At 46.5% G+C, this 115,343-nt stretch carries 98 protein-coding genes, 1 tRNA gene and 1 riboswitch (1 of these 100 running past the window's edge); of the genes, 57 read left to right on the forward strand and 42 right to left on the reverse strand.

What is annotated here, in order from left to right:
* Window positions 1-187 precede the first annotated feature (187 nt).
* From ACKI5J_RS11945 to ACKI5J_RS11955, 3 genes are all read right to left on the reverse strand, one after another.
* Window positions 188-310, reverse strand: a complete 123-nt coding sequence (locus ACKI5J_RS11945) for a hypothetical protein (RefSeq protein WP_407429705.1) — start codon at window positions 308-310, stop codon at window positions 188-190.
* A 185-nt stretch (window positions 311-495) separates the two neighbouring features.
* A tRNA-Lys gene (locus ACKI5J_RS11950) sits at window positions 496-568 on the reverse strand.
* A 60-nt stretch (window positions 569-628) separates the two neighbouring features.
* A complete protein-coding gene (locus tag ACKI5J_RS11955) occupies window positions 629-2,251 on the reverse strand; it encodes an ABC-F family ATP-binding cassette domain-containing protein (protein WP_407429706.1) in 1,623 nt (540 codons plus the stop codon).
* 86 nt (window positions 2,252-2,337) lie between these two features.
* On the opposite strand from ACKI5J_RS11955, the gene ACKI5J_RS11960 reads away from it, so the two are divergent.
* Genes ACKI5J_RS11960 through ACKI5J_RS11970 form a run of 3 tightly spaced genes read left to right on the forward strand, consistent with a single transcriptional unit; the run spans window position 2,338 to window position 3,711 of the window.
* Window positions 2,338-2,886, forward strand: coding sequence for a hypothetical protein (locus ACKI5J_RS11960; protein ID WP_407429707.1), 549 nt, complete (start codon window positions 2,338-2,340; stop codon window positions 2,884-2,886).
* Between the two features lie 26 nt (window positions 2,887-2,912).
* Complete coding sequence (locus ACKI5J_RS11965; RefSeq protein ID WP_407429708.1) at window positions 2,913-3,317, forward strand: DUF2721 domain-containing protein; 405 nt, start codon at window positions 2,913-2,915, stop codon at window positions 3,315-3,317.
* Between the two features lies 1 nt (window position 3,318).
* Window positions 3,319-3,711: a DUF2721 domain-containing protein gene (locus ACKI5J_RS11970; protein ID WP_407429709.1), complete on the forward strand. Its 393-nt coding sequence runs from the start codon at window positions 3,319-3,321 to the stop codon at window positions 3,709-3,711.
* Here the strand turns inward: ACKI5J_RS11970 and ACKI5J_RS11975 are convergent.
* Window positions 3,689-4,510, reverse strand: coding sequence for an ATP-binding protein (locus ACKI5J_RS11975; protein WP_407429710.1), 822 nt, complete (start codon window positions 4,508-4,510; stop codon window positions 3,689-3,691). The two genes, ACKI5J_RS11970 and ACKI5J_RS11975, sit on opposite strands and share 23 nt — an antisense overlap.
* Before the next feature lie 327 nt (window positions 4,511-4,837).
* Here ACKI5J_RS11975 and ACKI5J_RS11980 point away from each other — a divergent pair, with 327 nt between their 5' ends.
* The 9 genes from ACKI5J_RS11980 to ACKI5J_RS12020 all read left to right on the forward strand — a co-directional run bounded on the left by ACKI5J_RS11980 (window position 4,838) and on the right by ACKI5J_RS12020 (window position 12,480).
* Entirely contained in the window at window positions 4,838-5,116 is a 279-nt protein-coding gene (locus ACKI5J_RS11980) for a hypothetical protein (protein WP_407429711.1), read from the forward strand.
* 109 nt (window positions 5,117-5,225) lie between these two features.
* A complete protein-coding gene (ccsA, locus tag ACKI5J_RS11985) occupies window positions 5,226-5,885 on the forward strand; it encodes a cytochrome c biogenesis protein CcsA (RefSeq protein ID WP_407429712.1) in 660 nt (219 codons plus the stop codon).
* Between the two features lie 5 nt (window positions 5,886-5,890).
* Window positions 5,891-6,103 carry a CcmD family protein gene (locus tag ACKI5J_RS11990; protein WP_407429713.1) on the forward strand — a complete coding sequence of 71 codons (213 nt, stop codon included), beginning with the start codon at window positions 5,891-5,893 and terminating at the stop codon, window positions 6,101-6,103.
* A 10-nt stretch (window positions 6,104-6,113) separates the two neighbouring features.
* Window positions 6,114-7,535, forward strand: a complete 1,422-nt coding sequence (locus ACKI5J_RS11995; protein ID WP_407429714.1) for a Glu/Leu/Phe/Val family dehydrogenase — start codon at window positions 6,114-6,116, stop codon at window positions 7,533-7,535.
* Window positions 7,536-7,658: 123 nt separating this feature from the next.
* Entirely contained in the window at window positions 7,659-8,063 is a 405-nt protein-coding gene (locus ACKI5J_RS12000; protein ID WP_407429715.1) for a cytochrome c maturation protein CcmE, read from the forward strand.
* Between the two features lie 16 nt (window positions 8,064-8,079).
* On the forward strand, window positions 8,080-10,533 hold the full coding sequence (locus tag ACKI5J_RS12005) for a heme lyase CcmF/NrfE family subunit (RefSeq protein WP_407429716.1): 2,454 nt from the start codon (window positions 8,080-8,082) through the stop codon (window positions 10,531-10,533).
* Window positions 10,533-11,306 carry a Rossmann-like and DUF2520 domain-containing protein gene (locus tag ACKI5J_RS12010; protein WP_407429717.1) on the forward strand — a complete coding sequence of 258 codons (774 nt, stop codon included), beginning with the start codon at window positions 10,533-10,535 and terminating at the stop codon, window positions 11,304-11,306. The genes ACKI5J_RS12005 and ACKI5J_RS12010 overlap by 1 nt, the downstream gene beginning before the upstream one ends.
* Window positions 11,307-11,328: 22 nt before the next feature.
* The gene (locus ACKI5J_RS12015; protein ID WP_407429718.1) at window positions 11,329-11,865 is read left to right on the forward strand and encodes a KdsC family phosphatase; all 537 of its coding nucleotides are present in this window, start codon (window positions 11,329-11,331) and stop codon (window positions 11,863-11,865) included.
* A 30-nt stretch (window positions 11,866-11,895) separates the two neighbouring features.
* Window positions 11,896-12,480 (forward strand): Maf family nucleotide pyrophosphatase, encoded by a 585-nt coding sequence (locus ACKI5J_RS12020; protein ID WP_407429719.1) that lies wholly within the window; start codon window positions 11,896-11,898, stop codon window positions 12,478-12,480.
* Between the two features lie 41 nt (window positions 12,481-12,521).
* Here the strand turns inward: ACKI5J_RS12020 and ACKI5J_RS12025 are convergent, their stop codons facing one another.
* The 6 genes from ACKI5J_RS12025 to ACKI5J_RS12050 all read right to left on the reverse strand — a co-directional run bounded on the left by ACKI5J_RS12025 (window position 12,522) and on the right by ACKI5J_RS12050 (window position 17,354).
* The gene (locus ACKI5J_RS12025) at window positions 12,522-13,445 is read right to left on the reverse strand and encodes an exopolyphosphatase (protein ID WP_407429720.1); all 924 of its coding nucleotides are present in this window, start codon (window positions 13,443-13,445) and stop codon (window positions 12,522-12,524) included.
* Window positions 13,446-13,495: 50 nt separating this feature from the next.
* Entirely contained in the window at window positions 13,496-14,662 is a 1,167-nt protein-coding gene (dnaJ, locus tag ACKI5J_RS12030; protein WP_407429721.1) for a molecular chaperone DnaJ, read from the reverse strand.
* A 4-nt stretch (window positions 14,663-14,666) separates the two neighbouring features.
* Window positions 14,667-15,287 (reverse strand): nucleotide exchange factor GrpE, encoded by a 621-nt coding sequence (locus tag ACKI5J_RS12035; RefSeq protein WP_407429722.1) that lies wholly within the window; start codon window positions 15,285-15,287, stop codon window positions 14,667-14,669.
* A gap of 111 nt (window positions 15,288-15,398) precedes the next feature.
* Window positions 15,399-16,082: a cell division ATP-binding protein FtsE gene (locus ACKI5J_RS12040; RefSeq protein ID WP_106293114.1), complete on the reverse strand. Its 684-nt coding sequence runs from the start codon at window positions 16,080-16,082 to the stop codon at window positions 15,399-15,401.
* 2 nt (window positions 16,083-16,084) lie between these two features.
* On the reverse strand, window positions 16,085-16,288 hold the full coding sequence (locus tag ACKI5J_RS12045) for a fructose-6-phosphate aldolase (protein WP_407429906.1): 204 nt from the start codon (window positions 16,286-16,288) through the stop codon (window positions 16,085-16,087).
* A gap of 40 nt (window positions 16,289-16,328) precedes the next feature.
* On the reverse strand, window positions 16,329-17,354 hold the full coding sequence (locus tag ACKI5J_RS12050; protein ID WP_407429723.1) for an acyl-CoA reductase: 1,026 nt from the start codon (window positions 17,352-17,354) through the stop codon (window positions 16,329-16,331).
* A 97-nt stretch (window positions 17,355-17,451) separates the two neighbouring features.
* On the opposite strand from ACKI5J_RS12050, the gene ACKI5J_RS12055 reads away from it, so the two are divergent.
* Window positions 17,452-17,805 (forward strand): 4Fe-4S dicluster domain-containing protein, encoded by a 354-nt coding sequence (locus ACKI5J_RS12055; RefSeq protein WP_407429724.1) that lies wholly within the window; start codon window positions 17,452-17,454, stop codon window positions 17,803-17,805.
* A 47-nt stretch (window positions 17,806-17,852) separates the two neighbouring features.
* On the opposite strand, the gene ACKI5J_RS12060 is transcribed toward ACKI5J_RS12055, so the two are convergent.
* On the reverse strand, window positions 17,853-18,338 hold the full coding sequence (locus ACKI5J_RS12060; RefSeq protein WP_407429725.1) for a universal stress protein: 486 nt from the start codon (window positions 18,336-18,338) through the stop codon (window positions 17,853-17,855).
* 98 nt (window positions 18,339-18,436) lie between these two features.
* Here ACKI5J_RS12060 and ACKI5J_RS12065 point away from each other — a divergent pair, with 98 nt between their 5' ends.
* A complete protein-coding gene (locus ACKI5J_RS12065; RefSeq protein WP_407429726.1) occupies window positions 18,437-19,228 on the forward strand; it encodes a C40 family peptidase in 792 nt (263 codons plus the stop codon).
* On the opposite strand, the gene ACKI5J_RS12070 is transcribed toward ACKI5J_RS12065, so the two are convergent.
* From ACKI5J_RS12070 to hisG, 9 genes are read right to left on the reverse strand one after another with little or no spacing between them, the layout of a single operon-like run.
* Window positions 19,218-20,132, reverse strand: a complete 915-nt coding sequence (locus ACKI5J_RS12070) for a WD40 repeat domain-containing protein (RefSeq protein ID WP_407429727.1) — start codon at window positions 20,130-20,132, stop codon at window positions 19,218-19,220. The genes ACKI5J_RS12065 and ACKI5J_RS12070 overlap by 11 nt on opposite strands.
* A 9-nt stretch (window positions 20,133-20,141) precedes the next feature.
* Window positions 20,142-20,729: a bifunctional phosphoribosyl-AMP cyclohydrolase/phosphoribosyl-ATP diphosphatase HisIE gene (gene hisIE, locus ACKI5J_RS12075; protein ID WP_407429728.1), complete on the reverse strand. Its 588-nt coding sequence runs from the start codon at window positions 20,727-20,729 to the stop codon at window positions 20,142-20,144.
* A gap of 16 nt (window positions 20,730-20,745) precedes the next feature.
* On the reverse strand, window positions 20,746-21,501 hold the full coding sequence (gene hisF / locus ACKI5J_RS12080; RefSeq protein ID WP_407429729.1) for an imidazole glycerol phosphate synthase subunit HisF: 756 nt from the start codon (window positions 21,499-21,501) through the stop codon (window positions 20,746-20,748).
* Window positions 21,502-22,257: a HisA/HisF-related TIM barrel protein gene (locus ACKI5J_RS12085; RefSeq protein WP_407429730.1), complete on the reverse strand. Its 756-nt coding sequence runs from the start codon at window positions 22,255-22,257 to the stop codon at window positions 21,502-21,504.
* A gap of 7 nt (window positions 22,258-22,264) precedes the next feature.
* Window positions 22,265-22,855: an imidazole glycerol phosphate synthase subunit HisH gene (gene hisH, locus ACKI5J_RS12090; RefSeq protein WP_407429731.1), complete on the reverse strand. Its 591-nt coding sequence runs from the start codon at window positions 22,853-22,855 to the stop codon at window positions 22,265-22,267.
* Window positions 22,856-22,869: 14 nt separating this feature from the next.
* Window positions 22,870-24,030: a bifunctional histidinol-phosphatase/imidazoleglycerol-phosphate dehydratase HisB gene (hisB, locus tag ACKI5J_RS12095; protein WP_407429732.1), complete on the reverse strand. Its 1,161-nt coding sequence runs from the start codon at window positions 24,028-24,030 to the stop codon at window positions 22,870-22,872.
* Between the two features lies 1 nt (window position 24,031).
* Window positions 24,032-25,090, reverse strand: a complete 1,059-nt coding sequence (gene hisC, locus ACKI5J_RS12100; RefSeq protein ID WP_407429733.1) for a histidinol-phosphate transaminase — start codon at window positions 25,088-25,090, stop codon at window positions 24,032-24,034.
* An 11-nt stretch (window positions 25,091-25,101) separates the two neighbouring features.
* The gene (gene hisD, locus ACKI5J_RS12105; protein WP_407429734.1) at window positions 25,102-26,400 is read right to left on the reverse strand and encodes a histidinol dehydrogenase; all 1,299 of its coding nucleotides are present in this window, start codon (window positions 26,398-26,400) and stop codon (window positions 25,102-25,104) included.
* Window positions 26,400-27,251, reverse strand: a complete 852-nt coding sequence (gene hisG / locus ACKI5J_RS12110; RefSeq protein WP_407429735.1) for an ATP phosphoribosyltransferase — start codon at window positions 27,249-27,251, stop codon at window positions 26,400-26,402. Before hisG ends, hisD begins: the two co-directional genes overlap by 1 nt.
* A gap of 210 nt (window positions 27,252-27,461) precedes the next feature.
* Between hisG and ACKI5J_RS12115 the strand changes: the two genes are divergently transcribed.
* Window positions 27,462-28,652 carry an NAD(P)/FAD-dependent oxidoreductase gene (locus ACKI5J_RS12115; protein ID WP_407429736.1) on the forward strand — a complete coding sequence of 397 codons (1,191 nt, stop codon included), beginning with the start codon at window positions 27,462-27,464 and terminating at the stop codon, window positions 28,650-28,652.
* 9 nt (window positions 28,653-28,661) lie between these two features.
* Here the strand turns inward: ACKI5J_RS12115 and mnmD are convergent, their stop codons facing one another.
* The gene (mnmD, locus tag ACKI5J_RS12120; protein WP_407429737.1) at window positions 28,662-29,342 is read right to left on the reverse strand and encodes a tRNA (5-methylaminomethyl-2-thiouridine)(34)-methyltransferase MnmD; all 681 of its coding nucleotides are present in this window, start codon (window positions 29,340-29,342) and stop codon (window positions 28,662-28,664) included.
* A gap of 107 nt (window positions 29,343-29,449) precedes the next feature.
* On the opposite strand from mnmD, the gene ACKI5J_RS12125 reads away from it, so the two are divergent.
* The 5 genes from ACKI5J_RS12125 (at window position 29,450) to ACKI5J_RS12145 (ending at window position 34,395) form a co-directional block, all read left to right on the forward strand.
* Window positions 29,450-30,490 carry a quinone-dependent dihydroorotate dehydrogenase gene (locus ACKI5J_RS12125; protein ID WP_407429738.1) on the forward strand — a complete coding sequence of 347 codons (1,041 nt, stop codon included), beginning with the start codon at window positions 29,450-29,452 and terminating at the stop codon, window positions 30,488-30,490.
* A 185-nt stretch (window positions 30,491-30,675) separates the two neighbouring features.
* Window positions 30,676-31,701, forward strand: coding sequence for a sensor histidine kinase (locus ACKI5J_RS12130; protein ID WP_407429739.1), 1,026 nt, complete (start codon window positions 30,676-30,678; stop codon window positions 31,699-31,701).
* Window positions 31,698-32,453 carry a LytR/AlgR family response regulator transcription factor gene (locus tag ACKI5J_RS12135; protein WP_407429740.1) on the forward strand — a complete coding sequence of 252 codons (756 nt, stop codon included), beginning with the start codon at window positions 31,698-31,700 and terminating at the stop codon, window positions 32,451-32,453. Before ACKI5J_RS12130 ends, ACKI5J_RS12135 begins: the two co-directional genes overlap by 4 nt.
* A 142-nt stretch (window positions 32,454-32,595) precedes the next feature.
* Window positions 32,596-33,516 carry a DUF6268 family outer membrane beta-barrel protein gene (locus ACKI5J_RS12140; protein WP_407429741.1) on the forward strand — a complete coding sequence of 307 codons (921 nt, stop codon included), beginning with the start codon at window positions 32,596-32,598 and terminating at the stop codon, window positions 33,514-33,516.
* Between the two features lie 54 nt (window positions 33,517-33,570).
* Complete coding sequence (locus ACKI5J_RS12145) at window positions 33,571-34,395, forward strand: lysophospholipid acyltransferase family protein (protein WP_407429907.1); 825 nt, start codon at window positions 33,571-33,573, stop codon at window positions 34,393-34,395.
* A gap of 57 nt (window positions 34,396-34,452) precedes the next feature.
* Here ACKI5J_RS12145 and ACKI5J_RS12150 read toward each other — a convergent pair whose 3' ends face one another.
* On the reverse strand, window positions 34,453-35,370 hold the full coding sequence (locus tag ACKI5J_RS12150; RefSeq protein WP_407429742.1) for a helix-turn-helix domain-containing protein: 918 nt from the start codon (window positions 35,368-35,370) through the stop codon (window positions 34,453-34,455).
* A 92-nt stretch (window positions 35,371-35,462) separates the two neighbouring features.
* Window positions 35,463-36,236, reverse strand: coding sequence for an SDR family NAD(P)-dependent oxidoreductase (locus ACKI5J_RS12155; RefSeq protein WP_407429743.1), 774 nt, complete (start codon window positions 36,234-36,236; stop codon window positions 35,463-35,465).
* 240 nt (window positions 36,237-36,476) lie between these two features.
* Here ACKI5J_RS12155 and ACKI5J_RS12160 point away from each other — a divergent pair, with 240 nt between their 5' ends.
* The 10 genes from ACKI5J_RS12160 (at window position 36,477) to ACKI5J_RS12205 (ending at window position 51,284) form a co-directional block, all read left to right on the forward strand.
* Window positions 36,477-37,061, forward strand: coding sequence for an RNA polymerase sigma factor (locus ACKI5J_RS12160; protein WP_407429744.1), 585 nt, complete (start codon window positions 36,477-36,479; stop codon window positions 37,059-37,061).
* 80 nt (window positions 37,062-37,141) lie between these two features.
* Window positions 37,142-38,302 (forward strand): FecR family protein, encoded by a 1,161-nt coding sequence (locus tag ACKI5J_RS12165; RefSeq protein ID WP_407429745.1) that lies wholly within the window; start codon window positions 37,142-37,144, stop codon window positions 38,300-38,302.
* A gap of 253 nt (window positions 38,303-38,555) precedes the next feature.
* Window positions 38,556-41,960 (forward strand): SusC/RagA family TonB-linked outer membrane protein, encoded by a 3,405-nt coding sequence (locus ACKI5J_RS12170; RefSeq protein ID WP_407429746.1) that lies wholly within the window; start codon window positions 38,556-38,558, stop codon window positions 41,958-41,960.
* A 9-nt stretch (window positions 41,961-41,969) separates the two neighbouring features.
* Entirely contained in the window at window positions 41,970-43,571 is a 1,602-nt protein-coding gene (locus ACKI5J_RS12175; RefSeq protein WP_407429747.1) for a SusD/RagB family nutrient-binding outer membrane lipoprotein, read from the forward strand.
* Window positions 43,572-43,589: 18 nt separating this feature from the next.
* Window positions 43,590-44,588 (forward strand): glycosyl hydrolase family 18 protein, encoded by a 999-nt coding sequence (locus ACKI5J_RS12180; protein WP_407429748.1) that lies wholly within the window; start codon window positions 43,590-43,592, stop codon window positions 44,586-44,588.
* Window positions 44,589-44,609: 21 nt separating this feature from the next.
* On the forward strand, window positions 44,610-45,947 hold the full coding sequence (locus tag ACKI5J_RS12185) for a glycosyl hydrolase family 18 protein (protein ID WP_407429749.1): 1,338 nt from the start codon (window positions 44,610-44,612) through the stop codon (window positions 45,945-45,947).
* Window positions 45,948-45,959: 12 nt separating this feature from the next.
* Window positions 45,960-47,132: a DUF5009 domain-containing protein gene (locus tag ACKI5J_RS12190; RefSeq protein WP_407429750.1), complete on the forward strand. Its 1,173-nt coding sequence runs from the start codon at window positions 45,960-45,962 to the stop codon at window positions 47,130-47,132.
* Window positions 47,133-47,136: 4 nt separating this feature from the next.
* Complete coding sequence (locus ACKI5J_RS12195; RefSeq protein WP_407429751.1) at window positions 47,137-49,665, forward strand: family 20 glycosylhydrolase; 2,529 nt, start codon at window positions 47,137-47,139, stop codon at window positions 49,663-49,665.
* Between the two features lie 12 nt (window positions 49,666-49,677).
* The gene (locus ACKI5J_RS12200) at window positions 49,678-50,877 is read left to right on the forward strand and encodes an acyltransferase family protein (RefSeq protein WP_407429752.1); all 1,200 of its coding nucleotides are present in this window, start codon (window positions 49,678-49,680) and stop codon (window positions 50,875-50,877) included.
* Window positions 50,878-50,903: 26 nt separating this feature from the next.
* A complete protein-coding gene (locus tag ACKI5J_RS12205; protein ID WP_407429753.1) occupies window positions 50,904-51,284 on the forward strand; it encodes a rhodanese-like domain-containing protein in 381 nt (126 codons plus the stop codon).
* Between the two features lie 66 nt (window positions 51,285-51,350).
* On the opposite strand, the gene ACKI5J_RS12210 is transcribed toward ACKI5J_RS12205, so the two are convergent.
* Window positions 51,351-52,985, reverse strand: a complete 1,635-nt coding sequence (locus ACKI5J_RS12210) for an ABC-F family ATP-binding cassette domain-containing protein (protein WP_407429754.1) — start codon at window positions 52,983-52,985, stop codon at window positions 51,351-51,353.
* Window positions 52,986-53,255: 270 nt separating this feature from the next.
* A riboswitch (cobalamin riboswitch) is annotated at window positions 53,256-53,473 on the forward strand.
* 159 nt (window positions 53,474-53,632) lie between these two features.
* On the opposite strand from ACKI5J_RS12210, the gene metE reads away from it, so the two are divergent.
* The 3 genes from metE (at window position 53,633) to ACKI5J_RS12225 (ending at window position 58,779) form a co-directional block, all read left to right on the forward strand.
* Window positions 53,633-55,951, forward strand: coding sequence for a 5-methyltetrahydropteroyltriglutamate--homocysteine S-methyltransferase (gene metE, locus ACKI5J_RS12215; protein WP_407429908.1), 2,319 nt, complete (start codon window positions 53,633-53,635; stop codon window positions 55,949-55,951).
* Window positions 55,952-56,344: 393 nt separating this feature from the next.
* Window positions 56,345-57,289 (forward strand): methyltransferase domain-containing protein, encoded by a 945-nt coding sequence (locus ACKI5J_RS12220; protein ID WP_407429755.1) that lies wholly within the window; start codon window positions 56,345-56,347, stop codon window positions 57,287-57,289.
* 95 nt (window positions 57,290-57,384) lie between these two features.
* Complete coding sequence (locus tag ACKI5J_RS12225; RefSeq protein ID WP_407429756.1) at window positions 57,385-58,779, forward strand: PepSY-associated TM helix domain-containing protein; 1,395 nt, start codon at window positions 57,385-57,387, stop codon at window positions 58,777-58,779.
* A 12-nt stretch (window positions 58,780-58,791) separates the two neighbouring features.
* On the opposite strand, the gene ACKI5J_RS12230 is transcribed toward ACKI5J_RS12225, so the two are convergent.
* Together ACKI5J_RS12230 and ACKI5J_RS12235 are read right to left on the reverse strand one after the other, a co-directional pair.
* Window positions 58,792-59,469: an anaerobic ribonucleoside-triphosphate reductase activating protein gene (locus ACKI5J_RS12230; RefSeq protein WP_407429757.1), complete on the reverse strand. Its 678-nt coding sequence runs from the start codon at window positions 59,467-59,469 to the stop codon at window positions 58,792-58,794.
* The gene (locus ACKI5J_RS12235; RefSeq protein WP_407429758.1) at window positions 59,462-61,648 is read right to left on the reverse strand and encodes a ribonucleoside triphosphate reductase; all 2,187 of its coding nucleotides are present in this window, start codon (window positions 61,646-61,648) and stop codon (window positions 59,462-59,464) included. The genes ACKI5J_RS12230 and ACKI5J_RS12235 overlap by 8 nt, the downstream gene beginning before the upstream one ends.
* Before the next feature lie 181 nt (window positions 61,649-61,829).
* Here ACKI5J_RS12235 and ACKI5J_RS12240 point away from each other — a divergent pair, with 181 nt between their 5' ends.
* Together ACKI5J_RS12240 and ACKI5J_RS12245 are read left to right on the forward strand one after the other, a co-directional pair.
* Window positions 61,830-62,549 carry an RluA family pseudouridine synthase gene (locus tag ACKI5J_RS12240; protein WP_407429909.1) on the forward strand — a complete coding sequence of 240 codons (720 nt, stop codon included), beginning with the start codon at window positions 61,830-61,832 and terminating at the stop codon, window positions 62,547-62,549.
* A 101-nt stretch (window positions 62,550-62,650) separates the two neighbouring features.
* Window positions 62,651-63,019 carry a cupin domain-containing protein gene (locus tag ACKI5J_RS12245; protein WP_407429759.1) on the forward strand — a complete coding sequence of 123 codons (369 nt, stop codon included), beginning with the start codon at window positions 62,651-62,653 and terminating at the stop codon, window positions 63,017-63,019.
* A 3-nt stretch (window positions 63,020-63,022) separates the two neighbouring features.
* On the opposite strand, the gene ACKI5J_RS12250 is transcribed toward ACKI5J_RS12245, so the two are convergent.
* The 6 genes from ACKI5J_RS12250 to ACKI5J_RS12275 all read right to left on the reverse strand — a co-directional run bounded on the left by ACKI5J_RS12250 (window position 63,023) and on the right by ACKI5J_RS12275 (window position 67,571).
* Window positions 63,023-63,862, reverse strand: a complete 840-nt coding sequence (locus tag ACKI5J_RS12250; protein WP_407429760.1) for an NAD(P)H-binding protein — start codon at window positions 63,860-63,862, stop codon at window positions 63,023-63,025.
* A 124-nt stretch (window positions 63,863-63,986) separates the two neighbouring features.
* Window positions 63,987-64,985 (reverse strand): alpha/beta fold hydrolase, encoded by a 999-nt coding sequence (locus ACKI5J_RS12255; RefSeq protein ID WP_407429761.1) that lies wholly within the window; start codon window positions 64,983-64,985, stop codon window positions 63,987-63,989.
* 236 nt (window positions 64,986-65,221) lie between these two features.
* A complete protein-coding gene (locus ACKI5J_RS12260; RefSeq protein ID WP_407429762.1) occupies window positions 65,222-66,040 on the reverse strand; it encodes a DUF6597 domain-containing transcriptional factor in 819 nt (272 codons plus the stop codon).
* Window positions 66,041-66,231: 191 nt separating this feature from the next.
* Window positions 66,232-66,750, reverse strand: coding sequence for a hypothetical protein (locus ACKI5J_RS12265; protein ID WP_407429763.1), 519 nt, complete (start codon window positions 66,748-66,750; stop codon window positions 66,232-66,234).
* Window positions 66,751-67,084: 334 nt separating this feature from the next.
* Window positions 67,085-67,339: an alpha/beta fold hydrolase gene (locus tag ACKI5J_RS12270; protein ID WP_407429764.1), complete on the reverse strand. Its 255-nt coding sequence runs from the start codon at window positions 67,337-67,339 to the stop codon at window positions 67,085-67,087.
* Window positions 67,332-67,571, reverse strand: coding sequence for a hypothetical protein (locus tag ACKI5J_RS12275; RefSeq protein ID WP_407429765.1), 240 nt, complete (start codon window positions 67,569-67,571; stop codon window positions 67,332-67,334). The genes ACKI5J_RS12270 and ACKI5J_RS12275 overlap by 8 nt, the downstream gene beginning before the upstream one ends.
* 568 nt (window positions 67,572-68,139) lie before the next feature.
* Between ACKI5J_RS12275 and ACKI5J_RS12280 the strand changes: the two genes are divergently transcribed.
* Complete coding sequence (locus ACKI5J_RS12280) at window positions 68,140-69,375, forward strand: ATP-binding protein (RefSeq protein ID WP_407429766.1); 1,236 nt, start codon at window positions 68,140-68,142, stop codon at window positions 69,373-69,375.
* A gap of 11 nt (window positions 69,376-69,386) precedes the next feature.
* On the opposite strand, the gene ACKI5J_RS12285 is transcribed toward ACKI5J_RS12280, so the two are convergent.
* Window positions 69,387-70,148 (reverse strand): GDSL-type esterase/lipase family protein, encoded by a 762-nt coding sequence (locus ACKI5J_RS12285; RefSeq protein ID WP_407429767.1) that lies wholly within the window; start codon window positions 70,146-70,148, stop codon window positions 69,387-69,389.
* 475 nt (window positions 70,149-70,623) lie between these two features.
* Here ACKI5J_RS12285 and ACKI5J_RS12290 point away from each other — a divergent pair, with 475 nt between their 5' ends.
* From ACKI5J_RS12290 to ACKI5J_RS12305, 4 genes are all read left to right on the forward strand, one after another.
* A complete protein-coding gene (locus ACKI5J_RS12290; protein ID WP_407429768.1) occupies window positions 70,624-72,729 on the forward strand; it encodes a hypothetical protein in 2,106 nt (701 codons plus the stop codon).
* A gap of 268 nt (window positions 72,730-72,997) precedes the next feature.
* Window positions 72,998-74,455 (forward strand): Gfo/Idh/MocA family protein, encoded by a 1,458-nt coding sequence (locus tag ACKI5J_RS12295; protein WP_407429769.1) that lies wholly within the window; start codon window positions 72,998-73,000, stop codon window positions 74,453-74,455.
* A 101-nt stretch (window positions 74,456-74,556) separates the two neighbouring features.
* Window positions 74,557-76,224 (forward strand): FAD-dependent oxidoreductase, encoded by a 1,668-nt coding sequence (locus tag ACKI5J_RS12300; protein ID WP_407429770.1) that lies wholly within the window; start codon window positions 74,557-74,559, stop codon window positions 76,222-76,224.
* 61 nt (window positions 76,225-76,285) lie between these two features.
* Window positions 76,286-77,281 carry an NADP-dependent oxidoreductase gene (locus ACKI5J_RS12305; protein WP_407429771.1) on the forward strand — a complete coding sequence of 332 codons (996 nt, stop codon included), beginning with the start codon at window positions 76,286-76,288 and terminating at the stop codon, window positions 77,279-77,281.
* A 147-nt stretch (window positions 77,282-77,428) separates the two neighbouring features.
* Here ACKI5J_RS12305 and ACKI5J_RS12310 read toward each other — a convergent pair whose 3' ends face one another.
* The 3 genes from ACKI5J_RS12310 to ACKI5J_RS12320 all read right to left on the reverse strand — a co-directional run bounded on the left by ACKI5J_RS12310 (window position 77,429) and on the right by ACKI5J_RS12320 (window position 81,255).
* Window positions 77,429-78,814 (reverse strand): arginine decarboxylase, encoded by a 1,386-nt coding sequence (locus ACKI5J_RS12310; RefSeq protein ID WP_407429772.1) that lies wholly within the window; start codon window positions 78,812-78,814, stop codon window positions 77,429-77,431.
* 78 nt (window positions 78,815-78,892) lie between these two features.
* The gene (ctlX, locus tag ACKI5J_RS12315; RefSeq protein ID WP_407429773.1) at window positions 78,893-79,816 is read right to left on the reverse strand and encodes a citrulline utilization hydrolase CtlX; all 924 of its coding nucleotides are present in this window, start codon (window positions 79,814-79,816) and stop codon (window positions 78,893-78,895) included.
* A gap of 5 nt (window positions 79,817-79,821) precedes the next feature.
* Window positions 79,822-81,255 (reverse strand): arginine deiminase family protein, encoded by a 1,434-nt coding sequence (locus ACKI5J_RS12320; RefSeq protein ID WP_407429774.1) that lies wholly within the window; start codon window positions 81,253-81,255, stop codon window positions 79,822-79,824.
* Between the two features lie 85 nt (window positions 81,256-81,340).
* Between ACKI5J_RS12320 and argS the strand changes: the two genes are divergently transcribed.
* Genes argS through ACKI5J_RS12345 form a run of 5 tightly spaced genes read left to right on the forward strand, consistent with a single transcriptional unit; the run spans window position 81,341 to window position 87,187 of the window.
* Entirely contained in the window at window positions 81,341-83,107 is a 1,767-nt protein-coding gene (gene argS / locus ACKI5J_RS12325; protein ID WP_407429775.1) for an arginine--tRNA ligase, read from the forward strand.
* Between the two features lie 24 nt (window positions 83,108-83,131).
* A complete protein-coding gene (locus tag ACKI5J_RS12330) occupies window positions 83,132-83,587 on the forward strand; it encodes an NUDIX domain-containing protein (protein WP_407429776.1) in 456 nt (151 codons plus the stop codon).
* A gap of 36 nt (window positions 83,588-83,623) precedes the next feature.
* Window positions 83,624-84,316: a phosphatase PAP2 family protein gene (locus ACKI5J_RS12335; RefSeq protein WP_407429777.1), complete on the forward strand. Its 693-nt coding sequence runs from the start codon at window positions 83,624-83,626 to the stop codon at window positions 84,314-84,316.
* 58 nt (window positions 84,317-84,374) lie between these two features.
* Complete coding sequence (locus tag ACKI5J_RS12340) at window positions 84,375-85,322, forward strand: aldo/keto reductase (RefSeq protein ID WP_407429778.1); 948 nt, start codon at window positions 84,375-84,377, stop codon at window positions 85,320-85,322.
* A 26-nt stretch (window positions 85,323-85,348) separates the two neighbouring features.
* Complete coding sequence (locus ACKI5J_RS12345) at window positions 85,349-87,187, forward strand: UbiD family decarboxylase (RefSeq protein ID WP_407429779.1); 1,839 nt, start codon at window positions 85,349-85,351, stop codon at window positions 87,185-87,187.
* Between the two features lie 398 nt (window positions 87,188-87,585).
* Here the strand turns inward: ACKI5J_RS12345 and ACKI5J_RS12350 are convergent, their stop codons facing one another.
* Both ACKI5J_RS12350 and ACKI5J_RS12355 read right to left on the reverse strand, forming a co-directional pair.
* A complete protein-coding gene (locus ACKI5J_RS12350; protein WP_407429780.1) occupies window positions 87,586-89,076 on the reverse strand; it encodes an OmpP1/FadL family transporter in 1,491 nt (496 codons plus the stop codon).
* Window positions 89,077-89,093: 17 nt separating this feature from the next.
* A complete protein-coding gene (locus ACKI5J_RS12355; protein ID WP_407429781.1) occupies window positions 89,094-90,020 on the reverse strand; it encodes a hypothetical protein in 927 nt (308 codons plus the stop codon).
* A 159-nt stretch (window positions 90,021-90,179) separates the two neighbouring features.
* Between ACKI5J_RS12355 and proS the strand changes: the two genes are divergently transcribed.
* Window positions 90,180-91,652, forward strand: coding sequence for a proline--tRNA ligase (gene proS, locus ACKI5J_RS12360; RefSeq protein ID WP_407429782.1), 1,473 nt, complete (start codon window positions 90,180-90,182; stop codon window positions 91,650-91,652).
* Window positions 91,653-91,720: 68 nt separating this feature from the next.
* On the opposite strand, the gene ACKI5J_RS12365 is transcribed toward proS, so the two are convergent.
* The gene (locus tag ACKI5J_RS12365; RefSeq protein ID WP_407429783.1) at window positions 91,721-95,875 is read right to left on the reverse strand and encodes a two-component regulator propeller domain-containing protein; all 4,155 of its coding nucleotides are present in this window, start codon (window positions 95,873-95,875) and stop codon (window positions 91,721-91,723) included.
* 245 nt (window positions 95,876-96,120) lie between these two features.
* On the opposite strand from ACKI5J_RS12365, the gene ACKI5J_RS12370 reads away from it, so the two are divergent.
* The 6 genes from ACKI5J_RS12370 (at window position 96,121) to ACKI5J_RS12395 (ending at window position 106,745) form a co-directional block, all read left to right on the forward strand.
* A complete protein-coding gene (locus ACKI5J_RS12370; protein WP_407429784.1) occupies window positions 96,121-99,162 on the forward strand; it encodes a SusC/RagA family TonB-linked outer membrane protein in 3,042 nt (1,013 codons plus the stop codon).
* 33 nt (window positions 99,163-99,195) lie between these two features.
* On the forward strand, window positions 99,196-100,812 hold the full coding sequence (locus ACKI5J_RS12375; protein WP_407429785.1) for a RagB/SusD family nutrient uptake outer membrane protein: 1,617 nt from the start codon (window positions 99,196-99,198) through the stop codon (window positions 100,810-100,812).
* Between the two features lies 1 nt (window position 100,813).
* Window positions 100,814-101,935 (forward strand): SusE domain-containing protein, encoded by a 1,122-nt coding sequence (locus tag ACKI5J_RS12380; protein WP_407429786.1) that lies wholly within the window; start codon window positions 100,814-100,816, stop codon window positions 101,933-101,935.
* Window positions 101,936-101,941: 6 nt separating this feature from the next.
* Window positions 101,942-102,988, forward strand: coding sequence for an arabinogalactan endo-beta-1,4-galactanase (locus tag ACKI5J_RS12385; protein ID WP_407429787.1), 1,047 nt, complete (start codon window positions 101,942-101,944; stop codon window positions 102,986-102,988).
* 15 nt (window positions 102,989-103,003) lie between these two features.
* Window positions 103,004-105,595: a cellulase family glycosylhydrolase gene (locus tag ACKI5J_RS12390; RefSeq protein ID WP_407429788.1), complete on the forward strand. Its 2,592-nt coding sequence runs from the start codon at window positions 103,004-103,006 to the stop codon at window positions 105,593-105,595.
* A gap of 112 nt (window positions 105,596-105,707) precedes the next feature.
* Entirely contained in the window at window positions 105,708-106,745 is a 1,038-nt protein-coding gene (locus ACKI5J_RS12395) for an AI-2E family transporter (protein ID WP_407429789.1), read from the forward strand.
* Here the strand turns inward: ACKI5J_RS12395 and ACKI5J_RS12400 are convergent.
* Both ACKI5J_RS12400 and egtB read right to left on the reverse strand, forming a co-directional pair.
* Window positions 106,726-107,706, reverse strand: a complete 981-nt coding sequence (locus tag ACKI5J_RS12400; RefSeq protein WP_407429790.1) for an L-histidine N(alpha)-methyltransferase — start codon at window positions 107,704-107,706, stop codon at window positions 106,726-106,728. The two genes, ACKI5J_RS12395 and ACKI5J_RS12400, sit on opposite strands and share 20 nt — an antisense overlap.
* 14 nt (window positions 107,707-107,720) lie before the next feature.
* On the reverse strand, window positions 107,721-108,875 hold the full coding sequence (gene egtB, locus ACKI5J_RS12405; protein WP_407429791.1) for an ergothioneine biosynthesis protein EgtB: 1,155 nt from the start codon (window positions 108,873-108,875) through the stop codon (window positions 107,721-107,723).
* 72 nt (window positions 108,876-108,947) lie between these two features.
* Between egtB and ACKI5J_RS12410 the strand changes: the two genes are divergently transcribed.
* The 4 genes from ACKI5J_RS12410 to ACKI5J_RS12425 all read left to right on the forward strand — a co-directional run bounded on the left by ACKI5J_RS12410 (window position 108,948) and on the right by ACKI5J_RS12425 (window position 113,926).
* Complete coding sequence (locus tag ACKI5J_RS12410; RefSeq protein ID WP_407429792.1) at window positions 108,948-110,090, forward strand: cystathionine gamma-synthase; 1,143 nt, start codon at window positions 108,948-108,950, stop codon at window positions 110,088-110,090.
* 40 nt (window positions 110,091-110,130) lie between these two features.
* Window positions 110,131-110,952, forward strand: coding sequence for a TIGR02757 family protein (locus ACKI5J_RS12415; protein WP_407429910.1), 822 nt, complete (start codon window positions 110,131-110,133; stop codon window positions 110,950-110,952).
* Window positions 110,953-110,961: 9 nt separating this feature from the next.
* A complete protein-coding gene (mnmE, locus tag ACKI5J_RS12420; protein WP_407429793.1) occupies window positions 110,962-112,323 on the forward strand; it encodes a tRNA uridine-5-carboxymethylaminomethyl(34) synthesis GTPase MnmE in 1,362 nt (453 codons plus the stop codon).
* Window positions 112,324-112,513: 190 nt separating this feature from the next.
* Window positions 112,514-113,926: an MFS transporter gene (locus ACKI5J_RS12425; RefSeq protein WP_407429794.1), complete on the forward strand. Its 1,413-nt coding sequence runs from the start codon at window positions 112,514-112,516 to the stop codon at window positions 113,924-113,926.
* An 11-nt stretch (window positions 113,927-113,937) separates the two neighbouring features.
* On the opposite strand, the gene ACKI5J_RS12430 is transcribed toward ACKI5J_RS12425, so the two are convergent.
* Window positions 113,938-114,804 (reverse strand): DUF808 domain-containing protein, encoded by an 867-nt coding sequence (locus ACKI5J_RS12430; RefSeq protein WP_407429795.1) that lies wholly within the window; start codon window positions 114,802-114,804, stop codon window positions 113,938-113,940.
* Between the two features lie 518 nt (window positions 114,805-115,322).
* Between ACKI5J_RS12430 and ACKI5J_RS12435 the strand changes: the two genes are divergently transcribed.
* Window positions 115,323-115,343: the 5' end (the start) of an RNA polymerase sigma factor gene (locus tag ACKI5J_RS12435; RefSeq protein ID WP_407429796.1), read on the forward strand. 546 nt of this gene lie beyond the right edge of the window; 21 of the gene's 567 nt are visible here — the first part of the coding sequence; the start codon lies at window positions 115,323-115,325; its stop codon lies off the right edge, out of view.

Raw genomic sequence — 115,343 nt, forward strand, 5'->3', positions numbered from 1 at the left:
CACCATACACCGGCTGGATCCAGACGGGACGAGCCACCGCCCTGGGAAAAGTTCATCGCCTGGAAGAAGCAGCCTGACAGGAGCAAGACAGGGAAAGAAAAAATCGGATATGCATATTATCATAATGTGTAATAGCCACTATTTGATCGGACAGCTTTCTTAAGGTTTAGTGACTACCTAACCAGGTTCAAATTTCGCAAAAGGTGTTATCGATGAGTTTTACTTTTTTGTGATAGATCCGGATCTTGACATTGTACGTTCCATCTGCTTTTTTATGATGATCATACACCATAATACTGACTGTTGCCATAAATTTTTTTCTAACACGCAGAATCGTTGTGACGTATTTGTGACGCTTCTACGTTAAATTAAACAAAAAACTATGTAAATCCTGACGAAACGGCGGTTGCCTCAGTCCATAAAAACAGCCCCAAAAAACTGCCTTATTAAGCCAAAAAAGCCATTTTTGATATCAAAAAAGGCTTTTTTGGCAAGGGACCTGGGAGAGGCTCGAACTCTCGACCCACTGATTAAGAGTCAGTTGCTCTACCAACTGAGCTACCAAGTCGTTTTGTGGTTGCAAAGAAACGGTTTTTCAGCATCTTTTGCAACCACATTTATAAATAATTTAAGAATACATCTCTTCTCGCTGCTGTTTTACAACGTCGCTGCTGATATACTCATCGTAAGTCATTAGTTTATCGATAATTCCTTTCGGTGTGAGTTCAATAATACGGTTTGCAACGGTATTCGTCAACTCGTGGTCACGTGAAGTAAAGAGGATGGTTCCCTTGAAATCCTGCATTCCGTTATTGAGCGCCGTAATGGATTCGAGATCCAGGTGATTGGTAGGCTCGTCAAAAAGAAGCACGTTTGCCTGCTGCAGCATCATCTTGGAGAACATGCACCGCATCTTTTCTCCCCCTGAAAGGACGTTGGACTTTTTTAGCACTTCTTCTCCGGAGAACAGCATTCGTCCCAGGAAGCCGCGGATAAACTGTTCGTCTTTGTCGCCTTCGGAATATTCTCTCAGCCAGTCGACCAGGTTGAGGTCTTTGCCTTCAAAATATGCGGAGCTGTCGTTCGGAATATCGGCTACGTTGATGGTGACACCCCATTTGAATTCACCGGTGTAATCACTGTCTCTTCCTGTGAGGATGTTATAGAAGGCTGTTGTGGCCAAACTGTTGTTTGACAGGACAGCGATCTTATCGCCTTTGTTTACCAGCAGATCAATGCCTTTAAAGAAGGTCTCACCGCCAGAGACTTTCTTCAGTTTCTCGATTTGGAGGATCTGGTCGCCTGCCTCTCTGGACATGTTGTTGAACATAATGCCAGGGTACTTACGGTTTGATGGCTGTATTTCATCCAGATTGATTTTCTCCAATGCCTTTTTACGGCTGGTTGCTTGTTTGGATTTGGAAGCGTTGGCGCTGAAACGACGGATGAAGTCCTGGAGTTCTTTAACCTTGTCTTCCATCTTCTTGTTCTGATCTGCTCTCTGACGCAGTGCAAGCTGACTGGATTCATACCAGAAAGAGTAGTTACCGGAGTAAATGCTCATTTTGCTGAAATCGATGTCGACAATATGCGTACAAACGGTGTCGAGGAAGTGACGGTCATGGGATACGACCAGTACAATGTTCTCATAACCGGCAAGGAAGTCTTCCAACCAGGAGATCGTTTCAATGTCAAGGTCATTCGTAGGCTCATCGAGAAGAAGGATGTCCGGGTTTCCAAATAGCGCCTGCGCCAGGAGTACGCGGACTTTCTGGTTACCATCAAGCTCTTTCAAAAGCTTGAAGTGATGCTCCTCTTTAATGCCCAGGTTGCTCAGGAGGGTTGCCGCATTATTTTCTGCGTTCCACCCGTCCATCTCCGCAAATATATTTTCAAGTTCTCCGGCGCGTTCGCCGTCTTTGTCTGTAAAGTCTTCTTTGGCGTAAAGGGCATCTTTTTCCTTCATGATGCTGTAAAGCTCCTTGTGTCCCATTAATACGGTTTCGATCACGGGAACTTCATCAAAAGCGTAGTGGTCCTGGGTCAGTACGGCCATGCGTTCGCCGGGAGTAAAACTCACCGATCCACTTGTCGGATCCACATCACCTGAAAGGATTTTCATGAATGTTGACTTACCTGCTCCATTGGCACCGATAACGCCGTAGCAGTTGCCGTGTGTGAATTTCAGGTTAACATCTTCAAATAGTGTGCGTTTACCGAAGCGTAAAGATAGATTGGATACTGTAATCATACGTAAAGAAAAATGAAGTGCAAAGGTAGACAATCTGAATAGGATATACCAGAAGGCTACAAAAAGTTTTATTTTAGGGGCGTTTTATGAAAGTTCAGGACTTAGAAAAAGAATTGTCGGCAAGACAGGGCAAGGCACGTGCCGCTCATCTTGCTGGTAAGTGCCGGGAAGGCGACTTTCTATGCAGGGATCTGATTGATCTGACTTTTCATCGTGACGGAGTATTGGCCTTTCATGCCGCATGGGTGCTGGAGCATGTTTTCTTAGCGGGGACGTCGCCCGAGCAAGACTGGCAGTATTTCTTTGAGCACTATGGCGAACAGAAAAACCGGAGCTGCCAAAGACACTTTACAAAAATTGCCATTTATTTTTTTAATCGGGTGCCGACCGTTGCCGGGGTTGACTTGGAAGGTGTTATAGAGCGGACGATAGAGTGGCTTGCCGACCCAAGTACGCCAGTAGCGGTTAAGGCGAATTGCATCGACATTCTTTTTGCGCTGAGAGGGAAGGAGGAGTGGCTTACCGAGGAGCTTACATTTCAATTAGAGTTTATCCTCCAGTACGGAACCTCTGCGGCTCTTCAATCGCGCACTAAAAAGTTTTTGGCAAAACTCAGAAAAGAGAGAAAGCTTTAAGTAATTTTGCTGCTCAACTTAAATAGATGGAACTGACCCTCGGTACGCCGGCCATGCTTTTTCCGGCAATCGCCCTCTTATTACTGGCTTATACGAATCGTTTTCTGGCTTTGGCAAGCTTGATCAGAAATCTGAAGAGCCAGTACGTGGAGAACCAAAATCCTAATCTGCTGGGACAGATACACAGTATCCGGACGCGTATTATACAGGTGCGCAATATGCAGGCCTGCGGGATTATGGGATTTCTGCTCTGCGTTATTTCCATGTGGCTCTTGTATAATTCGCAAAATGTGCTTGCAGGTTATGCTTTTGGTTTGAGCCTGCTGCTTCTGATGATTTCCTTATTGATCTCGTTCCGTGAGACTCAAATTTCGGTTGAGGCGCTGGAAATTGAGTTGAGCGACCTGGAAGAACTGGTGAAAAAGAAATGAGATGACGCTTTCTATCACAACACCGATCCTCTTATTTCCGGCCATTTCACTGATATTGTTGGCATACACGGCAAAATTTGCGCATTTGGCTAACCTGACCAGGAATCTCAACAAACAGTATACTGTAGATGAAACTGCAGGACTTTTACATCAGATAAAGAATCTTCGCGAGAGGATCTACCTGATAAAGAATATGCAAATGTTCGGAACAGGGAGCTTTTGCCTCTGCATTATCAGTATTTTCATGCTTTTTAACAACTGGATACTGGCAGGGCAGATTTCCTTCTGGTTGAGTACCATTGCCATGATGGTGGCGCTTTACTTTTCCCTGAAAGAAATCTGGTTGTCTACCGATGCACTAAAGGTGGTTGTTAATGAAGTTTATAAGCGATAACGCTTTTCTTGTAAAAAGTAGGGAGGTATACTATTTTCTTTTTTTGGTCATAATGGAAGTCTGCGGTATTCATTACTCCTCTGGTATCCATTAGCTTGGTTATTTCTCCTTTTGAACCCACACTGTAAACCAGACCATTCCAGCAACTAATAAGAAACTCATTCTTCCTGATGAGCTGCAGGCCATCTACAGAGCTCTCGAAGCCTTCGGCGATTTTAACGAGGTTCTTGTTTGCGTCTGCCTTCCATAACACAGGTCCTGCGCCGATGTAAAGGTCTGAACCGTCTGCCTTCAGTCCGTTTGTTCCCTTGAGGCTTGTTATATACGGGGCAACAACGTTGTTCTTTATGCTGAAGATCATGCCATTCTTTGAATCGGATACATAAACGGTGTTTTTGGAATCCACAGTAACGTCATTCAAGCCTTCTGCCTGAGGAACCTTTAATTTGAGATCCACTTTTCCAGTGGCGATGTCAATGACTACAACTTCTGTAAGATCTGCCACGTATAGCTTATTTTTCATTACTGCTATTCCCTTTGGTGCGTTCAGCCCAGCAACCCACATGGGGTCTGTTATTTTACCGTCAGCGGTAATCTTCGCCACTCCTCCTTTGCCATCAACTTCGAAAGGAGTGCCGTCTATGAGCGAAACGAACATCTGTTTGCCATCACCGTAAGGGGTAACTGATTCGGGTACGGCGAGGGAATCTGTTTCCCAGATTTTGGTTAGCTTATACTTTTCTTGTGCAAACGAGCTGCTTGAACAGGCAACTGCTAAAAGGATAAAGAGCTTCTTCATTTTTTTGTATTACTTAAATATGTTAAAGCTATAAACATTCTCAGAGATGTGTGCCTGCTTTACGTTTTTGTTACATGCCGGCGTATACTGCAGAATACACTTATAGGGCGGAGGCTGTCCTTAAATCCGAACAGGTGAGAAAGCACGATGCACAATTCGTAAGAAAAATAAAGTTTTGTTTCCGATTTTGCAATCATACCTGTATCTTGTGCTATTGATATCATATTTTAGACAGTTTGGCTTATAAATTGTTAATTTATGTATCTAAAGACAGGGCTTCTGTCAACATATCTCAACATTTACATTGAACTTAATTGGAGGGTAAAAATGAAGTTAAAAGAGTTATTATTAAACCGTTTTAGTTTTAGAGAAATTCTAAAGAGCTTCTCTATTGATCAAGCTGATTTCATTATTCAGGATGAAGAACTTATCCTTTCGAAGGAGAACCTTTCCAATAAAGAGTCGATTAAAGAACGTGTTCTGATTCAGGGGAAGGGCCCTTCAGGAATAGTCAACTTTTTTGGCACACTCCATTATAATCTTCTGGAAGGCCTGGCCGTATTTGAACTCGATTCTGTTGAGCAGAACCGGGCACAGGTTGCCTAGTTATTGGAATCTACCTACAATCGCTCGTGCAAGATTTGTACGAGCTTTTTTGTTTTATTTTTGAAGCACGCTGTACTTTTATACCTTTGATGCTTTAAACGCATCATATATGAAAGAAAACTGGTGGAAAATACTAGCCTCAGTTCTTGTTCTGTACTCCGTTATCGCTGGCTTTCTGGGCGAAGTACCTCATTTGCCGATATTACACGAATCTATCAGGAATCTGTATTTCCACGTCCCTATGTGGTTTTCGATGGTGATTCTGTATCTGGTCTCCGTAATTTATAGTGTAAAATATTTGTCTTCGGGGAACGAAAATCATGACCTCAAGTCGGTTGAATTTGTAAATGCGGGTATTGTCTTTGGTTTTCTGGGTCTTGTAACCGGAATGATCTGGGGAAACTATACATGGGGCTCTCCATGGCCTAATGATCCCAAAATGAACAGTTCAGCCATATCCACATTGATGTATCTGGCTTATATTGTACTGAGAAATTCGCTTGAAGAGGAACAAAAGCGTGCGAAGATCTCTGCGGTTTATAACATATTCGCATTTCCGATCATGATTGTCCTGTTGTTTATCCTGCCAAGGATGACCGATTCATTGCATCCGGGAAACGGTGGGAATCCTGGATTCAGTTCTTATGATCTGGACAGCAGGATGAGGGGGGTGTTCTATCCCGCTTGCCTCGGCTGGATACTTCTGGGCGTGTGGATTGCGGACCTGCAGTACAGGATCCGTAAACTTCAAAATAAACAATTAAACTAGTCACAATGAGAAAATACATCGCAGCTCTATATCTGCTGCTCTTCACGGCAGGGGCATCTTTCGCTCAGTCTGACAGCGGAATTGATATGGCAGACGGAATGCGTTCTTCTGGTAAGATCTACGTAGTGGTTGCTGTCATCACATTAATCCTTCTTGCTCTGATTGCCTATCTGTTCACTATTGACAGGAAAGTAAAAAAGCTTGAACAAAAGAACTAAATAACAATTTATGTCTACAACGCAAAACACAAGTTTCTTCAATGATGTATGTTCATTCTTTGATCATGCGTCGCAGTTTACTAATCATTCGGCGGGTCTGCTAGATCAGATTAAGGCCTGTAATAGTGTTTATCGTTTCAGATTCCCTATCAGGAAAGGAAACGGTGTTGAAGTAATTGATGCGTGGCGCGTTGAACATTCTCATCATATGTCCCCTACAAAAGGGGGTATCCGTTACAGCGACATGGTTAATGAGGATGAGGTGATGGCTCTTGCGGCGCTCATGACCTATAAATGTGCTATTGTGAATGTTCCTTTCGGCGGTGCTAAAGGGGGTATTAAGATCAACACGAAGAGTTATTCTCTGGCTGAGCTGGAAAACATCACGCGCAGGTATACAGTGGAATTGGTTAAGAAAAATTTCATCGGTCCGGCTATTGACGTACCTGCACCTGACTATGGTTCAGGTGAGCGGGAAATGAGCTGGATCGCCGATACATATAATACAATGAACCCGGGACAGCTGGACGCTATGGGTTGTGTTACGGGCAAGCCTATTGCGTTGCACGGTATCCAGGGGCGTCGGGAAGCAACCGGAAGGGGAGTAGCTATCGCTATCCGTGAATGTGTTACTGTAGCTGAGGATATGAAGTCCTTGGGCCTTACGCCCGGCTTAACGGGAAAGCGAGTGATTGTTCAGGGACTCGGAAATGTGGGTTATAACACTGCGAAGTTCTTGATTGAAATGGGCGCGGTGATTGTCGGTCTCTGTGAGTACGAAGGCTCAATATACAATAGTAACGGACTGGATCTGGACGCTGTAGTTGCTCACCGTAGGGAGACCGGCACCATCCTTGGATTCTCAGGTGCGGCAAATGAGTTCGCAAACTCTGCAGAAGGACTGGAACAGGATTGCGATATCCTCGTTCCGGCAGCACTTGAAAATCAGATTCTGGCATCTAATATTTCCAGAATTCGGGCGAAGATAATTGCTGAAGCAGCAAACGGACCAACGTCTCCTGAGGCGGCTGACGCTTTTATCAAAAGAGGAGGGATTATCATTCCGGACATGTACTGTAATGCCGGTGGTGTAACGGTATCGTATTTTGAGTGGTTGAAGAACCTCTCACACGTCGCATTCGGACGTATGGATAAGCGCTATGAGGAAAATGCAAATCTTAATCTGGTGTCGTTGGTAGAGAAGATGACAGGCGTGAATCTTACTTCTGAGCAGCGCGGACTGATCGTAAAGGGTCCTTCGGAACTCGAGTTGGTTAATTCGGGTCTGGAAGAAACCATGGTTCGTTCATACCATGAAATCCGTGAAACCAAGATGTCGAACAGCAAAATAGGAGATCTGCGTACCGCTGCGTTTGTTGGCGCAATCAATAAGGTTGCGGTGTCTTACATGAACATGGGTATCTGGCCTTAGAAATGTAAAATTATTATGAGTATTCGCCCTTACCTATTTTTGAGGGCGAATAAGTTCTTCCTAATCATTCCCGTTTCGTAATTTTGCGGCATATTCTATCCGGATATCGTAATTACCAGATCAATGAAAAAAAGCTCTATTATAGGCATCATCATTATTGCAATTGCCATAGGGGTTATTATTAGCACCTATGCCGACTCAAGCACATATGGTTCGTTTAGTGACGCCCGGGAAAGTCAGACTGAGCTCCACGTGGTTGGTCAGTTAAACAAACAAAAGAAATTGATATACAATCCTCAGGAGGATGCTAACTATTTCGCCTTCTATCTGCTGGATAAGCAGGGAAAGGAGTGTAAGGTCGTGTTCTCAGGAGCCAAGCCCCAGGATTTCGAACGCTCAGAGGAGATCGTACTAACCGGGAAAATGGTTGGTGACGAATTTCAAGCCTCTAAAATTCTCATGAAATGTCCTTCCAAATACAATAAGGATGAAGTTGAGATTCAGGAAGTTCAGCAAACCGCTGCTTAATACAGAAAATTTCTAAATGGATATACAATTCGCAGGAGAACACCTGCTTCCAGGGAAACTTGGGCAGTTCTTTATTATACTAACTTTTGGTACAGCACTTTTATCGGCCATTGCCTATTACTTCGCCACGATAAAGGATACGAAAGATGATTCCTGGAAGCGCTTAGCGCGCATATCGACCTGGGTAAATACCGTTTCTGTACTGGGAATCGGCATCTGTCTATACTATATTATCTACAATCATTATTTTGAGTATCACTATGCATGGGCGCATTCATCACGCTCATTGCCAGTGTACTATATTATTTCTAGTTTCTGGGAGGGGCAAGAGGGAAGCTTTTGGCTGTGGATGTTCTGGCAGTCGCTCCTCGCCAATATTCTGATATGGAAAGCCCGCAGCTGGGAAAGCCCTGTTATGACGGTGATGATGCTGTCTCAGCTATTTATCTCCTCCATGTTATTGGGTGTGGAAATATTGGGTACCCGTGTTGGTAGCTCTCCATTCATTCTTCTAAGGGATGCCGTGGAAGGGCCGATCTTCTCACGTCCGGATTACCTGTCTCTCATCCCCGATGGAAATGGGCTTAATCCTTTATTGCAGAATTACTGGATGGTTATCCATCCGCCAACCCTGTTCCTGGGCTTCGCATCCATGATCATTCCTTTCGCTTATGCGATAGCGGGACTCTGGGAAAGAAGATATTCAGAATGGATCAAGGTATCTCTGCCATGGGCACTGTTTGCTGTGATGGTCTTGGGTGCGGGTATTATCATGGGATCCTTCTGGGCTTACGAGGCACTTAACTTCGGTGGTTTCTGGGCCTGGGATCCGGTTGAAAATGCATCTATTATTCCATGGTTAACCCTGATTGCAGCCGTGCACGTGATGCTGGCTTACAGAAGCTCGGGGCATTCTTACTTTACTGCTACATTCCTGGTGCTAATCAGTTTTGTATTGGTGTTATACGCTTCATTCCTCACCCGAAGTGGTATCCTGGGTGAAACCTCGGTTCACTCCTTTACCGATCTGGGAATGTTTGGTCATCTGCTCGCTTATATTCTTGTGTTTTTTGCGCTAGCGGTTGGCTTCCTGGTGGCAAGGTGGAAGGAACTTCCGATAACAAAGAAGGATGAGGAAACCTATTCACGCGAGTTTTGGCTGTTCATCGGGGCACTGGTTCTAACAGTGGCTTGTGTTCAGGTTATTTCAACGACGTCAATACCGGTGTTTAATGCACTTTTCGGCACTAAGATAGCACCTCCCGCAGATGTAATTCAGCACTATCACCAATGGCAGGTGCCTTTCGCAATCGTCATTAGTTTAGTGTCCGGTTTTTCGCAATATTTGAGATATAAAAATACCGACTCCAGAAAGTTCTTCAAGAAGATCGGACTGATCCTGATTATCGCTGCTGTAGTTACTGCAGGGTTTGTGTATATCGCGAAAGTGCATAACAACGTCATGTACGTCGTGCTCACCTTCTCAGCAATCTTCTCGATTTCATGTAACATCAGGATACTTATTGATGCTATAAAGGGAAAATGGCGACTTGCCGGGTCGTCCATCGCGCATATTGGGTTCGGTCTGTTGCTGATAGGAGCCCTTGTCGCGGCAGCCACAAGTAATGTGGTATCGCTAAATACCTCAGGCGTCGGCTTCGGAGAAGAATTTGATAAGAACAATAACTCTAAAGAAAATATTATTCTTTACGAGGATGAGCCTGTACGCATGGATGAATATACCGTTACATATAAAGGTGACTCTACAGAAGGCGTTAATACCTACTATCGTGTAAACTACAAGGTCGTCGATGAAGAGACTAAGGAAGTTAAGGAAGAGTTTGATTTATATCCGCATGCGCAGCAGAATGCCAAGATGCAGACGATTGTCGCCTCTCCTGATACCCGTCACTACTTGTTTCATGATATTTACACACACGTAAGCAGCGTGCCTCTTAAGGAAGAAATGGCTGAGCATGAAGACCACGAAGGTCATTCGGAGGATGAGGGCTATGAGCAACCGGTGACGTATGAAGTTTCTCCCGGGGATACTATCCGCTACAGAGAGGGTGTGATCATCGTTAAGGGTGTTAACCGGAATGCTACCATCGAAAAGATCCCTCTCAAACCAAATGATGTTGCGATAGCATTGCAACTGGAAATTCGGACGCACGCCAACAAAACCTATACAGCTGAACCGGTATTTCTTATAAAAGGAGGAAACAAATTCGACTTCGGAAAGACGCTTGTTGATCCGGGTTTAAAGGTTCGTTTTTCAAACGTTTATCCGGAGAAGGACAAGCTGGAAATGATGTTGTACCAAAAGCCGAAGGCTGAGAAGAAATGGATTGTCATGAAAGCAATCAAATTTCCTTTCATCAACCTGTTCTGGGCAGGGAATATCCTGATGGTCGTAGGTTTCCTGATCTCGATCTTCAGAAGAAATAAGGAGATTAAAATCACAGACTAATGAAAATTGTCCTGCTTGGCAGTGGTAACGTCGCTACGCATCTGGGTCACGCCCTGAAGGCAGCTGGCCATGAGATCCTGCAGGTATGGAGCCGCTCGCTATCAAACGCAGAACAGCTCGCCGCCTCATTATCGGTTGCTTATACGAATGAGATTCTAGCGCTGGATGATACAGCTGATATTTATATACTATCTGTAAAAGATGATGCTATCCGAGAGGTAGCATCATCTTTTACATTTAAGGATAAGCTACTTGTTCATACCTCCGGAACCTCAAGTATTGATTCATTGGGCGAGGATCGGGTAAACAAGGGGGTGTTTTACCCTTTGCAGACCTTTAGTAAACAGAAAGCCGTCGACTTCAGCTCTGTACCGCTGTTATTGGAAAGTAGCACAGATGAAGTCGCCAGGCAGCTTAATGAATTGGCTGGCAGTATTAGCCAGGTTGTACGATCAGCATCCTCCGCTCAGCGTGCTGCAATCCATGTAGCCGCTGTCTTCGCCTGCAATTTCAGCAATCATTTTTACTCTATATCGAAGAGCCTGCTGGACAAGGAAGGACTCGATTTCAAGCTGCTGCTTCCACTTATTGCGGAGACGGCAGCGAAGGTCCAAAGCATGAGTCCCGAAGATGCGCAGACCGGACCTGCCATACGTGATGACCAGGTAAGCATTGAGAAACATAAGAAATATCTGGAAACATCTGCAGACCTTCTTCAACTCTATACATTGATGACCAATAGTATTATCGGTTTCAGAAGCAAACAGCAATAGTTGTCATTTAACACCTTAACCCATGTTTTTAACAAAGATCAAATCTGTCAAAGCCTTTATATTCGATATCGACGGAATACTGACAGATGGTACCGTACTCGTTACCGAATCAGGTGACCAGCTAAGAAAGTTCAATGTAAGGGACGGATATGCCATGCGCCTGGCCGTAAAAAAGGGCTACCATATCTGTGTTATATCCGGCGGCAACTCTTCGAGTGTCATCTTTCGTTTAAACGGCCTTGGGGTGACTGAGGTTCACCTGGGGATAGATAAGAAGCTCGCCGTTTACGAAAACTTCGTCAGAAAGCATTCACTTGATCCGCAGGATGTGTTATATATGGGCGACGATGTACCTGATTTGCCTGTCATGCAAGCTGTAGGTGTAAGTGCCTGCCCGATTGACGCTATTGAAGAAGTGAAGGCGATCAGCGACTATATATCACCCTTCGCAGGAGGTACAGGGTGTGTGCGGGACGTGGTAGAGAAGGTTCTCAAAATTCAGGGGATGTGGTTCGACCAGAATCCTTCAGCACATGACGATACCATTACATCCTCCTAAAAAGCACCTAGGTCATCCTATAGATACATTATGATGAATTCATTTCCACCGGTAATATTGGCGTCCAAATCTCCAAGAAGGCAAGAGCTCTTACATCAAATGGATATCAGCTTCAGGGTTGTGCTGAGAGAAGTAGATGAATCGTTCCCGGCATTCCTCCAGCCGGCAGAAGTGGCGGTTTACATTGCCCGTAAAAAGGCGGAAGCATTTGATGACTCCGTGCAGAATGATGAGATAGTCATTACAGCAGATACCATTGTGACCATCGACGGTCTGATATTAGGCAAACCAGAAGATGAACAGGATGCCTTTCGGATACTGTCTCTATTATCGGGTAGAACACATGAAGTGATAACCGGGGTCGCATTCTTGTATAAGCATGAGGTTCATGCGTTCTACGATAGTACAACCGTTTATTTCCGGGAGCTAAGCGACCACGACAAGTGGTTTTATATTCGCAACTATAAACCCTTTGACAAAGCGGGTGCTTATGGCATACAGGAGTGGATCGGACATGCCGCTATTGAGAAGATTGAAGGCTCTTATAATAACGTAGTAGGTCTGCCCACCTTCAGGGTGTATCAGGAATTGGAGAAGCTTCTAGCCGATAAATAGATCAATCTGATCGAACGCCGGCCCTTCACTCGTTCGCCTGGCTAACCCAGCTTTTCATACAGCAAACCTTCTTTGAGGGCGTAGGTTGAAAGCAAGACGTTGCTGACGCGCCCATGCGCCAGGATATAGGAGGTTAAAACGGCAGCGGTTACGATCATGTCTACGCGAACCGGACTAATCTTATCATCTGCAGCCCTCTCTTCATGTGTGGAAAGAATGATGTCGCCGATTACCGATTGGAGTTGTTTTTTTTCAATACTGTATCCCGAATTCCCGGTTCTGTCTTTCATTCCGAATTTACGTATCGCCAGGTCAGTAAAAGTCTCAAATGCACCCGCAGAACCGATGAGCGTCTCCGGCTGATATAGGAGCAAGTTCTTTCTGAGGTCAGTCAGCTGCTCCTCCAGATGTTGGTGAAGGGAGAATATATCATCGGAATTTATCGGATCAGACTTGTGGAAAAGAGCCATCAAGCGGGCGGCTCCAATAGGGTAGCTTTTCTTAAACTGAATATCTTTGTGGTTGCAGAAAATAAACTCAACGCTTCCTCCACCGATGTCCATAATTACGGCGTTGCCTTGAATTTCCACAGCCTGACTTACTCCTCCATAAATAAGAGAGGCCTCTTTATTGCCATCAATGATGTCAACGCTTATTCCAGTCAGTGCTCTAACCTGCTCAACAAAATCATGTCCGTTAGCCGCGGTTCTCAGGGCCGCAGTGCCAGTTCCATAAACCTCGGTAATTTTATGTTGATCAATGACCCGCTTAAAGTCCTGCATCGCCTCAAGGCCCCGGTTGAAGGCAGCTTCAACGATCCTTCCCTCTGTTATCCCACCCTCACCGAGTTTGACATGTTTTTTTTCCGCGAAGATTTCGTTTATAGAACGATCATCGTTCAGTTCAGCAATTAACAAATGGAAGGTGTTTGTGCCGAGGTCAAGTACAGCGATAGGGTTGTTCATAGGAAAAAGCAAAGCCACCATGGAGGTGGCTTTGTATGATTGGTTTTGAATTATTCGAAATATTCTTTCATTCTCTCGAAGAAGCTCTTCTCGTGTCTGCCAGGTTGAGGCTTGAAGTTAGGAGAGGCCTGGAGTTTTTCAAGCATTTCTCTCTCATCTTTCGAGATGGCTTTAGGAGTCCATATGTTTACGTACACCAATTGGTCACCTCTGTGGTATGAGTTTACTTCAGGAACACCCTTGCCTTTCAATCTCAGGATCTTTCCACCTTGTGTGCCAGGCTCTATCTTGATTTTCGCCTTACCATCTATAGTAGGTACCTCTACAGAAGCTCCCAATGCAGCATCAATGAAGCTGATATGAAGGTCATACACAACGTTGTTTCCTTCGCGCTGTAGCGTCTCGTGAGGTATCTCTTCGATTAAAATGATCAGGTCTCCCGCGATACCACCATTAGGAGCTGCGTTGCCTTTACCGCTCATCGAGAGCTGCATGCCTTCACTAACACCCGCAGGGATATTGATCGTGATCGTTTCCTCTCCACGAACAACACCTTCACCGTGGCAACTGTCACACTTCGCAGTTATCTGCGATCCTGAACCGTTACATGTAGGGCAGGTGCTACTGGTTTGCATCTGACCGAGGATGGTATTGGTTACACGTCTTACAGATCCGGCACCACCACACGTACGGCAGGTCTGTATCGATGACCGGTCTTTAGCACCCGTTCCATCACACGTGCGACAAACAACAAGCTTGTTCACCTTGATCTTCTTTTCAGCGCCTTTAGCAATTTCGTCTAAGCTCAGCTTAACCTTTATCCGGAGGTTGCTACCCCTGGAAACACGGGTTCTGCCACCTTGCTGTCCGCCGCCGCCGCCGCCGCCGCCAAAAAAGCTATCAAACGGACTTCCACCTCCACCAAAGATATCTCCGAACTGACTGAAGATATCATCCATGTTCATGTGACCGCCGCCGCCGTAACCACCTTGAGAAGCACCCGCATGTCCGAATTGGTCATAACGCTGTTTCTTCTCAGGATTACTAAGCACTTCGTACGCTTCTGCGGCCTCCTTGAACTTATCTTCCGCCTCTTTGTCGCCAGGGTTTTTATCCGGGTGATATTTAATCGCCAGCTTACGATAAGCTTTCTTTATCTCATCCGCAGAAGAACCTTTGGAAACACCGAGAATATCATAAAAATCTCTCTTTGCCATATAATTAACTTCCTACAACTACTTTAGCAAATCTCATCACCTTATCGTTAAGAAAATAGCCTTTTTCAACCTCATCTACTACTTTGCCTTTCATATCCTCTGATGGCGCAGGAATGTTTGTTATTGCCTCATGGAGATCAGCATCGAAGGTTGCTCCTATAGATTCCATTTCTTTTACGCCTTTTTGCGTCAACGTGGTCTTAAATTTACTACTCACCAGGATGATACCTTCTTTAACAGCATCGATGTCTGAAGAAGTGTTCATGTATTTAATCGCACGGTCGAAGTCGTCTGCTATCGGCAGAAGACTTAAAAGAACATCCTTCCCTGCTGATTGAAGCAGTTCGATTCGCTCTTTATTCGTACGTCTTTTGTAGTTGTCAAACTCCGCATAAAGACGAAGGTATTTGTCGTTAGCCTCTTTAAGCTCCGCACGTAACCTGTCTTCTGCAGAAACTTCTTCTACTTCCTGAATCTCAGCTTCAGCTCCCGCTGCTTGCTCTGCCTGCGGCTGTTCCGCCTGCTCTACATTTTGTTCCATCTCAGACTGAGTCTGATTGTCAGAAGCTACTTTCTCTTCTTCGGTAGTTTTCTTCTTGTTTTTCAACATATCTGAAAAGTTCATATCTAATGGGATAGACAAATAATTTGCCAAGTTAATTAAACGGTCAAGCTGTCAGCTTAAAACCAATACAATGTCAGCCTGTTGATGTATTAGGCAGACAATAAGCCTTAATTATGCAATCTTTGCATCCTCGATCACCCGTCCGTTTTCGCACTTGATGATGCGGGAAGGGAAGGTACGGATGAGGTTGTAATTATGGGTAGCCATAAGGATGGCAGTTCCTGAGCGGCTGATATCTTTCAACAGCAGCATGATTTCTTCAGATGTTTCTGGATCCAGATTTCCTGTAGGCTCATCGGCAAGGATCAGCTCGGGATCATTCAGAAGCGCCCTGGCAACCACTACACGCTGTTGCTCACCACCCGAAAGCTCGTGCGGCATCTTCTTTAACTTGGAACGCAAACCAACTTTTTCGAGCACGTCTTTAATACGCTCATCTTTCAGCTTGCGGTCTTTCCAGCCTGTAGCGTTCAAAACAAAGCGCAGATTTTCCTCTACCGTACGGTCGGTAAGCAGCTGAAAGTCCTGGAATACGATTCCCAGCTTACGACGCAAGTAGGGTACATCATGATCAGAAAGCTTCTTTAAATCATAACCTCCCGCGTGTCCTTCGCCTTCGGTAATGTGAAGTTCACCATACAGAATCTTCATTAAACTGCTCTTTCCTGATCCGGTCTGACCAATCAGGAAAACAAACTCACCCTTATCTATATGCAGGTTTACTGATGATAGAACGAGGTGCTTTTGCTGATAGACATCTACGTTATGGAGTTTTATAATGGAGTTTCCGATCATTACTATAATTCTAATTTCATTATTTTACCAAAAGGGAGATCCTTTACCAGCGACATAATCGCCTCAGCCTTATCACCAAGACCTATCTTTTGCAGCGATTTATCAGGGCGATCTACCCGAAAATACGCCAGCAAGGTAAACTCATCATCTCGTAGCTGAACATAATCCGGTATTTTAGCTATTCCCTTTACTTTGATGACATACATAGCCTCAAAGTTAATGTTTTCCGGCAAAATCGCCATGCTATTATATACTTAGAAGGAAGGCAAAGGTATCGATGCCGTCTGCATAATCCCATAAACGAGGACTCTGGCTGCAACCAAGCCCAACAACCTGACTGTTAATCGAAAGCTTGCCCTTGGTAACTACACACTGGATCTGTTCGGAAACTGCTCTAAGCTTCACTTCTGCATCCTTCTGGTTCTTGTATTCATCAAAGAAGAGAACCGCCAGGGGAGATGCTATCCCTTCATCGCGTTTCAGCAGCAAGAAGCCGTTGTCCAGATGTTTCGCCCCGTTTACCAGATAGATCGACTTATTATAGTCGTAGTTATTAGCGTACTTATGGTGGTTAATCATCCCATGGAAAGGTTCTTCAATTGCCTCAAAGAAAGGTACAAAGTTATAACCTTCAGGAACCAGAAGTTTCGATACGTTGCGGCAACCAAGGCCAAAGTAATTAAAAATATCATATCCCAGAGCAACGAAATCCTCCGTAGTCTCCGTTCCATCCAATACCGCGATGCTGTTCCTGTTACGGCGAATAATGTGAGGAACCGACTGGAAATAGTACTCAAAGTAGCGGGAGGTATTGTTACTTCCGGTAGCGATAACCGCGTCAAAATCCTTTAACCGGTCGACATACAGAACGCGATCGGCAAGTGCCGGATAAAACTCTGTCAGACGTTTGAGGATATGTGGTGTAAGATGTTTGTCCTGAGAGGACAGTTTAACAGACGCTATGTGTCCGCTCGCCAGAACAGTCAAAATATCATGGAAGCCTACCAACGGAATATTTCCGGCTAATACAAGTCCCACTACTTTCGACTTTCCACCATTCATTTTGCCGGCATAAGCACTGTCTATCCACTGTTCAATATCCTGCTCATTCAACATGGTGCCTAATGACCTTACGGCATTTCTAACCTGATCTGCTGTGAACCAGGCATTATAATGATGAGAAGCATTTACCAGCGAGACGAGTTCTTCATCGTCCGAGAGTAAGTAATGTCCTAACTGTGTAAAAGCTTCCTTTATTTGATGTACTGACATGTATCCTTATATTAAAACCAAGTTTTCTATTATATTTGCACTGTTTTTGCATGGATATAACTTTGCAAAAGTAAGTTAAGGAAAAGACATTTAGACCATGGCGATTAAAATAACAGATGAGTGTATAAACTGCGGAGCTTGTGAACCAGAGTGCCCAAACAATGCTATTTATGATGCTGGAGCTGCCTGGCGTTTCTCAGAAGGAACAGCATTGCGTGGAGTTATTGATTTTGGAGACGGCACCACTCTTGATGCGGAAGAAGTTCAGGCCGCGATATCAGACGAGTTCTATTATATAGTTTCAGATAAGTGTACAGAGTGTAAAGGCTTCCATGACGAGCCTCAATGTGCGGCAGTTTGCCCGGTTGATTGTTGCGTGGATGACGAAGATGTGAGAGAGACAGAAGAAGAGCTGCTTGCTAAGAAAGCATGGCTTCACATGGAAGCATAATATTTTATAAGAAAAAGGCGGATACATTTCTGGTGTATCCGCCTTTTTTATGCCTGTTCTTCTTGAAATTCCTTATTAGGTATAATCAATACCGGACATTTAGCCTTCCTGACTACCTTTTCAGACACACTACCGGAAATAAAATGGTCGAAACCAGTTCTTCCATGGGTGCCGAGAATGATCATATCCGCTCCCCACTCTTCTGCTGTTGCCAGAATTTCATCTCTCGGATTGCCCAGCTTGGTGTATGTATATGTCGGAACACGCCCTGCATAAACCTCAGAGATACGATCCAGGAGCTTTTTACTCGATTCATCCTGTAGCTGGATGAGATCCGGGAGTACCACCTGGGATTCATTCAGCATCGGATCAGCGATGTAAGAGGTTCCGACGGGAACTTCATTAACATGCAGCAATGCCACCGACGCATGTAGCTTTTCGGCAAGATCAAATCCATACCCTGCCGCCCTTTCAGAATATTGACTGTCTTCTATGGCAATTAAAATCTTCGTGATCTGATTCAGTGTTTTCATAATTGCGGGTTTAAGTTATCGTGTTATAAAGATGAAACGTTTTTACGATCCATTAGTTTTAATTAGGCCTTAGGAGATTTTTTTAATTTATTTGTAAGATGACTACTGAATTTGGCGTGTGCGACCTGGCTTTAGCTCCTCTCAGAGCTGAGGCGTCTGATAAAAGTGAGATCCTATCCTTCCTTCTTTTTGGCGACTGCTTTGAGATTCTTGAGACTCGGTCCAAATGGATGCAGGTGCGGACCCTATCCGACAACTACATTGGCTGGATAGATCCTAAACAGCAGCGAAGCCTGAAAGAGGGACAGGTTCAGCAGCTGCAAAATAATTTGGTAGTCACAGGTCCTGCTGTCTATCACAGCATTGAAAGAGAGGATAGTGGTGAGACGTTATATCTCACGGCGGGCAGCAGAATACCTGCCCCGGATACAAACAATCGGTTTAAGATAGGAGATACGACCTATCGCTTCACCCGGGAACCTCAACTCGCGGCAGTCGGGAATTTTGCGCGTCATATCAATGAGTACGCTCGTTTTTATTTAAACGCACCTTATTTGTGGGGAGGAAAGTCAATCTTCGGAATAGACTGCTCAGGATTTACACAGATGGTGTTCAGGATGCTCAACATCGAAATACTGAGGGATGCATGCCAACAGGCAGAGCAAGGTAGCGTGGTGAATTTTTTACAGGAGATCAAGCCGGGAGATCTGGCCTTTTTTGATAATGATGAAGGTCGAATTACGCATGTGGGAATTATTCTCGATTCCCAGCATATTATTCATGCTTCAGGAAAGGTGCGTATCGATGTAATAGATGATCAGGGAATCTACAACACAGAAACCGGTCGGCACACCCACAAACTGCGTATAATAAAGCGCTTTAAGAACTAGTCCGGATTTTCCAGAGCATCGCCATTTTATCATCGCTTACGGAGGCCAGCAATTTGCCTCCATCAACCCATGTTAATTTATTGACCGAGTGGGAGTGAGCGTGGAAGCCCTTATCCTTACTTATTATACGCTTTAGCTTCATCCCGTCAACGTCCCAGATCTTGATGCTTTTGTCCTGACTGGCAGTCGCGAACAATCGGCCCTCCGGATGAAACTTGATATCGTAAACAGCAGACATATGTGCCGTCAGGATGTTTGAAATGCTATAATCAGACAGGCTCCAGGTAATCAGCTGAGCATCACGTCCGCCAGAAAGAAGGAAACGATTGTCTGGACTGAATGCCACAGAAGTTACCGGCATCGTATGCCCGTTCAGCTCATGACGCAAACTATATGTATCCGCATCATAGATGCGCACCAAGCTATCTTTGCAGCCAAAGGCAAGCGTGTTTTCATCCGTACTCACAGCCATAGCTCTGATGGTATCGGCAGAAACGCGGAAATTGTACAGAAAGGAGTAATCCGAAGAACTGATGACCGAAACAGTGCCATCTTCAGATCCCACAAGGATTTCATTCTTTCTTTTGATCTCCGCTATCGAGAAGATCGGAAGCTGATGCTTCTCAATGCGCGCGACTATTTTGCGTTCTGAAAGACTGAAGATACTAACCGCACCACTTCTCTCCCCAATCACGAGAATCCCTTTTTCGGGAGAAAGATGAAGGGCATAAACAGAGCTTTTCACCGGACAAACTACGGTCGGTTTTCGATCCGACAAAGACCATTGCACAATTCCCTTGTCGTTTCCGGCTGTATAAAAGCTTGCATCATCAATGCCCGCTTCAACAGTATAAATAGAGTTTTGATGGCCGGGCAATAAAGCCAGCAGCTCAATATCAATCATCAGCATAGACTATTTATGTCGCGATTCCAGGTTTTTGGCTATCTTCTCCAACGAAACGTTCTTCTCGCGCAACAGAACAAGCAAGTGGAATACGAGGTCAGAAGATTCATTGATGAAGTCAAATTCCGTCTCGTTCAGAGCAGCGATAACCGTCTCAACGCCTTCTTCGCCTACTTTCTGAGCTATCTTGTTCAAACCCTTCTCTCTCAGTCGGTTCACATAGGAGCTTTCCTGAGGATTCGCATATCTGTCGGCGATTATCTGTTCCAGCTTGAAAATAAAGTTTTGGTTGTATTCAGAGGAGAAACAGCTTCTCGATCCCGTATGGCAGGTCGGACCGATAGGATCAGCCTTAATCAGAATGGTATCCTGGTCACAATCAATAGCAATACTTTTTACATAAAGAAAATTGCCACTTTCCTCACCCTTGGTCCAGAGACGGTTTTTTGAACGCGAGTAAAAGGTAACCTTACCCTCGGCTTCCGTTTTAGTAAAAGCCTCTTCGTTCATGTATCCCAGCATCAGCACTTCCAGACTCTGGAAATCCTGAATGATCACAGGTACTAAACCCTCTCCTTTATTAAAGTCTATAGACATTTTCAATTATTATTTATTATAAACGGACCTCGATATTCTGCTTCCTTAATTCCATTTTCAGGTCAGGAATCAGTATTTCCCCGTAATGAAAAACCGAAGCCGCTAACGCAGCATCGACATTAGCCTCCAGGAAAGTGTCAGCAAAATGCTGTATGGTACCGGCACCGCCAGAGGCGATGATAGGGATAGAAAGTGTGCTGTTAATTTTGCCGAGCAGGTCGTTGTCAAATCCGCTCTTCGTTCCGTCGTGATCCATGGAGGTAAGCAATATTTCACCCGCGCCGCGTGATTCCACCTCCTTAATCCAGGCTTCTGTTTCAATCTCTGTTGCTATCCGGCCACCGTTCAGATGAACCAGATTCTTTCCTTTCACTCTCTTGGTATCCACCGCTACAACAACAAACTGTTTACCGAAGGCATTAGCCAGTTCATTGATGAGTTCCGGATTTCTTACCGCAGCGGAGTTGATGGAAATTTTGTCAGCTCCGGAGTTTAGCAGAACGTCAGCATCCGCAATTTCATTGATTCCACCACCGATGGTGAAAGGGATGTTTACTTGCCGCGCAACCGACTTCACCAGTTCCACCATGGTCTTACGGCGCTCATTCGTCGCTGTAATATCCAGGAAAACCAACTCATCGGCGCCCTGCCTGGAATATTGCCAGGCCAGCTCCACCGGATCACCGGCATCCCTCAGGTCAACGAAATTGATGCCTTTAACGGTTCTTCCATCCTTAACGTCCAGGCAGGGTATAATACGTTTGGAAACCAATTAAAACGAAATTAATGATTTTAAGTTCCAGTCTTTAATCTCATCGATGGAGATATGACCTTCATAGATAGCCTTACCAACCACACACGCCTCTACTTTATATTGCTGTACCGCCCTGATGTCATCCATTGAGCTGATACCACCCGACGCGATTAGCTTAATAAAAGGAGAGTGGTCTAAAAGTTTCTGATACAGTTCAACTCCAGCACCACCTAACTTACCATCTTTATTAATATCGGTGCAAAGGAAACGGAAGAAACCCAAGTTGAGGCAGGTGTCTACGTAATCCATTAATTTGATCGGTGAACTTTCCATCCAGCCAGAATACTTGATCACCTCATCGAGGACGTCAATAGCCACCACGATCTGGTCAGTGCCCGAACCGGTTTCCCTATGCGTAAAAGCACGGCTCAGTTCAGGAAGAAATTCCGGGTTTGTAATTGCCTGAGTTCCTACAATAACACGATGAATGCCGGCATCAATAAGCTCTTTCACTTTTTCAATACTTCTGACACCACCGCCATATTGAACTTTCATTTCAGTTTTACGGATAATATCGAACAGATATTCCTGGTTACTGAAATCACCTTTCGCGCCGTTCAAGTCGATAATGTGAACGAATTCGGTCCCATTAGACTGGTAGCGCTCAATCATTTCCTCTAACGTTACATCGTAAAATGTAGCTTGCTCGTAGTTTCCTTCACGTAAACGGACAACCTTTTTGTCCAGAATATCAATTGCAGGGATTATGTACATATTTTTTCTATAATTCTGAAAAGTTTTTAAGTAACTGCTCTCCGGCTTCACCTGATTTTTCAGGATGAAACTGAACACCATAAAAATTGTTTTTACTTATTGCCGCAGAGAATTTCAACCCATAGTCAGCAAAAGCGACTGTAAAAGTAGAATTAAATTCTATAAAATAGGAATGAACGAAGTAAAAGTACGTCCCATTCGGAATTCCCTCAAATAATTTACTTTCATTTTGGACACTTACCCTGTTCCAACCCGTATGCGGAACCTTTATTCTCAGATCTTCCGTGAAATGACGGGTTTTTACAGGGGCTATCCCTAATAGAGAGGAGTTTCCCTCTTCCGAGAACTCAGTGAGTAGCTGCATCCCGACGCAGATCCCAAGGACGGGCTTCTTGATCGATTTGATACTCTCCACCAGTCCGCTTTCCTCCAGCTTCTGCATCGCCGCTCCCGCATGACCTACGCCGGGGATAATGAAGCGATCATATCTGTCGAAGCTATCGGCCGAATTCACCATCTCATACGCAATCTCCTGTCTGTCTAAAGCAGCAGTGAGTGAAAAAATATTGCCGGCGCCGTAGTTTATTATTCCGATCATCTATCTGTATATAATTAAAGAAGGCCCTTGGTACTGGGTAATTGCATATTGTTTACATCCCTCTTCGCCGCCATCTTGATTGCTTTCGCAAAAACTTTGAATATAGCTTCAATCTTATGATGTTCGTTTATTCCCTCAGCCTTGATGTTCAGGTTACAGCGAGATGCGTCACTGAACGACTTAAAGAAATGATAGAACATCTCCGTAGGCATCTCGCCTATCTTCTCGCGTTTGAAATCCGCATCCCAAACAATCCAGTTCCTACCGCCGAAATCGATAGCCGCCTGAGCCAGACAATCATCCATTGGCAGGCAAAAACCATACCGTTCAATGCCTCGTTTGTCGCCCAATGCTTTCGCAATAGCCTCACCCAGAGTGATCCCCGTATCTTCAATGGTATGGTGTTCGTCGATGTGCAGATCCCCCTTAGCGTTAATCTCCAGATCTATGCTGCCATGTCTGGCAATCTGATCCAGCATGTGATCAAAGAAATGCAGTCCGGTGCTAATCTTTGCATCGCCCTTACCATCCAGATTTAGTTTAATATATATATCGGTTTCCTTGGTTGTCCTTCTATGCTCAACCTCTCTTTTACCTACTTTCAAAAATTCATAGATGTCTTTCCATGAAGTAGTTGCCAGTGCAATGTAATGGTTGAGTTCTTCAAACTTGCTGCTCACCTCCTCAGCACCCAGACTATCGGACTGGTTAATCCATATCGCTTTAGCGTTCAGGTTTTTAGCCAGCTCAATATCCGTTACTCTGTCACCTATAACGAATGAGTTTTCAAGGTCGTATTTTTCAACGTCAAAAAAATGCTTCAAAAGCGCGATGCCCGGTTTTCGTGTTTCTTTATTCTCATGTGCAAAGGTTTTATCAATGATGACTTCCTTAAATATCACACCTTCCGCTTCAAAAGAGTTCATGATGAAGTTATGTACCGGCCAGAAATTGGCTTCCGGATGGCTGTCTGTTCCCAGACCGTCCTGATTAGTCACCATGATCAGATCAAAATCCAGTTCCTCCGCAATCTTCGTCATGTATTTGAAAGCACCCGGATAAAAGCGCAATTTCGAAAAAGAATCCACCTGATAATCCTCAGGCTCCAGAACCAAAGTTCCGTCCCGGTCAATAAACAATACTTTGCGCTTATCAGCGCTTTTCAAGTCTTCCATTTTATTTAGCAGTAGAGTAGGCTTTCAATGTATTAATCAATAGAACATTTTCTTCAGGCGTTCCGATGGTGATGCGGATAGCACCTTCGCAGAGTTGAACCTTTGAACGGTCGCGGGTGATGATGCCATTTTCGACCAGGTACGAATACAGCCCCCTCGCATCAGTAGTTTTCACCATGATGAAGTTTGCATCCGAAGGCACGATCTCGGTAATGAAAGGGAGCTCAATCATTTCCGCAATGACCATTTCACGCTGGCGGATCGTTTCGCGGATCCAATCATTCACCTGCTCCACGTTGTTCAACGCTTCCAGAGCCAGTTCCTGAGTGGCCTCGTTAATATTATAAGGTGGCTTTACCTTATTGAAGACCTCGATGATCTCTTCGCTCGCAAAAGCCATACCCAGACGGATACCGGCGAGTCCCCAAGCCTTCGACAAGGTCTGCAGCACCACCAGGTTACTGTATTCGGTTAGCTCCTGGATAAAAGTTTTTTGTCTGGAGTAATTGATATAAGCCTCGTCCACGACCACCAGCCCCCCAAAATTCGCAATCAGCGTCTCAATATCCTCACGCATGATAGAGTTGCCAGTGGGGTTGTTAGGCGAGCAAACAAAGATCATCTTCGTATACTCATCAATAGCCTCCGCAATAGCTTCCATATCCAGCTGATAGTCCGGCGTCAGCAACACCTTCTTAAGCGTTACATCGTTAATACTAGCCGAAACCTCGTACATGCCATAGGTGGGAGGAAGGACGATGACATTGTCAATACCCGGGCGACAAAAAGCCCTGAACAAGATGTCAATCGCTTCATCACTGCCATTTCCCAAAAAGATATTCTGAGGCGGCACACCCTTTATCGTGCTGAGCTTCGTCTTCACAGCCATCTGCAAAGGGTCAGGATAGCGGTTATAGTTTTTATTTAAGGGAGAGCCAAAGCTGTTCTCGTTCGCATCAAGGAAAACGGAAGCTTCGCCTTTGTATTCGTCCCGGGCAGAAGAATACGGAACCAGATTCAATATGTTGGTTCTCAATAATTTCGTTAAATCAAATTCCATCGCTTATTTAATTAGCTGTTCACAGAAGAAATCCGGAGAGACATCGCATTCTTATGCGCCTGCAGCCCTTCCAGTTCGGCCAAAACCTCAACGGCCCTGCCAATCTGATGGACACCTTCAGGTGAGATATGTTGAAATGTAATTTTCTTGATAAAAGAGTCAAGCGACACCCCTGAGTAAGAGCGTGCGTAGGCACTTGTCGGCAGGGTATGGTTCGTACCCGAAGCATAGTCACCTGCACTTTCAGGGGTAAGATGTCCCAGAAATACCGAGCCCGCATTGCTGATAGAAGGAATCAACTCCTTCCAGTTAGCTGTCGCCAGGATCAAATGCTCCGGAGCATACTGGTTACTGAATTCCATAGCTTTCTCCAGGTCTGCCGTCAACACTGCGTATGAATTCGCCATCGCCTTAGCAGCAATTTCCACTCTGGGTAACGCAGCAAGCTGCCTTTCCAGAGCAGCAATCGTTTCACCGATAAGCGCAGAAGAGCTGGATACCAGTATAGCCTGCGAATCCGCACCATGTTCTGCCTGTGCCAGCAGATCTGCCGCTACAAATTCTGGATTAGCGCCTTCGTCTGCGATGATCAATACCTCAGATGGACCTGCAGGCATATCAATAGCGGTCTGCGTGGTCGACTGTATAAGCGTCTTCGCCCTGGTTACATACTGGTTACCCGGACCAAAGATCTTGTCCGTGCGTGGTATAGAATCCGTTCCATAGGCCATCGCAGCTACCGCCTGAGCACCGCCCGCAAGATAAACGCGTTCAATGTCAAGCAACATCGCCACATAAGCCAAGTAGCAATTGATCAAGCCGTCCTTTTGAGGAGGTGAGCAAACTACGATCTCCTTACACCCGGCAATGCGGGCAGGAATCCCCAGCATCAGAAATGTACTCGGCAACACAGCCGAGCCACCTGGAATATACAAACCTACACGCTCGATAGCTCTAGGTTCTCTCCAGCAAGTAACCCCTGGCATGGTATTAACAGGAGCTTCCTGATGTTTTTGCGCTGCATGGAACGCCGTAATATTGCCATAAGCCAGGTCTATAGCCGACTTTTGTTCAGCACCTATACCCGACGCTATTTGCGCGATCTCCGCTTTCTCAATAAACAGCTTATCCAGTTTTACCCCGTCAAACTTCTCTGCGAGGGCTTTAAGAGCCTCATCGCCGCGGCTGCGTACTTCAGCGATAATGCCTTCCACACGCTGGCCGATAGTCTGGTCTTCATCGGCATTTCTAGAGATCAGTTTAGCAATCTCACCCGCCGACAGGTCCTGATATGAATAGGTTTGTAACACTATAAAATGATCTTTTCAATAGGCATAACAACAATTCCCTGCGCTCCGACAGCCTTCATCTGGCTGATCTTATCCCAGAAATCTTTTTCCGCAACAACGGTATGGACTGCCACCCATCCTTCCTCAGCCAGAGGTACAACAGTCGGACTTTTAATACCACTTAGAAGCGACTTGATCGCATCCAGGTTCTTTCGTTCAATGTTCAACACCACATACTTAGTCTCTTTTGCGCGCAGTACTGATTGTACACGTTGCAGAAGCTCCACAATGAGCGGATTTTGTTCCTCTCCCTTCCGGCCGATCAGAACAGCCTGCGAATGCATCACGTCTCCAAAAGGCATCAGCCCATTGCTCTTCAAAGTGCCGCCGGTAGAAACCAGATCACAGATCGCGTCACTCAGACCAAGACCTGGAGCAATCTCTACGGATCCGGAAATGGTGCGTATGTCTGAAGAAATATGATTAGCGCCTAAAAATTTCTTTAAGATGTTCGGGTAGGAGGTAGCAATAGATTTTCCATTGAGGTCTTCCAGCGTTTTGATCTGCCCGTTATTGGGTACGGCAAGCTTCAGAGAACATTTACCAAAGCCCAGCATCTGCAGGTAAGCCACGTCAACTTCCGTTTCGTTGATCACGTTTTCGCCTACTATTCCCAGATCTGCAATGCCGTCCTGAACATATTCAGGGATATCATCGTCTCTTAAAAAAAGAATTTCTAAAGGGAAGTTGGAAACTTGAGATATTAATGAGCTTTTGTAGTTTTCAAAACTAAGACCGCAGTTTTTAAGAAGCTCTACCGATTTTTCGTTTAGTCTACCAGATTTCTGGATAGCAATTTTGAGTGTTTTCAATTTATATAAAAATTTAATCAGTCCAATAAAAGGTGTTCAGGAACAATCAGTTTCACGTAGAAACCATATACATATCATATCGCCGCAAGGCGATGATGGAGATGATGATGGTATGTGAACGATTTCGACATATATTGGGCTCCTGATTAAAACCGGGATATCACAAATATACATATCCAACCCTAATATCAAAACTTTTATATTTGGCCAATGGTTGATGCGATTATTATTGGTGCCGGTGCTTGTGGTTTGATGTGTGCGGTTCAGGCAGGTTTTTTAGGTAAACAAGTCATCTTACTGGAGAAGAACGATAAGGCGGGAGCAAAGATTCTTATATCGGGAGGCGGACGATGCAACTACACCAATCTCTTCAGTAGTCCCGCCAATTTTATTTCTCAAAACGAACACTTCTGCAAGTCTGCCTTTTCCCAATGGACCGTGGAAGACAGCGTCAGTTTTTTCGAAACATACGGCATTTTCGGACGAGAGAAAACACTCGGACAACTCTTTCCGGAGAATAATAAAGCAAAGGATATCGTCGGTGTCTTTACTTCATTGTGCGATAATCTGGGACAAAGCATTCGCTTACAGGCAGACGTTAAGTCTGTGCAGCGCAAGGAAGATGGCAGGTTTGTCGTGACTTATGACCATCAGGGCAAGAGCAAGACCCTGGAGGCACCCGCTGTCGTGATTGCTTCGGGCGGTTTGCCCGTTCAGAAGATGGGCGCAACAGACTTCGGCTTGCGCATCGCAAAGGAATTCGGATTGAAGATAGTCCCTACAGCACCCGCACTCGTACCTCTAACCGTTACCGGTAAAGATGCAGAGTGGTTTGCCAGCCTGTCAGGCAACAGCATCTTCAGCAGGGTAAGTAATGATCGTATCAGCTTTGAAGAAAATATCCTGTTCACCCATTGGGGACTTAGCGGTCCCGCTATCCTGCAAATCTCATCTTACTGGCGTCCGGGAGAGTGGGTGGAACTTGATCTCCTTCCCGGAAAGAACATCCTGGAACTCATCGAGCAGGAGCGTCAGCAGAATGGCAAGAGGAGCCTGCTTACTCTCTTAGCACAGCTGTACACCAGGAAGATCGCAGATGCATTAGCTAAATACCTGCCGGTTGATAAGAACCTGGCCTCCTTGAGCAAAGCCGACCTGCAAACCATCGAGCAGCAGATTCACTATTTCAGAGTCAAGCCTGCGGGCGACAAAGGTTACGACAGGGCAGAGGTCATGCGTGGCGGGGTGGACACAAGCGAACTGTCCTCCAAAACCCTTGAAGCGAAGAAAGTACCCGGACTCTATTTCGGAGGTGAGTGCGTAGACGTGACCGGCTGGTTGGGCGGCTACAACTTCCAGTGGGCCTGGGCCTCAGGATTTGTAATAGCGCAAAGCATATAATAAACCACGTTACAGGTTTTTCGTAGCCCTCAGCATTTCCCGTTTACCCGGAGCGCCAGGGGCTTTCTCAATAGAAAAGCCAAGCGACTTCATAGCTCGCTTCAGATTCCCGGTGATAGCGTAGGTAACAAACACACCGCCCGGCTTAATGAACCTGCTGATATGCGTCAGAGCCTCCACAGACCACATTTCCGGCTGATGGATCTCCGCGAAAGCATCAAAATACATCACATCAAACATCGTTGAGGAATCAAACTCCATCAGTTTTATTGGACTGATCTCCAACCTGCAGTACTCATTAAAGTCTTTAGGCGATCCCAACACAGAAGAATAGTTCTCCTTAAATTCCGTCCAAGTCTCTGCAGAAACATATTGGTCATAGCCAGTACTAAAGATCATCTCTTCCGAAAGGGGATAAGCCTCAATACCTGTGTATTCCAGATTCAGGCCTGCTGTCCGGCAATAATCCGCGCTGATCAGGAAGTTCAGTCCCGTACCAAAGCCAACCTCCAGTACCGAGACAGAGCTGGCAACAGAAAGCTGCTGAAAATGCTGTAAGCCCGATTTTAGGAATACATGCTGACTCTCCTGCAAGGCCCCATGTTTGGAATGGTAGTTTTCACCCACCAATTGATTAAATATCGTCGAAGAGCCGTCTGCCGTCTGTACCAGTGAAAGATGATCTGCCATATGTCCTTATCTTTTGCAGTCGCAAACTTAAGCCTAAACCGTCTGCCTGAACAGAAATAAATCAAATAATACCTTCGTATTTCCTAAAACTGCCGTAATTTCGCCACATGTATCAATTGCTAAAACCTTTATTGTTTCAATTCGCTCCTGAAAATATTCACCATATCGTCACTTCTATGCTGAAGAACGGTAATATGATTCCGGGAGTCCCTTTCCTTCAGAAAAGCGTATTTCATCTTGATGACCCCCGCCTGGAGCGTGAGGTGTTCGGATTGAAGTTTAAGAATCCCGTGGGACTCGGAGCAGGTTTTGACAAGAATGCCGCGCTCGTAGATGAGCTGTCGCATTTTGGCTTTGGCTTCATTGAAATTGGTACAGTAACACCCTTACCTCAGCCAGGCAACGATCAGCCACGGATGTTCCGTCTTCCCATGGACGAAGCCCTGATCAACCGGATGGGCTTTAACAATGAGGGTGCTGAAGTAGCAGCCACGCGACTGAAATTCCTGAAGCGCAAGGGTCTGATTGTCGGCGGAAATATCGGAAAGAACAAGATCACACCTAACGAAGAGGCGGTAAGTGATTATATCAAGGCGTTTGATGCACTGTTTGATGTAGTCGATTATTTCGTGGTCAATGTAAGTTCACCGAACACACCCGGACTAAGAGCCTTGCAAGAAAAAGGTCCTTTGAAGGAGATCTTAAACACCCTTCAACAACGCAACAGCAAGAACAATATCAGCCGTCCCATCTTACTGAAGATCGCACCTGATCTGACCAACGAACAGCTCGATGATATCATCGAAATCGTAACAGAAACAAAGATCGCGGGGGTAATAGCTACCAACACCACTATTTCAAGGGATAATCTCCGCTCTCCGCAGAACCTGAAATCAGAAACCGGAGGCCTTAGTGGTAAACCGCTGACGAAGAGGTCAACCGAGGTGATCCGCTATCTTTCAGAAAAGTCCAACAAAGCATTCCCGATCATCGGAGTAGGGGGAATCCACTCCGCACAAGATGCGTTGGATAAGCTGGACGCAGGAGCATCTCTTGTGCAGATCTATACCGGGTTTATTTACGAAGGGCCGATCCTGATCAAAAGGATCAACCAGGCGATTCTGAAAAACCAGACTGCTAAGGTCTGATGCCTTTATCCTCCTCAACAGGGGGAAAGAAGGCGCTCAGGCGCGCTCTCATAATAGAGTCGTCAGCAATACCCATGTAGCTGTCCGCGCAGCAAAAATTCAGTTCATGCCTTAAATAATAAAGTTCATCAGAAAAACAGAGGCCTGATGGGTTACTCATTGCCAGGAAGCTCTATTTTTGAACAATGACTCAAATCAAAAAGATCAACTTAAAAAGGCTGTTCATCTTTTTCTTTGCTACCCTGATCTATGCATTATGCCAGATGCTTTTCAGCATCATCCTGATGAAAGAAGACCCCTGGAAGGACCTGCATATACAGCTATCAGCCCATTACATCGTCATCTTCATCATGTGCATAGCAGACTATGGTCTGCTTTTGCTACTGAATAAATATTTGCCCTACTCCAAAAGTATATATTACCGCGTCATCGCCGATATTGCAGGAATTACCATCATATGCCTTGTGCTGTTGGGAGGGTTCAACTATTTTATATATAACATACTTTTTGTCCCGGAACAGGGAATGCCTCCCTTCGTTATCAAATTTGCGCTTGCCATGGCAGCAAATATCCCCATCCTCCTGGTATTCGAGCTGATCTTCTATTTTCAATCAGAACAGAAGGCCATAGCCGAATCCGAAAAGGCAAAAAGAAAGGTACTCTTGTTCCAGCACGAAACGTTGAGGTCACAGATCAACCCTCATTTTTTATTTAATTCACTTAACGTGCTGTCTTCGTTGATCTATATCAATCCGGATAATGCCAATGAATTCGCCAAATCGCTCTCCCGGACTTACCGGTATGTACTTTCACTCACCCGGCAGCCAGTCGTCTCTGTAGCAGAAGAACTGGACGCACTCGACTCCTATATTTTTCTAATGAGAATGAGGTTCGAGAATGCGTTCACACTGACCGTTAATACGCTGAACACGACCCAGTCAGACGAGATCATTCCGCTTACGCTGCAGCTGCTCATCGAGAATGCATTCAAGCACAATATCGCCACCGAAGAATCTCCATTGCGGATAGCAATCACTGTAGACAGCGATCATGTTCAGGTGGAAAATAATATACAGCCGTCCAGCGATGTAGATAAGGGTGGGATAGGGCTGAAATATCTCAGCTCTCAGTATCAGTTGTATGCTAAAGAGATCGTCGTTGAGCATACAAGAGAAATGTTCAGGGTTAAAATACCTTATTTGCAGTCATGAAATACCTGATAGTAGAAGACGAACGGTTTGCATATGAAGAGCTGAAACGTATGATAACGAAGCTCAGGCCGGGGTATATTTTGGAGGCCCATACGAAAACAGTCGTTGATACCATAGCCTTCCTGAAATCCTCCCGCGTTGATTTGATCCTGTTGGACATTCGTCTGGCAGATGGCAATTGTTTCGAAATATTTAACCATGTAGATGTTTCCACGCCCGTCATCTTCACTACCGCATATGACGAACACGCCGTTAAAGCGTTCAAGCTGAACAGTATCGATTACCTGTTGAAGCCTTTCAAAGAGAATGAGCTCGAAAGAGCACTGCTCAAGTTTGAAACCATCTTTAGCAGCAATCCCTTTACAAGTAGCTCCATGAACTTTGAACAGCTCCTGTCGTTCAAGACCAAAAACCGCTTCCTCATCTCCAAAGGCGAGAACTACCATTACATAGAGACCCTGGATATCGCCCATTTTTACAGCGAAGACGGGGTCGTCTTCCTGCATACGTTTACTGACAGGCGGTATATCATTAGCTATACACTGGACCAGTTAGAGCAACAGCTCGACAAAAGTCTGTTCTTTCGTGTATCCCGTAATTGCATCGGCAATGTAAAAGCCATTGAAAGCGTGGCCAAATACTTCAACAGTCGCCTAAAACTATCCTTTCAGCCTGAGTGTCCGCACGAAGTTTTGGTTAGCAGGGTACGGGTTCCTGAATTCCTGAAATGGATGGACGGCATGATGGAGTAGCCCTCACGGAGAATTTCACGGGTTCTTTTCTGTAGTTCATCCTGCTGGTACTGATGTCTGCAAGTAATCGCTTCCGGCTTTAGTACTTGTATTATTCCTTTGTTCAACAAACGAAAGAATACGTACATATAATTTAAGAACCGTGAATTCAAAAACAGCAATTTTTGCAACATTCGCTACGCTGCTGGCTCTAAGAGGAACCGCTCAGCAGATCTCATTCAAAACAGAGTACATGGGTAAGTCGGGCTATTATTATTTGCCCCCAGGCGAAAAACCCAGGGAAAAAATCGGCGACCGAAAAGGCTCTGCCATGGTCTATCAGGGAGCGGTCAGCATACCTTTATCACTGAAAACAAATGAGGACAACCGCCCAACTGCCTGGGGGATCGGTTTCGGCGGAGCATACGCATCCCTGCGGAATCAAAACTTCTCTGAACCTATGGTATCCGAGATCATGAACCTGCAACTAGGCGTTTACCACATGCGGCCGCTGAACTACAGATGGTCAGTAAGAGCAAGCATCGGAATGGGGGTATTCACGCCATCTGCTAAGTTCTCCAGCATCAGCTTCAAAAACGTCCTTGCAAGCGGAAGTTTTGTCTTTATCCGCCATCTCAAACCCAATCTGGATATAGGAGGAGGATTGGCGATCAACAGCTCACTTGGCTATCCGATGGCATTTCCGGCCGTTTACCTCAGGTGGAAGACCAGCGGGAAGTTAGACGTCAACATCGAACTGGTAGAGGGGCTGGACATGTCGGCGGGGTACAACCTCAGTGATCATATGAAATTGTCCTACGCGCTAGAAATGAATGGTCAGGTCGCCCTGCTGGAAAAAGACGGCAAAGACATGATCTTCTCCCATCAGTACATTGTTACCGGTTTCCGTCCCGAAGTCAGGCTGCAGCAGACCCGGTTAACGCTGACCGGTATGGTAGGATTGAACCTGTTCCGTCCTGCTGCTTACAGCGAGAGAACCTTAAAAGGAGTGTTTGCCGGTGATAACGACTACCATTTCTCTGCCTCTGCATACGCTTCGATTGGTTTGAAGATGAACTTTTAACTCATGAAAGTGAAGCAGGTATTCCACTCTCTGGCGTACAGATCGATCTATATCATGGTTTATATTTTAAGCCATTTACCTATGGTTCTACTATATGCATTGGCTTCATTTATTTATTTCCTTGCCTACCACGTGTTCGGATACAGGAAAGCAGTGGTGATTCAGAACGTCTCCCGGTCCTTTCCCGATAAGCGTTATGGCGAAGTCGAAGCCATTGTCAGAAAGTTCTATATCAGCTTTGTCTCTTATTTTGCTGAAATGATCAAAGGCATATCCGCTCCGGCAGATGTATTGGACAAAAAGATCATCTTTAACAATCTGGAACTGATAGACTTCTACATCCGTTCAGGACGAAGCGTTATCGCCTGCATGGGGCACTGTAGCAACTGGGAGATGTTGAATCTGTTGCCCTATAAAACCCCCCATGATGTATACGCAGTCTATAAACCTCTCAGCTCCGGCGTAATGAACAGGCTGGTGAGTAAACTACGGTCACGTTTCGGCATGAAGTTGCTTCCCGACAGACGAGCTATACGTCATATATTGTATCAAAGATCAAGGCCTGCTGTCTACCTTTTTCTTGCTGATCAATGCCCGCGCATCAAGGATGAAAAATACCGGTTTACGCTCTTGAATCAGGAAACCTATGTTTTCTCCGGCATGGAAAAACTGGCGCGCAAGGCCAAAGCAGCCGTCGTTTACCTGAACATCACGCAGAGGTCTAGAGGATATTATAGAGTCGTCTGCCTGCCGGTATCATCCGGGTCGGAGCATATGGCTGAAGGCGAAATAACGCGGAAGTACATTAATCTGCTTACAGAGAATATCAACGAAGAGCCATACGGCTGGCTATGGTCGCATAAACGATGGAAAGGATAATGGAATGTGCCACCATGAACTGGAAGTTTATCAAAAGGGAGGCAGAATTTCCGAAAATCAATTTATCGACTCCTTAAACTGCACCGGCGTCATCTGCGTTTTCATCTTAAACAATCTGCTGAACGATTGCGAATGTTCAAACCCCAGTTGATACGCCACCTCGCTGATACTCAGGGTTGTCGTGGAGAGAAGTTCCTTCGATCTTTCAATCAGCTTCTCCTGGATGTGCTGCTGGGCGTTCAATCCCGTTAGCGAACGCAGCATATCACTCAAGTAGTTGGGCGTATAATTCAACTGCTCAGCCAGATACTGCACGGTAGGAATGCCGATAATCACCGGCTGTTGTTCATAGAAATACTTGTTCAGCAGTTCTTCAAATTGCAGCAGCAGGTCGCTGGTAGGAGCCTGACGGGTAAGAAACTGTCGTTTGTAGAAGCGTCTGGCGTAGCTAAGCAACAGTTCGATCTGTGCGATGACCACGTCGTGACTAAAATCATCTATGCGGCTGTTTAGCTCTTCCTGAATGATGCTGAAAATAGATGATACCGTTGTTCTTTCCTGCTCAGAAAGGTGTAGTGCCTCATTCGAGGCGTAGGAGAAGAACCCGTATTGCCTGATCTTTGCCGCAAGCGGATAGCCATGCAGAAAATCCTGATGGAAAATTAACGAATAGCCTTCGTTTCCCTTGTAAATTTCGGTGCTTCCTACGATCTGATTAGGCGCGGTGAAGACCATACTTCCTTCGTCAAAATCGTAATAACCCTGGCCATATCTGAAACTTCCGCCCAACTTATTGATAAAGGAGATTTTGTAAAGCGTTGTTACGTAACTCACCGGCAACCGGCTCAGATTAACCCGCTCGTCACGGGTATCCAGCAAACTGATCAGCGGGTGAAAAGGTCCGGGAATATCCAGCATGCGGTGTATTTCCGTCAGGGACTCCAGTTTTACAAGCTTGGGTGCGTCGTTTTTCATACCGTAAAATAATAAATTATGACCGGACATTTCTTCAGCTGCCGGTCATAAGTAGTTCAAGATTCCGTTAATTCTAAGGCCGAGACGATATATTACCAGGGCATCGGGCCTTCAGGGCCTGTAAAGGTTCCAGTTGGGCCGTCCGTTTCCAGGGCTACACGAATCGGTTCACGGGAGCCGACTTCCAGACTGTCTGTGCCCTGAAAGTTATTGAGTGCGGTGGCAGTATAGCCGGGACTGACAGCATTCACCTTGATGTTTTCCTTTTCCAGTTCTAAGGCAAAAGCCAGAGTAACTGCGTTGAGAGCAGTTTTCGAGGCCGCATAAACAATCCCGAAGTGCTCTCTCGCCCAGCATTCCGGATCGGAGATCCAGGTTAATGAACCCAGTCCGCTCGATACATTGACGATGCGCGCAGCCGATGACTTGCGCAGCAACGGCAAAGCAGCCTGTGTTATGGCTATTACCCCCAATACGTTGGTTTCCCATACAGTACGCACTTCGTCGAGCGAAACGTTAACTGCCCGCCCGGTACTCATTAGTTCCTCCGGACCTTTAGGGGCTGTTCCACCATGAGATATACCGGCGTTGTTTACCAGTAGATCCAGTCGGCCTTGTTCTTTCCCGATAAGCGCTACAGCCTCATTGATGCTTTCTTGTTGAGTAACGTCCAGTTGAATAGCTCTGGCGTTTTCGCCGATCTTTGCAGCTGCCTTTTCGCCGTTTTCTAGCTTACGCGAACCCACATATACAATATAACCATTCTCGGCTAGTGACTTCGCAATTTCATTACCTACGCCTTGGTTGGCACCGGTTACTAGGGCAACAGGCTGTGCGTTTGTAGTTGACTTCATTTGATTTTCCATGAGATTATTTTAATTATTAAGGCAAAGCTCCGCATCATGCCTTACGCAATTGTAACCAAATCACGGAGACTTGTAACCGAATGAGAGGTGTATTTTTGATAGCAACATGACCTGTTCAGGCTAAATCACCCCAGAACTATACTGTATTAAATTTTGTTACCGTATTTCTCTTATAATTCATTAACTTTTTATAGTTTTAGTAAAACAATCCTGCTTTCTAATAGGAGAATTGCTAAAAAAATGAAGCATAGGGACGAATTAACGCTTCTTCAAAAAATAGCCGCAGGTGATACTGCTGCTTTTACGGTTATTTATGAGCACTATGGTCCCCCTGTCTGCTCATTCATCAAAAAGTATATGCGTTCCCAGGAGCTGTCCGACGATATCTGTCAAAACGTTTTCATTAAGATTTGGGAACAGCGGGAGCAGCTTTCCGAAGTGACAGAATTTGCTGCCTGGGCTTTTACGATCGCAAAGAGACAATGTATAGACCTCCTGAAAAGAGCTTCCCGCGAACAAACTGCTATGAGTATGATTCTCTCTGCCTACCAGGGGGAGAGCAGTCCGAGTGAAAACAAGATTCACACCAGTGAGTATCTTCAATTTATTGAGAGCGTGCTTAACCGCATGCCACCAAGAACGATGGAAGTGTTCCGCCTATGTCGCCAGCAATGCAAATCTTACAATGAAGCAGCAGAAGAACTCGGTATAACCCGCGATGCTATAAAAAAACATATGGTACGTTCCATGCGGATACTGAAAGAATCTGCTGAGAAAGAACTTGGTGTTTCTTTTTCCCTGCTGTTAATTCTGTTGAACAGTTAAAGAGATATTTACTTAAATTATTTCGAGAGAGGGGTACCCCCTTTTCATTCCCAGTCGACATACTAATAAATACCGTCCTTATGTCGCTCCCGGAAGAAAAATATATCAAGGAACTTATTGCCAGATACAAAGCCGGCGAAGCTACTCCAGCGGAGCTACAGGCGCTGCTTGGATTGATCGGCGAAGAGCAGTTTGACCAGCTTTTGGAGCAGGATATGGACATCGAGATCGAGCGGTACCTAGCCTCCGGAAATGCCAAACAGATGCATAAAGGGAGACCATGGCATCGTTATTTTGCCGCTGCATCCATCTTTCTTTTGCTTGGCACGGGTGTTTACCTCCGTCTGCGGAGTTCATCGCCTGGTAAAAAGCAAGAGGTAAAAGTAAATGCTGTAATAACAGATATTGAGCCTGGTTCATCCAGGGCTACGCTAACCCTGGCAGACGGAAGTAAAATAGATCTCAATGATGCAAGGAATGGAACTATCGCCGGGCAGGACGGAATAAAGATCTTAAAAAGTAAGTCCGGACAACTTATTTACCAGATTCAAGAGCAACCGCAAAGTCAATCGCTAAACGAGGAATTATCTTATAACACCATTACAACTCCCAGAGGCGGGCAATGGCAGGTTATCCTTCCGGATGGCTCTGCGGTATGGTTGAATGCCGGATCCAGCCTTCGTTATCCCACCAGCTTCAGTAAGGATGGGCGACATGTGACCTTAACAGGAGAAGCTTATTTTGAGGTCGCCAAACAGATTGACAAAACTACAGGAAGGCGGGAGCCTTTTCTGGTGCTGACCAACCATCAAAAAATTGAAGTATTGGGCACTCATTTTAATGTAAATGCCTACGACGATGAAAAAGTGGTTCGAACCACCCTTCTGGAAGGCAAGGTAAGGCTATCGACTCCAAACTCAACGGCATCCATAGATCTTAAGCCTGGCTTTGAAGCCGTCTTGAGTGATCAGCACTTCGTAACTGCTGAGGCAGATGCCCAGTTAGCAGTCGCCTGGAAGAATGGAGATTTCATTTTCGACGGTCAGAATCTGAAGGCTACCATGCGACAGATTGCCCGTTGGTACGACGTCGATATCGTCTATCAGAATATGCCAGACAATGTGCTGATCGGTGGAACGGTTTCTAGGGCAAACAAGCTTTCTGCGGTGCTCAGGGCCCTTGAACTTACGGGAAAAGTAAAGGTAGCGACAGAAGGGCGAAGGGTAACGCTAAGCAAATAATCTAGTATTCACCATAAAACTAAAAGTATGTCCCAAATTCTACGATGTTAAGTTAAGGACCCCCCGGGCAGACGAAAGAAACGCAAAGGTGCTGGTAACACCTTTACGTAATCATCTGAGTTCAGTCCCGTCCGGCCAAGCCGGCAATTATCAGCAATCAGGTATTCACTCAAACTCAAGCAAAAGTATGCATTTTAATGCTATTAATTTTGGTAGGCCAATCCTATGGCTGCCAACTAAACTACTCTTGGCTGTGAAACTAACTATTCTCTTACTTATTGTCGGCGTCATGTCCGTCAGTGCGGCATCCTTCGCACAGAAGATCAGTATGGAGAAGAGTAATGTTCCGCTTAAAGCGGTTTTCCAGGAGATCAGAAAACAGTCAGGTTATGATTTTATTTTTGATGAGAGCCTCATCAACCGCGCCCGCCTCGTTAGTGTATCGGTTAAGAATGCCGAACTGACCCACGTGCTCGATAAATGCCTGGAGAATCAGCCCCTGATGTATGTCATTCAGGAGAAGATAGTCGTCGTCAAAGAAAAAGAGAGCCGTGTGTTTCGGCTTCAGGGTGTCATCAAAGATGAAAAAGGAGCCCCGCTTCCCGGGGTCGTGATCTTCAACGTGAATAAAAATATCTCCGTAGCCAGTGATCAGTTGGGCCGCTTCAGCATTAACGCTGATAGAGGGGACGTGATTCGCTTCCGGATGATCGGCTTCTCGGAGAGCGCTGTAGTTGCCGAAGAGGGGCAGCGCGAAATTACGGTCATCCTCACCGAAGCAACAGTTCAGTTGCAAACCACAGTGGTAACAGCACTCGGTATCAAGCGGGAACAGCGCGCACTTGGATATGCTGTTTCGGAGGTGGACGGCGAGAGCCTGAAAAAGGCCCGCGAAACCAACGTGATCAACTCGTTGGCGGGTAAGGTGCCCGGACTGATCATCAACAGCACGGCAGCTGGACCTTCTGGTTCGTCACGTGTAATCATTCGCGGAAATACCACCGTTACCGGGAATAACCAACCACTGTACGTGGTTGACGGAATTCCGATTGACAACTCCAACTATGGTGGCACGGGTTCTGGAATGTATGCCCAGGGATATGATTTCGGGGACGCTATTTCTGCCATTAACCCGGACGATATAGATAAAATAAGTATTCTTCGCGGCCCTTCCGCAGCAGCGCTCTACGGTGCAAGGGCAGCAAACGGAGTGATCCAGATCACGACCAAGAAAGGGAAGGGGAACTCAGGAATCGAGGTGAACAGTACAACCTCATTTGAAGATCAGCTAACCAGTTTTGACGGTTACCAATACCAGTATGGACAGGGCAGGAACCAGACCATCAATACCTCAGCAGACCAGGCCAGGACATCCATGTTCAGTAACTTCGGTGCCAGGCTGGATCCTGACCTCAACGTAATTTCTTACGACGGTGTGTACCGGCCTTACCAGAAGGTGGAGGACAATATCGGCGGTTTCTTCCGTACGGGCGTTACCACCACCAATACCGTATCGTTGAACAGCTCAACAGAGAGAGGTTCGTTCCGCCTGTCTGTTTCAGATTTGAGAAACAGCGACATCATACCCGAAAGTGGTATGCGAAGAAATTCTTTTACGTTTAACGGAACCTCCAACTTCGGTCCCAAGCTGACAGTTGAAGCCCGGGCATTCTACATGAACGAAAAGGTCGATAACCGTCCGGCACTTGCAGACGACCCGGGCAATATCGGTAATGCGTTTATCGGATTGGCTAACAATGTCGACCAGAACTGGTTCGCTCAAAAATATAAAAACGAGGACGGTTCTTATATTGAATGGGGTGGTGGCCAGTACCGGCTTAATCCTTACTGGGTGATCAATGAAATGCAAAACGAGACGGGTAAGAACAGGCTTCTGGGTGCGTTTCAATTCAATTATAAGGCTACTTCCTGGCTTAGTCTTCAGGGACGTGCTTCTACAGATCTTACCTATATTGAGTTTGAGAAATTCAGTCCGCGTACGACACCGGGATTTATCACCGGAGCGCTCGACCAGATCAATCGCAAGCATGTCACTACTGAAGCCGATGTGCTGGTGACAGCGGAAAAGCAGGTTAGCAGATCTTTACATTTGTCTGCGCGGATTGGTGGAAGTATTTCCCGTGTGCATAATCAGGCAGACAATATGCAGTTCACGAACCTTACAGTGCCTGACGCGATCACACCTACCAGTTTTACAGACAAGAATATCGTTCAGGTACCCTATCGTAAGCATCTCAATTCCGCCTACGGTTTGCTCAGCGCATCCTACAAGAGTTACCTGTACCTCGACGCAACGCTTCGCCAGGATGCATATTCCACGCTGTCAAAATCTTACACCTACCCGTCTCTCGCCACCAGCTTTGTCTTCTCCGACGCATTCAAGCTGGGGAAGAAATTTTTAAGTATGGGCAGGATCAGGGCCGATATCTCCGAGGTCGCCAGCGACACCGATCCCTATTTGCTCGACCTGTACTACACTGTAAATCCTTTACCATATGAATCTATCTCCTATGGCGGACTCAGCACTGATGTGATGGCGAACCGGAATCTCGTTCCCACCCGCACCCGCTCCTGGGAAGTCGGCACCGAACTTCAGTTCTTTGGAAACAGGATAAGCCTGGATATGACCTATTACAATCAACGTTCACGCGACCAGATCAACCGTGTCCCGGTACCTGTTTCTTCCGGTTTCGCTACGCAGACGATCAACGCCGGGGTGGTGACTAACAGAGGACTTGAGATCATGCTGAACGCAAGTCCCTTTACCAAAACAGCGTTAAAATGGAACTTCAGTCTGAACTTCGCGAGAAACATTAACAAAGTGGAGTCCCTTGCCGAAGGCGTTCCCTTTCTCACCTTGTCAGAAGCCAGATGGATGGGAGTTGCTGTTATTGCCAAACCGGGAGAAGACTACGGTTCTATACTGGCGTTCGACTATCAGCACGATCCGCAAGGTAATCTTATCCTTGATCCCAATACTCTATTGCCTCTGCAAAGCGCAGAAAGGCAGGTGCTCGGCAAGGGTATATATGACTGGACAGGTGGTATGAGCAACACACTAAATTTCAAAGCTTTCACCCTGAACGCACTGGTCGATGTTAAATACGGCTCAGATCTCTTTTCCATGACAAACCTTTTTGCGGCGAGCCGCGGAAGTCTCAATACCACTCTCGAAGGCCGGGAAGAATGGATCGCTTCGGAAGAAGAAAGACAGTCACTTGGCTATACCGCCGAACAATGGAGAGAAATGGGTCGGGTGAAAGGTCTTGTTCCTCAGGGTGTTGTATTGGGAGAGAACGGAGAATACGTACAAAACGCCCGCGCAGTCGATCCTTCGGTTTACTGGCCACAGATCGTGTCAAGCGGCGGAGTTGCAAGACCCTATATTTATGATGGTTCCTATGTCAAGATGCGTGAGATATCCCTCGGTTACAGCTTCCCATTAAAGCTAACCTCCAGACTCGGCATACGCGACCTGCAGCTTTCTGTGGTCAGCAGAAATCCGTTCATCATCTATAAAGACACACCTAACGTTGATCCCGATTCGAACTATAACAACGGCAATGGTCAGGGGCTCGAATACGGGTCGCTGCCAACCAGGCGCAGCTGGGGTTTCAACCTGAATTTCAGATTTTAACATTTTATCATGAAACATAGCATGAAGACGAAATTAACTCTATCCCTGCTCCGGCTACTGGTGATTGCCGGAGTGTTGAGTTCATGTAACAAGTTTGACGACACGAATATAGATCCTTCCCGGTCCAGCGATCTAGACCCCGCGCTACAGCTTACCAACGTCCAGCTCCGCTTTTCCGGCGACCTGGAGGTAAATGAAAAGTTAGGTCTGGTTTTCACCATGCCCCTGGTACAGCAGATTGGAGGAATCTGGCTCAACAGGAACGGACAGTTCTATGTTTACGACAGGAACTACCTTTCTTCCCTATGGAATAATACCTATAATAATGACGTAGTGAATATTGTAGATGCCGTAAACCGCACCAGCGGTGATCCTGCCAAATCAAACATGAACGCCGTTTGCAGAATCATGAAGGTATACGAATTCGCGAGGCTTACCGATGTGTATGGCGATATCCCCTATAAAGAAGCAGGAAAGGCCTATTCGGAAGGCGTCATCAGGCCAGCGTTCGACAAACAGGAAGATATTTACAACGATTTCTTCAAGGAACTGACAGAGGCCTCAGCCCAGCTCGATGCATCGAAAGATGCCGTTACCGGCGACCTGTTCTATCGCGGGAATGTGGAAGCATGGAAGAAATTCGCCAATTCACTCCGCCTGCGCTATGCCATGCGTCTGGTAAAGGTCAATCCTGAGAAAGCACGTCAGGAGGCCGAAGCGGCCGTTCAGGCAGGAGTATTTACCTCCAATGCCGATCTATGCAAGATGGACCATCTGAATATACAAAATACGTATGTCGACGTCCGTGGTAACGCTGTATCCGCTGCTTTCTGCCAGTCGGAGGTTATTCCACGTGTTCAGAATACCTTTATTGAGCAGCTCCGCACTACAAATGATCCACGTCTGTCAAGACTCGTCAAGTATTACATAGACATCGTTAACAGGCCCTTCGATCGCATCGACATCACCGGGCCTGTGGTGGCTCAGATCGGATACAACGGTGTTCCGTCAAACGAATATATATGGGATGGTTGGCTGAACCCCATTAGCATTGAAGTTCCCGGAAGAGGAACCATGCAGGCCGTGAATAACGACCAGAAAGCGCAGCTCGCCAACTTTATGATCCGGAACAACGCACCTTTTCTACACCTCACCTATGCTGAAGTTGAATTTCTATTGGCCGAAATGGCCGTGCGATGGGGCATAAGCAACGGAGGGACAGCAGCAGAACACTATGCGAAAGGTGTTCAGGCGGCCATGGCCCAGCTCAGTCTCTTTCCTGATGGACCCGTGATCCCCGACACGGAGGTGCAAGACTTCATCCGGGCAAACGGACTCCTTGCGGGCAGAGAGATTGAAATTATTAATCAGCAGCTGTGGATTGCCCTTTTATTGAACGGTCCTGAAGCTTATGCCAACTGGAGGAGGACCGGCTTTCCGCGCCTGACGCCCTCCCCAAATTACGATTCGTCTATCCAGACCATTCCTCGCCGGTTTGAATATCCGCTGCTCGAGCTGGAACAAAATGCAAGCAACGCAGCGGTAGCAGTTCAAGCCCTGGGGCCCGGAGGTAATACCTGGACTAACCGTGTATGGTGGGACAAACCCTGATCTTAACCAAAAAGAAAGATGAAACAGATCACAATATTATTCCTGTTCAGCCTGCTGGTTACGATGATGGCAGGCTGCGAAAAATCGAAGGCTGAAGAAGGGTTGGGGCAAGAAAAACCTGCGGATGCACCCAGGCCGTTTGTAGTCGGCTATCTATTTAGCAGTACCGATGATCTGGGCGCAGCATTCGCGGGCTTAGATCTCAAGCGCATCACGCACCTCAATATCGCCTTCCTCAATCCGGCAGAAAATGGCCGTTACACAACGGTGAACGGGCTTCCTCAAATCGTAAAGCAAGCCAGGGACCAGCAGGTGAAAGTACTGTTCTCCATAGGCGGGGGAATGCCGCCACCATACCTGAAAGACCTGCTCAAGCCAGATAAACAAGCGGCCCTGATCAATGAACTGGTGAAATTTACCGTCGACAATAACTTCGATGGCATCGATGTCGATATTGAAAACGAGTTCATAGACGAGAACTACGAACCCTTCGTACTGGGTTTATCCAAAGCCCTGAAACCTCATAAAAAGTTGATAACCTCAGCGCTGTCTGCCTGGACAGGAAAAGCCGTATCCGACAAGGCACTGGCGGTATACGACATTATCCATATCATGTCATACGACCAAACCGGTCCATGGAACAAAGAGAGGCCCGGTCCGCATTCCACGTTCGAAGCAGCTCAGGCAGACCTTGATTACTGGATTGACACCCGCAAAGTGCCGGCGTCCAAAGTCACGCTGGGACTACCTTTCTACGGCTATGGCTTTGGCCCGTCTATACCCGAGAGTTTATCGTTTGGAGACATTGTCAGGCAGTGGCCTGGCGCTGAGCTTAAAGATCAGGTGGATGTGCCCGGACAAGGAACGGTCTATTACAATGGACTGCCCACCATCAGCAAAAAGGTGGAACTTGCACGATCCAGGAGAGCAGCCGGAGTGATGATATGGCAGCTGCGCGGCGACGCTCCCGGTGCGCAATCCCTGCTCAAGGCGATCAACGAAGTTTTATACGATTAATTATTGTTAATCCATTTCAATATGAAGAAGCTTACTTATTTTCTGTTATTTATATCTTACTTGCTGGCTTCCTGTGCTAAGGAAGATGAGCCTGATACCTCCAATTATTTCCCGCGGATCTTTGACGGAGGACTTGTTTTTCAATCGCCTTCGCGAATCATTCAGGAGGGCGAATCAGCGGTGTACACCGGGCTGCTTTTTTCACCGAAACCTCTCGAAAAGACCAGGATCAGCTGGAAGGTAAATGGACAGGAGGTCTCCACAGACACCGCCTTTACATTTGCTCCGCAGGAAGGAGGAGAATTTGAAATCAGACTGGAAGCCAGCTACAACGGTCAGACCGCAACACGCATCTCGAAAGTCCTGGTCAGTCCCGCGAGCTACACGCCAAAGCCTTCGGCACGCGTCATTCTGTCCTATCTGTCGGAGAATGCCACATCAGCAGGCATCGGCTGGGAAGATGTAACTCATATTGCCTTTAATGGAGCAAGAGTATTACCGGGCGGCAGTGTGGATTTTTCGAAGTCTAACCAGAACCAGAATCTAGATGAACTCGTCGCAAGGGGACATATCAACGGGGTTCCTGTGTTACTTGGAGTCAGCGGCAGGCTTTCGGGAGTTGACGGCTGGTCGCTATATAACAGTAACGACTTCGGATCATCGATCAGTGATCCCGCTTTAAGAGCCTCCCTTGTTCAAACGCTTGCAAGCTATGTACAGGACCATCGTCTGGACGGAATCGATATCATGATGACCGACCTGGGGAATGACGATTATACCATCGCGGCAGGCAATGCAGCGGCTGTAGGACCGTTCCTGAATGCCCTGAAAGCCGCTCTGCCACAAGGTGCGATCGTCACAGTTACCGCTACCACCAATTATATGCATTGGGAATATACGGATCTTTCGGCCGCCGATTGGATCCATGTACATGCATTTGAAAACGGCGTGACGGTCGGTCCCGGTGCTAAACCTGGGCAGCCTTCTCCGTTTGAATTCATGACGGCAGGAGGAGCTACCTGGGTAGGCAAAGGCGTCCCTGCCAGCAAACTTGTCCTCGGCATTCCCGCCTTTGGCCTCCGGTACAACGAACTGGATGCAAACGGAAATAACGCCAGTTGGGGATCATACGATTATATGCCCTTTTCGGCAATTGTTGCCGCAGATGCCACCGCTGCCGGAAAAGACTCCACCATGTCTATTGCCAGGGGAGTTTATTATAATGGCAAACCATTGGTGACGCAGAAAGCAAGCTATATCAGAGATCGGGGCTTCCGTGGCGCATATCTATGGGCTGGCGACTACGATGCGCCAGACGGAAACTCGCTGATAAAAGTATTGTCAGGCATATTGAAATAAACGACCAGTACTGTGAAATCACCACGCTCCGTCGCCATTGATGCCTTTAGAGCACTGATCATGCTCCTGATGATCTTTGTAAATGACCTCTGGACACTCCACAACATCCCCGGCTGGCTCGAACATGTGCCAGCCAATGTGGATGGCATGGGTCTGGCAGATATTGTGTTCCCCTCCTTCTTGTTCATCGTAGGACTGTCGATACCATTTGCCGTAGAAAGCCGTCGCCGCAGAAACGATACAGTGCCCGTGATATTCATTCATGTGCTCTCGCGCACCGTTGCCCTACTGGTTATGGGGATATTTATGGTGAATGCCGAAATGTACGGAAAGGCAGCGATGTTGCCCAGAAATATCTGGATGATCCTGCTCATTCTTGCTTTCTTCCTGGTCTGGACGGCCTACAAAAATCCCGGCGCCACCAGCGTCAAGATCAAAAAGACCTGTGGTTTGCTGTTGCTGGTTGTTCTCGCTTTTCTCTACGGCAATGAAAATGCTTCCGGTTTCAGCGCCATGCGGATCTATTGGTGGGGTATTCTCGGACTGATCGGCTGGGGCTACTTCATTGCTACCAGTGTGTATCTGTTTTCGGGAGGAAAGTTCTTGGTCCAGATCATCGCCTTTCTGTTCTTCCTTGTATTCAGCGCTGCCTCTTCACTCGGCTGGCTGGGTTTCCTGGAACCTGTTCGCCCTTATTTGTGGATCTCCGGCGACGGAGCCATGCCTGCTTTGTGCATGGCCGGCGTAATTACCGCTGTTATTTATAAGAAATATGGTGCCGGCCAGTCTATGTTCTGGATTTGGCTGGCTGTTTTCGCTCTCGTGCTGTTTGCCATCGGCTGGGCTACCCGTCCGGCCTGGGGAATTTCGAAGAACCGCGCAACGCCCTCCTGGGTATGTATATGTTCGGGCCTAAGCCTGATCTGTTTTATGCTGATCACCTGGATGACCGATCTTCGGAAACAAACCAAATGGTACAACCTGATCAGGCCGGGGGGAACGAGTACACTCACCTGCTACCTGATCCCCTATATTCACTATGCACTGATTTCCATGACAGCCCTGCAATTACCTTCGTTGCTGAGGGACGGAGCTTTGGGCATCCTGAAATCACTACTGTATGCACTGGCGATAATCGTATTTACCGGACTCCTGGAAAAGAAAAATATCCGCCTGAAAATTTAATTGTATGAAAACGAACTTAACACTGATTTTCTTGACCATCCTTACGCTAAGTGCAGGAGCGCGGGTCCATTCTGTACAAGGAACCGACAGTATTCCCCTTACGCTGACATGGGAAGTTTTGGAAAACAACTACAACGGAACAACAGAAACCCGCTCCGTCCTGCAGATCCGCAATACGGGCACCGAACCATTCCCATCCTCCGGCTGGACGATCTTTTTCAACGGTCCGGAGATTCGGGGAGCAGGTTCTGACAACGCAGTAGTTTCCGCCCAGCTTATCAACGGCGATTTTCTCCGGATTCTGCCACGGAGTTCCTTTCAGGCACTGGCTCCCGGTAAGTCGGTTCAAACCGACTTTTTATCAAGAGGCCTGAAGAACATCACCGACTATCCAAAAGGGTTTTACATCGTATTTGACGATCGTCCGACCAAAGCATTTCTTCCCAAACTGATAACAATATCATTATTGGATGATCCGAAACGGGAAGAGGAACTAGCCGGCCGGACGTTCAGGCAGAACGCGCTTGTTACCGATCTGCCGCTGAGTGCATTGTCACCGGTTTTTCCGACCCCCGCAAGCTATAAAAAGAGCAACGGGTACTTCGAGTGGAAGGCTTCTTTAAGCTTGCATGCTGACGAGGCATTCCGTTCGGAAGCCGAATATCTGAAGGCAGAAATGCTCAGACTGGCAGGTGCAAAGGTCACATCGTCGAAAGACAGATCCGGGGTCAGCATCCTGATCAACAAGAAAGCCATGCCCTCGGCTGAAGCATACGAGCTTATCGTTGGTTCGAAGCAGATCACGATCAACGCCTCGTCGCCTGCCGGTGTCTTTTATGGGATCCAATCCTTAAGCATGCTGTTACCTTCAGGCCCTGCTGTAAGCGCTGGTCAAGTTAAAACTATAGCTGCAATCGAAATGAAAGATCAGCCACGCTTTGGCCACCGCGCTTTTATGATGGATATCGCCCGTAACTTCCAGCCCCCATCGCAGATCATGAAAGTGATAGACCTGATGGCCTTGTACAAGCTGAATGTATTGCATCTGCATATGAGTGAGGACGAGGGTTGGCGACTCGAAATACCCGGACTGCCCGAGCTCACCGAAGTTGGCTCCCGCAGAGCTCATCCATTCCAGCCTCACCAGGCAATTCAACCAGCCTACGGATCCGGTCCCGACACCTCGAACCGTTTTGGAAGCGGACACCTGAGCAGGGCAGACTACATCAGCATCCTGAAATACGCAACCGCGCGGCATATCAGGGTCATACCAGAAGTGGAGACACCCGGCCATGCAAGAGCAGCCATCAAAGCCATGGACGCCCGTTATGACCGCTTACTGAAACTAGGCGACAAAGCTGGCGCCGAAAAATACCTGCTGCGCGATGTAAATGATAAGTCGGTCTACCGTTCTGTCCAGGGCTTCAACGATAATGTCATCAATCCGTCGTTACCATCCGTATATACCTTTCTGGAAAAAGTTACAGACGAAATCATAGCTATGCATCGCGAAGCCGGCGCCCCTCTGGAAACGATCCACTTTGGTGGTGATGAGGTGCCCGGGGGAGTATGGGAGCAGTCGCCCGCCGTCAAGGCCTTGATGCAACGGGATAAGTCCCTCGCCAGTGTGGATGAACTCTGGTACTATTTCTTCAGCCGGATCAACAGCATGCTGGGTGCCAAAGGCCTCTACTTCTACGGCTGGGAAGAAACAGGCATGCATAAAGCAATGGTAGCCGGACAAAAGAAAATGGTGGTAGACCCGCGCTTTGCAGGGAAAAACTTTCGTGCAGACGTATGGAACAACCTTTCCGGAAACGAAGATCTGGCGTATAAACTGGCGAATGCTGGCTACAAAGTCGTCCTGACCAATGTCACCAACATGTACATGGATCTGGCCTATAGCGAAAGCTACTATGAACCCGGACAATATTGGGGCGGTTATGTGGATGTAGAAAAGCTTTTCCGGTTTATTCCTTTCAACTACTATAAGAACCAGGCGGAAAATGAGCGGAACGAACCCCTTTCCAAATCACATTTCGATAAGATGGAACGACTGAGGCCGGAAAATAAAGCGAACATTGTAGGACTGCAAGCACCCCTCTGGAGCGAAATTATTACCAGTGCTGAACGAATGGAATATCTGCTTCTACCGAAGCTGCTTGGGCTTGCAGAGCGCAGCTGGGCACCTGATCCTGACTGGGCGAACGAGCAAGATATGAATAAGGCCGCTTCTATGTACAGGAAAGCCTGGTCAGCGTTCGTCAACGTCCTTGGAAAAAGAGAGCTGCCGCGGCTGGATCATCATGCCGGTGGATTTCAGTACCGAATACCGCCGCCTGCTTATGTTAAAGACAACGGTAAACTCAAGGCGAACGTACTTTATCCAGGATTGACCATCCGCTATTCCACCGATGGCACGGAACCCACCATGCAAAGCAAGATATTCACAGGCGAGATGGATGATGTTCAGGGTATCGCCTTGCGGGTCTTCAATCAGGCAGGCAGGGGAGGGAGGACTGTAAGGCCCTGATAATCATTAGCTATGAGGCATCCTGACGCTGGTATCAATGCATCTTCAGGACTACCGCTAACCACTATGAATGCTAAAATGAATTATACTAAACCTGCTCCCGTCAGGTATCTCTCGCTGGATGTGCTAAGAGGCCTGACGGTTTGCCTCATGATTGTTGTAAACACCCCGGGAGACTGGGGTAATATATATTCCCCTTTCAGACATGCAGAATGGCATGGATTTACATTAACGGACCTGGTCTTTCCAACCTTTCTCTTCGCTGTTGGAAACTCCATGAGTTTCAGTATGCGGAAATTGGCTTCTCTTCCTCCATCTGCTTTTATCGGGAAAGTTTTTAAAAGAGCGCTCATCATATTCGCGATCGGATATTTCCTAAACGGCTTCTCATTTTACAAGATGGAGAACGGCGAATTCCATCTGATCGATTTCAGCGGTATCAGGATTATGGGAGTGTTGCAGCGTATCGCCATATGTTATATCCTGGCATCCCTGATGATCTATTATTTCAGGAAGAGAACAGTGCTGATCATCAGCTGTGTTATGCTCATGGCGTATTGGGCGGTGCTGTATTATTTTGGAGATCCCGGCATTCCTTACAGTCTGCAGGGAAACGCTGTTCGTAAACTGGATCTTCACCTTTTCGGTTCAAAGCTATTGTATCAAGGCTTTGGTGTTCCGTTTGATCCGGAAGGTTTATTAAGTAATCTTCCCGCCATGGCTAATGTCACTGCCGGCTATCTTGTAGCTACTTACATACGTGAAAGTCAGCAGGTCAAAAGCAGCTTACTGAAGACGACATTGCTGGGCTTGGGAATGGTCGCGGCTGCCCAGCTATGGAACCTGTATCTTCCTGTCAACAAACCACTATGGACCAGTTCTTACACGGTATACGCGATTGGTTTAGACCTGATTATTTTAAGTGCCCTGGTTTATGTTATTGAAATATGTTCGATCAGACGCTGGACGTACTTCTTTGAAGTTTTTGGAAAGAATCCTTTGTTCCTTTATGCCTTGTCAGGAACGCTCATCACGATTCTTTATGCCATCCCTACAGCACAGTCCACCGTGGCGCAAGAGATCTATGCCAAACTGTATATCAGCTGGATGGCGGACAGGAACGCCTCGCTGTTATTTGCGATCTCCTACATGCTGGTTTTATGGTGTATCGGTTATGTATTAGACCGTAAAAGGATTTACCTGAGGGTTTAGACCTGGCAAGATTGCTATATTTGTGCATGAAAGTTTTCGTTAGCCTACTGTTTACTATACTTCTTACAACTAAAACCTTCGCTCAGCAGCAAGATGTCGTGACCGTCAGGGATTTCCGGAAAGGAATCAAAAAAGAACATCCGATTATTCTCGACGTAAGAAGTCCCGAGGAATACGCTGAAGGACATATAAAGAACGCGCTGAATCTCAATTGGCAGAATCCGGATGAATTTGCGACGCTGGCAGCCCGAATGCAAAAGTCGAAGCCGGTGTATATATACTGCCGTTCGGGAGTGAGAAGCGCAAAGGCTGCAGAATGGCTTCGCAGCAATGGCTTTACACATATTGTCGGACTCGATGGGGGTATAAAAGCCTGGTTGGACGCAGACAAACGCGTTGTAAAGTAAACCATATGAAGCGGGGCTGCCTGATAATGGCAACCCGTGCAAACAAGAGATCATCTACATTTTTTACTAACCCTGCTCAATCTCCTTCAGACTAGCCATTTTCTTGTAAGCCAGGAAACCCTTAATATCTTCAAAGTGCTCGCGAACACGCTTATTGCCAAACTCGAATACTTTCTTTGCCAGTCCGTCCAGAAAGTCACGATCATGCGATACCAGGATCAGGGTGCCATCAAAGTCCCGCAGGGCACCTTTAATAATATCCTTGGTCTTCATATCCAGGTGGTTCGTAGGCTCATCCAGAATCAGCACGTTCACTGGCTCCAATAACAGTTTAATCATCGCTAAGCGGGTTTTCTCACCGCCGGAAAGTACCTTCACCTTTTTGGTGGTATCATCACCGCTGAACATAAATGCACCTAAAAGATCTTTGATCTTGACGGTTCCATCACTTAGTGGAATCTGATCAATTGTTTCAAACACCGTCAGATTTTCATCGAGCAATGCAGCCTGGTTTTGAGCAAAGTAGCCAATCTTAGCGTTGTGACCGACCTTCAAGCTTCCCTCAAAATCGATCTCGCCCATGATTGCTTTGATCATGGTGGACTTACCTTCACCATTTTTTCCGACGAAAGCAACCTTCTCGCCCCGCTCAATCACCAGAGAAGCCTTTTCGAATACTACATGTTCGCCGTACTTTTTAGTTAGCTCCTCTACGATCACCGGATATTGACCCGAACGCGGGGAGGGTGGAAATGTCAAACGTAAGGCTGACGTATCTACCTCATCGATTTCCAGGATCTCCAGTTTCTCCAACATTTTCACGCGTGACTGTACCTGTAACGTTTTGGAGTAGGTACCCCTGAACCGATCTATAAATTCCTGATTATCCGCAATAAATCGCTGCTGTTCTTCGTAAGCTTTTAGCTGATGTACACGACGGTCGGCACGCAGCTGCAGGTAGTGGGTGTATTTTGCCTTGTAGTCGTAAATACGGCCCATAGTCACTTCTATCGTACGATTGGTGATGTTGTCAACAAACGCACGGTCGTGAGAAATGATTACTACAGCCTTAGCCGAATTGACCAGGAAATCCTCCAACCACTGAATACTTTCAATATCCATATGGTTAGTTGGCTCATCGAGCAAGATAAGATCCGGCTTTTTCAGTAAAATTTTAGCCAGCTCAATCCGCATGCGCCATCCGCCCGAAAACTCAGAAGTTTGTCGGCTGAAGTCCTTGCGTTGAAAGCCCAGCCCCTTTAAAACCTTCTCTACCTCGGCATCGTAATTGGTCTCTTCTACGGAGTAAAATTTCTCGCTGAGCTCCGATACACGTTCAATTAACTTCATGTAATCGTCACTCTCATAATCTGTTCTGATCGTTAGCTGTTCGTTCAACTCGTCCAGTTCTGTTTGCATCTGATGCACCTCATGAAAGGCTTTAGACGCTTCTTCGAAAACAGTAACATTGTCCTGCGTAAGCAAATGCTGCGGCAGGTAAGCAATCACTGCATCCTTTGGTCCGGTAACACTACCCGTAGTCGGTTTAGCAGCACCGGCAATTATTTTCAGAATGGTGGACTTGCCCGCACCATTTTTGCCCATCAGGGCTATTTTGTCGTTCTCATTGATCGGAAAAGTGACGTCGTTGAACAGGGTTGTTCCGCCAAAAGAAACGGAGATGTTATTTACATTAATCACGAAGTGAGGATATTAAAATGAGCGGCAAAGATAATGGAATTTAGAACAATTCAAGGAGCTACCATCGGGTGTCCATCGACTCATCATCGTTTGATCAGTTGCGCGTCAAGTCCGTACCAAAGTCGCATCAGCTTCGGACCAGCTTCGGCAAAATGCGAAGAAGATGCGAAGTTGATGCGACTCAAAATCGAGGCAGAACGGAATCTGTATAAAAGATGGTATTAGCTATTCTCAAAGTAGTATCCTATATTTGGTGCAGTTCTTTACATTTCATTCTTATAACAGACAGGTTCCATATCAAAAAACGGATATGGATTAAAGAGGAACCGTGTGCAAATCACGGGCTGTCGCGCAACTGTAAGTAACACCCTGCCACCAGCAGGATTTTCGAGCCATCAACGATGTCCATTGTCCGCATAACCGCGGATGAGAAGGGCGGCGAAGAAAAGTTACAAGCCAGGATACTTGCCATCTGTTCAAGACCAATGCTTTCGCGATTGAAGCAGTAGTCCCGCGCCATGTTACGCGCCAACGACCGTTATGCCGGTCGCTGCGCTAAGCACCACGCCACTACACCCAATTCTGAAAGCATACCCAAAACGTAAGGAGCATTAAGTCACATTAATGTTTAACAAAGTTTTATGCGTATGCTCAAAAACAACCTTGGTTACCCCCGCATCGGAAGTAACCGCCAACTGAAAAAAGCCTGTGAAAATTACTGGGCAGGCAAAATTACCCGTGATGAACTCTTTCATGCTGCCCGTGAGCTCCGGGAGGAGAGCCTGAAGCTTCAGCAGGATGCCGGAATCGACCTCATCCCTTGCAACGACTTCAGTTTCTACGATCATGTTCTTGATATGTCGCTGATGCTGGGCGTGATCCCCGGAAGGTACTCGGCAGTATTGACTGACGTGTCCGGGAATTCCGAGATCGACCTGTACTTCGCCATGGCGCGGGGTTATCAGAAAGACGGGCTGGATATTCCGGCCATGGAAATGACCAAGTGGTTCGACACGAACTACCATTACATCGTACCCGAGTTTACAGCCAATCAGCGGTTCAAGCTTTTTTCGCAGAAAGCGTTTGCGGAGTACTCCAGTGCGGCGCAGATCCTCGGAACCGCACCGAAGCCGGTAATTACCGGTCCCGTTTCTTACCTGCTGCTGGGCAAGGAGAAAGATAGCGAATCGGGTAGGGCACAAGATTTTAATCGGATCGGGTTCATCAAAAAATTGATCCCCGTATACATCGAAATAATCAATACCTTCAAAACTTACGGCGCTAAGTGGATTCAGATCGATGAGCCATACCTTTGCCTGGATCTGAGTGAAGAGGAGAAAAATGCTTTTGAATACGCCTATACGGAGATCAGCAAGAAATGTGGCGGCATCAAGGTGCTGTTGACCACCTATTTTGGTACCCTTGGGGACAATACTTCGCTGGCACTTGGCTTGCCGGTTGCAGGACTGCATGTCGATCTGGTGAGAGGTGCGGAGCAGATTAGTGAACTGTTGCAGCACTTCCCACAGGGCAGATGGCTTTCGCTGGGACTGGTGAACGGACGCAATATCTGGAAGAACGACTACCAGCGGTCCTTGGAGCTGATTGACCGATGCCGCCGGGTTGTAGGTGAAGACCGGTTGATGATTGCGGCTTCCTGCTCGTTGCTGCATACGCCCTGCGACCTTGATCAGGAAAGCAAGATCCCTCCACAGATAAAAAACTGGATGGCGTTTGCCAGGCAGAAGCTCCGGGAGATCGGAGACCTCGTCGATATCGCCGGAGGCAACAGCGAGTCGCTTGCTGCTAATACCCGGGCGCTGGACGATCGCCGCAACAGCACACTGACCCATCGGCAGGAGGTGAAGAATCGGGTGCAAGCGATCCGCGAAGAAGACTCAAGGAGGAAAAATCCATTCGATGTCCGGCAGAAACTTCAGCAGCAGCGCCTGAAGCTGCCCTTGTTCCCCACAACTACCATTGGCTCTTTCCCGCAGACCGCAGATATCCGCAAGCTTCGGGGCCAGCTCAAAAAGGGCCAGATCACTCCGTCCGAATATGACGAGGCGATAGCGATGGCCACACGGGAGAGCATCCGGTGGCAGGAAGAGATCGGGCTGGATGTGCTCGTACATGGAGAATTTGAGCGTAACGATATGGTGGAGTACTTCGCTGAATTGTTAGAAGGATTTCTGTTCACCAGTAACGGCTGGGTACAAAGCTATGGAAGTCGTTGCGTGAAGCCGCCGGTTATATTTGGTGACATCAGCCGCGAAAAGGACATGACAGTGCGCTGGAGCCGGTTCGCGCAGGAGTGTACTGCTTTGCCGATGAAAGGTATGCTGACCGGTCCGGTTACCATCCTGCAATGGTCCTTTGTGCGTGACGACCAGCCTAGGTCGACCACCGCCATGCAGATTGCACTGGCTATTCGTGACGAGGTCCAGGCTTTGGAACAAGCCGGGATTAATATTATCCAGATCGACGAACCGGCAGTCAGAGAAGGTCTGCCGCTTAGAAAGCAAGACTGGGAGAGCTACCTCGACTGGGCTATTAAAGCATTCCGCATCTCCGCGTCCGGAGTACGCGACGAAACACAGATTCATACCCATATGTGTTACAGCGAGTTTAATGACATCATCGGAAGCATTGCTGATATGGATGCCGACGTGATCACGATTGAAACCTCCCGTTCGCAAATGGAGCTCCTGGATGTTTTTTCGAAGTTCAAATATCCAAACGAAATAGGACCTGGGGTGTACGACATTCACTCGCCCCGTGTGCCCACAACAGAAGAAATGGTGGCACTGATGGAAAAGGCAGCAGCTTCTATTCCAGTGCGCAACCTGTGGGTGAATCCCGATTGCGGACTAAAAACCAGGGACTGGCCGGAAACGACACAGGCTCTGGGCAACATGGTGAAAGCCGCATCGATGTTACGCAAGCAGGTAGAAGAGATGGTCTAAACCTGAACTTTAATCATAACAAAAGGAAGTTGTATGACACAACTTCCTTTGTTATTTATGCCAGGATCTGACGAGTGCAAGGCAAGCACCCGATTATACAGCTTTTTAATTGGATAAATATGGTGAATCTCTGTGTATTAATCATATACAGTTGGTTCAGTTTGCTTTATTTGGATAAGCATGTTATTAATTATCAGTAGTTTAGTTTAACGAAACCAACGAAAGTATTCCTTCATTACCATATCGGCCCGGGAAGGTGCCGGAAGCCCTTGCTCTCTCTTTGTACTCCCCAAGCCTAGCGCTCTGGCAGGCTGTACCAGCTCAACGTACAATAACCGCTTTACGAAGGTTGCTTCAAGGTATTCTATATAAAAAGAACTAATTGTTATCACCATGTGGAAGGAAAAATTATTACCCGTGACAATTGGCCTGATCTTGCATATGCCCTTTGTCAAAACATTATTGTCGTATCGAACAGGTGGCACCATTGACAGCAGATATTGCTACTCTGTTTGGCTGAGGCACCTTAGGATGCTGAATACGGTACGGAACGGTGTCCCAAAAAGAGTTGCTGAGCTGGGTCCCGGGGACTCGCTCGGTATCGGATTTGCAGCTTTATTGTCTGGTTGTGAGACGATAAGGGCATTTGATGTGATAAAATACTGGAATGTTGACCGAAATCTCAAGATTTTCGACGAACTGGTCGTTCTATTTAAGAACAGAGCGCCAATTCCGGATAACAGGGAATACCCCAGGGTTCAGCCACGAATTGATTCTCATGAGTTTCCGGGCAACATTCTATCGGAGGATATACTGAAAGAATCCTTATCGGACCAACGGCTAGAGGCGATACGTAAAGAAATCAGGGATCCCGATAATCCGTCGAACTACCTGGTTCGGTTCTTTGTTCCCTGGGATGATTATCAAGTCATCAATCCTGAGTCAGTTGATTTTGTCTACTCTCAGGCAGTACTGGAACACGTTGAGGATCTTGATGGAACCTATATCGCCTTCTCGAAATGGTTAAAGAAGGGCGGAATAATGTCTCACTCCATCGATTTTAAGTGTCACCGGACAACCACGAGCTGGAACGGCCACAGAACCTATCGTGAATGGGAGTGGAAGATCGTTAAGGGAGGGCGCATGTTTTTGATCAACCGTTTGCCCTATTCTGTACATCGGGACTTGCAGGGAAAACATGGATTTGAAGTATTGAAGGAGATTCCGGTGGTCATGGAAAACCGTATCCCCAGGCACAAGTTTGCACAGAAGTTCAGGAATCTTTCAGAAGAAGATATGACAACAAGCGGCGCATACATGCTCTCCGTGAAAGTGTGAGATGCTTTTATTTTATGGCATGATCATGATGATTTCATTTTATTACTTATCTTTAACCAGTCTAAATAACCACGTAAAAGATAAATTAGAATCGCATGTCATCCAGACCAAGAACACTTTGGGAGAAAGTAAGAAAATTTTTAAACGACGTCCACCTATGGATTGGTTTAGGAAGCGGTATCATTGTACTGCTGGTTTGCCTTAGCGGCACCCTATATGTTTTCAATACGGAAATACGCGAAAGCGCATCTCCTGAGTTGTTCAAGGTCGATTATAAAGAAGGCATGTTCGCCCGGACATCAACTGAGCTGATCGGGAAGGTAAAGGAAAAGACAGGGGGACAGGTACTGTCGATGAGAATTCCGGCAGATCCCTCGAAGTCATGGCAGTTCGTAGTGAAGCCGAAGGAAGAAGGCCAGGGTGCTGGTGGCCGGGGCGAGCGTGGAGGAATAGCCAAGCCTGAGCGTGTTGCAGGACGCGATGGCCAGGGTGCCAGAGAGAAAGCTAAGGGCGCGGGTCCGGGTGCTGGAGAGAAAGCCAAGGGTGGCGGTCATGGCGGCGGACGCGGTCCGCGCGGTACAACCTACTATGTGAACCAGTACACCGGAGCGATCCTGGGCGATTCCAAGACAACCAAGACTGCCACTTCCGAATTTATGCAGACAATGTTCAGCCTGCACCGGTGGCTGTTGCTCGATAAGATTGAAAAGCCGATCTTCGGAGAACTGGAGAACCGTACCCTCGGAAGCTACATCAGCGGAACCGCTACCATCCTGTTCACATTCGGTGTGATCACCGGGATGATCATCTGGATACCGAAGAGGGCAAAATCATGGAGACAAGGATTAAAGATCAAGACGAAGGGGAGCTGGAAGCGTACTAATCACGATCTGCATAATACACTGGGATTTTATTCCTGTATTTTGCTGTTCATTATGGGAGTAACCGGACCGCAATGGTCGTTCCCCTGGTACAGGGAAGCGCTGCAAAAGACGCTGGGTACCTACAAGTCGCCAGATGCTGCACCTAAGCAGGCACCCCTGTCGCAGCTGCCAACTGTGAAGAGTCCGGGTACCCTCACCGCTGAAGAATATATCATGGCGGTTAATGCGATACTCGATTACGAAGGAGATTATACGGTGAGCCTACCGTCAGATTCAACGGCACCGGTGAATGTCGCCAAGAACAAGCTGGGCTTCTTTGCTCCGGCGGCGAGCGATAAGGTGGTGCTGGATCAATACACTGCCCAGGCACTTGAAGTAGAGAAGTTTTCCGACAAGCCCTTCAATGAGCGTGTGGGAGGATCAATCAAGGCGCTGCATGTGGGAGATGTTTACGGGATGTTTAGTAAGATCCTGTATTTTATTGCCTGTCTGATCGCGACCAGCTTACCTGTAACCGGAACGCTGATCTGGATTAATAAGATGAAGAAAAAACCGCGTGCTTCAGGAAGGAAAAAGCTGGTGAGTGCGCAGCCTGACGCGGTATAACGTTCTGCGTCATTAGCGGTTTCTGATCACGACCTTGAGCTGCGAGCGAAGGTCGTTTTCATTCTTCAGAGGAGTGGAGGAACCCAATCTTTTCAGGGTAGGCCCGTCGGAGACAAAGTTTTGAATGAAGTAAGTTCCGCGGTATCCTTTCCTGAGGAGAAGATCCAGGATCGTCTGCATATCCGCAAGACTATGCAGATCCGAGTGATAAGTGGTGCGCACTTCGAAAGGCAGATCCGAATCAAGAAGTACATCTAAACTTTTATTCACCAGTTCAAAGAGGTTACTACCCGTAATCTCTTTGAACGTTTTAGGGGGTGCCTTGAAATCGAGTGCCACATAGTCGATGAGTTTGTTGGTGATCATGACCTTCAGTTTTCCGGGCGAGGTTCCGTTTGTGTCAATCTTCAGCAGCAGTCCTAAATCCTTAATCTCTCGTGCAAACCGGGGCAAGTCTTTATGTAGCATACATTCACCACCGCTTAGGACCGTGCCGTCCAGTAGTCCGTGACGCTGCTTTAAGAAACGAAGCGCATCAGTGTATTGAAAACGCCCCTTTCCCTCAACGATCGTTGGGTTGTAGCAATACCCGCACCGCATATTGCAGCCTGCAAACCAAATGATGCAGGCTGTTTTATCGGGATAGTCGAGCGCGGAAAAGGGCGTTATATCGTAGATCGGTTTATGCACTTTTGCTCTCCAGGAAATGCAAGCGCTGCTTGTGCTCGCCTTTTTTACCGATATTAAAGCTCTCAACCGGGCGGTGGTAACCCATCACACGGGTATAAACCAGGCATTTGCTATCTTCACAGTCCGGGCAGTATTCGTGTTCGCCATGAAGGTAGCCGTGAACCGGACAGATACTGAAGACAGGAGTGATGGTGATATACGGCAGTCTGAAATTTGACACGACTTTCTTTACGAGATTACGGCAAGCCTCAGCTGAACTTAGCCTTTCTCTCATGTACAGGTGCTGCACCGTACCGCCTGTATATTTGCACTGTAGTTCATCTTGTAGCAGGAGCGCCTCGAAGGGATCATCGGTATGGTCCACCGGGATCTGCGAGCTGTTGGTGTAGTAGATATTCTCACCCTCTCCGGCCTGGATAATATCGGCGAAACGTTTTTTATCCTCTTTGGCGAACCGATAAGTGGTGCCCTCGGCCGGGGTAGCTTCCAGGTTGTAGAGATTTCCTGTTTCTTCCTGGAACCGGGTCATTCTTTTGCGGATGAACTCGAGTATGTTCAGAGCAAATTCTTTTCCTTCAGGATCTACGATCGTTTGTGTGTCGCGACTGAAGTTGCGGATCATTTCATTGATGCCGTTCACACCGATGGTAGAGAAGTGATTGCGGAAATGTTTGAGGTAGCGTTTGGTGTAGGGATAAAGTCCGCGGTCAAACATCTCCTGAATGAAGGCCCTTTTCTTCTCGAGCGTTGATTTGGCGAGCTGTAGCAGCTCCTCCAGGCGCTTGTAAAAGGCCTTTTCATTTCCGCGGTACAGATAGCCGAGACGAGCCATATTGACGGTGACCACGCCAATGCTGCCCGTCATCTCGGCACTTCCAAAGAGGCCGTTGCCGCGCTTGAGCAGCTCTCTCAGATCGAGCTGAAGACGGCAGCACATACTTCTTACGGCGTTGGGTTTATAGGCGTCCGGATTCTCCATTTGGTTTCCGTTCTCGTCTCTTATGTACTGGCTGCCGATGAAGTTCTGGAAATAGGAAGAACCGATCTTCGCTGTGTTCTCGAACAGGATATCGGTGTTTTTGGAGTTCCAGTCGAAGTCTTCCGTAATGTTGACGGTAGGAATCGGGAAGGTGAACGGCTGACCGTTGGAATCGCCTTCCGTCATAACCGTATAGTAAGCCCGGTTGATCATGTCCATTTCCGCCTGGAAATGACCGTAGCAGAGGTCTTCGAGCGTATTGGCACCGCGGGCTTTTGCTCTTGTCAGAAGCTCATAGTCGTTGATGCCTTTGAAGAGGTGCAGGTCGTTCTTCGTCGGGATCTGTTGTTTCAGGTCTTCAGGTACGGTCCAGTCAATGGTGATATTGGTAAAAGGAGACTGACCCCAGCGGGCGGGGACGTTCAGGTTATAAACAAAGCTTCTGATAGCTTTCAGGATGTCATCATATTTCAGCTGATCCTTGAAGACGTAAGGAGCCAGGTAGGTATCGAAGGAACTGAAGGCCTGAGCGCCTGCCCATTCGCTTTGCAGGATTCCCAGAAAGTTGGCCATTTGTCCGAGTGCCTCACGGAAGTGCGAAGGAGCGCGGCTTTCCACACGGCTTCGTACGCCATTGAAGCCCTCGTTCAGGAGCGCTCTTAAGCTCCAGCCGGCGCAATAGCCCGTTAAGCAGTCGAGGTCATGGATGTGCAGGTCGCCGTTCCGGTGAGCGTATCCTTCCTCTTTGGAATACACCTTGTCAAGCCAGTAGTTCGCAATGACCTTGCCCGCCACGTTGTTGACTAAGCCGGCGTTGGAGTAGGAGGTATTCGCGTTCGCGTTAATGCGCCAGTCCGTTTGATTGACATATTCTGCTATGGTCTGGGTGCTGTTGACGAAGGTGGTATCATCGTCGATGCCTTCCGCATGTTCACGCTGCAGCTTGCGGGTGTGGCGGTAGAGCATGAAGGATCTCATGATCTCGAAGTAACCGTTGGAAAACAGCGCTTTTTCGATGATGTCCTGAATCTCTTCTACCGTCCAGATCTTCTTGTGGGGGATCTCGTCGCAGACGTTCCTGAATATGCTCTCATCGAGGGGAGTGTTGGTGCTCTTGAAGGCTTTCTCTATGGCGTCGCTGATTTTATAAGCTCTGAAACTCTCGTAATCGCCGTTTCTTTTTATTACGTATCTGGTCATAAAATTTAGGATGGGTGGCAAGATTAGGGTTTATCGAGGTGTTTATGTTGGTATTATTATCAACATAAAGTGCAGAAATTTTTATGGATTTTTTTAAACATTTGGAGCCAAAAATGAATACAGTTTGTTGCTATACCGCGGAGGATTGAGTTTTCAGAAAACAAATCTGTATTTTCGCGTCGTGAAAATTCCTAAGATACAGGATCTGGTCCTGTTTGAAAATGACGACTTACTGGTTATAAATAAACCACCTTTTATCAGCTCCCTTGACGAACGCGAAGGAGGCGAAATTAGCATGCTACGGTTAGCCAGGCAATATACTCCGGATGCGCAGGTATGCCACCGGCTGGATAAGGAGACTTCAGGCTGTCTGATTATTGCCAAGAACCCGGCGACGTATAGACTGATCTCTATGCAGTTTGAGCACAGGAAAGTGAAGAAGGTGTACCATGCGGTGGTGAACGGCACACATACGTTTGAGGATGTTCATGTGAATCTGCCTATTCTGAACCTGGGGAATAAGAACGTGAGTATCAGCAGGCAGGAGGGAAAGGCTGCGGAGACAATCTTTAATTCACTGAAGTATTATAAGCATTATACGCTGGTGGAGTGTCAGCCGATTACGGGCAGGATGCACCAGATCAGGATTCACCTGGCTACGCAGCGGGCTTGTATTGCGGGGGATGACATGTATGGTGGTCAGCCGGTGTTTTTGTCGGAGATTAAGAGGGGGTATAGGCTAGGTAAGGATCAGGAGGAGCTTCCGATTATGAAAAGGTTTGCGCTGCATGCAAAGCAGTTGACGTTTAGGATCAATGAGGAAGAGGAGATTGTGGTGGAGGCACCGTATCCGAAGGATTTTGCGACGTTGATTAAGTTGTTGGATAGGTTTGATGGGTAGGAAGACCTAGACGGTCGGGGAGTGCGACGGACATTTGGCCTGTTTCAATATCAGGACTCTGGTTTATCTAATTGACTAATATTGTATTATATAGGTAGTTTATGAAAATTTCTCTTCATAACGCGGAGCATTACAAGTGGGGGACTAACTGTGATGGATGGCATCTTCTGAAATCGAGCTCGCTGAGTGTCATCCAGGAGCGTATGCCTGAAGGCAGTATGGAAATTGCCCACTTTCATTCGAAAAGTCAGCAGCTCTTTTATGTTCTATCAGGAGCTGCCGCTATTCAAGTTGGTGACGAAACAACTATTCTGACATCCGGAGAATGTATTCATGTCCCATGCGGCGCAACTCATTCAATCGCCAACAAGGGCACGCAAACATTAGAATTTCTTGTTATCTCGGAACCCATGGCCCATGGGGACAGGAGCAATATTGAGCTCAAACCAGATGAGTCGGACACAGAATAATAATCAGTTTTTATCTACTGACCACACTTTATTATCTGCCGCAGTGCTTACATACTCCCCGAAATCCTTTGGCTCTCTTCCCAAAGCTTCTGCTACTCCACGTGCAATGGACGCGTTGCGCCCATCCATTACCTCCGAAAAAAGATAGGACATCAGGTCTATTACTGCAGTTGGCACGTTATATTCTTTCAACATGGATTGGTAGTCGGACAAAGAAAGTTGATTGTACTCAATAGTGCGGTTCGCAACGCGTGAAATTTCAGCGATGGCTTCTTTAAAAGTAAGTAAATGCGGTCCGGTAACCTCATAGCATTTGCCGTCATGTCCTTCTTGGGTAAGCGATGCTACGACTACCTCGGCAATATCATCTGCATCTACAAAGGGTTCTTTCACATCTCCTGCTGGCAAGGATACATATCCTGCCAATATTGGGTCTAGCAGATAACCTTCACTGAAGTTCTGGTTGAACCAGCTTGCCCGGACAATGGTCCATTTTAGCCCGCTTTCCATAACGATCTGCTCGCATCTTTGTGCCTCAGGTTCGCCGCGACCAGATAAGAGCACTAATTTATGCATACCGGGCTTCTTAGCATGATTGACAAATTTGCGAATACATACTTCGGCTTCAGGGACTGCTAGGTCAGGTTGAAAAGTAATGTATACGCTATGAACTCCCTGTAATATTTGGTCCCAGGTGCTTTCATCTTCCCAATCGAATGGAGGGTTACCTGAACGTGAACCCTTCCTGACTGCAACACCCAGGTCTTCAAGCCTTCTTGCCACCCTGCTGCCGGTTTTTCCACTGGCCCCTAAAACCAATACGGTTCCTAAATGATTTTTCATGTTCTGTTTTATTTCAAAAATAGAGCTTAAGGAAAGCTATAAATAGAACAAAACCGCCAGAACAGCTGATCAATTCAAGCAAGTCGACGTTTAGCGCTTTGATTGTTTCAAGAGCTGCCGACACTCACTTTTTTGTAGCTGCAGTGATAATGGCGTTTGCAAATTGAGAGGTTAATGTCTCAGGTAAATCATGCCCCATTCCTGCTATTGATATGAATTTGGAGTTAGGGATGGCGCGGGCCAATTCTCTACCTGCCTCGACGTTCACTACCGGATCACTTTCGCCATGGACTACAACTGTCGGAACTTTGATATTCTTAAGCAAAGCTCTTCGGTCACAATTGTCTCCGATGATAACGGCGGCAGCCTGGCGGGCGCTTCCCATGGGGTACCACGACCGTTGGACACTTTTTCTTGCCATATCTTTTAACTTATTATCCGGAGTGGGGTGCGCGGGACCTCCCATCGCCTTGTATATGTTAACCAGATAGCTGACAAGGCTATCCTGATTATTGGTCTGTGGCGGCGGCGTTCCCATAAGTTTTAGAACTTCGGGATCTCCGGGAACTGATTTGGGGTTACCTGAAGAAGACATCATTGAGGTTAGGGAGAGGATGCGATCAGGGTAATGGATGGCAATAAGTTGCGCAATCGCACCTCCCATTGAGGCTCCAACGATATGGGCTTTATTCACTTGAAGCGCATCCATTAATCCGATGACATCCTTAGCCATATCGAGTAATGTGTATGGAAGTTTAGATTCATCACAGGTACCAATCAGGGCGATAATACCTGGCCAGTCGGGCATTCCCAGAGTATCCAGCTTGGAGGATAGTCCTATATCTCTATTGTCAAAGCGTATAACGCTATAGCCTTTCCCCGCCAGTTCCCGGCACAGCTTGTCGGGCCATAGGATCATTTGTGCACCCGTCCCCTGGATTAATATGATGGTTCTGTCGTTTTCTTTTCCGAAACGCTCATAAGCAATGGAGAGATTATTTGCTTTTGCTACCCCTCTTTCCTCTGGAATGGTTGCTGAGGTCTGTGTCTGCGCCATACATAGCTGAAAGGAGAAGATTAGAGCCGACATGACCAGAGTGGTTCTTTTTACTGAATTTTTCATAAGCTTTAAATGGTTATTGTCTTCGTTTATGAGTACGCATTTCAAATGCCACGGTGATCTTTGAAGACCAAGGATTGCATTTGATCTAATTAGTTCCGCTGGTTTTGCAAAGACTACATTTTTCCATTCTTTTTTCACTTATGTTGTCGCAGATTGATAGCCGCACACTTGAAGACAAACGAAATAGTCGGATCACAGGCAAGCTGAAGGCCTCGGATAAACGGAAAACGGACGGCTTAGGGCAGCAGTTCGGAAAGGTTATCTATAACTTCGTTTGTTTTCTTGTAATATGTTGTTGGACTCAACCCCGAGAATTCGCGGAATGACCTGATGAAATGTGATTGATCGGAATATTGATGACGATAGGCAATCTCAGAAAGCCGGTTAAACTGATGGCTATTCAATTGTCGCAACGATGCCTGAAAACTGCATATCCGGGCGAAAAGCTTAGGAGAGATTCCGATGTATTGCTTGAACTTCCTTTCAAAACTGCGCTGTGGGATCCGAATGGTCTCCTGCAAGCTTTTTAAGGAGATGGTGCCATTTGTTAGCATTATTTGATTCATGGCATACTGCATATCGCCTGGCGAGTTCGGTTGATATATTTCTACACTGCGGGCCAGAAAGGTTTGCAGTATCTGTACTTTTCCTTCTATGGTCTGTGCTTCTGACAGCAGGTCGGTAACAGCGCGTGTCTCACTGGATATTGAACCGAGTTCTATGCAAGAATCGGTATACGAGCTGGCATCTAAGCCGAATACTTCCGTTAAGGCGTTCGGATGGAGAGCTACTCCCACTGTATCAAAATTGCCGTATAAGGAGAGGTCTGCATGTTTAGTTGATTGGCCAAACAAAAATGCTGTTGGAAGTTTTTTTTGGTCCACGCTGAAATGACCGGTTTCCGGAGATTGAAATATTATCCCCGGGCAACCATCTGTAATGATTCGAAGTGTCTTGTGGTCTTGCCGTGATTTGCTATTCGCACTGACCAGCTTATAAAAATATTTAACGTATGGAAGTAGCCTTTGCTCCGGTAAAAATTTTTCGTAATTCATATGAGCTTAGGATAAATAGGACAGAGATGCAGGGAGAAACTATTTTGACATTACATTCGCCGTGAAGGTATCCCGAGTCAGCATGTCAATTAGTGCGGTTATGCTGGGCAGAAGCCTGCGCCCGAAGCCTGAATTTGCAAGGGGCGCTGCTCCATACTTCTGCCGCATAACTAGCTGAAAATGGCACACTGCTAATGAGATGATACGGAGCCATCAGGGTTAAGCGACTTGTCTTCTTTTATAGATCCATTGGCGACGTGGAAGATAAAGTCTTTCCCGTTTGGATCTGTCATGATTTTAGTTAAGTCGATCTTAACATTAACCACTGTTCCGGGTGCACAAGTTGTTGAAGAATTCTTGTATATAACCAGTTTAACCTGCGCCGGGTATGATAGTAAGATTTCACCATTCCATACAACACTGAAATCATCTGCGCTGCAGCCGCCTCTTGTTGTTACAGTTAAGATATCGCCGGTCCGTTCTACATTGGTAATGTCGAAATTACCCTTCTGACCATCTCGTCCGGCTACGAGTGCCTGATACTTCTTAGCACTTTTTGTCAGATTTTTATCAAGTACTAATTCATCGTCTCCAGGAGATTTTTTACAGGAGTAGTTCAGTGCTGATATTGAAATTATCAACATTATAACAGGCCAGACCATGTTTTTTTTAGGTCTTTCAGGGAGAGAGCGTTCAAGGTCTGTGTTCATCGTTTTTATTTTTGGTTAGTTTATTATGGATAGACGGCCAAATCAATGAAAGTGCTACAGAGGACTATATGATTGTGTATACACATCGGCGTTTTGTTCTCACATTACAAAGCTCCAACGGGTACTTTTCCTTTACCTCAGCCTTCATATTCTTCTTGCGTGTGGACTGGATCAGCATTTTGGTGATAGTTTCAGGAATCGAGATAAGATTCCTGAGTATGGTCACACTCCTATTGTATCATTCTCGGGTTTTTTATAAAGGTTTCCTGGAGCCTCTGATCATTACTATAATGTTTCGGAGATCTAACAATGATTCCCAAGGGGGTATATGTGATTACTTCGAAAGCACCGTTGCATTTGCTTCAGAGAAGGCATTGATTATAACGTCCCAGTCTGTAGGAATTAATTCGTGCCCGGTGCCTTCCAAGGTGAGCAGATATGAGTTTTTTAATTTCCTGGCAAGGAATGGTGCATGTCGGTAGTGGCAAACGTCGTCACGATCGCCGTGTATAATCAGAGACTTTACAGCTAAAGATCCTATCTTTCCGTAGTATTTTTCTCCTCCCCTCAGTGTCGCGTGGTTAAACACGTGCTAAAGGTGTCTGTCTGCCCCTGGAATCCGCTGGTAAATATTTTCTCTCTACGCCTGAGTTAGTCTGGATTTCCATGTTACCCACATATTGAAAGGCTAGTTTCGGGTTTATGGAGGCAATCGTTGACTGTTCATATGCAGAGGTATTATAAAAGTCGTCTTCATACTCCCAATAAAAGTCTACAAGATGTTTGTGGGCTTCGAGCGGTCGATAGCTTTTATAATGCATAATGTGACTTTACGAAAAGATTTATTTTCAGTGGTTTATAAGTTGGTATGATTTGATCTAAGATAAGAAGACTCCATGTGTGATATCATCTATTTGAACAGCCGGTATGTTCATTTTCACCTAAATGTATTTATTTTTTTAAAGTACCATCCATCGCTACCTCATGGTTGTATTTAAAAGGTTGAAATGAGCAGATGATGGCCTTCGAGGTGCGAAAATTTCGCAGATCTCCCGGCCATCCATAGACTGGTTATCGTGGTAAGATTTTGTTTAATAGCTCCAGGTAACGGATGAATTGGATTAAATGATTGTAAAAAAACGACATGCTGCTGAGAATTATTGAATCTATCACCTCAAGTGATTCGGAGGGCATAGAGGACATGATCTGATCTTCAAGTGTATCAAAGAAAAAGATGAAAATAACAGAACTTATTTGAATTTATAGCCCGTGCTTGTTTTTAGGTGGTTGTTTTTAGTATATTGTGCATATTCTTTTACCCTGGAGTATCGGTAAGTGATGTGGGAAGTGCTCAAGATCATAGCTATACCAGTAGACCCATACAAGAAAATGAACAAGCATACGTCGAAAATCACAACGAAGAGCATCGAACAAAGCGGTTTGCCTAACGATTATAAAAAGGCATTGGCTGAGTATATCTGGAATGGGTTTGATGCCGGCGCCACGAAAATTCATTTAGATTTTGATGCAAATGAACTCGGTCATCTCGCGTCGTTCTCCATTACTGATAACGGTACAGGCATTGATATCGAAACGATTGATGAAACGTTTGGCAATTTTCTTGATTCAAAAAAGCGTGAGTCAGCTTATACGGATGGTTTCCAGAAGGGCAGGAAGGGAAAAGGGCGTTATGCATTCAGCACTTTCGCTAATAGTTGCAGTTGGCTTACCACCTTCGAGGGACCTGATGGTAAATTACTTCGATATAGTATCACTATCAATAAGGGTGATTTACAAAATTTTATTATTGCGGACACTGTCATCGTGAAGAATGTCTCTACCGGGACGGTTGTCAACTTTCAGAATTTTATTGATTTATCAGCAAACCTGCTTTCTAATAAGGAATTTGAGGATTATCTTTCAGGTGAGTTCGGGTGGTTTTTATTTCTTAACCGGGAAAGAGGCTGCAAAATCTTTATCAATGGAGCCGAGCTCGCTTATGAAAAGATTATTGGTGATACCGAAGAAGTAAGGTATGAAATTGGTGACTACCATTTCAGGGCTATATTCATCCGCTGGAATCAGAAAATCGGTGACCGCTACTACTTCTATTTTCTTGGAAAGAATCAAAAGGAGGCAGGTAAGAAACATACTTCCTTTAATAATAAAGCTATTGACTTCCATCACTCGGTATATGTGGAATCGCCGTTTTTTGATAATTTTCATGAAACAATTGAAGATGATCCTGTTCTGGAGTTTTCCGGTAAGAACCAGGCGCACCCTTCTTACAAAGCTTTGCTAAAGGCACTTAATGCATTAGTGTCGGATAAGGAGAAGCAGTTTATCAGGGGCGTTCAGGCCGACAAATTAATCGGGGACTATCATGACCGTGGGATTTTTCCTCCGCCTGATCGTAAAGCCAATGACCTGGAGACCGTTGTAAAGGAAATATATTGTGCAGAGCCCCGCATTTTTCAAAGTTCCAATAGCCAACAGAGCAAAACGCTGGTAGGTCTATTGAACCTTTTGCTCGCAACGAACAACGGTCATAATATTGTGGAGGTTATTGAAAGCTTTACGGCGTTGACTGACGAAGAACGCGAGGGGTTGGCTGAAGTTTTATAGTCCTTTAGGGCTTAGTTTTTTAACGCTTTTACTATCGCTTTAACCCAAAATTCAGCCAGTGCTTTATCACCTTGTTGGTTAGGATGTAAATAAAAAGTTCCGCTTGGACCGGTCTCGGTTCTGAAGTCAGTCAAATAATTTTTTTTGAAATATTGATACGCCTTTTTATCTCCACTGAAGACCTGGCCTTTGTGGGTTTTCTTATACGACTTTACGAGCTTATCAATCTCAGACCAGTATGACAATATTCGTAGCTGTCCTTCCTTCTTATATTCTGCACCCTTATTCTGTGCGTTATCACTATACCAAAGCGGGTAGTTAAACGCGATGCGACATTCTGGGTATGCATTCAGCAGGCTGTCTGCAATTGTCCGAAGATTGGTATGGTATGTAGCAGGGGACACAGGAGATCCCAGCGGTCCTCTTATGGCGCTGTCGTTGGTGCCTAGCATGATCGAAAACAAGAGCCTGGCTGTTTTATCCTGATAGAAGTGATCTGCGGCAGTTCTGACACTTGCATATGCGCTTTTCGATGAAGGCAGAAAATTCAGGGTGGTGTTACCGCTTCTTCCCTGATTGGATACCTGCACTGTTTTCCATTGATTGAGCTGGCGGAGCATATCTTCGGCATGGCTCGGTGGAGACTGATCTTTGGATGCTGTGCCACGGGTGATGCTGTCACCGATAAAGATGACGTTCAGATTTTCCTTTTCGGCAGGCGCGAAGGCGAAAAGTGCAAGGAGGATGAATATGGATACAGAGCGAATGGTCATGGCTACTAAGGCAGTTTTGGTTTAAAGGTATAGAATGAAATCTTAGCTAAAGAAAAACCGGAGCGCATTATCCAACTAAATTTAATTGGCGTACCCTTTACCACTGCCTAAGCAGAACGGCCCGGCGTAGCAACGCATGCCAGACTCTGAAGAAATATTTATTATTCCGGTGCCATCATTCAGCAGGGGCAGTGTTTTTATATCAAGAGGAAAGCACCCTTCAAGTGTATGGTAACAAGGGTTTCAAATTGCTCTTCGGAAGTTTCCGCCAATGGCAAGCAGGTTCGCGCGCCTGCACTACGGATGAGAAAATCTGATTCATTTGAAGGTCGATTATTCCTTCCTGCATCTGTGTGCTGCTGCGGGTAAACAAAAATTCTATCTTTTTAGCGATTAATGCTGCTCGTTGGCTCTCAACAATGATAAAATTGCAAAGTGTTATTATTTAGTAAAACTAATCTGAAGTAAATCGTTTATGAGGGGATCTCCATTTATGTTGAAGCAGCAGTCTTCGATATGGTTATTTATTATGGTGTTTGGTTTCATCGCTACCGGTGTTAAGGCACAAAACAGTATGCAGGGAAGTAGTGGAACGCAAAAAAAGTTTGTTCATAAAGGCGCGGGCAATCCCTATCTGCCTTTATGGGAGCATTTACCCGATGGCGAACCCCGCGTATTCGAGGATCCTGACAACCCCGGTAAATACCGTGCTTACATTATTGGCTCTCATGATTTGAGATTTACGAGTTATTGTGGCCCGGATATCAGAATGTGGTCGGCTCCGGTAGAAGATCTGTCCAGCTGGCGCGATGAAGGAGCTATCTTTACCTATGGAATTGACGGACAGTGGGATGTGATGTATGCCCCGGATCTGGTGGAGGTAAAAAGAAAAGATGGTAAAAAAGAATATTACCTTTTTCCCCATAGCCGCGGCCCCAACCGCGAAGCCATGGTTGCCAGAGGAAGTCGCCCTGACGGACCATTTACCCCTGTTAACTTAACAGAAGATGGGAAGCGTACTGTTCCGGGAAGTATCCTGGGATTTGACCCTGCGGTGTATATTGAATACATAACTGATCCTCAGGATCCTGATTTTGAGATAGGCTTCCGTGCATATGGCTTCTGGGGATTTCAAAGGTCAATGGCGGCGGAATTGGATCAGAATACCTTGTATTCACTCAGACCAGGGAAGGAGATTATCAACTACCTTTTACCTGCCAGTCACCGGTATGGCGTTATTCGTGATCCCAAGGGAACAACATATCCGAATATCTATAAAGAAGAGGATCTTGGATCATTTAACTTTTTTGAGGCATCTTCTATCCGTAAGGTGGGTAACAAGTATATCACGGTCTACAGTGGGTATTCGGGTCCTGAGTATGGGGTGAGCAGTTCCAATTCTACATTACGCTATGCGATTGGAGACTCGCCTTTAGGACCCTGGAAAAGTGGCGGTGTTCTGGTGGATTCCCGTGCTCCTGTGTTGAATCAGGATGGCACTGCGATAGAAACCACCAACGCAGGTCACAATACTCATGGTAGTCTGGAACTGATCAACGGGCAGTGGTATGTTTTCTACCATAGACCACCGAGAGGCTTTGGTTTTGCTCGTCAGGCAGTGGTTGCTCCGGTAACTATTAAGTGGGATGAAAAGCCGGTAGCTGAAGGAGGCACGCTATCCATCCGTGCGTTTGATCCATATGCGGAGGATAAGATATGGACGGCGAAAGACAGCAAAGGGATGGAATATAAAGGAGCTGAAGTGACTTCAGAAGGCTTCCATGTTTATGGTCTGGATCCTTACCAATATTACTCTGCCGGATACGCCAGCTATCTCTCTGATATCAGTACACAACAGGATTCCTGGGATATCTGGGACAATCATATGCCCATTACTAAGGTGAAGAACGGCCATATCGTTGGCTATAAGTATTTTGGTTTCGGAGGTCTGGACAAGGATCAACTGGGATTGAAGGCGTTTCAGGGAACGAAAGCGGGAAATCAGACGAAGTTTAACTTATTTATAACTCCCAAAACAACGGCATCTTTTAAGGTTGGTATATGGATAGACGGACCTTGGGACAATGCTGCATGGAAAGGCAAAAAGATCGGCGAAATAACGGTGCCCGCAAATGCGAAACAGGAAACTACTCAGTTTGCTGTTGATGTTTCTAAATTCGTAGATAACCTGGATAAGAAGCATGCCATCTATCTTGTGGCGGAAGGTGCTGATTCTGACGCGCTGTTTGATCTGATAGGGCTGGGGTTCTCGGCTAAAAACAAGAAGATTGTTCGTCCGGTTGTACCCGAGATAAAAATTGCAGTCAATGGGAAAGCTATTAATATTCCTGACACTCCGGTCAGATCTACCAACGCCAATGGTCTTGTCGGATATGATGTATATCAGGCAAGTTATAAGGTTCCATCTTCTGAAACGGGAGTACCAAAGCTAACCGCTTCTTCAAATAATAAGAACGTAAAAGTGACTATCAAGCAAGCGGAATCGGCATCTGGCACTGCTACTGTGAATTTTGATTATAATGGCATGATTAAGACCTATCACGTCGTGTTAAGCCAATAAACTAAACATCGGGGTGCGCTCTCAACGTTCACCATATTCAAGGGGAAGGCTTACTTTCCCTTGAATATTTCGCTTTCAAGCTTTTTGACGGTTAAACAGAGCCCTTCTGCTGCTGTCTGCTTAAGGAGGTACCCTACAGAAACCTCTTCAAAGCCTTCATGACGTATTGGTCATAGGTGGTAGTGAAAATTAATGGCATGCGAATGAATGAAGATCATTATATCTGTTCAATTTGCTAACTTGTTATTGATTCACAACCAATTATAACATGACACAAAAATCAGATGAACCTAACGACGTTTCGAGAAGAAACTTTGTTAAGACAAGTGCTTTGGCGGCAGCCAGCTTCTTAATCGTTCCGCGTTTTGTTTTGGGCGGAAAGGGATATATTGCTCCCAGCGATCGTCTCCAGATAGCAGCCGTAGGTGTAGGAGGCAAAGGCCAAAGTGATATTGCTTCTTTCGCAGCAACGGGAAAGGCAGACATCGCCTTTCTCTGTGATGTTGACAGGCGTCGTGCTGCTACCAGCGTAAACGCTTTCCCGAAAGCAAAATACTACGAAGACTGGCGCGAGCTTCTGGATAAAGAGTCTAAAAGAATCGATGCGGTATCCATTGCTACGCCCGATCATAACCACGCTATCAACACCCTGGCAGCTATGCAATTGGGCAAACATGTGTTTGTGCAGAAGCCGCTCACCCACGACATATACGAAGCCCGTATGCTTACAGAAGCAGCAAAAAAGTATAAGGTGATTACCCAGATGGGGAATCAGGGGGCGTCAAATGATGGAGTCCGGCAGTTAACCGAATGGTATGATGCGGGTATTATCGGCGATGTACATACGGTATACTGCTGGACTGACCGTCCGGTATGGCCTCAGGGAATACCATGGCCTTCGGCCAAGGCTGCTATTCCGAAAGATTTGAACTGGGATTTATGGCTGGGGACGGCGCCGTTTAAGGACTACATTGATAAACTCGTCCCCTTTAATTGGCGCGGCTGGTGGGATTATGGGACAGGGGCATTAGGAGATATGGGTTGCCACCTGGTACATGCGCCATTTAAGGTTCTTGGATTGCAGTATGCCAAAGATGTGCAGGCAAGTGTAGGAACTGTTTATGTTGATGAGTTTAAGCAAGGGTATTTCCCTGAAAGCTTTCCGCCGTCCAGCCACGTGACCCTTACTTTCCCAAAAACCGGTAAAACCAGGGGAGATGTAACTTTACATTGGATGGATGGCGGAATACAGCCCGTAAGACCAGATGAGCTCGGGGCTAATGAAATATTCGGAGATGGAGGCAACGGCACCTTATTTGTAGGTACTAAAGGTAAAATGATCGCCAGTACCTATGGCGACGACGCCAAGTTGCTGCCGACTTCCCGCACGGCCGAGGTAAACGTTAAGCAAAAATTGAAGCGTATCCCGGGACAGGCCGAAGGGCACTATGCGCAGTGGGTCGAAGCGTGTATCGCAGGCTATGGTAATGCTGAGGTGAGTGCTCCCTTTGAAGAATCAGGTCCGCTTACAGAAGCGCTGCTGATGGCAAACCTCGCTATACGGGGGCACGACATCAGAAGGCCAGGCGCAAATGGCGGATGGATCTCCCCCGGAAAGAGCCTCAAAATGTTATGGGACAATCAGAATATGCGTGTTACCAACTTTGAGGAGGTTAATCAGTTCGTGAAGAGGGACTATCGAAAAGGCTGGGGTATGGGTGGATAGTGTATCAATGAAGCAGTTATGACCATCATCACTTTTGTTCTGTGACATTTATCACCGAAATCTCCTTTCTATTATGAAGAGATTTGGGGAAACAAAAAGAGGTGAAATACATTATTATTGGTGCTGTGGCTGGGGGAGCCAGTACTGCAGCGCGATTGAGAAGGTTAGACGAACATGCCGAAATAGTAATTTTCGAAAAGGGGCAATACATATCATACGCCAACTGCGGACTTCCATACTACATAGGGAATGTGATTAAGGACAGGAATAAGCTGTTTGTGCAAACGGCCACTTCCTTTGCTGCGAGGTTTAATGTAGACGTTAGAGTGAGCACCGAAGTGAAAACGATCAATCGCGCAGAGAGGACAGTCACAGCCATTGATTTGCTGAGTGGCGTAGCGTATACCGAATCATACGACAAACTGGTATTGTCGCCCGGTGCCAATCCAGTCCGACCAGCCTTGCCCGGGATGCAGCATGAGGGCATCTTTACGGTACGAAATGTGGCTGATACTGACTATATTAAAGCGTTTATTGCCCGGACAAAAGCTAAAGAGGCTGTGATAATCGGTGCTGGTTTCATTGGCCTGGAGATGGCCGAAAACCTTCATGAACTCGGTTTGGTGGTGAACGTCGTAGAGATGAGTAACCAGATCCTTGCTCCGGTCGACTTGCCTATAGCTGCTATCGCGCAGACGCATCTCCGGCGAAAGGGTATCAAGCTTTATCTGAACTCTGCTGTCAAAGGGTTTGAAAGGCAAGAAGGTCAGTTGAAGGTGCAATTACAGGGTAATATATCGATTGATGCGGATCTTGTGATACTTTCTATCGGCGTCAGGCCCGACACCCGCCTGGCAGAGAAAGCAAACCTTAAAATTGGCCGGGCCGGCGGAATCTGGGTGAATGACTATCTGCAAACTTCAGATCCCGATATTTATGCTGTTGGTGATGCTATCGAATTTCCCCATCCTATATCCAATCTGCCGGCGCTTACCTTTTTAGCGGGACCTGCCAATAAACAGGGTAGAATGTGCGCCAACAACCTTGTGCTGGGTAACAGGCAAAAGTATATGGGATCAATAAATACAGCCATCGTTAAATTTTTCGATCTTTCCATAGGTGTGGCGGGGGTGGCCGTGAAACAGCTGGAACGAAACGGAATTCCTCATCTTGTCGCCACTATTCATGGCAACTCTCATGCCGGTTATTATCCCGGTGCTCAGCTGATGACGATACAAATTGCTTTTTCTCCTGAAAGCGGGCAGCTCTTAAGTGCACAGGTCATTGGCGGAGAAGGTGTAGATAAACGTCTTGATCTCCTTTCTTTGGTGATCAAAAATAAGGGGACTATTCATGAATTAACAGAATTAGAACATGCTTATGCGCCTCCGTTTTCCTCGGCTAAAGACCCTGTAAACATGGTGGGCTTCGTAGCGGAAAATATCATGCATGACCGGTTGAAAGTGATCGATTGTGTCAGACTGCGCTCTGTGGAGCATGATGCTGTTTTAATTGACGTCCGTACACCCGGAGAATTTGCACAGGGCACCATTGAAGGCGCTCTCAACATCCCGCTGGATGAAATCAGAGGTCGCCTGTCTGAAATTCCTGCTGAGAAACCCGTATATATATTCTGCCAGCAGGGAATGCGCGGTTACCTGGCTCAACGGATTCTCGTGCAAAACGGCTTTCATCATGTCACTAATCTTTCCGGCGGGTATCTGCTATGGAAGTTCTATAGCGATGAGGACGCTCTCGTCAACCCCTGATTGTAAGGAAGTTTTACAAAAAGTTGCCAAACTTAGCGGTGTCCTGAGTTGTTACAAAAGCATGAACAAGATAATCCTGCTAAACAGACGACCTGAAGGGAAACCCACATTGGATGATTTCAAATTCGCAGAAGAGGAGATACCCGCTCTTTCAGAGGGTAATGTTCTCCTGAAAACGCTGTATGTATCTGTGGATCCTTACCTGCGAGGGAGGATGGCAGATGCGAAGTCATACGTGCCTCCTTTTGAACTCGGTAAGCCTGTGCAATCTGCTGTTGTGGCCGAGGTGCTGGAATCGAACCGTGACAGCTTCAGCAAGGGCGACTTTGTTACCGGCCTGCTCGACTGGAAGGAATATCAGGTGGTTGAAGGGAAGGGACTGAACAAGGTCGACGCTCATGCAGCTGATCTTTCTGCTTATCTGGGTATACTGGGTATGACGGGGCTGACTGCTTATTTTGGTCTTACAGAGATCGGGAGGCCAAAAGAGGGCGAGACGCTGGTCGTCTCCGGTGCGGCTGGTGCCGTTGGTAGTGTAGTCGGTCAAATCGGCAAAATATTCGGATGCAAAGTGATTGGCATTGCGGGAAGTGACGAAAAGATTGAACAACTCCAATCGAAATTCAAATTTGATGCCGGTATCAACTATAAAACTACCAAGGATATGACAAAAGCGGTTGCTGATGCTGCTCCTGACGGTGTCGATATCTATTTTGATAACGTCGGAGGGGAGGTGTCAGATGCTGTACTCGCAAATATCAATAATTTAGGACGAGTGCCGGTTTGTGGCGCAATATCATCATACAATGATACCGAGGTTTCTCTGGGGCCGAGATTACAACCTATAATAGTCAAAAACAGTGTTTTAATGCAGGGATTTATCGTTTCCAATTACGGCGCCAAATTCCCGGAAGGCATTAAGCAGCTGACCAAATGGTTACAGGAAGGAAAGCTGACTTACACAGAAACCGTCGTTAATGGCTTTGACCAGATACCGCAGGCATTTATCGATTTATTTGATGGTAAAAATAACGGAAAGATGGTAGTAAAGGTATGATGGCTCCTGTTTAGGGAAAGAAGAAAGCCTTGTCATCCCCGGAACATGAACAGCATAGCATACGTCATACCCGGACTTAGAAAATACGAGAAGCTTTTTTGTCAGGCGAAAAAAAAGCCGGTCGATTTAATGACCGGCTTTTTCTTTTTATGTATATCCAAGGATTTTCATTACCTGTTTGCTGTTTTGCTCTTCGCCGAAGACTTCGAAGTTGAAAGTCTCGTCGCGGTTTCTTCGGATCAGCACATGCTTAGGAGAGGGAAGAAGACAGTGATGAATTCCTCCGTATCCGCTGAGCACTTCCTGGTAAGCTCCCGTATGGAAGAAACCAAGGTACTGAACTTTTCTCGTTTTAGGCATGAACACACTGTTCATATGCGCTTCCTGATTATAGTAGTCCTGACCATCGCAGGTAATACCCCCCAGATTGACGCGTTCGTACTCAGAGTCCCAGTTATTAACCGGCACCAAAATATACTTTTGATTCAATGCCCAAACATCCGGCAAATTGGTGATAAATGAACCATCCAGCATCAGCCATTTCTCACGGTCGTTCTGTTGTTTACGGCCCAATACCTTATACAGTATGCCAGATGCCTCAGCGACAGTATATTTCCCGAATTCGGTCACGATATCCGGTTCCTCCACATCATGCTCAGCGCAGATTTCCTTGATACGTTTGACGATCTCGTTTACCATGTATTCGTAGTCAAAGTCGAATACCAGGGAATCTTTGAAAGGCATACCACCACCGATGTCCAGGATGGAAAGGGCGGGGTTGATCTTCTTGAACTTGCAGTAAAGCGTCACGTACTTCTCCAGCTCATTCCAGTAATAAGGTGTATCGGAGATACCGGAGTTGATAAAGAAGTGCAGCAGCGTTACCTCAAAGTTCGGGTTTGTGGCGATCTTGTTGTTATAGAAGTCGATGATGTCTTCCATTCGGATGCCCAGCCGCGAAGTATAGAATTGAGAATCAGGCTGCTCCTCTGCCGCAATACGGATGCCCAGGCTGCAGGGAATGTCCAGTTCATCATCATAAAGATTGAACTCTTCTTTATTGTCCAGTACGGGGATGATGTTTTTAAACCCATCATGAAGCATATCCACGATATACTGTTTGTACTGATACGTTTTAAAGCCATTACAGATCACGGTAATATCCTTCGAAACAGTTCCTTTCTTTTCAAGGGCATCGATCATCGGCAGATCAAAAGCAGAAGATGTTTCCAGGTGAATATCATTCTTCAAAGCTTCTTCTACGACATGCTTGAAATGGGAACTCTTTGTACAGTAGCAGTACATGTATGTACCACGGTAGTTATTATTTATGATGGCTTGCTGAAAGAGGATTTTCGCCTTCTGTATCTTCTTCGTGATCAGCGGCAAATAGGTAAAACGTAGGGGAGTACCGTACGTTTCGATCATCTCCATCAGGTTCAGGTCGTGGAAGTATAGCTCGTCGTCTATTACTTCAAATCCTTCCTGCGGAAATCCTACACTCAGGTCAAGAAATTCTTCGTAGCTCTGCATTTATAATATTAAAATTTGTGCAAAAGTGTAATTTTTTAATGAATAATATTTCCTTAAAATCGCTAAAGATTTAAATGTTTACAATAACGTGGTTTTAGGAGGGTGGATTTCCGCTATCATACAGCGCGCGCTACCTCCGCCGATGCGCTCTATAGTGGTTAATGGAGAATAAATGATTTTTCCGTAACGGGTTAATGCGCTGTGTTGTGTCTCGGTCAATGCGCTATAAGCGCCTGACGACATTACGATCAGGCTTTCGCCTTCCGTGTTTTCGATCTGTAATATATTCGCCGCAAAATGATTCATCTGATCTAATGACACGGGAATGATCTCTTTATTCGTTTCGATAAGGGAACTCAAAAAAGTGCTTCTTTCTTTCTCGTCATGAATGGCTTCCAGACAAACCAGGGCAAAGCCTCTGCCTATACATGTCATCACGTTAGTGTGATATATCGGTCTGCCAGCGTGATCAGTGGCATGGAAGGTTACCGTATCGTAGTTCAACAGGTTCGCGGCGTAGTTAAGCACATCGGGATGCGTCCGCGTGGAGATAGAAGCATAGGCAATAGAAAAATCCCGGTCGATGACCATGCTGCCTGTTCCTTCGAGAAACTTTCCACTCAGCTCAAAAAAGCTCAGGTCTACAAAATGCTTGAAGCGGTAACCGTTCTGTATGGCCTTTACAATGTCCATTCTTCTCTCCGCACGTCTGTTTTCCGCTTCTACAGGATAGATGATGAGCGTACCGTCTTCGTGCGTGGAGATCCAGTTATTTGGAAAAATGGCATCGGGGGTATCCTGCTCCGGATCGTCGTCTACTACTAATATCAGCACCTTATTATCGCGCAGCAAGGCCACAAAGCGGTCGAATTCGCGAAGTACCTGCTCATGAACCTGCTCGTTTGCTAAAGGGGCCTTCTGAAAAACATTACTAGCGGCCGTCTGCACGTTAAATGCGAATTCCGAAGGCCTGATCATCAATAGTCTGGATGTCGTTTGCATATTAATTAAATTGGATCTCGTAGCAAAGGCATGCTCATACATCTAAATCCGCCCCTGGCCCGGGAGAGTTCAGCCGAAGGCATGAGAATAAGTGTGCTTTTCAGTGAGTTGATGTCTGTCTCTCCAGCTTCCATTTTTTCAATAAATTCCTCCACGTGAATGACTCCGAAACCGCTCGCTTTAAACGCTTCCACAGTCCTGTCGTTTCGATCATATCCAAGTACTACGCCATCTTTAAGAGTAAGAAGATTGCAGGAGTCGGTCCACTGTTCACGTTCGTCGTGCGGAAACTCATCATTTCCTGAATAGATAAACACTGGTTCTTCCGTGCTGCCGAGATCTTTTAGGCTTACCGATGCGAGAAGGCTTTCGATGCTTTTGAATTTTTTCGGTTCGTCTTTATTCCTTTTGAACTGGAGAATCTGAACCTGGTCTGGTTTCTTTTTCTCGGTAAGATATTCAAGCGGCTGTCCCTTGATCTTATTACGCCCCGAACAGATGGAATGTAATACAACCCAGGTATGGCGATTAACCTGCGTAAACAGCGTGTCGATATGCATATAGTCGCGCTTATGCGGAATCTTCACAACGGTGACCTTTTCGACTACATGGTTGTCAAAAAGCAGGCGCATTGCCTGAGTCACGCCACTTGGCGATGTGCGCTCTGAACAGCCGATGATGACATGGTTTGGACTTACAACCATCACATCGCCTCCTTCGAGGGTTGCCTTCTCATCAGGCGCCTCACCTGGTCGCAGAAAGTGTTGTACCTGCTGAGGGATTTCCAGAATATGGTCGCGGTACGCAGCGAAAAGCGGATGGTTATAGCATATATACCGTGCGAGGAGCGCTTCCCGGTTCCGGGCTTTCTTCGCAGGCTTGTTGAGGAGAATGTAATTATTGATGACGATTCCGAGATCACGGGTAAAGATCAGGTTAGGGATGGGAGGGAAAAGCATCTCACCGCTCTGGAGTGATCCGGATATTAAAATCCTGGCTAACCGCGCCGGTTCGAGAGCATTCAGATCCGACTGTTGGTTGTAACTGCATCCTTCTATCGCGCAAACGGCGGCGCAAAGCTTCTCCCGGATGCCTTCGTTTTCGAGAATATCAGCCAGGAGCTTCTCGATCTCAAGAACGCGGTCTGAGGCGTAGAACCCCTGTATTCCCGGTTTGTAGAACGCACGGTCATGGTTTTGTCTATCGCCCGAACGTATCTTTTCTCTGAGCTTTTCAGGATCCAGAAAGTACAACAGTACCTGCACGTAATAGTCATACTCTTTTCGTACGGTGTCCAGATGCAGGATGTCTTCAAAGAGCCAATCCTGGGCTTTTGAGGGCGCTACTCGTCCGATCCCGTTGTCGGGACTATGAATCAGAACCGTCCGTAGCCGGCCGATTTCTGAATCAACATTGATCTCTGATCCGGGTATTTTCATAAGCATGGTGGTTGTATAACAAATCTAAAGGAATTTATCAGAATTTATAAGTGGCGTTTGTCGCGCTAATGATTAATTTTGGCGGATGGATTTTATTGTAAAAGGAACCCTTGAGGCTGTAAAGGCCTTATACCACATTGAATTAAAAGAGAGTGACATAAACCTTCAGGAAACCCGGAAAGAATTTGAAGGAGAAACAACCATCGTAACATTTCCACTTACACGCACTTCAAAGAAGTCCCCCGAGCAAACCGGGAATGAAATAGGCACTTATCTTCAGGAAAATCTTCCACAGGTTTCAGGTTTCAATGTAATCAAAGGCTTCCTTAATATATCCCTTAGCAATGCCTATTTGCTGGATCTGTTCCGCGGAACGATCCTTGCTCCTGCATTCGGCGAGCTTCCGTCTAACGGTAAAAAGGTGATGATCGAATATTCATCGCCCAATACCAATAAACCCTTACACCTGGGGCATGTACGCAATAACCTTCTTGGATTTTCAGTGTCGGAAATCATGGCTGCATCAGGTTATGAGGTGATTAAAGCGAACCTGGTGAATGACAGGGGGATACATATTTGTAAGTCCATGCTCGCGTGGCAGAAGTTCGGCAATGGCGAGACTCCTGAGAGTACCGGGCTAAAGGGCGATAAGCTGGTTGGAAATTACTACGTTAAATTCGATCAGGAATACAAAAAACAGATTGACGAACTGAAGGCTGCTGGTCAAAGCGAGGATGAAGCAAAGAAGAACGCGGAGCTGATTAAGGAAGCGCAGCTGATGCTCCGTCAATGGGAGGCGGGCGACCCGGAGGTGATAAATCTCTGGAAAACCATGAACAGCTGGGTGTATGCCGGTTTCGATGTTACTTACAAGAGCCTTGGTGTCGAGTTTGATCAGTACTACTACGAGTCTGACACTTACCTCCTCGGAAAGGACATCATAGACGAAGGCCTTGAGAAGAAGGTTTTCTTTAAGAAAGAAGATAATTCGGTTTGGATTGACCTTACAGCAGACGGACTGGACGAGAAATTGGTTCTGCGCGGTGACGGTACGTCTGTATACATCACACAGGATCTCGGAACCGCTCAGTTGAAATACGACGACTTCCAGATGGATGAATCTATCTATGTTGTTGGTAATGAGCAAGACTACCACTTTAAGGTGTTGTTTCTAATCCTCGACAAACTCGGAAAATCATGGGCCAAAGGCCTGTACCACCTCTCATACGGTATGGTGGATCTGCCATCTGGTAAGATGAAATCCCGCGAGGGGACAGTGGTTGATGCAGACGATCTCATTCAGGAGATGGTTGATACAGCTCGTCAGCGTACAGAAGAGTTAGGAAAGGTAGATGGTTTCTCCGCAGACGAAAAGGCCAGCCTGTACCGGATGATCGGTCTCGGTGCGCTGAAGTATTTCTTGCTGAAGGTAGAGCCTAAAAAACGTCTCTTGTTTGATCCGAATGAGTCTATTGATTTTCAGGGGCATACCGGTCCGTTCATTCAGTATACACATGCGAGAATTTGCTCGGTGCTCATGAGGGCCGATGTTGCCACGCCTGCGTTCGACGATATTGCCGACCTTTCGGCCGTTCAGCGGGAGTTAATTCTTGCCATAAGTAAGTACCCTGCTGTTGTTACGGCCGCTGCGGCTGAATTCAGTCCTGCACTGATTGCCAATTACGCGTTCGACATAGCCAAGCTCTACAATAAGTTTTATCATGAGGAGCCTATTTTAAAAGAGGAGAATGCGGACCTTCGTCATATCCGTCTCGCTCTTTCATCTGCTACCGCTTCTGTGTTGAAGAGAAGTATGAAGTTATTGGGTATCGACGTTCCGCAAAGAATGTAAGCTTACTGCTCTAAATACGTAAAAATGTTTTTATTCAATGTACGTGTGTACGGCCTTTTGATCAATGAGCAGGATGAGATCCTGCTTAGTGATGAAGAGCACCAGTCAGTGAGGTTTAGTAAGTTTCCTGGCGGGGGCCTGGAGTATGGCGAAGGTCTTTTGGATGCGCTCAGGAGGGAGTTCATGGAAGAATGTGAAACTCCCATAGAAGTTCTTGAGCATATATATACCACAGATTTCTTTGAAAAGTCGTCTTTTAATGAGAGTCAGATCATCAGTATTTACTATTTGGTAAAGCCTCTTGAACAGCTGAAGTGCCGTATTTCCACGGGCAGCTTCGACTTTCAGGACGACGGCGCAGTGAAGCAGTCGTTCCGGTGGGTGAAGAGGACAGCACTTTCTCCCGATGATGTAACCTTTCTTACAGATAAGATCGCCATCGAAAAGTTACATGAATTTACGAACAAAGCGGGGAGCTGAACTATTTGCTTAACTGATACAAAGCCCTAACTACCTATGGAACAACCAGCCGCACCCCCAGATAATACAGGTTCTGAAGAAATGCAACGATCGTTCAGACTGTTCTCAAAGGGGTTCCTGGTCGCCATGCTCGTGTTTGTTTCACTGATATCTTTTTTTGTGCTCGTTAAGCTGATCCTGATCGACGAGAACGAAGCTTTCGACCGCGAAATCTATTCGTTGATTGAACCCCATACAAACGAAACGACTTCCCGGATTATGGTGATTTACAGCTGGATCGGCGGTACCCGTTTCATGCTTCCCGCCAATATTTTGCTTATCTGCTATTGTCTGTTTATCAGGAAGGATAGGTGGCAATCCATCAAACTTGGCGTCATAGCACTCAGCAGCGTTTGCGTAATGCATTTGCTCAAGCTTGTCTTCAACAGGTCCCGGCCTTTGGTTCCGCTGCTTGATCCGGCATATGGTTTAAGCTTCCCAAGCGGGCACGCTATGACAAGTGTTACTTTCTTTGGTCTTTTTATCTACCTGACAGCCAAGCATGTAAGAAATATCTTCCTGAAGATTTTGCTGATCGTGCTGTTGTTTAGTTTTATTGTTATCATCGGTTATAGCCGCGTTTATCTACGGGTTCATTATCCAAGTGACGTGCTGGCCGGATACTGCATGGGAACTATATGGCTGGTGCTTTGCCTGTGGTTGCTCAAGCGGATCGAAACCAGGAAATGACAGACCCCTGTCGAACAAGACACCCCTTGCGGTGTTTTATCAATATAATTTCGACAATATGGAACGACGCAAAATAGGTAAATCAGAGCTCAAAGTATCTACAATTTGTTTTGGCGGCAACGTGTTCGGCTGGACCGCTAACCAATCGGTATCTTTCCAACTTTTGGATGAGTTTGTTGACTTGGGGTTTAATTTCATAGACACAGCAGACGTCTATTCCCGCTGGGTGCCGGGTAATTCAGGAGGTGACTCGGAGAAAGTCATTGGCCAATGGCTGAAAGAAAGCAAAAAACGCAAAGATATCGTGCTGGCTACCAAGGTCGGCTCTGAGATGGGCGAGGGACTTAAAGGCCTGAAAAAGGACTACATCATTCAGGCTGTTGAGGCCTCTTTAAGCCGGCTCCAGACAGACTATATAGATCTCTACCAGTCACACTACGACGATCCTTCTACTCCGGTGGAAGAGACGCTCGAGGCCTATGCGAAGCTGATCAGCGAAGGCAAGGTGCGGGTTATCGGCGCGTCCAACTTTGCGCCCGGGAGACTACGGGAAGCACTGGACGCAAGTGAAAAGGGACTGCCCAGATACGAATGTTTCCAACCGGAGTACAATCTAGTTGAGCGTGCGGGCTTTGAAACGGAATACCTGCCAATTGTAAAGGAGTACGGAATCGGTGTTATATCCTATTTCTCATTAGCCGCCGGATTCCTGACCGGAAAATACCGGTCTGAAGCCGATCTCTCCAAGAGTCCCCGCGGCGCAGGCGTTAAAAAGTATCTGAACGAGAAAGGCACTTCGATACTAAACAAGCTTGATGAAATCGCCGCGAAGCACGGTGCTACGCCTGCGCAAGTGTCACTTGCATGGCTCATTTCGCAACCCGGCGTTACAGCTCCTATTGCCAGTGCTACCAGCGTGGAGCAGCTGCGCGACATTGCAAAGGCTGCGTATCTGAATCTTGACAATGGAGACCTCGAAGAATTGAATGCAGTAAGCGCATATTAAGGCGAAAATCTCTAAGTTTGGCCTTAATGGGATATCAAAGTTTAGAAGCATGTGTAAATGACCTGGAGCAGCATGGCCATTTAATACGGATCAAAGAAGAAGTGGACCCTTACCTGGAAATGGCAGCTATACACCTGCGCGTTTACGAGCATCAGGGTCCAGCCTTGTATTTTGAAAATATCAAAGGCAGCAAGTTTCCCGCGGTATCCAATCTGTTTGGAACGCTGGAGCGCTCTAAATTCATTTTCAGGGACACTCTCGACAAGATCAAGACGCTGGTGGACATCAAGATGGATCCTGTAAAGGCCATGAAGAATCCCTTCAAATACGCCAATGTCAGCCTGACGGCACTATCGGCTTTGCCTATGAAAGTGGGCCGGAATGCTCCGGTGTCATTTGGACAAACCAGCATTTCTGAACTTCCTCAAATTGTAAACTGGCCGATGGACGGAGGGCCGTTTGTGACCATGCCTCAGGTGTATACGGAGGATTATGATAAACCAGGCGTTATGAACGCCAACCTGGGGATGTACCGCATCCAGTTGGGCGGAAATGACTACATACAGGACAAGGAAATAGGACTTCATTATCAGCTGCACCGGGGCATCGGAGTGCATCAGGCCAAAGCCAATGCTTTAGGACAGCCGCTGAAGGTGAGTATCTTTGTAGGAGGCCCCCCATCACATCCGCTGTCAGCCGTGATGCCACTGCCAGAAGGGTTATCAGAAATGATATTTGCTGGAGCACTGGGCAATCGCCGGTTCCGTTATTTCTACGACGACGAAGGATTTTGTATTTCCGCGGATGCGGACTTTGTTATCACTGGAACGGTCTATCCGCAGGATAATAAGCCGGAAGGACCTTTTGGAGATCACCTCGGCTACTATAGTCTGGTTCATCCTTTTCCGCTGATGAAGGTTCATAAGGTATACCATAAGAAGAATCCGATCTGGTCTTTCACCGTAGTAGGTCGCCCGCCACAGGAAGATACCAGTTTTGGCGCGCTAATCCATGAAATCACGGGCTCTGCTATGCCGAAGGAAATAGCTGGGTTGCACGAAGTGAATGCCGTAGATGCTGCTGGCGTACATCCCCTGTTGTTCGCGATCGGGAGCGAGCGGTATACGCCGTACCTGAACGAGCGCCGGCCTCAGGAGATCCTGACCATCGCGAACCAAATTCTCGGCCGAAACCAGCTCAGTCTGGCTAAGTATCTTTTTATTGCGGCAAAGGAAGACAATCCTGCTCTCCATACACATTCTATCGACACATTTATGATGCATGTGCTGGAGCGGATGGATTTTACCAGAGATCTCCACTTTCATACCAATACGACGATTGATACGCTGGACTATAGCGGTGATGGGTTGAACTCCGGATCTAAGGTGGTGTTTGCTGCTGCAGGCGATAAAAGGCGCGAGCTATGGCGAGAAATACCCTATTACTTTGAAGTACCGTCGCTGTTCGGTGGGTTTAAGCTGGCCATACCGGGCGTAATAGCGGTGGAGGGCATGCCATATTCTTCCGCGGAAGGCACGAAGAGGGAAATCGCTTTACTGGATGTACATTTGAAAGGTGTTGAACTAGATGGTCTTGCTCTGATTATTTTATGTGACAATGCTGAATTTACTGCAGCTGATATTAATAATCTGGTCTGGGTAACGTTCACGCGGAGCAATCCTTCGCATGACGTACATGGCATTAATAGTTTTACGGAGCATAAACATTGGGGCTGCAGAGGTCCTCTGATTATTGATGCACGTAAGAAACCTCATCATGCACCAGAATTAATAAAGGATCAGGAGGTCGAACGGCGGGTCGATAGGATGGGCGTCAAAGGAGGGTCTCTCTTCGGTATCATTTAATACTTCGAAACTTTCTAAAAGCGGAAGGCGTCTTTATCCTGATCAGATATCCATGCGTTCTGCCAGGGCTGTCTATGCCCTGAGGCCTGTTTCTGATCAGCCTGTGATCAGCCGAGGGCCAGCTAGTGGGCAGCTAGTGGGTGCAGCCATACCTCAGCCACCGTGTAGCCACCTTATAGCCACGTTTTGTAAGGAAAAGGTGGCTACACCGTGGCTGCAACGTAGCTACACCGTGGCTCTACCCACCAGCAGCTCACCAGCAGGCCCCCACCAGGTCACCACCAGGTCACCACCAGACCCGAGCAAGTCTCAGGGAGTTTCCGGAATTTCCTTAGGCTGGCATAAAAACAAAAAAGAGGGCGATCGCCCTCTTTTTGCTTATGTATTGAATGGTCTGATCAGAAGCGAAGGCCCAAAGTCAAATAAACATTATCGTTGGTCCACTTTAAGTCTGCCGCAGGGCTTTGTGTCGCCAGTTCGTAAGGATAAATCGTTTGCTTCCTGGATACATTCTGATAGGTAGCGTCTACATAGAAATTACCCACCCGGTAGCCGAGGCCACCACTTACCACATTTGTTGCGCCACCGATTCCTTCTTCAGGGTTTGCCAGGTAGCTATATCCTGCCCGCAGGTAAAGATTCTCGTTCAAGCGTCCTTCACCGCCCACTTTCGCATTTACGACGGATTTATATAAGTTTGAAATACGTTGATTATCATCACCTGAAGTAGGGTAGTTGCTTAACTTCATTCCGGCATAGTCTACATACTCAATATCTGCTGAAAGGAAACCGAACTGTTGAAAGAAAACGGCTACACCACCATTAACCTTCATCGGAGTCCTCAGATTGTAGTTGTCTGCGAAGGTTTCCGGCAGTGCAGGGAACTGGTCTCCTCCATCATAGAAAGTCTCAAGAGCCAGACTGCTGTCATCTTCTATCGAATACCAGGTTGGACTGGTGAACGATGCACCTATACGAACCGACTCAACAGGTTTGTAGATCATCCCTAACTTAAAGTTTACCCCACTACCACGCGTCTGTTGGTTGAAATCGTAAAAAGTTCTGTATTCTGCACCTTCAGGCACTATGTTGCCTACAGCCCCAACATTTCCTACTTCACTTACAGTAGAGTAGGAGTTGTATCGCAAACTTGTCAGACCTACACTCAGTCCGAGGTAAAGTTTATTGCTGTAGTTTGTACCCATTGCGATGTTAAACTCGGTTTGACCACCTGTTCTTCTTCGGGTCATCGTCTGGTCAGCATCCGTATAGGTGTTGGGACCATACAGATTCCCGTATGAGTCGCGGCCGACGGAGTCAATCAGGTAGCTTTCGTAGCCCCACCAGCCCAAAGGATTGCCAGCACGGTTCAGGTCATCGACACTACCCCCTACCAGGTTTGCCTGGTCTGCCAGAAAATCGGCAATAGAATTGTTAGGATTACGTCCGGCCAGATACAAATTATCATAAAAGTTATTCGTTCTGTTCCATGATAGCCCGAAGTTGAAGTTCAGAAAGCCGGTTGTTGCATTTGACCCTGCCGGAACCTTCTTGGCGGAATGGAACAATAACGACGCATTATGGAAATTGAGCTGATCCTTTCCATCGGATTCACTTTGGTTAAAATAGTTGGAAGTGACGTTAGAAGAATTGAACTCAGGGGTGATGCTGATTTCAGAGCGGTTAAAGAAACCAAGTCCCGCCGGATTACCACCGATAGCGCTCAGGTCTCCGCCAACAGCCGTTGAAGCGTTTCCGATAGCCTTGATTCTGGATGTCGACCCTTCGTTAAATCTCGAGAACCGGAGCGCATCCTGATTAAATTGAGCGTATGATACTTGGGTGATCGCAGTAGCTGCGATCACCATTACTATATTCTGAATTTTCATTTTGGTTTAGTTAAGTATTACCTTGATCCTCTGCTTGGTCTTGAACCACCGCCGCCGGAGCTGCCACCTGAGCTACTTCCGCTAGAGCCTGATCCTGTACCCCAAGAGCTTGGACGGGAAGATTCAGTACGTGGTGTACGATCAACATACGGTTCTCTGGCCGGTCTTTCCACACGTGCTGGTCTGTTTTGTGTTGCGGTACCTGAAGCAGGGCGGGTTGTACCTGTAGTTGGTCTGGAAGGTCGGGCGTATGTGCCGTTTGCTGTGCGGCCTCTACCTGTATTGTAAATCGCATTATTCGATCTTCCAACGGGACGTGTGCCGCGATCACCATTGGTGATTGCGCCAGGGTTTCCTGAACCAAGATAAGGGCGAGGGTTGTTTCTTCGGGCTACAACACCTCCGTAATAACCTCCGTATCCGTAACCTGGATAACCGAAGCCACCGTAGGAAACGGGACCCCAATAGTTGCCATAGCCAAAACGGTTTCCGTATAACCATGGGTTGTATCCCCAGGCACCACCGAATGTTCCAAACCCAAACCACATGGAGTATCCGGGGCGGAATGCCCATGGATCCATGAAGAACGGATCATAACCGTATCCGTACCACGGACTGTACCCAAAGGAATAAAAGTTGTCGTAATACGGGCGGTAACCGGAACCGTATTGGAAGCGGTTTATGCGGGAAGCATAGCCATAATCAAAATCATAGTCGATGTTCTCCTGGTAATCGCCTTCTGAATAATCATTACCTCCGTAAAGTTGTTCATCAGTGCGGTAATTACGCTCAGCAACCGGGGCATAAGTTACCTCCTTTGCTTTTGCCTGTGTGCTGTAAACATCATCGTTTTGTGCGGTACTCTGCTGCGCCAATTGAGTAGTGGAGCAGGAGCCCAGCATAACAGCGAACGCTGCCATAGCCGGTATAATTAATTTTCTCATTGCGGTGTGTGTTAAATCTCCAATCATCACTGTATCTGTATAGACGCAAAACATAGAAAAAGGTTGCGTCACTTAATGGTAAAATTGCCCGTTTAGTTTTATAACTTTGTTAGCTCGGACATTGTGTTAAAATTACGAAAAAAACAACATAAATTAAGTATGAGTAAAGGTATTACGAGCAAAAACGACGATTATTCAGCATGGTATAATGAACTTGTTACAAAAGCAGATCTGGCAGAGCATTCCGCGGTAAAAGGTTGTATGGTTATCAAGCCCTACGGCTATTCCATCTGGGAAAAGATGCAGGCTGCGCTAGACAAGATGTTTAAAGATACCGGCCACAGTAACGCCTACTTCCCGCTCTTTATTCCTAAATCATTTTTCTCAAAAGAAGCTGCTCACGTTGAAGGCTTTGCAACTGAATGTGCGGTCGTTACTCATTACAGATTGAAGAACGATGGCAATGGAAATATTATTGTAGACGAGGATGCAAAACTGGAGGAAGAACTGATCGTTCGTCCGACTTCTGAAACCATTATCTGGAACACTTATCGCGGCTGGATCCAGTCGTACCGTGACCTTCCCATCCTGGTAAACCAGTGGGCAAACGTAGTCAGATGGGAAATGCGTACCCGTCTTTTTCTGCGTACTACCGAGTTCCTTTGGCAGGAAGGGCATACCGCACACTCAACCGCTGCTGAGGCTATCGAAGAAACAGAAAGAATGCTGAATGTTTATGCGGATTTCGCTGAGAACTGGATGGCCATGCCGGTAGTGAAAGGTATCAAAACGGCTAACGAGCGTTTTGCCGGTGCAGTGGAAACTTATTGTATCGAAGCGCTGATGCAGGACGGAAAAGCGCTTCAGGCAGGAACCTCGCATTTCCTGGGACAGAATTTCGCCAAAGCGTTTGACGTGAAGTTCACCAGCAAGGAAGGTAAGCTAGACCATGTATGGGCAACGTCATGGGGTGTATCTACCCGTTTAATGGGCGCATTGATCATGGCACATTCTGACGATTCTGGTTTGGTGTTGCCACCCAAGCTTGCACCGATCCAGGTGGTGATCGTGCCGATTTACAAGAGCGATGAAGATTTAGCTAAGATCACGGAATTTGCTGATCGCCTGCATGCTGAGCTTAAAGCAAAAGGCATTTCTGTTAAGTATGATGATCGCGACACCCAGCGCCCGGGCTTTAAGTTCGCAGAATATGAACTGAAGGGTGTTCCGGTCCGCATTGCTATCGGCGGCCGGGATATGGAAAATGGTACTGTCGAAATTGCCAGACGTGATACGAAGGAGAAGCAGACTATTAGCCAGGAGGGTTTAGCTAACCATATTGAAGCGCTTCTTGAAGATATTCAGACTAATATCTACCAGAAGGCCCTTAAATTCCGCTCAGAGAATATCACCGAGGTGAATTCTTATGAGGAGTTCAAGGAAGTGCTGGATGGAAAAGCGGGCTTTGTTTCTGCACATTGGGATGGTACTCCGGAAACTGAAAAGAAAATCAAGGAAGAGACTAAAGCGACGATCCGTTGTATTCCTTTGGATAACAAGCTGGAGGAAGGGGTTTGTATCTACTCCGGACAACCTTCTAAGCAGCGTGTCCTGTTCGCGCGAGCGTATTAAAAGCTGTGCCGTTATGTTATTTTGGGGGGCTGATCGTTTAAAAAATGATCAGCCTTCTTTGATTTCCGTTAGTCTCTTTGCGGATGCCTCTCCAGTTCGCTTAAAAACTGACTTGGCGTCTTGCCAAACTGCTTTTTAAATGCCTTGCTGAAATACGACTGCGTTTGTATTCCCACCCGGTACATCACTTCTGTTATCAGCACATCCTCGTGGGTCATTATCTGCGCTGCTCTTTTCAGTCGTATCGACCTGATGAATTCGCCTATTGATTCTCCGGTGATCGTCTTGATCTTTTGGTACAGTTTGGTTTTACTCATCCCCATAGCTGTACAGACGAAGTCGACATCCAGGTCTGGATTTTTTAGTTCAGAATGGATGATTCTGCTTAGCCTGTCAATAAATTCTTTCTCTTTGGCCGAATGCACCAGCTCCCGGGCGTCACTTTGATAGTCCTTCAGATAGCGCTCCTTCAATTTCCGCTTCTGTTCAAAGATATTCCTGATCGTGAGGAGCAGCAGGTCAATACTAATTGGCTTAGGGAGATAGAAGTCGGCTCCCGACTCAGCTCCTTCGATTCTGGCTTCCAGGGCGTTGCGGGCTGTTAACATAAGAAAGGGGATATGACCTATTTCAAGATCTTCTTTTACAGCTTTGCAAAACTGAATTCCGTTCATCTCGGGCATCAACACATCACTCAAAATCAGGTCTGGAAACTCATCCTTTGCCTTTAGTAAGCCAATCATTCCATTCTCAGCGACCGCAACCTGATAGGTAGCGGAGAGGGTCTGCTGCAAAAAGGCCCTCAGCTCGGGATTGTCATCAACGATGAGAATCCGTTCCTCTGGAGGATCTGACAGGGTGGATATGGTCCCGGTCATTCCGGCCGGCGTGTCTTGAAGGAGGGGTTCCGGATTTACACTCTCCAGCCGGGTTCCTCCCTCACTGGCAGACTCAGTCCAGATCTCCTCAGGACTGTAGCTCGTTCTTTCGATAGGCACCGCCACTATGATTTCCGTTCCCTGATGTCGTTCACTGTAAACGTAAATATCACCCTTATGCAAATGGGTAAGGCTTTTGACGAACGCAAGCCCAATACCCGAGCCCAAATGTGCTTCTGTGATGCGATAATATCGTTCAAACAGGCGTCCTATAGAATCTGCGGAGATTCCGATCCCATTGTCAGCGATACGTATATAGATGTATCTACCGGATCTGAAGCTGTTCCTGATCGCTAGCTCATTTTTGAACCGGGGCTTAAAGCCCGATAGCGACTCCAGGGTTTCGAGCGTTATCACACCATTATCAGGAGTATATTTGAAAGAATTATGAACAAGATTCAAGAGGATTTTCTCCAGTATTTGTCTGTCAAACCATGCTTTTTCCTCCGGGAGGTTATTGATGACTTCGAACGTAATATTTTTATCTTCTGCCAGGCCTTTGAATTCTTCAAAAATTTCTGCGATAAAGTTTCCGATATTTCCTTCTGTTACCCTGAGTCCTAAAGTGCCGGTTTCCACTTTGCGAAAGTCCATCAGCTCATTAATCAGGTTCATCAGCCTTCTGGTATTCCGGTGCATAGTCTGGAAGTATCGGGTAAGGGAAGATTGCTGATTATCTTTCATCAATTGCTCCAACGGCCCCATTATCAGCGTTAACGGTGTCCGGAACTCGTGCGATATATTGGTGAAAAACTGCAGTTGTACCTGATGGATTTCCTCGCGCTTTTTTTCTTCCATGCGTTCAAGTTCCAGTTTTCTTTTAAAGCTAAGAATGGCGTAGATGATATAGATAATCAGTACCAGGACAAGAAGTATAAACCACCATGTCAACCAGAAAGGAGGGGCAATGATGATCCTGACGGTTGAACTCTTGTTGTTCCAAACGTCGTCGCTATTGCTTGCTTTGACGAAAAAGGTATAGGTGCCGGGACTTAAATTTGTATAAGATGCTTTGCGCTCATGTCCGACATAGTTCCAGTCTTTATCCAATCCTTCCAGCTTATATGCATACTGATTGTTCTTCAGACCGGTAAAATCCAGGGCCGCAAAGCTCAAAGAGAAGGTAGACTGCTTGTATGAAAGCCTGATTTCCTTCGTGAGGCTGATATCTTCCTTAAGAGGCGAGTTCTTTTCACCGGGGACAATCTTTTTATTATATATCATAAAGTCGACCAGGGAAACGTTCGGCAGATAGGCATTGGTATTAATTTCTTCAGGAAAAAACGTATTAAAGCCATTGATGCCGCCGAAGTACATTTCGCCCTTGCTGGAGAGGAGTGCCGCATTCGCCTCAAACTCCTGGCCCTGCAACCCGTCACTGACGGAATATTTTTTAAACGCACCTGTTTCCGGATTGATCTTCGTTAATCCGTTCGATGTAGATATCCAGAGGTTTCCCCGCCGATCCTCGAGAATGCTCTTGATGAAATCGGTCGATAGTCCAGCCTTATTCCTGAACAAGGCAAAGCGGTTCTGCTTACGGTCGAAAAGATAGAGGCCGCGGTGCCCTACCCATAGTCTTCCCTTACGGTCAGTGAACAAAACCCGCAGGTCGGGCATTCGTTCCTCATCTCTGAAATAATGCAGGAATCTTTTAGTGCTTATTTGATAGCGGTTCAATCCCCCGTCGTCCGTCCCCATCCAGATATCTCCGTTGATATCTTCATGCAGGGAAACGATGTTTTCTCCGAAGACGCCCGACTTCTTGTCAGGATCATGTTTAATACGCCTAAAGCGCCTGGTCTTTCTGTCAAAGAGATTTAACCCGCCGTAATAGGTTGCTACCCAGAAATTGCCATGACTGTCTTCCAGCGTTTTCTGTACATAATTGGAACTGATGGAATTGGGATCACCCTCAACATGGGTAAACTTTCGAAACGTTCCTGATGCTTTGTCCATCACGTTTAAGCCGCCGCCCCAGGTTCCGATCCATAAAGCTCCATTTTTATCTCCCCTTATATCCAGTACGGCGTCCGAGCCAATACTAAGGGGTTTAAAGGGATCATGACGGTAATGATTGAATGCTCCGGACTTTCGGTTAAAGGAGTTTAGACCTCCGCCGTCAGTGGCTATCCATATCAGGCCGTTACTGTCTTCAAAAAACGCTCTTACATCATTGTAGCTTAAGGTTGGTTGTTTTCGTTCTTTCCTGAAAATATTGAATTTCTCAGAAAGAGGACTGTAGAGATTTATACCTCCTCTGTGTGTTCCGATCCATAAGTTATGCTGCTTGTCCTCGAATAAAGCAGAAACTGTTCGTTGAGACAGCGACCTTGGATGCTCGGGGTCATGCTGAAAGTTTTGAAAGGCATCTAGATTTGCCAGGTAGAGATCCAGACCGCCATTTATGCTCCCTACCCAAAGTCTGTTCCGACTGTCCACCAACAACGTCCTGATTTGATCATTAGACAAGCTTGATTTGGCCCATTCATTGTGATTGTAATTTTTGAAAGTTCCGGTAGCGGGGTGGTATCTGGATAGTCCCTTATCTTCAGTTCCGAGCCATAAATAACCGGTATGGTCAATGGCAAGGCTCTTAACGGTATTCCTCTTCAGGAGGTTCCGTTTATCGGAGAGATTGCTGATGACTTTGAACGTTTTTGATTGGCGATGGAGCGCATGCAGACCGGAGTCTGTTGCAACCCATAAGCGTCCCATCCTGTCTTCGACCAGCGCGTTTACGTTATTGCTCCGCAGTGCCCCCGGATTTTCGGGGTTATGTATAAAGCTATTAAACTTGCCGCTTCTTTTGTTGAGGAGGTTCAGTCCGCCCCCGTACGTGCCGACCCAGAATTGCCGGTTGCTGTCTTCGTATATAGAGGTGATAATGTTGTTACTGATGCTTCCCGCCCGCCTTTTATCTGATTTGAAGCGTTTAAAGGTGCTGGCAGTACGCTCAAACTTGTTCAACCCGTTCATCGTCCCTATCCAGAGGTCCTTATTGCTGTCTTCATAAATGGTACGGATAAAGTTGTCTGAAATGCTCGATTTATCGGCCGGATCGTTTCTAAACACAACTACCTGATACCCGTCATATCTATTTAACCCGTCCCTGGTACCGATCCATATAAACCCAAAGCTATCCTGTGCAATAGCTTCCACTGTGCTGTTAGATAAGCCTTCCTGGTAACTGATATGGAAGAAGTTTAAGTTTAGACTTTGTCCCCACGAACAGAGGGGCGAAAGGGTTAGGGCCAGCAGTCCGGGTATGAAAAGCCAACTCACAGTATCTGAGATATATCGTCGAAAAATTAATCCTATATTTAAAAAGCTCATGTTTTAAGCTTGAACCAGAGTGTGCTTCCGGAAGGTTTACAATCTCCCTAAATGTAAGGTATTCAAGTCCAAAAAAATCAATAGAACAAAAAATAAGACCATCAGAACAAAGGATAAAGCGTAATTTATTTCTACTTTGTACCTGGCCAATTTCCATAAAACCAGCAAGATCTACCAACCAATATCAAACCAATATGAGTAAACGACTATCAAATGTTACGGCTCTTTCTATCGTCCTCAGTTCTTTTTGCATTTTGCCTGCAGATGCCGCTGCCAGGGGCGAAAAGAAAAGCTTGCAGATCTATCAAGCCGTGAGCAGCCAGGTATCTGCCAGGGTCACTATCAGGGGGAGGGTAATAGACAAATCAACCGGTGAACCACTTGTAGGCGTATCCATTAAAGTGAAGGGTACGAAACTCGGAACCTCGACTGATGCGAACGGACAATTCGCCTTCAACAGTCCGGAAACGGGTGTCCTGATACTAACTTATCTGGGCTATCAGACCACCGAAGTCCAGATCAACAACAGGACAAACATCAACATCGCCATGGAACCTGCATCCACCTCGTTAACGGAGGTTGTGGTCGTTGGCTACGGAATTACGCGAAAGAAAGATCTGACGGGCTCGGTGGCGGTTGTTGACGCGAAAGATTTCCAAAAAGGTAATATCTCCACACCGGAGCAGCTGATAGCGGGAAAGGTGCCCGGCATCTCCATCACATCGAACGGAGGCCAGCCTGGAGCCGGCAGCACTATCCGCATCCGCGGCGGTTCTTCACTCAATGCAAGTAACGATCCCTTGATTGTGATCGATGGAGTGCCTCTTGAAAATTCAAATATCTCCGGCGCTGCCAATCCGTTAAGTTTTATAAATCCCAATGACATAGCATCATTTACGGTGTTGAAAGATGCTTCTGCTGCAGCTATTTACGGAGCACGGGCTTCGAATGGCGTTATTATCATCACCACCAAGGCTGGTACCAGTGAAGCATTCAGGGTTGCCTTCCATACCGTCAATTCAGTTTCCAATAACTACAATGAAGTGGATGTGCTGAATGCAGATGAATTTCGGGAGATCATAAATCAATACGGCAGTGCCGACCAGATTGCCCGGTTGGGAACAGAAAGCACGGATTGGCAAAAGGAAATATACCGCACAGGCTTCTCTTCTGATAACAATATCAGCTTTAGCGGAGGAATAAGCAAACTACCCTACAGGCTTTCTGCAGGCTTTCAAACTCAGCAAGGTGTTTTGCGGACAGATAATCTGCAAAAGACAACACTAGGACTGGTGCTGAATCCGCGGTTCTTTAATGATCACCTTAAAGTTGATCTGAATGTTAAGGGCAGCGCTCAGAGAGCACGGTTTGCCAATACGCTCGCCATCGGCGGAGCGCTAACTTTCGATCCTACGCATGCTGTCAGAACAAATAGTGATCGGTTTGGAGGCTATTTTGAGTACCTAGACCCGTCACAACCTACCGGCCTGTACAATCTGCAAGGTCGCAATCCGGTAGGTCTCCTCGAACAGAGGAGAGATATCGGCAAGCCACTTAGAAGCATCGGTAACCTCCAGCTGGATTATAAGTTTCATTTTCTGCCGGAACTGCGCGCCAACCTGAACCTGGGGTATGATATCGCTAAAGGGAAAGGAACGGTGTTCGTTCCGGCCAGTGCAGCTTCCAACTATCTGGTTAACGAAACGGGCGGGCTAAACAACCGCTATAAGAGCGAACGAAAAAATACACTCGTTGACTTCTATCTCAACTATGTGAAGGACGTAGAATCCATCAAGAGTCGTATTGACCTCACGGCCGGATACTCTTATAACGACTATCTTACAACCGCTTATAATTATGCCAGCTACAGTGCAAGTGGCACTCAGCTCACCGCAGATCCCGCATTTCCATTCGATAAGCCACATTATCGCCTGGTTTCGTATTTCGGTCGGGCCAACTATAATTTCGATGATCGTTATCTGTTGACAGCTACGGTTCGTCGCGACGGCTCTTCCCGCTTCGCGGAAGATAACCGCTATGGCATATTTCCTTCTGTAGCAGTGGCATGGAACGCCAGCAATGAAGGATTTCTAAAAGAAAATAAAACGATATCTGACCTGAAGTTCCGGGTCGGCTACGGAGTAACAGGGCAGCAGGACGGAATTGATAATTACGGATATCTGGCCAGCTACCAGTTGAGTGAACCCAATGCATCCTACCAGTTCGGCGACAGTTATTACCGGATGTACCGTCCTTCAGGATACGTTTCCAGCATCAAATGGGAAGAAACAACGACTACCAATATCGCGCTTGATTACGGTTTCCTTGATCAACGGATTACAGGATCCCTGGAGTTTTATCAAAAAGATACCAGAGATCTCCTGGCTAGAGTGCCACAGGCAGCCGGGACCAATTTCAGTGCTTTTGCGGTTCAGAATATTGGAGATATGGAAAACAGGGGAGTGGAGTTCAATATCAGCGCTCAGGCAATCAAGAAGACCGACCTGCGCTGGGATATCGCTTTCAATATCACCAGAAATAAAAATAAAATCACGAACCTCACCCTCGTGCCCAATGATCCTAATTACATCGGCGCCCCCACAGGAGCGATATCAGGAGGCGTAGGAGGTGGCTTCGTGCAATTACATCCGGTTGGCGCCAGCAAGAATACCTTTTTTCTCTATCAGCAGGTCTATGATGAAGGAGGGAAACCAATTGACGGCGTTTATGTCGACAGAAATAAGGATGGTATCATCTCTCAGGAAGATCTCTATCTCAGTAAAAGAGCTGATCCCACGGTGTTTATGGGGCTTAGCAGTAACGTCAATTACAAGAAATGGAATGCCGGCGTTGTATTTCGCGCCAATATCGGGAATTACGTCTATAACAATAATTTCAGTCAGACGGGAACACTTAAGCAGCTAACAGGCTCGGCCGTTACGTATAATGCTTCACGGAATTATCTGGAGACTGGTTTTGAAGGAAGCGGATTCCAGATATTGAGCGATTACTATCTGCAAAATGCTTCTTTCCTGAAAATGGATAATATCAGCCTTGGATATAACGCCGGAAGAGTTCTTGGTGGAGCAGCTAACCTTCAGATCAGTGCCATCGCCCAGAATGTATTCGTAATAACAAAGTACAAGGGCCTGGATCCTGAAGTGCCATCGGGTATCGACAATAACCTTTACCCCAGACCCCGGGTATTCTCGCTCGGCCTTAATCTTAGTTTTTAGTGATAGACTAACCAACAAATGAAAACGATCAAGATGAAAGCAAGAATTTTATACGTCATAAAACTATCGGTCATTGCACTGGTCATTTCTTCCTGCAGTAAGCTGGACCTGACGCCTACGAATGACTTAACAGCCGACAAGGTCTATGCAGACCCTGCAGGTTATAAACAAGCGCTGGCAAAGGTTTACGGAGCCTTTGCCATGACAGGAAATGCGGCTACCGGCAGACAGGATATACCGGCAGAAATTATTCCGGATGAAGGAAACTCTGATTTCCTCCGGTTGTACTGGAACCTCCAGGAGCTGACGACAGATGAAGCTGCCTGGTCATGGATCGGTGACGCGGGAATTCAGGGCTTGCATGAGCTAAACTGGTCGGCTGGAAATGCGATAGTGAACGGGCTTTATTACAGGTCGTTTTATCAGATTACCTTATGCAACGATTTCATCAGGCAGTCCACAGAAGCGAAAATTTCCGAGAGGGGAATCAGCGGCGCAGATGCCGAAGAATTGAAGAGATTTCGGGCAGAGGCTCGTTTTCTGAGGGCCTTTCAATATTGGGTCCTCATGGATATCTATGGAAATCCACCGTTTGTTACAGAAGACATCGGTATAGGCTCCGGCGTGCTCCCTCAACAAATCCAGCGTAAAGATCTCTTTACGTATGTCGAATCAGAGTTAATGGCTATTGAGCCTGACTTAGCAGCTCCAAAATCAAACGAGTACGGACGCGCCGATCAGGCAGCTGCATGGGCACTTTTGTCGCGCCTTTATCTCAATGCGGAGGTTTACACGGGCACTCCAAAGTTTACCGAGGCCATCACCTACTGTAATAAGATTATTCAGGCAGGGTATAGTTTAATACCTAATTATCAGGAGCTAACTATCGCTGACAACCATCTCAATACCAGCGAGAATATCCTTATGATCGCTTATGATGGAACCAACACGCAGAATTTTGGAGGTACCACGTATCTGATGCATGGCCCCGCTAATGTGCCTGCCGACGTTTCAGGGTCAAACGGAGACTGGGGAGGATTGCGTTGCACAGAAGATTTTGTTAATCTCTTCGCAGATAAAACAGGGAGTACCGATAAGAGAGCACTGTTTTATACAGGGACAACCGGGAAACCCCAAACACTCAACATGGAAGAACTCTATTTGAGTACTTCTGGTTACTCGTCTATCAAGTTCAGAAATAAGACGAAGACCGGAGCGCTGGCACCAAATATTGATCCGGCGAAAGACTTTTCCGATATAGACTTCCCTTTATTCCGCCTTGGAGAAATTTACCTCACCTACGCTGAAGCGGTTCTTCGCGGCGGCACCGGAGGCGACGCTAATACAGCACTGTTGTACATCAACGCCTTGCGTACCAGAGCTTACAGCGGAAGTACAGCTGGTAATATAACAGGTGGTGCGTTGACGCTCGACTTCGTCCTGGATGAAAGGGCGAGAGAGCTTTATTACGAAGCTGTCCGCAGAACTGACCTGGTTCGCTACGGCAGACTTACTACTGATGCTTATCTATGGGCCTGGAAAGGCGGTCTGCAGCAGGGCCAGTCTGTAGATGCGAAGTATAATATCTTCCCTTTACCACCAACAGATTTATCGTCCAATCCTAACCTGGTTCAAAATGAAGGCTACTAACATGAAAAAGGCAATTTATTCAGTTTTACTTTTCAGCCTGCTAAGTCTCCTGTTCGTTTCCTGCCAAAAGGATATGGAGAAGACCATCCTGGTAAAACCTGCATCGATACAAGGGTTTTCAGCAAGCGTAACGGATATTCTGTTAAATCCGGACAACAAAACTCAGACAGTGGTAACGTTCAAGTTTGAAGAACCAAGCTATGGAACTGACGTAGTTCCTTCTTACAGTTTACAATTCGACATTCCTTCTGACACGACCGGCCCGGATGCCTGGTCGAAGGCTGTAGTCGTGCGACTAACAGGCAATGCGGTAGAAAGGTCGTTCAACGGTGCCGATCTCAATGCGCTTCTCGTCAATCAGCTCAATATGAAGCCGGGTACGAAAGCGGACCTGGCGGTTAGATTGGTTTCGGAAATTCTTAAAACTACCGGGAATCCAAGCTCTGTAGCCCCTGTCTATTCAACTATTACTATAGCTGTAACTCCATTTGAAGATATCGTCATTTATCCGGCTCTGGTAGTGAAGGGAGGCAACTCCTGGATCACCCCCCCGCCAGGAGAAAGGGCACCTGGTTATGTGCTGACATCTGCAGGTTTTAACTCGAAGTATGAAGGCTATCTTAATCTTCCGGATGCTGATGGTTGGGGCGGCGACGCATTCCAGCTCGTCTCAAGCACTGACCAGAAAGTATACGGCTGGGGAACGAGTGCCACAACGATTGCTGAGGGAGGCGGGAATCTATGGTTAACTCCTAGTCCGGTCTATATGAAAGTCAATGTCGATCTGAGCACTAATGCCATCAGTTACACACCGGCATCGTTCTCTATTTCCGGAGATCATAACAGCTGGAGTACCACGGAAACACCTATGACTTACGATGTGACCGCTGGTGTTTTGAAGGCGACAGGTGTTTCGCTGACAGCGGGGAAAGCATTCGCCTTTATCGGAAACAACAGTTGGGACTTGAGTTATAAGGTGGATGAAGATGACAAATTGGTGTTTGCAGGTCCGCCAAACTGGGGAGGCAACAATATTGTTGTGCCAGCTACCGGAACCTACACCATCATCCTTGATCTAAGCAGGGGCGCCGGAAATTACACTTATTCATTAACCGAAGAATAAAAACACATGGCATTGAACAAATATCTCAGTCTCGCATGGTTTCTCGCACTCGCAACCTGTGCCTGTAGTAGCGGCAGCGAAGACGGGGAGCCCCTGGAGCCACCTGAACCGCCGGGGCAGCCGTTCGGTTTAGTCAAAGGTGCCGACGTGAGCTGGCTCAGCGAGATGGAAGCAGCCAAAATCAAGTTTTATAATAACGTTGGGGAGGAGAAGGATCTTCTGGAAATACTAAAAGGAAAAGGGATGAACACCATCAGGCTGCGCGTCTGGGTAAATCCTCAGGATGGCTGGTGCGATGTCAATGATGTAGTGGAAAAAGCCAGAAGAGCCAAAAGGGCGGGCTTCCGCACGTTGATAGATTTTCACTATAGCGATAGTTGGGCAGATCCGGGCAAGCAAACAAAGCCTGCGCTATGGCAGAACAAGGACATTTCGGCTCTTAAGGCGCTGGTGAGCAGTCACACAACGGAGGTGCTGGCGGCTTTGAAAAACCATGGAGTTACCCCTGAGTGGGTGCAAATCGGTAACGAAACCAATAACGGGATGCTGTGGGAGGATGGAAAGGCGTCGGTCAGCATGAAAAGCTTTGCAGAATTAATTCTTTCGGGTTATAACGCTGTCAAAGCTACAAGTCCCGATATTAAGGTGATCGTTCATCTATCCAACGGGTATGATAACTCCATGTTTCGTTGGATGTTCGACGGGCTAAAGGCAAATGGGGCGAAATGGGACGTGGTCGGCATGTCTCTCTATCCACGGGCAAGCGACTGGCAGCAAAAGAACGAGCAATGTCTGGCTAATATGCAGGATATGATCACACGATACGATAAGGAAGTACTGCTTTGCGAGGTAGGCATGCCCATGTCGGAAGGTGCTGCGGCAAAGGCTTTCATAACCGACCTGATAGCGAAAGTGAAATCGCTTCCTGAAAACAAAGGTCTCGGTGTTTTATATTGGGAGCCTCAGGCGTATAACAGCTGGAAAGGGTACAAGTTAGGCGCTTTTGACGATTCAGGTAAGCCTACTGAAGCCCTGGATGCATTTATTAATTAAGTACAGAATATTTTCATGAAGAGAATCAGTTATCTACAGTATCTGCTATTACTTTTATTTGTCGTTCTTCAGTTCGACAGCAATGCGCAAAGTAAGCCGGCCGCTGCAAAGTCATCCATCTATGTTGACGATAAAGGGGTCATACGCTGGAAGGACAATAACAAAGAGGCTAGTTTTTTCGGTGTGAACTATACCGTCCCCTTTGCATTTGGCTATCGTTCACATAAAACCCTCCAGGTTCCTCTTGAAAAGGCTATCGATCAGGATGTTTATCATTTGGCCAGGTTGGGGCTAAATGCCTTTCGGGTACATGTTTGGGATACGGAGATAACAGATTCCACAGGAAACCTCATTGAAAATGAACATCTGCGACTTTTTGATTACCTGATTGCCCAGCTTAAAAAGCGGAATATTAAGATCCTGATAACTCCCATCGCATTTTGGGGGAACGGATATCCGGAGAGAGATGAGGCAACAGGAAGCTTTTCGGCTAAGTATGGAAAAGACAGGGCATTGGTGGAGGAAGAGGCGTTTAAAGCGCAGGAGCGGTATCTTGAGCAGTTCTTCAAGCATAAGAACCCTTATACAAGCCTTACTTATACAGACGACCCGGATGTGCTTGCTATGGAAATTAATAATGAACCGCATCACTCCGGACCACCGGAGAGAACTACCGAATATATTAACAGGATGACCAAAGCGGTCAAAGGCACGGGTTGGAACAAACCGGTGTTTTATAACATCAGCGAGTCGCCCAAATATGCAGATGCCGTGGTAAAGGCGGATGTCGATGGACATAGTTTTCAATGGTATCCGACGGGACTTGTAGCCAATTTCGCTTTGAAGGGCAACCATTTGCCTCATGTGGATACATACGCAATCCCGTTTGATAGCATTCCTGCGTTCAGGAACAGAGCAAAGATGGTTTACGAATTTGATTCCGGTGATGTGTTAGATTCTTACATGTACCCTGCCATGGCTCGTAGTTTCCGCACTGCTGGCTTTCAATGGGCAACGCAATTTGCCTATGATCCGTTGGCAACAGCATACGCAAACCCCGAATACCAGACGCATTATCTGAATCTCGCGTACACACCGTCAAAAGCCATCAGTTTCTTGATCGCTGCAAAGGTATTCGATCGGGTCCCGCGTCTGAAGTCGTACGGTCAATACCCTGCAAGTGCTACATTTGAGTCTTTTCGTGTATCCTATGAAGAGTCATTGAGCGAGATGAACACCAACAATGCGTTTTACTATTCTAACTCAACAAAAACTAAACCGCTGAGCCCTGCAAAGCTCAAGCATGTAGCAGGTGTTGGTTCATCCGAAATAGTTAACTATAAGGGAACCGGAGCTTACTTTCTGGACAAGGTAAAAGAGGGGGTATGGCGACTGGAAGTCATGCCGGATGTGATTCAGGTCCGGGATCCTTTTGAAAGGCCCTCGCTAAAGAAAGAAGTTACACGCATACAGTGGGGAAATCACCAGATGACAATTGATCTTCCTGATCTCGGTGCCGACTATACCGTAGAAGCACTCCACGAAGGGGACAGCCTTAAATCATCTGCAGAAGGCAGACAGATCAACATCAGTCCCGGAGTGTACCTGCTCGCTCAAAAAGGGAAAAAGAGCAGTGGGATACCTCAGCGAATCGGCAACATTGGTCTAAGGGAATTTGTTGCGCCTGAGGCCTTTGCATCCCAGCCGGCAGTCGCCCACCATCCGGATATAGAAGTCAGTGCCGGCAAATCCCACATTCTCCGGTTTCAGATAGCTGGTGTCGAACCATCGGATAAGATTTCTGTCCAGCTGAACCACACTGCAGGGGGGTGGAAGACGTTGGGTGTATCACCTGTTGCTGCTCATCAATACCAGGTGGAGCTGCCCTCAGAGCTGCAAAAGCCAGGAGAGTTGAGTTACAAACTGATCGTCAGGAAAGGGAATGAACAATTTTTTACGTTTCCCGGAGGCCATACAGGTGATCCGTACAACTGGGAAAGCGTACAGGCTGACAGCTGGAAGACCAGAGTCGCAGCGGTAAACGCCGCAGCAGAGTTGTTCAATCCTGCGACCGATCGTAGCCGGGTATCTGTATACGCACCACTATGGAAAAACAACAAAGTAGAATATATAAGCTCGTTTCTGCCGGGTGAGATGCTGATAAGACAATTGATTGTGAATTCTGCCGACGCCAATGGTATGGGCTTTCAGTTTAATTTTGGAGATAAGCTAAGTGGACGAACCAGCGAATTGAACACATTTGACAGGATCATATTCAAAGCCAGGGCCATAGACAAACCCCTCAAAGCCAAACTAGTGATTGTTACCAAAGATGCCGAGGCTTATTCCAAAGACTTCAACCTTTCCCGGGAGCTACATGAATTCGAAATTCCGATAGGCGATCTAAAGCCTGATGCACAAATGCTACTTCCACGACCATATCCCGGTTTTCATCCGCTTTACTTCAAAGCTGCGGATGGTTCGGGTTTGAAGCTTAGCGACGCCGAAAAGGTCCAGATTATATTTGAAGCAGCTAAAGATGAAAAGAATCAGGGTCTGGAGCTGGGTAGTATCCTTCTGCTTAAGCGGGCTGGCCCGGACAGATAATTTAGCTTGCCATATGTCATTCATAGCCAGGCGAATCCTTCTGGCCGGGGCAGGACCTTTTGGTCATATTAAAACAATTACGCGGCTGATGTAGTTTTCTTGCGTAACTACTATGACTGAAGAAAAAAAAGACTTAAATCTGTTTGCTAAGAAAGTTTGGATAACTGCTGGGATCATCGCCTTACTCGTTATCCTTATATTTATTTTGAAGGCTGCATTTAATGTGTTGCTGATGATTTTCGCCGGTTCCCTGATTTCCATATTCTTTCATGGACTCGCTGATCTGGTAGAAAGAAACACGAAATGGAAGCGCTCCTGGAGCATGGCGGTGGGTGTTCTTTTTACGTTCCTTGTTATCGGCTCTATGTTCTACCTCATGGGGGCCAAGATTTCCCAGCAGGCCAGTGAAATGAGCAAGGAAGTACCGTTATTGGTGGATACCGCTGAAAGTAAGCTCAGGGAATCTACCATCGGACGAAAGATTCTCTATTATGTATCCGGCAACAACAGCCAGAAGCTCATGAACTCCTTTCAGCAGATCTTTCGTACCAGCTTCGGGGTAGTTGGTGACTTGTATATCATATTCTTTATCGGTCTTTTCTTTACCGTAAGTCCTTCCATGTACAAAGACGGCTTCGTTAAACTTATGCCTCTTGCAGCTAAGCCCGGAGCAGTGCGCGTGCTGAACCGAATTAGCGGAACGCTGAAAGGCTGGCTTAAAGGAGCCATGCTGGCGATGCTGATCATCGCCATATTTACCTTTATAGGCCTTAAAATAGTGGGGGTGCCCATGGCTTTGGCTCTTGCGGTAATGGCAGGGTTACTGAATTTTATACCGAATTTCGGGCCATTGATCGCCATGATTCCGGCCGTTCTGATCGGTTTAACGATAGATACCAATACAGGATTCATCATAGCGCTCATGTATGTCGGCATACAAGCGATCGAGAGTAATGTGGTTACGCCAATGGTACAAAATGCGATTATCAAGATACCTCCTGCAATGATCATTATCAGCCAGGTATTAATCGGTACTTTAACGGGTGGTTTAGGTATTATACTGGCGACGCCATTATTGGCGGTCGTTATTGTGATCATAGACGAACTGTACGTGAAAAATCAGGCCGAGGCTATTCAGCCCGCCAAATAACGTCTGCGAACCAGCCTTTCGAATCTGTCAGCTTCAGGAGAGGAGTAAAGCCCGAGCCGGAGGCGAATGCGTCAATCTGTGCTGTGGTATATTTCTGGGACGTTTCTGTGAAAATATACTCATGCTGGCTGAAGTTTATCGGTTCTTCGCCGATCGTTACCACCTGATCGGTCTTGCTGATCAGGTAACTTTTGCATGCTCCGGTTTCAGGGTCATAGTTTTCATAATGATGGAAAAGCCGGATATCAAAATCGGCTCCGAGTTCGCGGTTGATCCTTGATAAGAGGTTCAGATTGAATTTTTCTGTAATGCCTCCCTGATCATTATACGCATTGAAAATTATCCAGGGATCCTTCTTTAGGTCGAAGCCCATCAATACCATGTCTCCTGAAGACAGGTTCCGGCGCAGTTCGGTGCAAAAATTAATTGCCTCTTCGGGATGCATATTGCCGATGTTTCCACCAAGGAACATGACTAGTTTAGGCCGGGATGAAATAGCCACGGTTTTCTGTAGTGCGTCGAAATAGTCGCCCTGTATACCCTTGATCCTGATTCCCGGGAGGCGTGCCGGTATCTGTTCTGTTAAGAGATTGATAATATTAGCCGAGATGTCTATGGGATAGTAAGTGAAATCGAATCCCTGAGACATCAGGCAATCAAGTAAATAATATGATTTAGCAGCGTCCCCGGCCCCCAGTTCAATAAGGTCAAGGCCCCCTTTTAGATCTCTTAAGGGTGCCACCATTTTATCGCATTGTCCTTTAAATATCTCCATTTCGCAATCTGTAAGGTAATATTCAGGAGCATTCATGATCTGCCGGAACAGCTCGTCACCTTCCGCATCATAAAGGTATTTGGACTGAAGCTCTTTAGGATATTTCTTTAATCCTGACATGACATCATTTCTGAAAGCGCAGAGTGCTTCTTCAGACAAGATTACGGGTTCAGATATTTCATTCATAGGTAATGTATCAGTTATCTAGCTAGTCGGATACCGGTAAACTGCCAGCGCAGGTGCGGATGAAAAAAGTTACGATAGGTATGCCTGCTATGTCCGGGCGATGTAAAAGTGGACCATCCACGCAATACCATCTGATTCACCATAAATTTTCCGTTATACTCGCCCAGTGCTCCGGCGGCGCGTGTAAACCCCGGATACGGGAGATAAGCGCTTTCTGTCCATTCCCAGCGCTTGCCATAGAGCAATTGCGGCGATGCAGCCTCCCATTCAAATTCTGTAGGCAGACGCTGTCCTTTCCATTCAGCATAAGCGTGTGCTTCGTAATAGCTGACATGCACAACCGGCGTGGTATGTTCAACAGGTACCAGTCCATCCATGGTATAAGTATGCCAGATACCGTCGACCCTATGCCAGTACATTGGAGCGTTGATCTTTTCCCGGTTCACCCATTCCCAACCCTCTGCGTGCCAATACCTGAAATCTGTATAACCGCCTGCATCAATAAATTCCATATACTCGGCATTGGTAACCAGCGTGCGGCTTAACTGATATTCCTGAAGGTAAACCTTATGCCTTCCGAGCTCATTATCAAAGCTGAACCCTTTGCCTTTGTGACCAATTTCATAAACGCCCTCATCCATGCAGAGATAATCCCACTTTTCATTATAAATAATCTTAACCTTGTTCATCTGCAGGCGGTAGGGCGGAAACAGCGGATTATGCCCGAGAATGTATTTCATGTCCGAAAAAAGCAATTCCTGATGTTGCTCTTCATGATTCAGACCCAGAACAATGGTTTCACGAAGGGCTTCGTCCAATCCAGACGAACTGCTCAACAGCTCAGTCATTGCCTCGTCGACATATTTGCGATACCTGTAAATATCCTCTACAGAGGGGCGACTCAAATTGCCCCGGTCCGTTCGGATTACACGGGCTCCTACAGTTTCGTAGTAACTGTTAAAAATGTAGTTGTAGTTGGAGTCAAATTCCCTGTATCCATTTACATTGGGCTTGAGAATAAAGGTTTCAAAGAACCAGGTCGTGTGTCCGAGGTGCCACTTGGGGGGACTTACATATTCAACAGGTTGAACAACATAATCTTCAATGTTCAAAGGCGCGGCTATCCATTCTGTGCGCTTTCTCACAGCAATAAATCGGGAGATTAACATATTGATGTATTAATTCATGTATTAAGTGCTTAAAGCTGAAATTGTTTTATTTTTGCTGTTTACACTTGAGATATGAAATTCGGAACAAAAGCTATACATGCAGGACAAGCGCCTGACCCAACAACAGGAGCAGTGATGACGCCGATCTACCAGACCTCTACCTACTGGCAGAAGTCGCCGGGTGAGCATAAGGGTTATGAGTACTCGCGGGGGACGAATCCCACCCGTAAAGCTCTGGAAGACTGCTTTTCGGCACTTGAGAACGCCAGGTTTGGTTTAGCTTTCTCCAGTGGCATGGCGGCAACCGATGCAGTCATGAAATTGCTGAAGGCAGGAGATGAAGTGATCACCGGTAATGATCTTTACGGGGGATCGTACCGGATCTTTACGAAGATTTTCGCGAACTACGGCATCAAATTCCATTTCATAGACCTTTCAGATCCGGAGGTCATCAACCAGCATATTAACGAAAATACCCGACTCATATGGATTGAAACACCAACAAATCCAACGATGAAGATTGTAGATATTCAGGCTGTTGCAAAGATTGCCAAGGCAAAAAACGTTTTGCTTGCGGTCGATAATACTTTTGCATCCCCATACCTGCAAACACCCATCGATCTGGGCGCAGATATCGTCATGCATTCTGCCACCAAGTACCTCGGCGGACATTCAGACGTGGTGATGGGAGCGCTGATGCTGAACGATGAGGAGCTGTATAAAAGGCTCTGGTTTATCTATAATTCATGCGGAGCTACGCCTGGACCTCAAGACAGTTTCCTCGTATTGAGAGGGCTTAAGACCCTGCACCTGCGGATGAAGGCGCATTGCGAAAACGGACGCGCCATTGCCGAATTCCTGAAGTCGAGTCCTAAGGTGGATAAGATTTACTGGCCGGGCTTCGAAGATCACCCTAACCATGCGGTGGCTAAGAAGCAGATGAGTGATTTTGGTGGAATGATTTCTTTCAGTCTGAAAGAAGCAGATTTGGAGGCGACGTTCAAGCTGGCCTCGTCATTTAAGGTTTTTTCACTGGCAGAGTCGCTGGGTGGGGTGGAGTCACTGATCAATCATCCTGCATCGATGACCCATGCATCTATTCCGAAGGAAGTACGCGAGGCGGCAGGTGTCACCGATAACTTATTGAGACTAAGCGTTGGTGTTGAAGATATTGAAGACCTGCTTGAAGACATTAAACAAGCGATAGGAGCTTAACGTGGAATTGAACAGACAAGAGTTAAAGGCGTTTCTGGATATGAAGGCTGATCAGTATAATCAGCCTTCCTTTATCGAAAATGACCCCATTGTGATACCTCACCAGTTCAGCAGTAAGCAGGACATTGAGATTATGGGCTTCTTTGCCGCGATACTCGCGTGGGGACAGCGTAAAACGATCATCAATAAATGTAAAGAGCTGATCGAACGTATGTCGGGAGCTCCTTATGCGTTTATCACCGGTCACCAAGACGAAGATCTGAAGTCATTACTCGGTTTTAAGCACCGCACGTTCAACGATACGGATCTTTTGTATTTCGTCAGTTTCTTCAAACAGCACTATGCCCGCTTTGACTCTTTGGAAGATGCGTTTTTGCCTTCTCGCACAAGTCGCTTCTTCGAATTCTCCAAGCATCCTATCGAGTACATGGAAGACCAGCAGGCAGTACGCGCGATGATGGCACTCATCAGGACAGAGCATCGTGTTGAGGTGATCTTGAATCACTTCAGAAAGTATTTCTTCAGTCTTCCCGATTTTCCTGGGCGTACCATGAAGCATGTAAGCTCGCCTTCGCAGAAATCAACCTGTAAGCGTCTGAACATGTTCTTGCGATGGATGGTAAGGAAGGACGACAAGGGAGTAGATTTCGGAATATGGGACAGGATCAGTCCTTCACAACTTATTTGCCCATGTGACCTGCACGTAGACCGTGTAGCCAGAAAGCTCGGCTTAATATCCAGGAAGCAAACCGATTGGCAGACCGCAGTTGAACTAACGGAGCGTTTGCTGGAGTTTGATCCGGTGGATCCGGTACGGTATGACTTTGCGCTTTTTGGCTTGGGCATTGAAGAAAAGTTCTAAAGCACCATCATGACAAACAACGATACTATTGTAGCACTGGCCACCCCCTCCGGAAGCGGAGCAATAGGGGTTATCCGCCTTTCAGGGCCAGATGCTATTACGATAACGGATAAAGTATTCAAAGGAAAGAACCTCGCCAAGCAGGCTTCTCATACCATTCATTTCGGTACTATCAGAGACGGGGAAGCCATACTGGACGAAGTACTCGTATCGCTTTTTATTGGTCCGCACTCCTACACGAAAGAGCATGTTGTAGAGATTTCTACGCATGGCTCTCCATATATCATTGAAAGCATTATCAAACTGCTCATCAGAAGTGGTGCCCGCGCAGCTAAGCCCGGCGAGTTTACGTTGCGGGCTTTTCTGAATGGAGGAATGGACTTGTCTCAGGCGGAAGCCGTGGCCGACCTGATCGCCTCCAACTCTGCTTCTTCGCACCAGGTGGCTATGCAGCAGATGAGAGGAGGTTTTTCTAATGAACTGCAGGTGCTCAGGGAGCAGCTCATCCATTTCGCGTCTATGATCGAGCTGGAACTGGACTTTGGAGAAGAGGATGTAGAGTTTGCCAACAGAGACCAGCTGCGCGATCTGATCAATAAGATTCACAGGGTGCTATATCGCCTGATCAGTTCCTTCGAACAGGGAAATGTGATGAAGAACGGTGTGCCCGTGGTCATAGCGGGTAAGCCCAATGTTGGAAAATCCACCTTGCTAAACGCCCTTTTGAACGAGGAGCGTGCCATCGTATCGGAAATCGCCGGGACGACGCGAGATACTATTGAGGATGAGATGTCGATCAAGGGTGTTGTATTCCGTTTCATTGATACCGCGGGAATCCGCGAAACGGCTGACATTATTGAAGCGAAGGGAGTGGAGCGTACCCGGGAAAAGATGAAGCAGGCGAAGCTTATCATGTACTTGTTTGATCCGGTGGTGCAGGCATCGGAGGAGATCAGCGAGCAGTTGGAGGAACTGAAGGTGCTTGGTATCCCGTTTGTGGGCATTGTAAACAAAAAGGATCTCCTTGATGTGTCTTTGATCCGTTCGCTGGATAGCTTTAACTTGAACTTTATCTCTGCTAAAGAGAAGGAAGGGATTGATGAGTTGAAGGAGGAGATCCTTCGGAAAGTGAATCTGCACAAGATTAACAACGATGATGTTATTGTAAGCAATATTCGCCATGTGGAGGCGCTGCAAAAGACTGAGGAGGCACTGGAAAGGGTACTATATGGGTTGGATAATCCTGTGACTTCGGATTTTTTGGCTATGGATATTAAACAGGCTTTGTATTATTTGGGGGAGATTACGGGGGCGGTTACAACTGATGATCTGTTGGATAATATTTTTTCTAAATTTTGTATTGGGAAATAATTTTGTGTTGGTCCAGCTAAGCAAGCTATAAATTTATGTACTTGTACTACCGCGTTCTATTAGGAATTCAAGCAGGTGCTTGCTTTTAATTGAATGCAGAGGTCAACTTAGTGCCTGGGAATGATCGGCTTGTTGCGTACCAGAGAGCGAAACAATTTATATTGTCTGCCGTTTTTCTAGCAATTTGACTATGAACCCGAGCTCAAGAACCGATCCTGCTGAATCTACAAAGAAACTGCTTCCTTTAATACTAGCGACTGCCATTTTTATGCAGATGCTCGATTCTACGATCCTGAATACTTCGCTGCCTGCCATAGCAAAGGACCTAAATGAATCGCCGCTGGATATGCAAAACGCTATTGTCAGCTATGTGCTGACTCTGGCTGTATTTATGCCTGTTAGCGGTTTTCTCTCCGACAAGTTTGGTACAAAAAAGGTGTTTATTTTCTCGTTAGTATTATTTAGCTTAGGATCGTTATTTTGTTCGCTCTCGCAAAATCTGACGCAGCTGGTGGTCTCCAGAGTGGTCCAGGGAATTGGAGGCAGCCTGATGACTCCCGTGGGTAAACTGGCGTTGATCAAGACTTTCCCAAAGAAAGAGTTATTGAAAGCAATGAACTTTGCGATCATTCCGGCGTTGATCGGTCCGGTATTAGGACCGTTGGTAGGAGGGTACATGGTCGACTATTTATCCTGGCATTGGATTTTTCTGATCAACATACCGATAGGGCTGACTGGTATTCTCTTAAGCCTGAAGTTTATGCCCGATTATAGGTCTCCCATTATCGATTTTGATCTCAAGGGATTTCTCATCTTCGCTGCCGCATCCTTGCTTCTCTCCATAGCTTTGGAATTGTTTGGCAATACCGCCCATATGACGCCCGTTTTGGTTGTATTTTTAACAGGATTTTTGATGCTGTACTTTTATTACCGCCATGCGTCAAGGGACAACAACCCTATTTTTCCGCTGAACCTTTTTCAGGTGAGGACCTTCCGGGTTGGACTTTTAGGCAATTTAGCAACCCGTTTGGGTATCAGCTCTGTTCCGCTGCTGTTGCCGATGATGATCCAGATCGCCTACGGAAAATCTGCCGTAACGTCTGGTTGGATAGTCGCACCGATGGCATTAACGGCTATGTTCGGAAAGTCTGCGGTTATTAAGATATTGAACAAGTTCGGGTACCGCGCGACGTTGATGACCAACACATTTGTGATCGGCTTTTTAATTTGTTGCCTGGCTATCCCTGAGATTCACTCATCGATTTATTGGTATGTTCCCATCATTGCCATACTGGGGTTCTTTAATTCGATACAATTTACTTCCATGAACAGCATTTCAATAGCAGACCTTCGGCAATATCACACAAGCAGCGGCAATTCTTTGGTTTCGGTTAATCAGCAGCTGGCTATCGGCTTTGGTATCGCATTTGGATTAATCGTATTGAAAGTCTTTCAGGGGGACGTGAAGCTGATCCATAACGAAATTCACAATGCATTCAGATACACCTTTTTAGTGGTAGGCATATTGACTATTTTGTCTGGATTTATTTTCAGGAGATTGCACTTTAAGGATGGCGATAACATGAAGTCTGACGGGCAATAAGTTCCGATCCGCTACTTCTTTACCACAGCTACAACTTTTCTGACAGCAGCTGAGATAAGTACTACACCAAGTCCGGCGATAAGCCCGAAGGCCAACTCTTTGAATGTTCCTTGAATCTTAGGAAAAACGTGATGGAAATACTCGATATTATGCACAAAAATACCACCAGAAACAAGCAGTAAAGCAATGGTTCCGATGACTCCGAGCATCCTGATTATTACGGGTAGCGACTTCACAAGTAATACACCAAGGCTCGCCAACAATCCCTTGTCTTTGGAATACTTAATCAGCCTATATCCCGCATCGTCCATTCTGACAATGAGGGCGACTATTCCATAGACGCCGATTGTTGCCAATACAGCAACGACAGCGACGGTCATGATCTGTGTGGTCAATGTTTCCTCCAATACGCTTCCAAGGGCGATTATTACAATCTCAATAGATAAGATGAAATCCGTAGCTACCGCAGATTTTATTTTTGCCGTCTCCGCAGTGCGCTCGTCTTGTTGAATTTGTTCAACAATCTCATGACTTTTTTTTGGACGATGAAAGAAGTATTCGATTATTTTTTCAACTCCTTCATAGGCCAGGTAGAGCCCTCCTAAAATCAAGACAAATTTAATTGCCGCAGGAAAAAATGCGTTTAGCAACAACGCTATCGGGACGATGATCAGCTTATTGCGTAACGACCCTTTGGTTATTGCCCAGAGTACCGGAATTTCCCTGGATGACAGAAAACCTGTCGCTTTCTCAGCATTTACGGCTAAATCGTCGCCTAAAATGCCTGCTGTTTTGTGGGTTGCTACTTTGGTTGCCACAGCAACGTCGTCCATCAAGGCGGCGATATCATCAAAAATTGCAAAGAAGCCAGATGCCATATAAGTGTTATTATCAATATTACGAAAAAATAAAATCAGTCGGCAGTTAAACAACGTATACAAAATACGTTCCGACCTGGCATGAATGAGTGAATTTTAAGAAAATTCCCGACAGAATGGATACTGGAGCGATAGCCGGATATGAATACGCAAGAGAATCTACGGTAATCAGTGGCTACAGACAAACGCTAACCGCAGCGCCATCCTAAGGAGGAGGTAGTGAATAAGGACTCACTCGCATGAAGCGTTTGTTTGTTTAGGCCTCGCCAGTAAAATGCCAAAAAAAATCTTTAAAAAGTTAGATATAGATCTTTATAGTGGCTATATTTCGGGTACAATAAAGGAAATAGCGCTGCTTAGGATATTTTTTTATATTCATCTAATATAAACCGGTCGATTTCCGCTTAGTAAATCTTCCACCTTGGTGAATTACTAGAATTAATATGCTGTTAATACTAGGTAGTTACTTTTGTCACGTGCGATAACAAAAAAAAATGCTAGTTCAATTATGACAATTAATGGAAATCTGTAGTCAGGTA

This window comes from Arcticibacter sp. (assembly GCF_045629565.1).
In the GTDB taxonomy this organism is placed as follows: Bacteria; Bacteroidota; Bacteroidia; order Sphingobacteriales; family Sphingobacteriaceae; genus Arcticibacter.

Coding starts and splice junctions, on each gene's coding strand:
- ACKI5J_RS12020 (WP_407429719.1), top strand. CDS start 11,896: ATGATGAATTCATTTCCACCGGTAATATTGGCGTCCAAATCTCCAAGA.
- ACKI5J_RS12180 (WP_407429748.1), top strand. CDS start 43,590: ATGAAACAGATCACAATATTATTCCTGTTCAGCCTGCTGGTTACGATG.
- ACKI5J_RS12160 (WP_407429744.1), top strand. CDS start 36,477: ATGAAGCATAGGGACGAATTAACGCTTCTTCAAAAAATAGCCGCAGGT.
- ACKI5J_RS12085 (WP_407429730.1), bottom strand. CDS start 22,257: ATGTACATAATCCCTGCAATTGATATTCTGGACAAAAAGGTTGTCCGT.
- ctlX (WP_407429773.1), bottom strand. CDS start 79,816: ATGCAAACGACATCCAGACTATTGATGATCAGGCCTTCGGAATTCGCA.
- ACKI5J_RS12320 (WP_407429774.1), bottom strand. CDS start 81,255: ATGAAAATACCCGGATCAGAGATCAATGTTGATTCAGAAATCGGCCGG.
- ACKI5J_RS12350 (WP_407429780.1), bottom strand. CDS start 89,076: ATGAAAATTCAGAATATAGTAATGGTGATCGCAGCTACTGCGATCACC.
- ccsA (WP_407429712.1), top strand. CDS start 5,226: ATGAAAGAAAACTGGTGGAAAATACTAGCCTCAGTTCTTGTTCTGTAC.
- ACKI5J_RS12290 (WP_407429768.1), top strand. CDS start 70,624: ATGAGGGGATCTCCATTTATGTTGAAGCAGCAGTCTTCGATATGGTTA.
- ACKI5J_RS12415 (WP_407429910.1), top strand. CDS start 110,131: ATGAAGGCTGATCAGTATAATCAGCCTTCCTTTATCGAAAATGACCCC.
- ACKI5J_RS12330 (WP_407429776.1), top strand. CDS start 83,132: ATGTTTTTATTCAATGTACGTGTGTACGGCCTTTTGATCAATGAGCAG.
- ACKI5J_RS12200 (WP_407429752.1), top strand. CDS start 49,678: ATGAGGCATCCTGACGCTGGTATCAATGCATCTTCAGGACTACCGCTA.
- ACKI5J_RS11995 (WP_407429714.1), top strand. CDS start 6,114: ATGTCTACAACGCAAAACACAAGTTTCTTCAATGATGTATGTTCATTC.
- ACKI5J_RS12295 (WP_407429769.1), top strand. CDS start 72,998: ATGACACAAAAATCAGATGAACCTAACGACGTTTCGAGAAGAAACTTT.
- ACKI5J_RS12035 (WP_407429722.1), bottom strand. CDS start 15,287: ATGAACTTTTCAGATATGTTGAAAAACAAGAAGAAAACTACCGAAGAA.
- ACKI5J_RS12370 (WP_407429784.1), top strand. CDS start 96,121: ATGAGTAAACGACTATCAAATGTTACGGCTCTTTCTATCGTCCTCAGT.
- ACKI5J_RS12235 (WP_407429758.1), bottom strand. CDS start 61,648: ATGACCAGATACGTAATAAAAAGAAACGGCGATTACGAGAGTTTCAGA.
- egtB (WP_407429791.1), bottom strand. CDS start 108,875: ATGTTAATCTCCCGATTTATTGCTGTGAGAAAGCGCACAGAATGGATA.
- mnmD (WP_407429737.1), bottom strand. CDS start 29,342: ATGGCAGATCATCTTTCACTGGTACAGACGGCAGACGGCTCTTCGACG.
- ACKI5J_RS12065 (WP_407429726.1), top strand. CDS start 18,437: ATGACTACTGAATTTGGCGTGTGCGACCTGGCTTTAGCTCCTCTCAGA.
- ACKI5J_RS12245 (WP_407429759.1), top strand. CDS start 62,651: ATGAAAATTTCTCTTCATAACGCGGAGCATTACAAGTGGGGGACTAAC.
- ACKI5J_RS12205 (WP_407429753.1), top strand. CDS start 50,904: ATGAAAGTTTTCGTTAGCCTACTGTTTACTATACTTCTTACAACTAAA.
- proS (WP_407429782.1), top strand. CDS start 90,180: ATGAGTAAAGGTATTACGAGCAAAAACGACGATTATTCAGCATGGTAT.
- ACKI5J_RS12015 (WP_407429718.1), top strand. CDS start 11,329: ATGTTTTTAACAAAGATCAAATCTGTCAAAGCCTTTATATTCGATATC.
- ACKI5J_RS12220 (WP_407429755.1), top strand. CDS start 56,345: ATGTGGAAGGAAAAATTATTACCCGTGACAATTGGCCTGATCTTGCAT.
- ACKI5J_RS12385 (WP_407429787.1), top strand. CDS start 101,942: ATGGCATTGAACAAATATCTCAGTCTCGCATGGTTTCTCGCACTCGCA.
- ACKI5J_RS12285 (WP_407429767.1), bottom strand. CDS start 70,148: ATGACCATTCGCTCTGTATCCATATTCATCCTCCTTGCACTTTTCGCC.
- ACKI5J_RS12255 (WP_407429761.1), bottom strand. CDS start 64,985: ATGAAAAATTCAGTAAAAAGAACCACTCTGGTCATGTCGGCTCTAATC.
- ACKI5J_RS12275 (WP_407429765.1), bottom strand. CDS start 67,571: ATGCATTATAAAAGCTATCGACCGCTCGAAGCCCACAAACATCTTGTA.
- ACKI5J_RS12025 (WP_407429720.1), bottom strand. CDS start 13,445: ATGAACAACCCTATCGCTGTACTTGACCTCGGCACAAACACCTTCCAT.
- ACKI5J_RS12185 (WP_407429749.1), top strand. CDS start 44,610: ATGAAGAAGCTTACTTATTTTCTGTTATTTATATCTTACTTGCTGGCT.
- ACKI5J_RS12055 (WP_407429724.1), top strand. CDS start 17,452: ATGGCGATTAAAATAACAGATGAGTGTATAAACTGCGGAGCTTGTGAA.
- hisB (WP_407429732.1), bottom strand. CDS start 24,030: ATGGAAGACTTGAAAAGCGCTGATAAGCGCAAAGTATTGTTTATTGAC.
- ACKI5J_RS11945 (WP_407429705.1), bottom strand. CDS start 310: ATGGCAACAGTCAGTATTATGGTGTATGATCATCATAAAAAAGCAGAT.
- ACKI5J_RS12010 (WP_407429717.1), top strand. CDS start 10,533: ATGAAAATTGTCCTGCTTGGCAGTGGTAACGTCGCTACGCATCTGGGT.
- ACKI5J_RS12040 (WP_106293114.1), bottom strand. CDS start 16,082: ATGATCGGAAACTCCATTATAAAACTCCATAACGTAGATGTCTATCAG.
- ACKI5J_RS11955 (WP_407429706.1), bottom strand. CDS start 2,251: ATGATTACAGTATCCAATCTATCTTTACGCTTCGGTAAACGCACACTA.
- ACKI5J_RS12390 (WP_407429788.1), top strand. CDS start 103,004: ATGAAGAGAATCAGTTATCTACAGTATCTGCTATTACTTTTATTTGTC.
- ACKI5J_RS12165 (WP_407429745.1), top strand. CDS start 37,142: ATGTCGCTCCCGGAAGAAAAATATATCAAGGAACTTATTGCCAGATAC.
- ACKI5J_RS12260 (WP_407429762.1), bottom strand. CDS start 66,040: ATGAATTACGAAAAATTTTTACCGGAGCAAAGGCTACTTCCATACGTT.
- ACKI5J_RS12045 (WP_407429906.1), bottom strand. CDS start 16,288: ATGTATGTCATCAAAGTAAAGGGAATAGCTAAAATACCGGATTATGTT.
- ACKI5J_RS12380 (WP_407429786.1), top strand. CDS start 100,814: ATGAAAAAGGCAATTTATTCAGTTTTACTTTTCAGCCTGCTAAGTCTC.
- hisC (WP_407429733.1), bottom strand. CDS start 25,090: ATGGAATTTGATTTAACGAAATTATTGAGAACCAACATATTGAATCTG.
- ACKI5J_RS12150 (WP_407429742.1), bottom strand. CDS start 35,370: ATGAAAAACGACGCACCCAAGCTTGTAAAACTGGAGTCCCTGACGGAA.
- ACKI5J_RS12155 (WP_407429743.1), bottom strand. CDS start 36,236: ATGGAAAATCAAATGAAGTCAACTACAAACGCACAGCCTGTTGCCCTA.
- metE (WP_407429908.1), top strand. CDS start 53,633: ATGCTCAAAAACAACCTTGGTTACCCCCGCATCGGAAGTAACCGCCAA.
- ACKI5J_RS12000 (WP_407429715.1), top strand. CDS start 7,659: ATGAAAAAAAGCTCTATTATAGGCATCATCATTATTGCAATTGCCATA.
- ACKI5J_RS12430 (WP_407429795.1), bottom strand. CDS start 114,804: ATGGCATCTGGCTTCTTTGCAATTTTTGATGATATCGCCGCCTTGATG.
- ACKI5J_RS12265 (WP_407429763.1), bottom strand. CDS start 66,750: ATGAACACAGACCTTGAACGCTCTCTCCCTGAAAGACCTAAAAAAAAC.
- ACKI5J_RS12375 (WP_407429785.1), top strand. CDS start 99,196: ATGAAAGCAAGAATTTTATACGTCATAAAACTATCGGTCATTGCACTG.
- ACKI5J_RS12250 (WP_407429760.1), bottom strand. CDS start 63,862: ATGAAAAATCATTTAGGAACCGTATTGGTTTTAGGGGCCAGTGGAAAA.
- mnmE (WP_407429793.1), top strand. CDS start 110,962: ATGACAAACAACGATACTATTGTAGCACTGGCCACCCCCTCCGGAAGC.
- ACKI5J_RS12145 (WP_407429907.1), top strand. CDS start 33,571: ATGGTTTATATTTTAAGCCATTTACCTATGGTTCTACTATATGCATTG.
- ACKI5J_RS11980 (WP_407429711.1), top strand. CDS start 4,838: ATGAAGTTAAAAGAGTTATTATTAAACCGTTTTAGTTTTAGAGAAATT.
- ACKI5J_RS11960 (WP_407429707.1), top strand. CDS start 2,338: ATGAAAGTTCAGGACTTAGAAAAAGAATTGTCGGCAAGACAGGGCAAG.
- ACKI5J_RS12115 (WP_407429736.1), top strand. CDS start 27,462: ATGGTTGATGCGATTATTATTGGTGCCGGTGCTTGTGGTTTGATGTGT.
- ACKI5J_RS12060 (WP_407429725.1), bottom strand. CDS start 18,338: ATGAAAACACTGAATCAGATCACGAAGATTTTAATTGCCATAGAAGAC.
- hisH (WP_407429731.1), bottom strand. CDS start 22,855: ATGATCGGAATAATAAACTACGGCGCCGGCAATATTTTTTCACTCACT.
- ACKI5J_RS12340 (WP_407429778.1), top strand. CDS start 84,375: ATGGAACGACGCAAAATAGGTAAATCAGAGCTCAAAGTATCTACAATT.
- ACKI5J_RS11970 (WP_407429709.1), top strand. CDS start 3,319: ATGACGCTTTCTATCACAACACCGATCCTCTTATTTCCGGCCATTTCA.
- ACKI5J_RS12070 (WP_407429727.1), bottom strand. CDS start 20,132: ATGATTGATATTGAGCTGCTGGCTTTATTGCCCGGCCATCAAAACTCT.
- argS (WP_407429775.1), top strand. CDS start 81,341: ATGGATTTTATTGTAAAAGGAACCCTTGAGGCTGTAAAGGCCTTATAC.
- ACKI5J_RS12335 (WP_407429777.1), top strand. CDS start 83,624: ATGGAACAACCAGCCGCACCCCCAGATAATACAGGTTCTGAAGAAATG.
- ACKI5J_RS12005 (WP_407429716.1), top strand. CDS start 8,080: ATGGATATACAATTCGCAGGAGAACACCTGCTTCCAGGGAAACTTGGG.
- ACKI5J_RS12310 (WP_407429772.1), bottom strand. CDS start 78,814: ATGCAGAGCTACGAAGAATTTCTTGACCTGAGTGTAGGATTTCCGCAG.
- ACKI5J_RS12125 (WP_407429738.1), top strand. CDS start 29,450: ATGTATCAATTGCTAAAACCTTTATTGTTTCAATTCGCTCCTGAAAAT.
- ACKI5J_RS12395 (WP_407429789.1), top strand. CDS start 105,708: ATGACTGAAGAAAAAAAAGACTTAAATCTGTTTGCTAAGAAAGTTTGG.
- ACKI5J_RS12410 (WP_407429792.1), top strand. CDS start 108,948: ATGAAATTCGGAACAAAAGCTATACATGCAGGACAAGCGCCTGACCCA.
- ACKI5J_RS12175 (WP_407429747.1), top strand. CDS start 41,970: ATGAAACATAGCATGAAGACGAAATTAACTCTATCCCTGCTCCGGCTA.
- ACKI5J_RS11990 (WP_407429713.1), top strand. CDS start 5,891: ATGAGAAAATACATCGCAGCTCTATATCTGCTGCTCTTCACGGCAGGG.
- ACKI5J_RS12355 (WP_407429781.1), bottom strand. CDS start 90,020: ATGAGAAAATTAATTATACCGGCTATGGCAGCGTTCGCTGTTATGCTG.
- ACKI5J_RS12345 (WP_407429779.1), top strand. CDS start 85,349: ATGGGATATCAAAGTTTAGAAGCATGTGTAAATGACCTGGAGCAGCAT.
- ACKI5J_RS12050 (WP_407429723.1), bottom strand. CDS start 17,354: ATGTCAGTACATCAAATAAAGGAAGCTTTTACACAGTTAGGACATTAC.
- ACKI5J_RS11965 (WP_407429708.1), top strand. CDS start 2,913: ATGGAACTGACCCTCGGTACGCCGGCCATGCTTTTTCCGGCAATCGCC.
- ACKI5J_RS12135 (WP_407429740.1), top strand. CDS start 31,698: ATGAAATACCTGATAGTAGAAGACGAACGGTTTGCATATGAAGAGCTG.
- ACKI5J_RS12130 (WP_407429739.1), top strand. CDS start 30,676: ATGACTCAAATCAAAAAGATCAACTTAAAAAGGCTGTTCATCTTTTTC.
- ACKI5J_RS12195 (WP_407429751.1), top strand. CDS start 47,137: ATGAAAACGAACTTAACACTGATTTTCTTGACCATCCTTACGCTAAGT.
- ACKI5J_RS12425 (WP_407429794.1), top strand. CDS start 112,514: ATGAACCCGAGCTCAAGAACCGATCCTGCTGAATCTACAAAGAAACTG.
- ACKI5J_RS12225 (WP_407429756.1), top strand. CDS start 57,385: ATGTCATCCAGACCAAGAACACTTTGGGAGAAAGTAAGAAAATTTTTA.
- hisIE (WP_407429728.1), bottom strand. CDS start 20,729: ATGTCTATAGACTTTAATAAAGGAGAGGGTTTAGTACCTGTGATCATT.
- ACKI5J_RS11975 (WP_407429710.1), bottom strand. CDS start 4,510: ATGAAGAAGCTCTTTATCCTTTTAGCAGTTGCCTGTTCAAGCAGCTCG.
- ACKI5J_RS12280 (WP_407429766.1), top strand. CDS start 68,140: ATGAACAAGCATACGTCGAAAATCACAACGAAGAGCATCGAACAAAGC.
- ACKI5J_RS12400 (WP_407429790.1), bottom strand. CDS start 107,706: ATGAATGAAATATCTGAACCCGTAATCTTGTCTGAAGAAGCACTCTGC.
- dnaJ (WP_407429721.1), bottom strand. CDS start 14,662: ATGGCAAAGAGAGATTTTTATGATATTCTCGGTGTTTCCAAAGGTTCT.
- ACKI5J_RS12305 (WP_407429771.1), top strand. CDS start 76,286: ATGAACAAGATAATCCTGCTAAACAGACGACCTGAAGGGAAACCCACA.